Below are 115,343 nucleotides of genomic sequence, written 5' to 3'. Positions count from 1 at the left end.
ACGGTTTTTGTTTTTATACATCCCGACATCCGCATAAACATGGAATATCTTCCAGACACTTGAATCTACATTAAAAGACGTGATCCACTGATTGACAGATCCGGGAAGAAAAGATTTAAATCCTCCGTCAGCCAAGATAAACTGTTGAGCGAGTAATCCGCTGTTGGCACTTTCACCCAAAAGATTGTAGGAGAAAGAATAGTTTGAAACCCTTGAGATTCCATAGTTGAACATATTATTTCGGGTCTCATTCCTTACAAAATAACCGGCAAATAATCTGAGGCTCAACTTTTGTTTAGGTGCAAATTCCCATCTGTAAAATCCTTCGGCAGTTATTTTATTGAAATCTTCCATGCCCTGAGTACTTAAACTCAAGCTTTTTTCATGGATCATCTGGCTGTCACTGTAGCCATATCCGGCGGTCCACAGGTTGTACTTGCCGTAATCTCTGTTGGCCACCATTTTTGGACTCAGATCTCTTTCCAGATAATTGTAGGAAAATCCAATACTTCTGCTGACTGTACTTCTTGGATTTTTCCTAAAGCTGAAACTCGAGAATACCGAACCTTTTCTGTAAGCCAATCCGTAATCATAGTGGAAATAAGATCCTGACACTCCAAAAGTAATACTCCTGAAAATACTTTCAGCCGGAAGAAAAGAGTAGGAGACCGCTCCTGATCCTGTCAGTTTTCCGGTTCCGGTACTGTAGGTTGGAGTAAATGAATACAGGAATTTCTGATCAAACAAAGACTGGTTTTTTAAGTTCACACCTAAAAGGAATTTATCATAGGTATTATTAAAACGTACCCTTGGGCTGATGTATATTTCGTTGTATTCAGGATTGGGAATATCCTTAATCAGCTTGAATTTTATTTTTTTAGCATTCGAAAACAGACCTTTTGCATACAGGAAGTTGTCTCTGTATTTAGATTCAGGGAAGATATACCCACTGTTAAGCGTTACTTTGTGAATATCTTCTGAAGCAGGAAGAGCGAAATTCGTAATTCTTTCGTCTTGTTCCGTTTCTATCCAGTAAGATTTTTTCTCACCTTCACTGGTCTTGGTTTCCAGCTTTACAGGAATCGGAGAGTCTGTATTTTTTGCGATTTTAATATTTAAAGAATCCTCTTCTTTTCTGACATTTTTCAGTCTGAAGTTAACCCGGTTTTTTTGTTTCAGGAAATCTGACAGATACGCTGATGTTTTATCTTTTTCTGCCAGCTCCTTCAGAAATTCTTCCGGATCGATTTTTCTGTCCGTATTTTTGACGATATAATCTTTCAAAATAGCGTTGAAATGATCATACCCCATTTTTTCAGCGGTATAATTGAAAAGACTTCCCGTTTCAAAACTGCTGACCGCCATATGATTAAAATTGCTCAAAACCGTGAATTTTTCACTGATCTTCTGATCAAGATTCTGAGACATGATGTATTGATACGATAATCCGTAACGGTCTATAAGTTTCACCTGAGAAGCATGGAACAGTTTCAGAGGTTTTACTCCGAAAATTTTTGTTTCCGGAAGATTACCCAATAATTTGGCGTCTTTGTAAAACTTTTGAAGATACTGGATTTCCAGATATGATTTTAAACCGTTTTTAAACCAGTGATGGTCCAGCTTATCTGCGATAATACTTTCGTCAAGAACCTTTTTGGTGATGATTCCGAAATAGTCAAGATCTGTTTTCTCAGAATCGTTGAACAGCTGAAATCTGAATTTCCAGAAAGCAATGTCATTATTTCCAAAAAAGTCTTCCGATGACCTGAACTTATCAGATATAAAAAGATTTTTTGGAAGGAAGCCGATCTTCTCTTTAATGAACTTTAAATGTAAAGGAAGGTAAAATTCAAGATTCTGCTTTTCTTCCGGCTTCAGATTGTATCCGAATTTAATTTCCATATCTGATCCATCCACATTAATTTTTATGGAAGGAAGCCCGTTCTGTGCAATCACGAATTCAGGATCAGAGTCGAGATACCCTTTGAATGAATTCATCTGAACCTGCGGGAGATTCCCTTCGATAAAACTGTTGGGAGGAAGATCAAAATTAACGGTCCAGAACGTGTTGAAACTTACGGACTCTTCAATATCATGATAATTTCTTTTGGAAATATTGTCCGGATCAAAATGATCCGGAACAATAAAGAAATATTTTAAGGCTGTCATTGTATCAGCTGTACCATAACCTGTAAATTTCTTATCAGGAAGGGACATACTGTAATGAAGCTGTAAGGTAATACTTTCACCAGGCTTTAAAGCTTCTGCCAGAGGAAGAAAAAGATTTTCATCCGTCTTGGAACTTATTGGAACTGGCTGCTGCTCTGAATTTTTGATCTCTAAATCCAGAAGCTTACCCAGTTGTTCTGGTTTTGCAAAATGAAGATCACTGCTGCGGTCTTCCAGCTTTCTATAAACCAGAGAGGTCCCTTTTTTGTTATAAGCAGAAACCCAATTGAGAAGTTTCACCGAGTGCAGGTCCTTATCGGAATGATTGTGGTACACAATTTCCTGATTGACCTCCAGCGTTTTTCTGTCGGCAGATAATTTCGCTTCAATGTATATGCTGTCTTTTTGCCCAGAAACCTGTACAATTCCCCAAAACAAAACAAGGCATGTGGTGATCTTTTTCAATATCCTGTGATAAAGCCCAAATATAAACTTATTTTGAATATATTCAACAGCGTTTTAGCCCTGGATGGTATTTTTTTGCAAAGAATTAACATAAGCATTCCAGCCTTCGTTTTTATACGTGATAGCAGCCGTTTCAGGATCGTCAGATTTATAAATTCCTCTGCCTACAATGATAAAATCGGAGTGAAGCATTTTGAAGACATGGTCAGGCGTATTGTACTGTTGTCCTTTTCCGTCTCCTGAATCTGCAAGATTAACACCCGGAGTGAAAAGCAGAAGCTCTTCAGGAATCTGATTCTGAGATACCCCACCGATTACGTTTGGATGTGATAATGCCACTTTTAAAGCTTCTTCACGGTAACTTGCTGTAGTCAGTGCTCCTTTGGAAGACATTCCTACAATGGCTACAACCCCTACATTTTTAAAGCAGTCCAGAGATTCAAATCCTCCGATCACCTGTGAGGTCACGAAATCTGCCCAGTCTGTAATTTTAAATACACCGCTGGTAAACTGAAGTTCCTGCGTGTTCCCGATATCTGCAAATTTTCTGTCCTCCATCAATAAGAACTGGTGTTTTTCAGCCAATGCTTTTAACGGAAGAATTGTTTTTTCATAGTCAAAATCTGAAATGATGTCAATATGCGTTTTCAATGCAATCACGTGAGGTCCTACTTTTTCAGCAAGAGCAAGTAATTCCTGTGTGGTAGTGACATCAGCCGATGCAATAAGGTTTGATTTTTTAGCCAAAGCAGTTTCAAGTAACTTTTTAGAAACAGAATGCTGTGCATGCGCGAGTTTCTGCTCGTAAGAACTTCTTGTCTTTTCTTCAAACTGAATATGGTTTCCCTGAAGGAAATCCTGAATTCTTTTTACCTCTTCATCAGAAAGTTCTCCGGTTTCCTGAAGAATCGTACAAACTTCTGAAATATTGAAAAGCGTATGAACTCTGTATCCTTTGCTTTCCAGTAACTGTTTTCCGCCCTGCTCTCTGTCGAGAACCACAACGATGTCAGCTACTTTAAGATCTTCCTGTTCTACCTCAGCGATGGTTTCTACAAGAGATTTTCCGGAAGTGATCACATCCTCTACCAAAAGACAGTTCTGTCCTTTCTGATAAATTCCTTCGATCAGCTTTTTCGTTCCGTAGTTTTTGGCCTCTTTTCTTTTAATAATTAATGGAATGTAGCTTTCCAAAGACATAGCAGTAGCCATCGGAAGCGCTGCATAAGGCACCCCGCAGATTAAATCGAAATTATCCAACGGAAGCATTTCCAACAGATAATTAGCCAGATTTTTTAAAATTTTCGGGTCTGAAGCCAAAGGTCTCAGGTCTACATAGAACGGACTTTCGATACCGCTTTTCAAGGTAAACCTTCCAAATTTGATGATGCCCAGCTTGTAGCACTCTAAGAAAAATTCTTTTTTACTTTCCATTATTTTTTATTAGATACTGCAAATTTAATGATTTGAAATAAGGCTTAAAAATTTATCCGTCATTTGTCAATAAAAAACCATCCCGAAATGTTTCAGGATGGTTAAAGAATATTTCTGTAAATTATTATTTTACAATTTCTGCGTCGATAACTTTTGTTCCGTTCAGCCTCTGCTCAGCTTCCCACAGTAAGAATTTATCCACTTCTTTGATCAGCTTTGGAATCGTAAGCGATAATACCGCCAGGTCATCCATGACACCTAATACAGGCACCGCAAACTCAGGAAGAAGGTCAATAGGGGAGATTACATATAAAAGTCCCAGAAGCGGAAGGATAATGTCAATGGATCTCATCGGATATTCTCCTTTTCTCCATAGTTTTACCATTCTGAATATATCAGGGATTTTCTTTACGAAACCTTTGTGGCTGATGGCCTCTTTTGCAAGATTCAATTTTGAATATTTCATTTTGTGTTTAGTTTTAATAAATTTTTCAACACAGTAAATTTCGCAAATTTTATACCAATAAACTATAAAATTTAGTTAAATAAATTACTTGATGATATTATCAATGAACTGATGCACAGTCTCTGTGTTCCAATCTCTGTAGGCATCCTCCTTGATGATGATCCTTCCATGCTGATCAATAAGAAACGTGGTAGGAAATACTTTGGGAAGTATTTTTTCTGAGATAGGACTTTGAGCAATGTAGACAGGAACGTTATAATTATTTTCCTTTAAAAACTTTACGACCGCCTCTTCCTTGTCATTCATCGCAATAAGGACAAAATCTACATTTCCTTTTCTTGTATCATATAACTTCTGAATCGTAGGCCATTCTTTTCTGCACGGTGGACACCATGTTCCCCAGAAATTCAGGAAAACAGGTTTGTTCTTGAAAGCTTTAAGATTCGTACTCGGTACATTGATTCCTTTCAGCTCAACATCATAATCCTCTTCACTTACATGCACGGCATTTTCAATCGTAGCGATCGGGAAAAACTGATCTCTCAGATATTCCTTTAGTCCCGGGACAAAAGCTACCACACCAATGATGATGATAAGGACAATATAAATGATATTCTTTTTCATGCGTTGATCTTTACTGTTATTTTAAGCTGTATGGAATTCAATCTTGTATTATAATAATTCTAAAATCTCCTGAACTGCATCTTTACCTCTGTTTTTGGCATAATACAATTGAAGATCGTTGTAAAAATTATCTTTCGGGTAAGCTTCAGGATCGGCTTTATGCTTCATTAATAGCTCGTATCCGTATTTTGGACGCGGTCCCCATGAATTTTTCACATTAAAATCCTTATCCAGAATGATCACCTTTGGGATCGATTCCGTTCCGTTGGTCATAAACTGGCCAATCAGGCTTTTATCACTGTCTCTAAGAAAAATTTTCACCTCATTGTGTCCCTTAAAAAAAGTAACAAGAGCAGGAACCGTAGCACTGGCATCGCCACACCACGCTTCTGAAATGATGAGAATCTTTCCGTCAAAATTTTTGGCAGCTAATTCTTTTAACTGTTCTTCATCCGGAACATACTTTTTAAGTGTTCTGTCCATTCTCTGAAGTCCCAGTTCGTAATATTGTTTGTATTCAATTTCTTGTTGAGTGGAAGGGTTTTCCAGTCTTTCTCTTCCGATGCGGATATATTCTTCAAAAGAAATACCCTGATCCCAGTAATTTTTCATTACTAAAGTTATGTATTAAAAATTATTAATATTTCTTGTTTTGTTGATCAAAAACAGGTCAGCCAGTACAAATGCAGCTAAGCTTTCCACTACAGGAACCGCTCTGGGCACTACACATGGATCATGACGTCCTTTACCTTCTACGATCACAGGATTTCCGTATCTGTCCACACTGTCCTGAGGTCTTAAAATAGTAGCCACAGGCTTGAATGCAGCACGGAAATAAATATCCATTCCGTTGGAAATCCCTCCCTGGATTCCTCCTGAAAGATTGGATTTCGTTGTAAAATCTGTATTGAAGGCGTCATTATGCTCCTTTCCGGTCATTTTTGCTCCGCAGAAACCACTTCCGTATTCAAAACCTTTGCAGGCGTTGATATTCAGCATTGCTTTGCCCAATTCAGCCTGAAGTTTAGAGAAAATAGGTTCTCCAATGCCAACAGGGACGTTTTTGATCACGCACGTCACCGTACCACCGATCGTATTCCCTTCTTTTTTGATTTCTTTGATCCTTTCGATCATTCTTTCTGCAGTTTCAGCATCAGGACAACGCACATCATTGCTTTCCGTTTTGGAAAAATCCAGTGCCTGATAAGGTTTTTCACAGAAAATATCACCTACGGAAGAAACGTATGCATTGATCTCGATGCCTGACAAAAGCTGTTTAGCCAAAGCGCCGGCAACGACCCAGTTGATGGTTTCTCTTGCTGAAGATTTTCCTCCTCCGCGATAATCTCTTATTCCAAATTTCTGGTCATACGTGAAATCTGCATGACTCGGACGATATGAATCTGCAATATGATCATAGTCCTTAGACTTCTGATTTTCATTTTCTATTATAAAACCTATTGGGGTACCCGTAGTTTTTCCCTCAAAGATTCCGGAAAGGAACTTTACCGTGTCGCTTTCTTTCCTTTGAGTGACTATTGCAGACTGGCCCGGTTTTCTACGATCCAATTCATATTGAATTTTATCGAAATCTACCGTTAATCCTGCCGGAAAATTATTGATGATACCGCCGTAAGCCACGCCGTGACTTTCTCCAAATGTTGTAAGACTGAGAAGATTACCTAATGTGTTGAACATGATACAAAATTACCTATTTTTCTTCAGATATTAAAGTTTCTGCATTTGTTCTATTTATCAGTGTTTTTGATATTATTGATAACGTTCTCCAATTCCTTTTTTTCCTCCGGGGTGAGTTTTTTCCAGATCAATCCTTTTTTAATGTTTTTTCCGTCGATGTATTGAGGGAAAATTCCAGACTGTACATCATCAAGAACATATCCGGATGAAATCGCAGGAAGGGGTGTGTCAAAATTAAAAGGGTAATCTTTTGATATATTGAACTTTAAATTTCCTGTCTGAAACGTTTCAAATTTATTGTAACGATAAGTTGAAGGCTTGTAAAGTTGCTCTTTTTTGAATCCTGCCATGAAATTTCCCGGTTTAAAACTTGGAATGTAGTGGCGGATAAAGTTGGGAAAACTTAAAACTCCGATCACCAGAAAACTTAATGCAGAGAAAAGGACAAGTGAATTTCTTTTGCTTAACTGAATGAACAGGATAAAAAACATGACAAAAAACACATCGATGAAAAATCGGTATTGTGCAGAAAAAGCCAATACGAGTATACTTTTTATCAACAGAGAAATACAGATCAGTGTGATGATCTTTTTCTTTTTAAGGATAGCGAAAACAGAAAATACTACTAAACTGAAGATGAAAATAATATTGATCTTTGATTTAATTCCTTCCAGCGAAAACCAGTTTCTGACCGCATCGTAGGAAGAAAACTTTTGAATTTCCTCATAGGTATACTGCATATCATAGGTTTTCTGAATGGCATATTGAGAGGAGATTTTTAAAACTTCAGGATTCGGTTTCCAGCTGAATCCCAGGTCGCCCACAGCAACAGGGAATACCGGATATCCGAATGTCCATATATTTTTAATAAAGAACAGCAGAAGGATGAGAATCCCGAAGACGGAATGTTTATAATTAGGTTTGAAGATAAACACAGAACAAAGAAAAGTGAATACAGGAAGCCAGATCATCGTGGGCTTTATAGAAAAAATAAAAACAGAGCAGGCGAATAAAAGACTAATATTTTTATTTCCTTGTATGATTTCATTTAAAATAATTAATGATAAAATGATCACGGGAAGATCAGGGCTGGGAGACTGTGAAAAAAGTAATAAGACCGGAATAAAACAAAGCTGTATCCAACTTTTTCTTTCAAAAATGTAAAGGGTATAAATGATCAGCAGAATAGCATTCATCCTTAAAAAAGGATCTGAAAAGTTGGAAAATCCTGCCTGGAAAATATGCCAAATGGACATCTGTCCTAACGTGAAATCCAAATTGGTAATACCTTTAATAAGACCAAATTCGGTAAGCCATTTGATTGTGGGAACATAATACCCGAAATGATCCAATATATAAGGATAAAAAGAGCCTGCATATAGAATGGTCAATGAAATACCACCAATCAGAAAAGTATCTTTCTTTGAAAACTTATAGAATTCCAGATAGAGTTTCTTGATGAAGAAAAATAAAATCCCTGCCAATACAAAAGGAATTTCTGCATATATATTGATAGGAATGAAAAATGCGAGAACGGTCCAGATCAGACTGAGTCCTACTATTCCTGTTACAATATTTCCTGAAATCCCATTCAATAAAGAACCTGTGAATCTTTCCATGATTTTTCCCCATCCTGTCAGGACCGGGATAATGAGAACCGTGGAAAGTAAAAGTAACATCATAAAAAAAGATTGCCTAAAAATAAGCAATCTTTAAATGTTATCGTGAAAATATTAATTACGCGGTTGTACTCGTCCGTCTTTTCTGTCTCCGGCTCTACCGATTGTATAACCGGTTGCACCACCAACTACACCACCGATCACGGCTCCAAGACCTCTGTTTTTCTTAGCAACAATGGCTCCTAAAGCGGCACCACCCACGGCACCGATTGCGGTTCCTTTAGCGGCTTTACTCCATCCTTTTTTCTTTTGGGCAGTTCCTTGTGAAGAACTGTTTCCGTTATCTGCATAAGTACCGCCTCCTGAATTGGAGTTGGATCCTCTGTCTCTATATACTGTTTTCGTTTCTCTTATGATCTGAGGTTTTGAATTGGCTGCAGCAGCTGCCTGAGTTTTTTTACTTTCAGAGATGCTGTCTACCTTTTTCTGTGCCTCGTATACTAGTTTTTCTTTCTCAATGGCCAGCTTTTGTTTTTCTATATCAAGCTGTCTTGCCTGAAATTCAAGTTTCTGCTCTTCAAGAGATTTTTCAGCTGTCCTGTCGTCTTTTTTACAGGCTGTCAGTAAAAAAACTGATAAAATACCTGTTAATACTATCTTTCTCATAATTCAAATTTTAATAAGTAGTCTGAGCCAAAACGGCAACAACTTCCTTTGTATTTTCAATTATGAAGCCAAAATTTAGTTAATGAATGTTAAAATAATAATTTTTTACATAAAACCTGCTTTTCCGGTTCTATCGGTTTGTATAGCTTCCCTCTGCGGATCGGGGTTGGAATGTAATTTTAAGTTAATTAAAGGTTTTTATTCAGTTCACATGAATTGGTTACTTTTGAAATACCAAATTACTTTAATATGAAAATAGCAATTTTTAAAACGATGGCTTTTGTAGCCTTGTCGGTGGCAGCTGTATCGTGCTCTTCCAATGATGATATGGTGACTGATGTTAAACCTCAGGCGAAATCTGAAGTCTCTAAAGAAGCTTCAAAAACGAATACCTATAAAGTGAGATTCGGTCTTATTTCTTTGGATGGAGTGAAAACACTTTCAGGAAATCACGATGTTGGTAGTTTTCTGGCTGAAAATACAGCTACAGGAGAAGTGTTTGATACTTATTACAGCGGAGGTTTTCAGACACTTCCGGGATATTATGAAGGAATCCCGGCAGGAACTTATAAATTTTCTGCTATGCAGGGACAAGGAGGCTGGACAGGGTACGGGTCTGTAACAGGAACTGTATCTGATGCGCAGGTAGATGCAGATGGCTATATTACCGTTTATATTCCGGTAACCTGGGCAGAATAGCATAGTGGTAAAAATATTTACATCCGTTTATTAATCCTCACACGAGGATTTTTTTAATGAATTCATAGATATAAATAGTTTTTATTCACACTGTGTGGAAATTTATATTAAATTTAACATTATAAAAACTGAAAACTATTCATTATGGATATCCATGACTATTCATTTATTTTAAAACTGATTATTTTGTTTGTCTTATCAATGCTCGTTATTTTAGGATGTTATATGATTCTAAAAAAAATCAATCATAAATCTGACTTTTGGTGCTACAGCTATGACTTCGCTTACTGGAAAAAGTACAGTAAGAAAAAATATTAAGACAATCATTGTCAACAAATTCTATTTGGATTTTTCTAAATAGATTTTTTTCATCATTTGTGTTTTTAGGCCTCCTTGATTGGGGGCCGTTTTGATTTCCAACCAATCTGAAAGAGAAAAGCCGTTGATTGAAAATAAAAAAAGCTTCCCATTTCTGAGAAGCCATAATCAAATTATATGTTGAAAGTTACTTTTACTTTATTAATCAACCGGTGTAGTTTCTGGGTCTGATAGTTCAGGAGCTCGTAGATTTCCTGTGCATCGGTATATACATCCGGAACTATCTTGTTGTTGATCCTGCTGATGCCCCGTCTTTTCATGGCATCGTGGATTACTTTGGCAAAAGACTCCTTAGCTCCTTGTTTAAAATTATGCTGGGAAATACCATTAGAGTGTAATCTGTACAGATAGAGGGGTTCTTTGATGTATTTTACGTTACCATGTTCCAGGATCTTTAGGTAGAGGTCCTGGTCTACGGCACTTTTTAAATGGGGATTGATGCCGGAAGTCTTCAGGTAAGTTTCTTTTTTAAAAGTAAAGAAGTGTGCAAATTGAGTAGGGCAGTTGAAAAAATATCTGCTGTTGTAGATCTGTTTGGTGCTGGCGTATACTTTATTCTGATTTAAATTTTCATCACAAAGCATCATTTGCGAATATGCAGCTGTAATATCATTTTTAGCAAACTCTTCAGCTGTTTTTTCTAAAGCATCGGAATAAAGGGCGTCATCCGGATCCAGATACGCACATATTTCTCCTTGCGCATATTTCATGCATTCTCTCTTGGTATAGCCGCAGCCCTGATTAGTGGCATTTTTGTAGATCCTGAAACGGGAGTCATTTTGTATAATGCCCTTGATTTGTTCTACAGAATCATCAGTAGATGCATCATCGACAATTATAACTTCCCAGCTTCCGTATGTCTGGCTGATCAACGAGTTATAACAGTCTCTAAAATACTTACCATTGTTGTAATTGGCAATAAGTATAGAGAATTTTATCACGTTATATTGAATTAAAATAGATATGTAAAACTAGGAAATAAAATAGTGGAAAAACATAACCTCGATCATGTTATATTTAATTTATTTTTCGTATTTTCTAAGATTATGGTTTATAATATTTGTTAATAATCATTTATTTGTGTTGATATTATAAAAAAACATTTTATGTTTTAAATGTGAACTATTTGATATTGTTGGATATAGAGTCTTATGTGGGCTTTTCATTTATTGCATTTAAGTTTTAAAGCATAATTTTAGAAAAGGATGAACTAAAAAAACAACTTTATGAGTTCAGTCATAAAGTGGAAAGACTAAAATGAATTAATTTTGGCTGTAAGATTAAACGATAGATAATTATTTAAAGATTATAAAAATTTTTTCATCATTTGTGTTTTTTGAGGCCTCCATTATGGGGGCTTTTTATTTTGCCACAAATTTTACCCTTAAAACTTCCCATTGTAAGGACGGACGTACGAGATCGAAATAAAAATATGCAATAAATGCTTTCCTGTTTTTTTAGGATAAAAAAAATATTGATAATAACTGAATTGGTTTCACGTTAATATAAAAGAAAAATATGGCTGATTTATGATTTTGATCATGAACTTAATGTTTGCGTTATTTATTTTTCAATATGAATCTGTGAGTTATATTTTTTTATAGATTATTGTAGTCGCTTGAAAGCGTGATTATTTAGGCGGTTTACTCATTTTTATTCTTGATGAAAAATGTAAACCTGAACATTTTCAGAAATAATAAGTTTGAAAAAATATAGAAAAGTGTTTTTAGTAAAAGCTACTTTGGCACGATTTTTCAATATATGAAGCAACTCATGTTTAATTTGAGTTTTCATGGTTATTAGTTTTTATCCCCAGAGCAATCTGGGGATTTTTTTTGCCTTACTATTTTGTTGTATTGAAGACACAATTGGAGCATACAGTCGCCTTCAAAAAAAACATTCATGTTAAATTATTAAAAGGCTGTAATAGATTTGGTTTTCAGTTGTTTTATATGTAAAAATAAACCATGAAAATTTATCTGTTTATTGTATCATTACTCATCTCCTTATCCTCTTTTGCTCAAAACATAAGTTCCAATGTAGATGAAGTCATTCAAAGGGAAATGAAAATAAGACGAATCCCGGGAGTGCAGGTTGCTGTTGTTCGGAATGGGAAAATTGTTTTAAACAAATCATACGGGCTCGCCAATGTACAAGATCGGATTGAGGTGAAGACTAATACGATTTTCCCCATTAATTCAAATACTAAAATTTTCACTGGGGTAGCCGTTATGCAATTGGTTGAACAGGGGAAAATAAAACTGGAGGCACCTGTCAGTACTTATCTGGATGGCTTGCCTTTGGAATGGCAAAAAATAACAATAGATCAACTGTTAACACATATTTCAGGACTGCCTGATATGCTGAGACTTTTAGATCCTGTAACCGGAAATGTTGGGGTACTAGGAAGTGAAGAACCGATTTTCGAAAAACTTAAAACCACTCCTATGCAATTTAAAACAGGAGAGCAGTTCAGTTATAATCAAACCAATTATTATTTGCTGGGGAAAATTATAGAGAAGCTTACCCATAAACCATTTGCTGAATTCTTCGAAGAAAAACAATTTAAGATTGTCCATTTGAAAAATACGGTTTTCGGAGATTCAAGAGATATTATTCCGCATTATGCACCGAGCTACAGCTACAGAAGTTTTTTCGATGGAAAAAGGATGAGTGGGGATAAATTGGTCAATAATTATTATGAATTTCCTGATTTTACCAGAACAGGCGCCGGTCTTAACAGTACTTCCGAAGATCTTGCCAATTGGGTTATTGCCCTGCAAAACAGAAAATTACTGCAAAAACAATCAACAATTGATACCATGTGGTCTCCTGCTAAATTTAATAATGGAACACCTACGGATTGGGGACGCGGTTGGGGAATTGCGAAGCTCAGAAAAAATCATAAAGCGATTGGAATGTCGGGCGGAAACAGATCTGCTCTGCTCATTTATCCTGATGATCATTTGGCGGTGATTGTACTGACCAATTTAGGAGGAAGTGCTCCGGAAGATTTTATTGAAGAAATTGCAGGATGCTATATTCCGGATATTATTAAAGCGGATCCGCTGACTTATCTCAGGAAAAATCTACAAAAGGTCGGATATGAAAATGCAATAGATTTCGTGAAGAATGAGAAAAAACAAAATCCGGATTTTAAGCCACAGGAATCTGAACTGAACAATTGGGGGTACCGGTTGCTGACCACCAATCAAAAGAACGAAGCACTGGGTATTTTTAAGCTTAACGTGTATTTGTATCCTGATAGCTGGAATGCTTATGACAGTTACGGCGAAGTACTATTAAAAACAGGAGATAAAACTAAAGGTATTGAAATGTATAAAAAGTCTCTCGACTTAAATCCTGATAACGAAAACGGGAAGAAAGTTTTAAAAGAAATTCAAACCCAAAATTGAAAACTATAATACAAAAAGATTCTTTATGATCTGGGTCATAGGATGGAGGTTTGCGATGGATTAATTTAGCATTGTTTATTATCATTCATTCCCAATCATTTAGTACTTACAATTCTTCCCATAATGGGAAGTTTTTTTTTGTTTGCAATTCCCGATTAATACCATCAGAAGATGCATAAAGGTTTTATCAACGTGATAATTGTTTGTTGAAGAAATACGTCGTTGACTGATAATTAATGAGGTCTGCTTTTTTAAATAGTAAATTTGAGGGCTCAAAGGATTATTTATTCTTCATAACTCAAGAATTGATTAATTATTATATGATTAATTTTGTTAAAAAATAATTCAAATATTGGAGATTATTTCTTTAAAATAATCTATTTTTATTCATGATAATAAAAACACACAATGAACTGCTTGATGACAAGTGAATCAGAATACCTTTAAAGGTCTGAAGTCAATGTTTATCGTATAAAGACACAAATTAAAAGCAATAAAAAACCTTCACTAAAAAAATCAATCTATGAAGAAAATTTTTTCGATTTTTTACATCTGTACCGCTGTGCTAAGTTTTGCGCAGGTTGGTATTAACACTTCTAATCCACAAACTGTATTTCATGTGGACGGAGGAAAGGACAATCCTACAACAGGAGCGCCCACAGCAGCACAACAGGTTAATGATGTTGTCGTTACTGCTGCCGGGAATGTTGGAATAGGTTTGATAGCTCCGCAGAAAAAGCTGGATATCGATGCCGGCAGCGCAAGTCTCAGGATTAGAAATCTACCCCAGCAAATTCCTGATGATCATGATTTTCTTACGATCAATACAGCCAACGGAGACGTAGTAGCCACACGGTATGTTTATACAACAAGCATTACTGTAGCAGCGGCAGCAAACGGCACCGTTACTATTCCGGCCAGTATAAGTATTCCAAACGGAATGCTGGTGGTTAAAACAAGTAACACATGCGGTGCAAACATGATTACGAATTTTATTTATTCGGATATTTCTCTTGGATATGCAACATCTATTGCAGGTGATAAAGTGGGCACCTCAACCATTGCTCCGATACCAGGTGGAGGTGGAGGTTCCGGCGTATGGTCCGTTAAGTTTCCCGGAACTGTAACTTGTACTACAGGAAATACTACTCAGTTTGATTTTACGGTTTCAAAACCTACAGCCAGCAGCTATTTGATTGTAAACAACGGGAATGTAGCACGAACCTATGTGGTGACTATTTTCCGTTTGTAATCTTTTCTGATTTTTACAAAAAAATAAAATTATGAAGAAATTATATATCATACTTTATATACTCACGTCTTTTCTGAGTTATGCGCAATTTGGGATTAATACAAGCAATACTCAGGGATTATTCCATATAGACGCTGCGAAGGATAATGCTGTTTCGGGAGTTCCTACAGCAGGTCAGGAGGCCAATGATTTTATCATTACATCATCCGGAAATACAGGAATTGGAAACGTATCTCCGCAAAGAAAATTAGATGTTGATGCCAGTAATCAGAGTCTGCGTATTCAGAATCTGCTTCGTCAGGTTCCTGCAGATCATGACCTCCTGATAAGGGGAGGAGCTACCGGAGATGTAACCACAGCAAAATACAGTTATTCTATAAACAGCACGAGCATATTGCCGGGAGCAAGTGGCACCGTTACAATACCTGCTGCAGTCAATATTCCGGCAGGAATGCTGATCGTGAGATCTGGAAATGCTTGTGGAAGAACAATGATTTCCACTTATATGTACTCTGATATAGCACTAGGATATTTAAGTGCTGTTGCAAGGGACAAAGTAGGAACTGTATCAAGCTCTGCGGGCGGAGCCGGAACATCAGCAACCTGGGGACTTCAATTTGCGAATGTAACCGGTTGTGCTGACGGTGGAGGAGGTACCCAATTTGATTATACCCTGGTTAAAACGGCTGCGAATACGTATACCATTACCAATAACGGAAACATAGCCAGAACATATACTTTTACAGTTTTCCGGCTATAAAAGTAAAAAATAACTTTTTGAATGATAACAGTAAATCCCGCTTCAGGCGGGATTTTTTTATGGAATGTATTTAAAAGTAAAAGCAAAATACTAAACTAGAAAAGCGCGCCATTGAAAAACCCCTCTTAAAAAAGAAGGGTCTAAATTATTAAGGCTTAACTTTTGGAACGCAACCACATACACAATCCCACATATCTTGTTCAGGAATGCATGCACCCACTGCCTGGCACATATAAATGTATCCAACTCTGCAATATGGAACTGCTCCTCCACCTGCTACATTTTTTAAATCTTCTCTAGTTAGCTTTTTGAAATTTTTCATAGTTGAGTATTTAATTCGTTAGATTTCAAATATAATACTATTCCATTAATGGGGAATTAATTTTTTAGAGAATTTTATTATGTTAATTAAGCATTTTGTAAGATAAATTTCAGTCTAAATGAAAGATCATTTAATTGTTTTTATGAATGTCTACAGATTATCAATGTTGAAGTAATGGTGAGATTCATAGAGCAAAAAAGAAAAGATACCACAAAAGTCACGATTTTTGGATTTAAGATGTTGAACGGCACAAACCTTGAACTAAAAACAACACATCACTAATAGTATATCTTTCTTACAAAATTTAAAAATTTTGCCTCTCGTGCCCCGGGAGGCTTTTTTTGTGTTCTGAATTTTATCAGATCCTCCGATTTTAAACTGTATAGATTAAATATTTTTGTTGATTACATTTTGAAAATGACCATTACCGCGTAAGTACCATCACACGCCCATTTAATGTCAATAATTTCATAAGTGGTAGTCGCTAAAAAGTCGTTAACTTCTTTTTCTGTCTTATTCGCCGACATTGAACTGAAAATTTTGATTCTCATATTTCTAATTTTTTTATTTGCCTGAATATACAAATAATTTAAAATCACTAATTATTGGTTGAGATTATAATAATAGTTGAATAGCCTAAAGTATTTTTTCTCACGATTATTTGAAAATTTATATATATTTAAAGCCTAAAAACAAAACATTTATGAAAAAAAAAATAATTATTCAAATGCTGCTTTTGATGCTGGTCAGCATTTTCTACATTCCTGCATCCATGATGAAATATCTTCTGATTCGGATGCTTCTAATCCCTCCTCTAACGATTATACCAACAAAAGCCTCTGGAAAGAAGATGAAAAGTATATTGGAAATGTAAAGGAAATTTTCGATCAATATGCTGACAAAAATTATTTTTCCGGTAAATATGGAAATGTTTTATGGGACTTTGCTCTGACAATGGGTACATTTGATGAAAGCTTTCTGGAAGTTCCTATTTCAAGAAATGGGAAAATAAATTATATCCTTACCGCTGAACGCATAGGAGATAGAGTATTTTTTAAAATAAAAAATGAAAAAAACTCTAATGATTTTTTTAATTTATTAGTTTTTAAAGAGCGAAACCAACTTAAAGGAAAAATTATCAGTGGAAACGAAAATGAAGCTTTTTCCAAATCGAATTGTTACACTGTACAGGTTACCTGGACATGGACTAGTGAAACCACAGGACAGGTATTACAGGTTGATACATTCAATGAAACCAGGTGTAAGCCTTCCGGACCTGTTTTAACGGAACCTACAACACCAGGTGACTGTTTAGAAGAAAACTGTACAGGCGGAGGCACGGGAGGTGGAGGGTATCCTTATACGCCGGAACAAAAAGACCCCTGCGAAACAACAAAAGAACTGTTGCAGAACAATGATGTGAAGAATGTAGTAACAAATTTAAAAGAACATATGGCTAGTGGTCAAGGCGGAGAAAAAGGATGGAGGCTAAATAAAACAGGAGCACCATCTCAAACTACTCAAAACAGTGCTCACCGTGTAAGTTTTGGAGATCCGTCTACTATGAATGGTGGATATCATAACCATACTGGGACAGGGGTCAATATTTTTTCTGCAACAGATATTTCTACCTTGATTGAAATTGTAAGGTATCAGAGTATAGGAAGTACTGGTAATGGTTATATGGGAGTAGTAGCTCCTAATGGCATACATTATGTAATTTATTTCAATGGTAGTCATGCAGATCTTCCAATTTCAGGAAGTTATTCTGATGCTCAATTAAAATACTTTGATAATATGCAATGGAAAGATTATTTAGAAATAGTTCATGATAATAATCTTTCCACAAGTCAGAAATTAGAAAGTATTTTTTTTTCTACTTTGGACAGAATGGGATTGAAAGATAAACTTATACTACAAAGAATAGAAGACAATAAAGTTTTAACAATAGCTCAGAACTCTCAGGGGCACCTAGGCTCTTCACCTTGTCATAATTAAAAAAGAATTTTATGAAAAATATTATATTTATACTTACATTATTATTTATTTTTTCCTGTAAAGCCCAACAGCAGATTTTTCCTTTAAGTACATCTGCATATGGATCTCCTGAAAATTCATATTTTAAAGATTTAAACAATGAATTAAATGCTTATACAGGAACATGGGCAGCGACATTCCAGGATAAAACAATTATTTTGCAAATAACAAAACAAATAAAGGAACCCATCGAAAGATTTGGAAAAAATTATTATAGAGATCAATTATTTGTAAGATATGAGGTTAAGAAAGGTGGTGTAATATTAGAAAGTACATTAAATAAGAATTTTACTACCGATACTAAACTTTCTGTAGAAAGTGCTTATACACAAGAAAACGGAAATAAGGTTACTTTTCTTTTTACCGGTGGAAACTGTAGTGTAGGAATTGGTACTATTGTATTTAAGAAAATAAACGACACCCAATTTTATTGGGGGTATTATCCCGGAACAACAACATCAAATGATATTACTTGTCCACCAGACAGGGACTATAATATATACCTTCCAGAAACAGAAAATTTAGTTTTTACGAAGCAATAGAATTACAGTCTCGGATCAATGATCTGGAGTTGTTTTTGTATAGTTTTAGGACTATAGACAAAAAGAGTCCTAGTTTTTTTAATAAATGAGAAGAGATTTGTGAAAAATGAAAAATGTTATATTTATTTTATTCTTTTTTTCCTGTAAAGCTCAGGAGCAAACTTTCCCTTTAAAGACTTATGCTGAAAACATTCCTATAAATTCATATTTTAAAGATTTAAATGATGATCTCAATTTCTATACAGGAACATGGACAGCATCATTTCATGATAAAACTATAATCCTTAAGATTGTAAAACAAATAAAGCAACCAATAGAATTTTTTAATAAAAATTATTATAGAGATCAGTTATTTGTAAGATATGAGGTTAAGAAAAGTGGAATGATATTGGAAAGTACATTAGATAAAAATTTTACCAATGACTCTAAGCTTTCTGTAAAAAGTGCTTATCCTGATGAAAACGGAAATAAGGTTACTCTTCTTTTTTCCGGTGGAAACTGTAGTGTAGGAATTGGTACTATTGTATTTAAGAAAATAAACGACACCCAATTTTATTGGGGATATTATCCCGGAACAACAACATCAAATGATATTACTTGTCCACCAGACAGGGACTATAATATATACCTTCCAGAAACAGAAAATTTAGTTTTTACAAAGCAATAAGAATTAAATTATGGTAACTATATACAATTGTACACAAATATAGCAAATAGAAAAGAGAACCGTTTTGGCTCTCTTTTTTGTTTATAATTCTTTATTCCAATCTTTAATTCTTCTTTCTAATTCTAAAACTTTAGATTGAGTATAGTCTGTTTTATTGTGGTGAAGTATACCTAAGTATTCAATTATTAGATCAAGATCTTCTTTTGAAAGAACTGGATCTTGCTTTCCCAATTCATGCGTGATTTTATATACTATTGTTAGGTTCTCTTTCTCGTATTCATCCTTAGACAGTGTTTCTTTTTCAAATTCGAATGCTGATAAAATCAATTCTTTATCTTCTTGTGAAAAATCTATCATAATTATTATCGTTTATTCGAATTTACAAAAAATCTAGAAATATTAAATTATTGAAAGTCTAGCAAACCTTCAAAAAAAGATATCTGCCGTAACTTTACTTAAAAATAAAGCTATGGCAGATTTAAGTTTTGATGAATTTTCAAACGCATTTAAGAAAATGCTTATCAATAGATATTTTTGGAGTGTAAATGATGCTTATCATTTTGATTCCGAAAAATTGAAAGCTCCTTACAATGAAGGATTAGATAGGCATAATGCTTATTTCAAAATATTTAATATTGAGCAAGATTTAATCAGGTAAGTTTAACAGTAACCAATCTTTGCATTCTCCATCGAATCCTTTCCAAGCACTAGTACCTGTCAATTCAATTACTAATAATTTATCATTTTCATCAATGAATTGCTCCAAAAAGTTTCTAACTTCTTCTGCAGTAGAATTACACCTAACAATCCAGACAGATTCTAAACAATGCCAAATCATCTGTGGTGGTGCTATTTTAATTATGTTTTCTATTAAATTTGGATAATCTTGTCCATGTTTGATAAGATCATAAGTGATTAAGAGTTTATTCATAAGTATATGGCTTTTAGTTTTCACTAATATAAAAAACTTTTCCCATTATAGGGAAAAGTTTTTTATATTATATATCCACACATTGGCTCTTTTATTTAATGTATGGTGAATTTACTGTAGTAGCTTCATCACAGAATAAGTGAGTGAAATATGACTTGTCATCTGTCTTAGAATCTACAAATATTTCTGATTTAAGACGTATTTTAAATTCCCATATATCCCATTTACGAATTCCTTGTTGATATGGATTGAATGTACAGTGTAGCTCGAAATTCTGTTTACTTTCATCACCATGAAATTCTACGATAACACTCTTATCGTCTGGATGAATTTCTTCCCTTATTGTAGCTTTAAGTTTCATAATATATTTTTCCAAAGCTATAGCGGTAATGCGACAGAATGTGTCGTGAAATAATATATCCTTGATATATTTAGTTTTTAGATTTAAAAAAATCTTTCATTACTATATCAAAATCTGTTAGCTTGTGAATGTTATCAGAAGTAATATATGAAGTCTTTTCAACAATAATTATTTTATCAATATCCACTTTCAAATCAGGATGATTGTCTCTGATGTCCCTAACATCAAAATATTCGATACCATTAATTATTACGCTTTTAACGTTTTTATTTTTAAGTTCTTGTATTAACATTTTAAGCAGCTAAATCTTTATATTTAGTTCTCACATCACTATTTAGTAATAAGTGTTTGAACTTTTCATTGTCCGGATATTTTCTTAGATTAAATCTATAAACGAATTCATCAACATATTTCTGCAGGTGTTTTCGGGATACATGATTATACATTCCACTTACTGAACTTTTCAATATTTTCCAACTGCCTTCAATAGTATTTGTATGTACAGATTCGTCTTGCAAACTTACATATTCTTTTTTAGAATGATCGATTACCTTATGATCGTAATACTTATTCAATCCCGTATATCCAAACCATTCGTCACTTATAAGTCTTGTCGTTTCAGGATTCACAAATCTACATATTAGCGGCTGAATACTATTTCGCTTAGTGTCTGGGACTACAAACGCATTCATCTTCCCATCCCTTTGCAGCATTCCCATTACTGGAGTCTTGTCTTTAAAACTTCTACCCTGGGAATTCTTCACTTTTTTATCTTTATGTCTGTTCTTATTTTTTCCACCGATAAACGTTTCATCACACTCTACAACTCCTTCTAATTCGTTACTATTTTCTACCCCAAAACACGCTCTTATTCTTTGAAGTAGGAACCATGCTGTTTTCTGAGTAACATTAATGTCTTTTGATAACTGTATAGAACTAATTCCTTTCTTATGAGAAGTAATAAGCCAGATAGCTAAAAACCACTTACGAAGACTAATCTTAGTATTTTCAAACATTGATCCAGTCTTAACATTAAAATATTTTCCGGTATTCCTACATTTATAATTATTGCCTTTACATTTATAAACTTGTGAAGTAGAATCAAAAGGACTTTCAACAATACCGCCCCATCTAATCTGCTCTAAATATTCAATACATATTTCTTCTGTTGAAAAAGTATTCAATAGCTCCAATACCGATTTAATATTTGTGTTTATCATGATGTGTTTTTAGCATAACTAATTTACGAAAAAAAACATTTCATATAGTTTTTTAAGAATTTAAACTCCTACTTTTGTAGTTCAAATTTTAACGAAACAAAGCGTTAGCAGTTTATATACCTTGCGGAATCTGGTAAATTCAAAATTAGGTGTAAATAAATATGCGAATGCTCATGCCATATGGCGTGGGCTTTCCTGTTTATTACCTAATGGCTTACCAGAGCCTCGCAAGAATAAATACGGTTAAGTTCCACGCTTTCTGTATTTATAAACCTTTCATTTTGGAACTGAGTGAAACAAAACTTATAACAAATGAAAAATTACTTATTAATTACTATTGCAATTCTTTCTGCATTAGTTGCAGGATTTTTATTAGGTAGATATACTTCCGATTCTGGCCGATACTATTTTAAATATTCGGGAAACAACTCCTCATTGTTTGATACAAAAACCGGAGACTTATATCAAATTGATGAGAAAGGTGTGTATAAAACCAACTATAAATATAGTTTTGACAACCCCCAAAAAAAATAGTATGAAATCTTTATTTTTAATCATTTCGGCATTTATGATTCTTTCTTGTGATTATGCAAAACAACAAAAAGAGCTTACTCAATTGAAATCTGATAATATGGAACTTAAAAGCAAAATAAAGAAGATGGAAATAGAATCAATCATAAAAAAAGAAGAAGCCACAAAAGATCCATATAAAATAAGAGCTATAAGAATAATTGATAGCTTAAAATTTAATGATCATAAAACTTTTCAAGAAATAGAAAAGGAAATAGAGACTAATATACTTAAATAACAATTCACTAATTACTAGTTATTCTTTTTGTTAGCCAAAATTTATGAGTCTTATCAAGAAAAACAACATAAAATGTATCAGAGACAATATGCCCAACAACTACTGCTGCTCCAGTGACATGTATTCTCGCCCAATTTGCATCAGGTGGAACATGTGTAGGGAAATCAAACATAGTCTTATCTTTTACTGGGAAATTTCCATAAACAGTAAACTTAGTTCCATCAACTTGTTCCAATAATGGCTTACAACAGTATCCAGAAAAAGTATCCAATAACTTTGATAAAAGGCCTACTTTTTGCCAATCTTTATATGTTGATCCAAATTTTTGAGATGTATCTAAAAATTGAAAAGAAACTTTAAAATTACTTGATGTATCGCGAACTGATTTTTTTGTTTCTAAGGTTTCTTTTATAATAGATGTGGGCTTTTTTTTATAAAAAGGTTTAGCCATTCATTTCAGCTTTATAAAACTGTTTCATGGTTTCCTTATTTATAAAAACATCACATTTTTCAGCTGGTGAGAAACCAAACCTTGCTTCAATCCATGGAAATTCTTTATGTGTAGCATTTTCTAAATCTAAACCAGTCCATGTTGATAACTCATCTAGAACATTTTTTAAAACTTCTAATTGATCGGTTGTCAAACTTTCTTTTAGTATAGATTTAGGATCATAAATACTTTCGTCAAAAGTTTTATAAATATCAGAATATAAAACAGATTTATCTTTTAGTTCATTGTAAATTTCCCTACAGACAGGTCCATGTACCCATGCTTCAAAGTTTTCAGGAACTAGTTCTTCATCAAAATAAGCTAAATGATATGCGTCACAATAGTAAACCAACTTTTGCAATTTAAGATGTGACATATATCCATAAACTTGAAGAATAAAATCAGCAAGTAAAGAAGCTTTTATTTTCCCTAATGTCTTAATATTATCCACGATGAAAATTTTTTATTTTTTAGAGTTTTAAAGTACAAATATATATATTATTGTGTCTCAATGTCAAAAAGTTTGCAAAAATATGAAAGCGCTTTTAACTATCATAATTTTAACTCAACTATTTATCAACAAAAATCGCACCTAACAGCGACAGAACTTGACGTATTATTTTGTATTTTAGTCAAAACGATAAACATGAAAATTACATTTTTAGCAGATGAACTAATAGAATTAGGAATAAGTATTGATCCAGTTCAACTTGAAGAATCACCTTCTATTGGAGATTATATATCCATAGTTGATTTCATTGCAGATGAAGAAAAGGAAACTTTTTTAAAGTATATTGAATCATTAAATAAAGTTAGCCTAGGAACAGTTGATGGAAGAGTTTGGAATAAACAATATGGTGAAAATAACCTACAGCTAAGTTTATATTTTGAGGAATTAGCTAAATAACAAAAAAGAGAACTAAATAAGTTCTCTTTTTATTTTCTATCTTGTGTACAATTGTATATAGTTACCTAAATTATTAACGAAAATTAAAATAAAAAATTTAATGATTTTAATAATAGTGTGTTATCAATTGCCATAGTAATTAAACTCTCTCGTTATAACTCTTTGTTTGGTGAATAATTGCTATATTTAGCTCCTAATTAATATTAAAGCTATGAAAAATTTCAAAAAAATTTCCAGAGAGAGTTTAAAAGCAATTAAAGGTGGCGGAGGAAGAGATGGTATTTGCAAACCAGGATATATGTATGTTTGCGAAGCTACAGGTATTTGTGGGCCAGAACCGGACGCAGCTTGTAATTGCTATTGCATTCCTATATTATAAGATACAATCCCTCAATTTGAGGGATTTTTTATTATCATTATTTTTTCCGGTTTCAGTATTTAATTTTCTGGAGTTTAGGTTGTAAAAACAGAGAAGTATATAAAATAATTGGGAAAACGAAAAACAAAAAACCTCTAATTATTTTAATTAGAGGTTTTATTGAGGTACCTAGCGGATTCGAACCGCTGTAGATGGTGTTGCAGACCACTGCCTAGCCGCTCGGCCAAAGTACCATTTTTACCATTTTTGAGGTGTGCAAATATAGCAAAAATTCTTAATGAACAAAAATTTTTAAATAATTTATTTCGCTCCAATGCTGTTGATATCGCTTTTTAGCTGTCTTTCAGCATCATAATTTTTGATGTTGATGACCCGGGTATGGCTCCAGCTGTCATGAAGACCATTTTCTCCAAAAAATGAAAGCTGATCGATTAAGATAATTCCTCTTATGATATTTCTTAAAAAATAATCTCCCACAGATGGTTTTTCTCCGTCAGTCATAATCACTTTTGTGCCGGTAATCAGCTTCCCAAGGCTTCTCCCGCCGGTTACAGCTTCAATGAAGAAAGAGAATAATGCGTAGGAAACAACCCCTATCAATCTTTGCAGCAGATCATGTGTATTGGCAAACCAATGCCCGTAAGCAGGGTTGATAAGGGTAATGACCAGCATAATAACAAAGAACACAATATAAAATGCAATAAGATCAATCATATAATTGGCAAATCTTGCACCCTTGGAAGCCCGGTTTCTGTCGATAATCTGTAAATATTTTCTCATGATTGATTATTAGTTTTTATAAATTTAAATTCCGTTGATGATGAGTTTTAAAGTAGCGTTGGTTTCAATGACTGCGGTGATTCCTGATTCATTTAAGAGAATGCTGCCGGGTTTTAGATTGTACACTCTTCCATTCATTTTTAAACCTTTGTAATATTCTTTATTGAAGGCTTCTTCAATACTTTTCTTCGAAGCCAGTTCCAGATCCTGGGTTGGAATTCCATATTCATCTTCGATCATTTTCACGATCTTTCCTTTAAAGAGCAGCGTAGCGGTTTTTTGCAGGATATTGGCGGTTCTCAGGTTGAATTTCGTATTGGAAAGTACAATCTTCTTTTTTGTTTCGTCATAAACAGGAATTCCGGAGATTAGTGCTTTACCATTCACATAGCCTTCCGTTTCAGCCTCAATGATTACTCTTCCATCCAAACCATAAACCCTGATGTCTTTGATTTTTACTTTTGAACCCCTCACGTCATATTCTTTATTCATGAACATATTTCTCGCAATATTCGTTGCTTCTGAAAAAGGAACATTGGCTGTAGTTTGCAGGAGAAATTTATCCGCTAAAACAGGAACAAGAGTAAAGTTACCAGCTGATCTTACGTTGGGTGAAGCAGCCGGCTTACTTCCGGTAAAAGTTTCCGAATAAATATCCATTCCGATATTTGTGGTGATCTCATTTCCATAGAACTTCAATGGCGTGATGTTAACCCCCACCGGACTTATTTTCAGCCAAGTATTATATTCCTCCGAAATATTAAAAGGCTGTGAGAAAACATTCCAGGCCATCACCGCGTATTGTTGGAAATTAAGCTGGGCATTCATCTGCTGATCAATCGTTTTAGCAAATTTTCCCTGCTGTTCTTTCAGGCTTTTTTCAACCAGCGAAGTGATCGGGATCTGTATTTTTCCGTAATCCAGGACAGGTTTTGTGACCCATCTGAAACCGTTAGGCTGCGTATTGGTGGAGATCGTCCAGTTATTATTAAAATTGATGGTGGTGTTAAAAGACATCACCGTTTCAAAAGTTGTGTTCTGGTAAGAATACACGCCCAAAGTACCGATTCCTTTTTCCGCCCAGATTTTCAGGGGAACTTCAATCAGTATATTTTGGCTGGTTCCGCCTACCAGACGGATAGGACGAGTTTTCCAGACCTTTACTTTGAATTGATCGTTATTGTTATCCGTAAACGAATCATCCTGGAATACCAGTTCTTTTACCGAAGCATTGATCATATTACTGATCTCAGAAAGCGGAATGGTGACCGGCATGGTGATGCTGGATCTGATCTTAGGAAAATTATACGTTGGCGTATCACCTGCAGTCTGGCCGAAAACTATGGCAAAACTTAATAAGAATAATAATGTGATGGATTTCAATTCTTTATGTTTTTTTTAGTGAAATAAAAATTATTGATCACCGGGTTTGAAACTTCTTTCCAGTTCGATGCTTGCGCCTTTCATTTCGCCCTGCATGGGTGGGGAAGTTTTTGTGATTTTCAATTTGATGTAAGAAATCTGAGGAAAACTTTCATGGATCTTCATCGTAATTCTTCCCGCCACATGCTCCAGTAACTTGGATTTGATAGCCATTTCCTGATGAATGATTCCGTTGATATCAGCATAGCTTATCGTATCATTCAGGTCATCCGTTTCAGCGGCCTTCCAAAGATCCGTGTGCAGTTCCGCATTTAAAATATAATAGGTGCCGATGATGTTTTCTTCGGGAAGAACCCCGTGGTACGCATATATTTTTACATCTTCAAGAAAGATCTTGCTCATTGTTCGTGATTTTTATTCAGCAAAAATCGCTTTAATTCTTCAAAATCTGCATGTATTTCTACAGTTTTTTTCTCCTTTTTCATCAGATCGTTCAGAGCTTCAGGAATGTCAATTCTGATATGCGCTGCTTTTTCCGCTGCCTCAGGGAATTTCACAGGATGAGCGGTTCCCAGAATAAACCCTTTTTTACCCGGATTTTCATTCAGATACTGTTCGAGAGATGTAAAGGCAACAGCGCTGTGAGGATCAAGGATATATCCGTACTTTTCATAAACCTCTGTTATGGTTTTCAAGGTAGATTCATCATCTACAGAATAGCCTGAGATCATGTTTTTCAGATCTTCAAACTGATGTCCGAACAGTTCAAGGATTCTGGTGAAATTGCTTGGATCTCCCACATCCATGGCATTAGACAAAGTGGCTACTGCTTTTTTAGGATGATATTCGTTGGATTTCAGATAATCCGGAACCACATCATTTTCATTACAGGCTGCAATAAAGTGTCCGGCAGGAAGTCCCCGGAAATAGGCGAGAAGTCCAGCGCAAATATTTCCAAAATTTCCGCTAGGAACACCAATCACAGGATTTGTATTTTCCTGCTGTTGCCATTGTTTTAGGGCTAATAGATAATAAATCTGCTGAGGAAGCCACCTTGCAATATTAATGGAATTGGCGGATGTCAAAAACAGTTCAGAATTAATGCTTTTATCTGAGAAAGCCTGCTTCACAAGGTTCTGGCAATCATCAAAATTTCCGTCAACTTCCAGGGCAGAGATATTTCCACCCAGTGCGGTAAGCTGTTTTTCCTGAACCGGACTTACCCTGTTTTTAGGATAAAGAATAACCACATTGATTCCTGCAACATGATGAAATCCATGAGCAACAGCTCCTCCTGTATCACCGGAAGTGGCGACCAGTACCGTTACTTTTTTATCCTGATCTTTCAGAAAATAGGAAAGGCAACGGCTCATAAATCTTGCACCGACATCTTTAAAGGCCAAAGTAGGGCCATGGAAAAGCTCCAGAACAGATATCTGCTCATTAATTTTTTTTAATGGAATATCAAAGCTGACCGTTTCAGCGGCAATTTTTTTTAATTCTTCTGAGGGAATTTCATCCCCGATAAGATCTTTCATGCATCGAAACGCAATTTCCTCATCGGAGTAGAGTTGCAGATTGGTGATGAATTCCTGATCAAACTGAGGAATCGTTTCCGGAAAAAATAATCCTTTCTGACTGCCCTGGCTTTTTATAGTGGCCGTTTTAAAATCAACGGTTTCTTGGTTGTCTTTTAAATTATAATACTTCATTGTCTTTGCTTTATTGGTTTTCATCATTAATTTCTTCAACGATCTCTATTCCCGCAGGATTTATTTTTGACACGTATACAAAACTCTCAATCTCAATTTTGTCATAGACTGATTTCATGAGCTGAGCAATTTTTTCTGCCGTTTCTTTGGTTTCTGCCAGCATAAAAATGGACGGTCCGGAACCTGAAATTCCACCACCAAGAGCTCCCGCTTCTAAACTTTTCATTTTAATTTCATCAAATTTTGGGATCAATATGCTGCGGACTGGCTCTATCAATACATCATTCAAACTGCGTCCGATCAATGGAATATCATTTTTTAGAATTCCCGCTACGAGTCCTGCGATATTTCCCCACTGTTCTACCGCGTCTTTCAGGAGAATATTTTTCTTTAGGATTTGTCGTGCATCAGAGGTTTTCACTTCAACCTGAGGATGTACAGCTGCCACAAACAAATTGGGAGTGCTCAACGGAATAATATCAATAGGAGAGGAGGATTTTACCAATGTAATACCACCATAAATACACGGTGCAATATTATCGGCATGACGAACTCCGGAAGCCAGCTCTTCCCCAAACATGGCGAAGTGAACCAGTTCCTCATCAGACAGAATATTTCCTAACAAAAGGTTGGCCCCAAAAGCGGCTCCTGCGGCACTTGCCGCACTGGAGCCGAGCCCGCTGCCCGGTTTAATATGTTTGCGAATCGTTACTTCAAAACCTTTCGTCAACTGAAAATGTTGCTGGATATTCTGCAGAACAACGCCTGCTACATTTTGAGAAGGTTCTTCCGGAAGCCCGAAATGATCCTCATGCCTGATAATGATCTCCGGGCTGTCCAGTAATTTCAGTTCCATTTCGTCGTAAGGCTCGTGGATGGCCATTCCCAGGATATCAAATCCGCAAACCAGATTAGCAACGGTGGCCGGAACTTTTATTTTTATTTTTTTCATATGATTTATTTTAAACGGATCTTATAATATCTGCAAAAACACCACTGGCCGTAACTTCAGCACCTGCACCGGCACCTTTTACCACAAGAGGCTGCTCGGAATATCTTAAAGTTTTAAAGATGACGATATTGTCCTTACCGTAAAGATGATACAAATCGCTGTCCGGAGCGGCGTGCTGCAGACCAACTTTGGCTTTTCCGTCTTTAAAATCAGCGGTGTATTTTAAAATTTTGCCGTCTTTTTGGGCATCATTCAGTAAACTTTTGAAATGATCTTCATACTCGGTAAGCTTCAGATAAAAGTTTTCCACACTTCCCTGAAGACATTCCTCGGGAAGAAAGCTTTCGTTTTCAATTTCATCAAACTGAAGCGCATATCCGGCTTCTCGGGCCAGAATTAAAATCTTGCGGGCTACATCTGTTCCTGTAAGATCCAGACGCGGATCCGGTTCTGTATAACCTTCTTTTTGCGCTTGTGCCACCACCTCAGAGAAGGTCCTGCTTCCATCATAATTATTGAAAACAAAATTTAAGGTTCCACTAAGTACCGCTTGAATAGATGTGATTTTGTCACCGCTTTTCATTAAATCATTAATGGTTCCAATCACGGGAAGTCCGGCGCCTACATTGGTTTCAAAGTAAAAATTACAGTTATGATTTCTGGCTGTTCTTTTTAATGTTTTATACTGTTCAAAATCTGAAGAGGCTGCTATTTTGTTGCAGGCTACAATGTTCACACTTCTTTTTAATAAATCTTCATACACTTCCGGGACTGATGAACTGGCGGTCACATCGATAAATACTGAGTTTCTGAGATTCCGTGAAATAATTTCGTCTGCAAATCCATGGATAGAAGCTTCCATCGCTTTATCATTCCAGCTGCTGAATTCGTTTTCAGAAATTCCGTGATCGGAAAAGTACATCTTCCGGCTGTTTGAAATTCCGGCAATTCTTAAATTGATCAAATGATTTTCCTGCAGATAACCGTTCTGTTCATAAATTTGCTGTACGAGTTTTGAACCCACATTTCCGGTTCCACAGATATAAAGGTGAACCTGTTTAATTTCCGATTCAAAGAACTCTTCGTGTAAAATATTGACGGCCTTTTTGGTGTCTTTTTCAGAAATAACAATGCTGATATTCCTTTCAGAAGATCCCTGGGCAATAGCTCTGATATTGATTCCATTATTTCCGAGACATCCGAACATTTTAGCACTAAGACCGCTTCTGTTCTTCATGTTTTCTCCAACCAGAGCAACAATTGAAAGTCCGGTTTCTATTTTTACAGGAGCCATTCTCTGCAGCTGTATATCATCTTCAAAAGCTGCATTCACCACATTTTCGGCGTGAAATACTTCTTTCTCATTTACAGCTATGGTAATAGAATGTTCCGAAGATCCCTGGGTAATGAGAATCACATTTATTTTTTCAAAACTCAGACATTGGAATAGCTTTGCAGAAATGCCCGGAATTCCTACCATTCCACTTCCTTCCAAAGTAAGAAGAGCGATATGACTCATATTCGAAACACCTGCTGCAGGCTGCTTTTCGTCTGCAGACTTATTGAGATTGTGGGAAACCAAAGTTCCATAAGCGTCCGGATCAAATGTATTTTTGATTTTAAGATCGATGTTTTTTACCATGACAGGCTGTATGGACGGTGGATAAAGAACCTTAGCCCCAAAATGTGACAATTCCATCGCTTCATGATAGGAAATCTCAGGAATAGGTTTGGCATTGGATGCCAGTCTCGGGTCTGCAGTCATCATACCGCTTACGTCAGTCCAGATCTGGAGTTCCTCAGCAGAAACAGCCGCTGCAACGATGGCTGCAGTATAATCGGAGCCACCGCGTCCTAATGTGGTAGCGTTGCCGTTTTGATCTTTAGCTATAAAACCGGGTGCAACGATGATCTGGTTTTGATGTCCGGCAATATAGTTTTTCAGATTTTCGTCTGTGGAGTCAAAATCTACCTTAGCATGAGTGAAGTTGTTGTCTGTTCTGATCAGTTCAGATGAATTCATCCAAAGACTGTCCAGTCCGCCGTAATGAAGCCTGGCTGCCATAATATTTGAAGACAGAAATTCACCATATGAAGTAATTCTGTCCCTGATTTTATCTGTGAATTCGCCCAATACAAAGATTCCGTTGTAGATATCTTCCATATCGTTACAGTGTTTTTTAACGAAGCTGAGCCAAGAACTCTGTTCTAAAACCGGGATCAGTTCTTTGACCAGTTCAAGATGTTTTTCTTCAAGATCTTTGATGATCGGGATGTAATTTTCGTCTTTAACAGCAGCATATTCCGCAGCTTTTATAAGACTATCGGTAACTCCATGAAGGGCTGAAACTACAACGATAATCCTGTTCTGTGAAGATTCTTTTTTGATAATATGTTCTGCCAGAAGAATATTTCGGGCATTGGCGACGGATGTACCGCCGAATTTTAAGACTTTCATCTACTATGTATTTGAGGTTGGGTAAAGCGAATGTTGGCTCTTTTAAAAAAAAGAGGACGGGTGCAGGAAATGATATGTGAAAATGTACCCCGCTACGGGGTAGTTGTTGTAGATGTAGTCGTTGATGTAGAAACAGAAGACAGCCCCGAAATAAGTAATTCCGGTGTAGAAATAGCTGATATGTTTCTTAGAAAGTTCATTCTTTACGGAACAAATGTACAAATTATTTTGAGATGACAATATTAATTAAGGGTATAGATTGGTGTTATTTAATTCATGACAAAGAGAAATATTTTAGATTTTAAGCTTTGTTTCTCCAGTAAAACTGCTATATTTAGGCGTTAAAATAAAACAAAATAAACATGAAAAATTTAAAGAAAATGACCCGAAAAGATTTGGGAATGATTAATGGAGCTGCTGCCAACTGTAAAAGCTGCCCTAGAGGCGGATTTGGTCCTGGTGGTTCTGCAGCAGGCTATACCTACTCATGTGAGGATTACTATGAACTTGTTACGGCAAGCTGCAGTACCTGTGTTCTTGTTAGCTCGGCGTGTTTTCAATAATCGGAATATAAAAGGAATTCAAGAGACTGTCTGAAAAGGCAGTCTTTTTTTATGCAGAATAACGGTAATCACCCAAAACGGATCACTTACTCAATATTTAGCTACACCTGTTAATTCTGGTTTTGTTTTGAAATCTGTACGTTTCATATTTGTTTAACATATCAATAAGATGTGAAAAATTAATACATACAGTAATTAAAACTCAGAATATTATGAAAAAATTTAAAAAATTGACCAGAGAAGAATTAAAAACAGTGGCGGGTGCTGGGATTGATTGTGGCCCGTTTCCATGTGTCTGCATTTACACTCATTATTGGTGTGAATATTCAAAAAAATGTATTCCCAAAGGAATTTATTGTGGAAAAATTCCGGTAGAAATCGGGGCTTAATTGACGTGAAATATAATTCAACAGATCATTATGAAAAATATAAAGAAACTTTCAAGAGAAGAGCTGAAAACCGTGAAGGGAGCAGCTGGAATTGATGGTCCTACTTACATCTATTGCGGAAAAGGCCGTAAATGGTGTGAAAAAGGAAAGACGTGCATTTCTGCCGCAGCGAACTGCAATGATTTTGTAGTTCCCGGAGAAGGAGGAGGATGGTAAGATCTTAAGAAAACACATTAAAATACATTCAATATGAAAAACCTGAAAAAACTTTCGAGAGAAGAAAAAAGTAAGATCAGCGGTGGCTTTACTGAGTTTCAAATCGAAACCTGTGGCGGTGCTGCTTATGTATGTTTCCGTGGAGGTGGTGCGTGGGGATGCTGGAGAACACCCGGCGGAACCTGTTATCCTCCGATGGTGTAGCTGGCCTTAACCTGGCCTAAGAAAATGACGATTAAAGAAGTTCGAGGATGGAAGATGGAGGCTGGAAGTTACTATCAGATGTTCATTTTTAACAGATAATGGTTTGAAAATTAATAAAGTTGCGTTGTGGTGCTGCTTTTAACTTCCTTCTTACAACTTCAGGCTTCTGGACATCATTATATCAATCTCAAAAAAAATATTATGAAAAAATTATCAAAAGAACAATTGAAAAACATCAACGGTGCTGCTTGCCCCGGAGGATGTCCTTACCCTGCAGGAACTACTTTTGGACCTCCGGGATCCGGTGCTACCCGCAGCTGTCAACAGTATAATGCTATGAGCGACTGCTGTAAAGGGCAGTATATCGTACATATGGGTTGTGTAGGGCTTATTGTTAACTAATCCGGACTTAAAGAGCAGAGATGAAAGACGTTTCTTCGATGATTAATTATGGGGATTTAAAAATAGAAGTAACGAAACTGAGGTCAATACTTTCCTCCGGCTTTTACATCTCTCATCTCCGCTCTTTTATTTTCCTTTCCTAACTTATTGATTTTTAAAAGTTAATATTTCATTGTATAGGGATAAAATACTATATTTAGTAGATCAAAATAAATAAAATGAAAAATCTGAAAAAATTAAACAGGGGAAATTTGAAATCCATTAACGGAGGAAATGGCTGTTTCGAAAACTGTCCTCCGGGACCTTATGGACCGGGACCGGATTATCCAAGAACATGCGATGATTTTCACGCTTTACCGGAATGCTGTAAATTAAGGGTAAAGGTGGATTATTTATGCTCCGGACCGTTATAAAAAAAGCACTGTTTAAGAATGGTGTTTTTTTTCTTTTAAAAGGACTGTTCAGATGTCTGTATTTTAAGAATTTTAAATTTTTTAAAACTTGTATATCACCTATATGAGACAAAATTATTATATTTAAAATTCTAAAAAATTAAAATTATTATGAAAAATTTAAAGAAATTAACAAGAAAGGAATTGGGGAAAGTAAACGGAGCAGCTGGGCCTTCAAGATGTTCAGGATGTCCTCAAGATGCTACTTTTGGAGATGGCCCTGGATATAAATACCCATGTTCAGCGTATCAGGGACTTCCGGATCACTGTAAAATGTGTGTCCTTGTAAGTATGGAGTGTGTCAATCCTGAACCATAAAAAAAAGAGGTACTGTTTGCTATATTTAGGAAACAGTACCTTTTATTATTTAATTCTGATTATTTAATACTTTTAGAAAGATCCAGCATCGCTTCGATAGGTTTAAGAGCTTTTAAACGAAGCTCTTCGTCGATAAGAATTTCCGGAAGTTCGTATTTCATACACAAATACAGTTTCTCCATGGTATTACGCTTCATGTAGAAACATTCCGAACAGTTACAACTTTCATCAAAAACCAGAGCCGGAATCAGTTCTTTGTGCGGTGCACGTTTTCTCATTTCGTGAAGAATTCCTTCCTCAGTAGCAATGATGAATTTCTGACAGTCGTCTTTTTCAACAAAATTTAACAGGGCAGAAGTTGAGCCGATGAAGTGAGCCAGTTTCAGAACTGCTTCTTCACTTTCAGGGTGTGCGATCATTTTCGCATCCGGATTTTCAGCCAGCTGCTGGGCAATTCGCTCCATAGAAAATGCTTCGTGTACGATACAGCTTCCATCCCAAAGGATCATATCACGACCGGTTTTTTTAGAAAGATATCTTCCTAAGTTTTTATCCGGTGCAAAAATAATAGGTCTGTCCTTTGGTAAAGCTTCAATCACTGTTTCCGCATTTGAGCTGGTCACGATGATATCACTTTCTGCTTTGGTTTCAGCATTACAATTGATGTACGTGGCGATCAGGGCATTCGGGTGCTGCTCACGCATTTTCCTAAGGCCTTCTCCTGAACATCCGTCTGCCAGAGAGCATCCTGCCATCGTATCCGGAAGAACTACTTTTTTAGTCGGGTTCAGAATTTTAGCGGCTTCAGCCATGAAATGTACTCCGCAGAATACGATCATGTCTGCATTGGTATCTTTGGCCTGTCTGGCCAGCTGTAAAGAATCTCCAAGGAAATCCGCAATATCCTGAATTTCTCCCGGCTGGTAATAATGGGCAAGGATCACCGCATTTTTTTCTTCTTTAAGCTTAAGAATAGCTTTCACTAATTCTTCTCCTTGAGGAATCGCTATATCTTTTATATCCAGAAATCCTCTTACGGGAATCGCAGATTTAGCTTTTTCTAATGTTTCGGTACTCATATCAACCTCAATTTTTTGATTATAGAAGTTAGAATTTAGAAATTAGAAGTTAGAGTTTCGATGTGACTTAAATGGGTATAACGGCACAACTAACTTCTAATTTCTAGCTTCTAGTTTCTTTCTATAAAATTTTTTATTAAACTTTCTATTTCTTTTTTTGCTTCATCAAGATCGGTATTGATTACGATCCTGTCAAACTCTTTCGCATAGGTCATTTCTTCTCCGGCCTTTGCTACTCGGGTTTTGATGGTTTCTGCATCATCTGTGTTTCTGGAGATCAATCTTCGTTCCAATTCTTCTATGGAAGGCGGTTCAATGAAAATAGACAAGGCTTTTTCTCCAAAATATTTTTTTAAAGAAATTCCTCCTTTTACGTCCACATCAAAGATCACCACTTTTCCCTGATTCCAGATCTTTTCCACTTCAGATTTTAAAGTACCGTAATATTTGTCAGTATACACTTCTTCATATTCTACAAAAGCATCTTCTGCTATTTTCTGTCTGAATTCATCAGGACTTAAAAAATGATAGTCCACGGCATGAGCTTCACTTCCTCTCGGCTGTCTTGTCGTGCATGAGATAGAAAATGCGAGTTCAGGAAATGTTTCCAGAGAATGTCTTACTAATGTAGTTTTTCCGCTTCCAGACGGTGCTGAAAATATGATTACTTTATCCATTTTTTTAGTTATGAATGATGAGTTATGAATGATGAGTTATTGGAATTACGCAAAAAAGTAACTCATAACTCATCACTGACAACTTATAACTTTTACAAAACGTTTAACGTCTGTTCTTTAATTTTTTCCAAATCATCTTTCATCATGACCACCAGTTTCTGGATTTCTGCATGATTGGCTTTTGACCCTAAAGTATTGATCTCTCTTCCGATTTCCTGAGAAATAAAACCAAGTTTTTTTCCGTTGAAATCTTCATTGTCCATTACTTCTTTGTAGTATTTCAAATGCTGGGTAAGTCTTACTTTTTCCTCAGCAATGTCAAGTTTTTCTGTGAAATAGGCCATTTCCTGATAGAAACGGGTCTCATCTACATTTTCAAACTCTTTTAAAGATTTCTGATAACGTTCTTTTACCGCAATGATTCTTTCTTCCTCAAAAGGAATAACTTCTGAAAGGTATTTGTCAATATTCTGAATATTTCTTTCCAGCTCTTCGTGTAAGATACCTCCTTCCGTTTTTCTGAATTCCATGAAACGGTCTACCGATGCGTGAACGATTTTTGCCAGAGCTTCCCATTCACCCTCCGTAAGTTCGTCAGGTCTTGAAGAAATCGCATCAGGAAGTCTTACTGCCATTTTCAGGTACTCAAAGTCTGGTCCGTCTGAAGCGATGTTACGAAGCTCATTCATATAAGAGTCAATTAAACTCCTGTTGATTTTCACATCGTTTGTCTCTTCCAGGTTCTCCAGATTGATGTAGCAGTCTACCTTTCCACGGATAATTCTGTCGTTAAGAATTTTTCTGATCTCGAATTCCTTTTCTTTATAACGTAAAGGAACTTTAATATTTAAATCAAAGCTTTTGCTGTTCAAGGATTTAATATCTATTGAGATCTTTTTCCCTTCAAAAACACCCTCGGCTCTGCCGAATCCGGTCATTGATAAAATCATAGTTTTTTATTGTTGTACAAAGATAAACATTTAAATTAGCACTGTGAAATCGCAGTGATCCGTAATATACAATCACCCATGAAGATTAAGATTCCATATGACCATTAAAAAGAATAAATAACCTGCATATGAAAAAATTGATTTCTGTTGTAGGCCCTACCGGAATAGGTAAAACGAGACTGGCCATTGATCTGGCCAACCATTTCAATACGGAAGTTGTTTCCTGCGATTCCCGTCAGTTTTTTAAAGAAATGAAAATCGGTACTGCATCACCTTCAGACGAAGAATTGGCGCAGGCACCTCATCATTTTATTGGTAATCTTTCGGTTCAGGAGTATTATTCTATCGGGCAGTATGAGGAAGATGCTTTAAAAAAACTCAATGAACTTTTTGTAAATCATGACACCGTCATTTTGGTGGGTGGAAGCATGATGTATGAAAAGGCAGTGATTGAGGGATTAAATGATCTTCCAGAAGCAGATGAAAACAATCAGAAAAAATTACAGGAAATCCTTGATACGGAAGGAATCGAAAAACTTCAGCAGATCCTTAAAGAACTCGATCCTGAGTATTTTGAAATAGTAGATTTTCACAATCACCGAAGACTTTTACGCGCTATTGATGTGATCTGGCAGACGGATAAAAAATATTCCGAACAGATTGCTGTTTCCCAGAACTCCAGAGATTTCACTGTGATCCGTATCGGAATTGAAGCTCCGAGAGAAGAATTGTATGACAGGATCAACAGAAGGGTAGATATCATGATGGAGAACGGTCTTCTGGCTGAGGCAGAAAGTTTAGAGGAATTTAAAGATCTTACCGCATTGAAAACAGTGGGATATTCCGAACTGTTCAAATATTTTGATGGGGAATGGGAACTTGATTTTGCTGTTTCCGAGATCAAAAAAAACAGCCGCAGATATGCAAAACGCCAACTGACATGGTACAGAAAGGCGGATGATATTCACTATCTGTCATTGGGATATTCACAGGAAGATTTTGATCATTTAATTGAATTTATTTCCATCTCAAATCAATAGAAAATTCATTCTATTTTTTAAATAATATCAATTTATAAAAAGTTTTATCGTTTTTTTTTATTTAAATTGGGCTTGAAAATAGCACAATTTCCAAACGCAGTTTAAATCAATTGGATTATGAAAAAACTAATTATATCGGGTTTGATACCTCTGATGATCTTCACAAGCTGTGAAAGAGCTTCCAGCCAGGAAATCCAAAACGAGAATATTAAAAATAATGCTCAGAATACTGAAAACCCATTAGGCATTCCTCTCCCTTCAGAAATCAGCAGTACAGAAACAGTATGCATTCTGCTGCGTCATGCAGAGAAAGAAAATGTAGGAACTGATCCTGATCTTTCCAGTACCGGTAAGCTGAGAGCAGAAGAATTGAAACGTTTGCTGGGAAATGTTCATGTAGATAATATTTATACTACCGCCTACAATCGGACACGTCAAACAGCCATTCCACTGGCAGAGAGTAAAGGAATTGTTATTAAAGAATATGCGCCGGCTGCTACTTTTGCTGCCACTCAATTATTTATCAACAATATTCTTGCACAAAATCAGGGAAAAGTTGTTGTCATTGTCGGCCATTCCAATACAGTTCCTGAAATGGTAAAAGTGTTGAGTAATAATACGTTGAATGTGACCATCAGTGAGACCCAGTTTGATAATATATTTATTACGAAAAACTCTGCATCAGCGGGATCGGTGTTTGCTGTTCAAAAAAAGTTTGGACAAAGTACACCATAAAACCTGAACTCTACTAAAAAAATGCGGTCCCTGAAAAGAGACCGCACTAAAAACAATATAATTAAATTTACTACTTCCAACCGCCGCCAAGCGCTCTGTAAAGATCTACAATGCTGCTCAGTCTCTGTCTTTTTACAGACGCAAGATTCAGTTCAGCCTGCAGAGAATTTCCCTGAGCTGTAATCACTTCTAAGTAATTGGCCATACCGCCTTTGTAAAGCATTTCTGCACTTTTTATCCCGTTTTTCAATGTGGTTACCTGATCTGTAGCTTTCTGTTCCTGAACTTTTAAACTTTCATTCGAAACCAAAGCATCAGAAACTTCACCCACTGCATTTAAAACAGACTGGCGGAAAGCCAGCACGTTTTTCTCTCTCTGGATTTTAGCTACATTCAGATCCGTTTTCAATTGTCTCTTCTGGAAAATAGGCTGAGTAATCCCGCCCAGTACAGATCCAAACAATGAAGCCGGAATCTGGAACCAGTTATCAATTTTAAATGAATTCACACCACCATTAGCTGTAATTTTCAAAGCAGGATACATATTCGCCTGAGCAATTCCTACCATTGAATTGGATTCCAACAGAACCAGTTCCTGCTGACGGACATCCGGACGACGGCTTACCATCGCTGCAGGAAGACCCGTTGAAATAGTCTGTGGAAGGGAAGTATCAGACATCTCAATCGTTCTGTTCACTTTGTTTGGATTTTCACCCACAAGAATACTTAAAGCATTTTCCTGGATCGCAATATTTTGCTCCAACTGAGTGATCAGAAGTTCTGTAGACTGCTTCTGAGCTGTTGCCTGCTGAACCCCTAAAGAAGTCGTATCTCCGCTTTGCCACATTTTTTCAGTAATGGAAAGGGTATTGGTGCTTAATTCCAAATTGGATTTTGCGATCTGAATCTGTTTGTCAAGCATCAATAAATTGTAATATCCCTGTGCAATCGCTGCTACAACCTGTGTCTGAACAGCTTTTGTCGCTTCATAAGTCTGCAGATACTGCATTCTTGAAACTTCCTGCTGGTTTTTAATTTTCCCCCAGATGTCAGCTTCCCATGAAAGGTTGAAGGCTGCATTATAATCCTCAACATGGCTCTGGCCTAAAAATGAATTTAAGCTTTTCCCGTTCATGCTGTTTTCAGAAGGCTTTGAAATTTGCGCTGAAACCGCAAAACCTACATCTGGATACTGAAGAAATTTGGCTTGTTTCAGTTTCTCCTGTGAAGAAGCTACCTGTTTTAAAGCAATCTGAAGATCATAGTTATTTTTAATTCCTTTTTCAATCAAATCCTGTAAAATAGGATCGCTGAAAAACTGTTTCCATTCCAGGTTGGCAATACTGGCTGTATCAGCAGTAGCCGTGTACTGGAACTTTTCCGGAAGCTGAAGGTCAGGTTCGGTATATGCCAGTTTGGACACACACGACACCGCGCCTAAAGCTAATATAAGGGTTAAGATAAAATTCTTAATTCTTTTCATAGTTTTAAATAGACTTTTAGTTGAATACAAAACTTTGAGCGGTTTTGTAAAGCAAAGAGGTCTTTAGTAGGAGAGTACTCTGCTTTTTTTGTGATATTAGTTTGAATAGTTGCTTCTCTATGGGGCTCAAAGTTTTGTATTTCAATATATATTAATGAGCTGTGGTTAGAAGTTCTTCTTCCAATTTCTGTCTTTGAAGTCTTTTATTTTTTCTGCTCGGCATTTTTTCATGCAGATACTGGAAAATCACATACATCACCGGGATGATGAAAATCCCGAATATCACTCCTGTAAGCATTCCTCCTACGGTACTGTACCCGATAGAGTGGTTACCTTTGGCTGAAGCACCCTGCGTCCATACCAATGGAAGCATTCCCACGATAAAGGCGAAAGAGGTCATCAGGATCGGTCTCAAACGTAGTCTTGAAGCCTGCAGTGCAGATTCGATCAGGCTTTTACCTGCTTTTCTTCTCTGAACGGCAAATTCTACAATCAGGATGGCATTTTTAGCCAATAGCCCTACGAGCATGATTAATCCCACCTGAACGTAAATATTATTATCAATTCCGGCTAATCCTGTGAATGCAAATACTCCGAATATTCCTGTAGGAATGGTAAGAATAATGGCAAACGGAAGGATGTAGCTTTCATACTGAGCTGCTAACAAAAAGTACACAAACAGGATACTTAAAAGGAAGACAAATACTGTCTGACCGCCTGTTTTGATCTCTTCACGGGTGATTCCCGTCCATTCGTAACCATAACCTCTAGGAAGTGACTGTTTCGCAACTTCTTCTACCGCTTTGATGGCGTCTCCGGTACTATATCCAGGTTTTGGAGTTCCGTTGATCGTTACTGCGTTGAACAGGTTGTTTCTTGTTACCGTTTCAGGTCCGAAAGTTCTTTTTAAGGTGACCAGTGTTTTCGCCGGAACCATTTCACCTGATTTATTTTTCACATAAATCCCTTCCAGAGAATTGATATCCGTACGATAAGGAATATCAGCCTGAGCCATTACTCTGTAGTATTTCCCAAATCTGTTGAAATCTGAAACGAAACTACTTCCGTAATAGATCTGCATCGTCTGCATCAGTTCCGTGATAGAAACACCCAGTTGATTGGCTTTGTCAGCATCTACATCAATTGTATACTGAGGATTTCCTGCGGCATACGTTGTGAAAGCAAATGCAATCTCCGGACGTTTCATCAGCTCCCCGATGAAGGCCTGAGTTGTTGTTCCCAATTGCTCAAAAGAACTGTTTGTTTTATCCTGAAGCATAAACTCAAAACCGGAAACGTTACCAAATCCCTGTACGGTTGGGAAGTTGAAGAAGAACGCGTTCGCATCTTTTACCTGGCTTACTTTTCCTGTCAGAGCAGCTGCGATCTGGTCCGGATCTTTCATCTCGCCACGTTTATCATAATCTTTAAGTTTAATGAAACCTGCAGAATAAGGAGAAGCGTTGGCATTACTGATAAAGTTCATTCCATCTGCTACCCAAAGGTGGTTGGTGGCTTTTTCACCGTTGATGATCTTATCGATCTGTGCGGTAGCTCTGTGGGTTCTTTCCAGTGAACTTCCCGGAGGCGTGTTAACTGCATAAAGAACGAATCCCTGGTCTTCAGTAGGAATAAATCCTGACGGTGCTTTTTTAATTAAGAAAACACTTGCAGCAGTAATAACTACTAATCCTCCTATCGCAACCCATTTATTTTTAATCAAAAATTTAAGGCTGTAGATATATTTTCGGGTCATATTATTAAAGGCCACATTGAATGCGTTGAAGAATCTTGCTCCAAAACCTTTTTTATGACCATGTTCCCCATGTTCTCCCTGAGGATCATTTAAGAACATCGCACATAAAGCCGGGCTTAATGTTAAGGCGTTCACCGCAGAAATCAGGATGGCAATCACAAGAGTAAAGGCAAACTGTCTGTAGAAAACTCCCGCAGGACCCTGCATGAAACCTACCGGAATAAATACGGCACACATCACCAAAGTAATGGAGATAATCGCCCCGGAAATTTCACTCATAGAGTTTGTCGTTGCCTGGTCTACCGGCATTCCTGTCTGTTCCATTTTTGAATGGACGGCTTCCACCACAACGATGGCATCATCCACCACAATCCCGATGGCGAGCACCAATGCAAACAAGGTAAGCATGTTGATACTGAATCCAAACAGCTGAAGGAAGAAGAAGGTTCCGATAATCGCAACCGGTACCGCAATAGCCGGGATCAATGTTGATCTGAAATCCTGAAGGAAAATATACACTACAATAAATACCAGGATAAATGCAATCACCAAAGTTTCAACAACCTGATGGATAGACGCATCCAGGAAATCCTTGGAATTGTACATGATGATCGGCTCAACTCCTTTTGGAAGGGTAGTTTTCATCTGATCAACCTGTTTTTCAATTTCAGTTAAGATTTCATTCGCGTTGGAACCTGCAGTCTGAAGAATCGCAAATCCTGCAACCGGTTTTCCATCTACTCTGTTGGTCGCTGTATAGGTATAAGAACCGAATTCTACTCTCGCTACGTCTTTTAATCGTAAGAATGATCCGTCATTGTTCGCTTTGATGGCGATATTTTCGTAATCTTCATCCTTGCTCAGTTTTCCTTTGTATTTAAGGATATACTCGTAGGTTTCTTTACTTCCCTGGCCCAAACGTCCCGGAGCAGCTTCAAGGTTGTGATCTTTAACTGCTGCAAGTACTTCCTGTGGAGAAAGATTGTTGGCTGCCAGTCTGTCCGGCTTCAGCCAGAGTCTCATGGAATAATCTCTCGTTCCGAAAACCTGTGCTTGTGCAACTCCCGGAATACGCTGTATTTGTGGAATTACGTTGATCTTAAGGTAATTCTGTAAGAAAAGTTCATCATATTGTTTCGGATCATCACTGCTCAGTCCCATGAACATAATCATACTGTTCTGAACTTTCTGTGTGGAAATCCCCGCCTGTACCACTTCCTGAGGAAGCTGGCTCATCGCTTTCGATACCCTGTTCTGTACGTTTACTGCAGCATTATCGGCATCAGCTCCCTGTTTGAAATAAACACTCAGGGTCATAGTACCGTCATTACTGGAGTTGGAGGTCATATAGGTCATATTCTCCACTCCGTTCACTGCTTCTTCAATAGGGGTGGCTACCGAACGGGCAACTACCTCAGCATTAGCTCCAGGATAGAAAGCCGTTACCTGAACGCTCGGTGGAGCAATATCGGGAAAGAGGGCAATCGGTAAATTAAAGAGGGACAGCGCCCCCAATAATAGGAGTATTATGGAGATGACCGTTGAAAGTACCGGTCTTTCTATAAATTGTTTTAACATAAGAAGTTTATTTTTTTAAGTCTTCTGTATTCGGAATAGATTACAAAGGTCTGGCTCTCAATAAGCTGTCGGAAGAGATTGCTTTTGGCTTTACAGAAGCACCATCCTTCAACGCTCCGATTCCGGTGTACACGATTTTTTCTCCCGGAGCAACTCCTTCAGAAATAAAGTAGTAGTTTTCTGTTTTTCCTGAGACTTTAATCGGCTTGCTGGTTACTTTGTTGTCTTTTCCTAAGATGTACACATAGGTTTTGTCCTGAATTTCAAAAGTAGATTCCTGTGGAATGATCAGGGCATTGGAAAGCATCTGAGGCATACGCACTCTTCCTGTATTTCCGGTTCTTAAAGCTCCCTGCGCATTAGGGAAAACCGCGCGAACGCTGATGGCTCCTGTAGTTTTGTCAAACTGACCGTCTACAATGCTCATTTTTCCTTTTTGAGGGTAAATGCTGTTATCTGCGATCACCAGATCTACCATTGGCATATTCTTCAGCTTTTCATCTAAAGTAGCTCCCGGATATTTCTTCTGAAATGCGATGAAATCCAGTTCGCTTAAAGAGAAGTAAGCATAAATTTCGCTGATATCCGACAGTAAAGTCAATGGATTAACATCAGTTCTTGAGATCAGACTTCCTTTTTTATAAGGAATTCTTCCGATATATCCGCTTACCGGTGCTGTGATCGTTGTAAATCCTACATTGATCCTTGCGTTTCCTACTGAAGCTCTGGCCTGTGATGAAGCGGCAACGGCAGCAGCATAATTGGCTTTTGCGGTTTTAAGCTGTACGTCAGAAACTACTTTTGCTGCTACTAACGGCTGAAGTCTGTCAACTTCCACTTTAGCCTTTTCAATATTGGCATTGGCAGCCTGAAGATTGGCCTGCGCCATATTCACCTGCTCGCCATACGCTCTTGAATCTATTTTAAATAATGGCTGTCCGGCTCTTACGTAAGAACCTTCTTCCACATAGATTCTGTCCAAGTATCCGTCTACCTGAGATCTGATCTCTACATTGTTTTTACCTTCCAGTGCGGTAGGAAATTCCTGATATGTTGTCGCTGGAGATGTGATCACGGTGTAAACCGGAAGTTCCGGAGCAGGCGGTGCTGCATTGGAACCTTCTGCTGCTTGGGTACAGTTCTGCAAAAGGATAATACTTGATATAAGTACGATAAACCTTATTTTTCCAGGTATTTTCATTGTGGGTTTAATTTTTTTAATGAAGTGTTAGATTTAAGTAATAGTGTTTTTTAAATTAATTCTGATATATTTCCTAACGGTGTTAATATTAAGTTCAAAAAAAATTTCAGAATTTTTAATAAAGGAGTCAGATCGTCATTTTCATAAGTGCTGTCTGTTTTTTAATGTTGAATGTATGGATAAGTGAGGTGTATTAATAGTGTGTTAATTTATCTAACAGTGTTAAGTGATTGATAAAAGCTGTCCTGAATTTTTGAATTATAGTTTCCATGTTACTTTTTTTTAGTTTTTAACTGAATATTTTACCGGTATTCGATGTTATTTTTCCTAACGGTGTTAATTTTTGGTTCAAAAAAATTTACAAAGACTTAACGAAAGCTGAAACCGTTTCGTCTAAAGTCGTTTTATTCATCGTAGAAGGAATATCTGTATTTCGCATCATCATAATAGAGATCAAACCGTGCACCGCTGAAAATAAAGCGTGAGACATATGACAGGCATTGTCCGGATTGGATCCGTTCTTCTTAATGATGTTGAAGGTACACTCATAGATCAGGTCCTGAAATGATGAAAATTCTGCTTTCATCTGGCCCTTGCCGCTACACTGCATTCCCAAACCGAACATCAGCTGATAGTATTCTTTATTTTTAAAAGCAAAATCCCAGTAAGCATCTACGATGGCCGTAAGCTGCTCTTCCGGGGTATCAAATTTCTGCTGAGCTTTTAACAGCTCTATATGAAGACAATGAAAACCATTGATAGAAATTTCATACAAAATGGCTTCTTTGTTTTCAAAATAATCATACACTACAGGAGCACTGTACTCAATGGCATCTGCAATTTTACGCATCGAAAGTGATGCCCAGCCCTCTGTTTTAGCCAAACCAAAAGCCGCCTGCAAAATATTTGCACGTATGGATTCTTTCTCTCTTTGGCGACGTTCATGTAGGCCCATGATTTTTTATTTACTAACAGTGTTAGCAAAACTACAAACTTTTAAGTATAACTTCCAAATAATATTTAATAATTAACATTTAACGCAAGTTTATAAATTACTGAATTGGCTTGTATTAAAAGAAACTTTATCTTTGCTGATAAAGAAAATAAAGGATATGAATACTCCCTCCAATATGCTGGCTTTAGGAACCAAGGCTCCGTTTTTCGAGCTTCCGAACCCTTCAAAAACTAATGAGATCCAATCTCTGGAAGATCTGAAAGGTGAGAAAGGAACACTGGTGATCTTTATGTGTAACCACTGTCCGTTTGTTCTTCACGTGATCGACAAGATCAACGAACTGTATGAAGACTATAATGAAAAAGGGATTGAATTCATTGCAATCAATGCCAACAATGTAGAAAAATATCCGGCCGATTCTCCGGAAAAAATGATCGAATTCCAGATCGAAAGAAATTTTGATTTCCCATATCTGTATGACGAAAGTCAGGCCGTAGCAAAAGCTTACGATGCAGCATGCACACCGGATTTCTATTTCTTCGATGATAAATTAGACCTTATCTACAGAGGACAGATGGATGATTCAAGACCCGGAAACAACAAAGATGTAACCGGAGAAGACCTGATCATCGCTTTCGAAAACCTTTTGTTGGGTGAACCGCAGGAAGAGATTCAGAAGCCAAGTATGGGATGCAATATCAAATGGAAATAATAATATGAATGGTTGAAATTTTTAACCGTCGTATATATAAGTATAAGCTGTTCTTTTTAGAGCGGCTTTTTTTATGCGTAAAATTCTGTGTAATCGGAAATGTCTGCGGGAAATAAGTATCCATTACCCTTTTTATAAAAGATGTTTGGAGTTTACTCTGTATTCAAAGTTTATAATGTGGCTATTTATAATGCTTACAGCGTCTTCGTAAAATCCACATTAAAATATTTACGTTCCCCATTTTGGGAATTAAAAATAATTTTTATATTCACACCCTAAAACATTCAAATATGAAAAAAAACTATTTAAGTGCATTTCTTATATGCACAGGTTTGGGCATATCGCATGCCCAAGTAACCGAAGTCTACTTTAAATACCCTATTCTGCTGCTAAACTGGCTTCTATGCAATCTAAAACTATTGTGATCCTACTGGAGAATTCTGGGCATGGTTTATTGCATCTCTCGTAGGAAGCTATTTCTCAAGGGTTCAGGCCAATCATGGAAATTTTAATCCTGTAAAATGGGACTGGAAAAACACATGGACAGCTGTGGTGGGAGGAGCATTCGCCGGAGCTGCTATTGGCCAGGGGATAAGCAATATTAATGTATATGGAACGAAATTTATTGCAAATTCCGTAATTGGATCTGTGGGAAGTATATTTAATGGAATAGCGACCGGGCAAAATATTTTTAAAAGTGCACTTATAGGATTCTCAGGTATTAATTATTCATTTAATTTGTCGGATAATGATATAACCTTTTCTGAAGGCTTATATTATAACAAAGTGACTTCAAGAAATATTTCTAATGATATTGAATTTTACAAATCTAGTGAGCTTAATGCGGTTTACGATCATTTATATTATGATTTATTATTCAGAACAGATGGTTCTTCTATACTAAAAGAACAACTTAGAATAAATTATAAATTAGATGCGACCCCAGATTTATCAAATAAAGGATTAATAGAAATGGTAACTAATACACCTGAACTTAATAGGTTATTTGAATTAGGAGAGAAAAGTGCTATATTTCATGTTGTTAAAGGAATTCCAAGTAGTAGACCTGGTGGAGTAACATTAGGAGAAACTTTTGGTACATCGGTAATGCTATCTAAGATGGGTATTTTAACTAATCTAGATTTAGGATTAACTATTGGACATGAATTTGTACATGTTTATCATAATGTCCGATTTAGAAATGACTGGATGAGAATGTATAATGATACTTCAGGAAGAAAATATAAAATCATTTCAGAAATAGAAGCTCACACATGGAGTGAGAGAATGGGGGATCCATCTGCATATGAAAATCTGAAGTTTTATAATAATGAATTAAAATTATATAAAATATATAATTATAAACCTAAAAATACCTTCTAATGAAAAAGTATATTTTCATCCTGATATTATTTACTAATATGGCACTTGCTCAGGATTTAGAAATTGATATTCCGATTAGTAGAATAGAATTAACACCTGGAAATAATAATCTATGCTATAACATTAAAAATAATTCAAGGCAATATTATAAAATTCTAATAGATTCAACTGGATTCAGTACCGGCGAAAATGAAATAGTTGATGAACCTTACTTAGGATTATTGAATTTTAGAATATATGATGGAGAAAGACTATTAAATCCTGTATCTGGTTCCTATGCATACGAAAAGAATCTTAAAAATGCTAATCCATCCAATAAAGAACTATTGACATTTAGAGAATTATATATGTTAGATTCAACAAATATTTCTGAATTATATATTTTTTATAAAATATATAAAAGAATCATAAATATTCCTCCTAAAAAAAGTATAGCTTTATGTACTAAAATTAGTTTTCCTATTTATAATTCTAGTGCAGATAATGGATCTTTATTTTATGATATAAAAAATGAAAAAGAATATTATTTTCAATTGCATTTGAATATCCCTAAAAAAATGTTGAAAAAATTTTCTAAAATTTTGGATCAAAAATCAGAAAAGTATATAATATTTTCAGGAATTATTACTTCAAATAAAGTGAATATTATTTTAAAAAATATGAATTAATTGTTCTTAACGATAGGGCATTAAATTTTCCTTTATATATTAAACAATGATAGTCTTTTTGATAAAAAGGATGATGGTTGGCTGAATAAAAAAGATAGTGTACATGAGTATTTTACGGGACAATGGGAACAGGAATATGTACGATTCAGAGGATGGCAAAAATTGAATTTAAGCATGGAGTCACTATTCAACTATGTAACTTCTGAAGAAAGATTAAAGCCACTAATACAAAAAATAAAACCTATTTATAATAATTATTTAAAAAGCACTTTAAAATGAGAAGCAGAATAATTTTACTGGTTTTTTCTTTCTTTTTTGTTTTTTCCTGTAAAAAGAAGAAAACAGATACTTTCAATCTATCCTATAAACAGGATAACAAGAATATTGTACTTAATTTTGAAAATAATACCAGTACTGATATTGTATTTTTAGCACCTAATATGATAGGGTTTGAGAGTGTAAAAAATAAAGATTCTCAAAATGTATATGCTATAATAAAGACTAACAAGCAAAATAAATATTATCAAAAAATATTAGATAGTCTTTATATAAAAACATTGATAAATGAAAATATGCAGGTTCTTATTGATTTAAAGCGGCCTTCTGATGGCCATTCAGTCTTTTATTTGAAAAAAGACAGCTCTTTAAAGATATTTTACGATTTAAATATACTAAGAACTGCTATCCCTTCTAAGTATAAACAGATTTATTATCCTTACAAAAGAGGAATAGAGGAGAATTATTTAGAAAGAGATTATATATCGAAATTTTCTAAGCTTAATTTTGGTAGGGCAAGATTTATATTGCAGCCAGTAATAAAGGATAGTTTGTTTATAACTATTTCTGAAAAAGATACAAATTATTAAAATATTAATCCGCCTGACAAATGAGGCGGATTTTTATACAATTAGGGGTCAGCTTTAAACTCTCATTAAATAATATGAAAAGAATTATAATATCGTGTCTTAGCTGTACTTTTTGTTCGCCACAGTAAAATTCAAAGCACTTTAAAATGAAAAATATTACATTCGCTTTATTAACAATATTTTGTTTATTCTCTTGTAAACAAAAAAAGAATGATGCCTTCAGCTTAGAGTATGTTAAAAATAGTAATGAACTGTTTCTTATATTTGAAAATAATACTTCTCAAAATATTGTTTTTCCAGTACCGAACACACTTGAATTTGGAGATAAGAAATTCAAAGATTTTTCTACCCAAGGTGGGAAAGAAGGAGATTTTCCTATAAATGTATATGCAATAATAGAGGATAATCAATTTTCAAAATTTTATCAAAAAAAACTAGATAGTATTCACAATGCTTATCTAACCGAAATTGGAAACGCTGATTTTATAGGGGACGAAAGAAATGGCGATGGAAACTCTGTTTTTTATTTAAAAGAAAGGGAAAAATTGAGTGTAAAATACAAGCTAACTATCAACCAATCTCCTCCTTTAGAAAAATATTCTTCAAAATTTAAACAAAACTATTATCCTTATGACAAAGTATTAAAAGGGGATTATCCTGAAGCAGAAGATTTAAGAAGATTTTCAAAACTAAATTTTGGTAAAGCAAAGTTTATGGCACAACCTGTAATACAAGATAGTTTGTTTCTGAATATCTCACAGAATGATGTGAGTAAATAGTGATTATTTACAATTATAGATATTAAATAAATCCTTTTACTTTATATTCAGCTCCTACAATAAAATGTAGGAGCTTTTTCACACACAAATATCCGTGTCAATCTTTAAAATCTGAGAGAGACTTTTTCAATATCATAAATAAACGAGCTCATCATTTTATTTCACGCAGATCTCACGGATCCCGCAGATGTTTATGAATAATTATCTGTGAAATTTGCATGATCTGTGGGAAATAAAAATACCATGACTTCTTACAATCTTTATATGCAAGATGCTTCGACTCCGCTCAGCATGACAAGGGTACGTTAAAAGAATATTTTTAAAAAGTAGCTTTTAATGTAACCTCCTTTTCAACCTTCAGATCCACATTTACCTTATTGTGCGAGAAATTCTTTATAAACTCAGAAGGCGTTTTCTCCGTATACTTTTTAAACATCCGGTTAAAATAAGTCACATTGTTAAAACCACAGCTGTAACTGCATTCTGAAATACTCTTATCCTGAGCCATCAGCAGGCAGGCTTTATTGATACGGTATCGGTTCACAAATTCCGTAAAAGTGATCTGCGTCGCTTTTTTGAAAAAATTACAGAAAGCCGGGAGTGTAAGATTGGCTAGTTTGGCCACATCTTCGATATTGATTTCCTTATCATAATTATGTTCTACGTAGGTAAAGATATTTTCCAGTCTCGTTTTATTTTTTGAGATAATGGTGTACGGCATGATTTCCTTGTTCAAAAGATCATAATCCTTACATTTTGAAAGTTCAAATAAAATCTCAAGCAGCAGCAGATATCTTTTGTAGCCTTCAGATTCCAGCATGAGTTTCAGTTTCGGAAGCATTACCTTTTTAATCTTATGATGAAAATGAATTCCATATTTGGAAAGCTCCAGCAGATTTTTAATCGACCGGGCTTCCACTTCCTGCTGAGGAAACTGAAGAATCTCTTCCCTGAACTGAAGGACAATTTCTTCATGTGGATCCGTAGAATTTAATCCAAACCCCGAATGAGGAATATTGGAACCGATTAACACCAGATCTCCATTTGTATAATTGCTTTTGTGATAGCCAACGTGGCGGGTTCCGTTTCCGGAAATGACACATACCAGTTCGATTTCGGGATGGTAGTGGTATTCCCACTTAAACTCGCAGATGGGCGAATTGTTGTGCAGGGTGCGGAAGGAACTCTTTTCACTCGCAATGATTCTTTCAAAACTGACTTTCATCTGATTAATCGTATTTATTCAATAAAAATACTAATTATATTAATATAGTTCAAATATTGATTTATTGTGTTAAATTAATGTTAAGCGAAATGCTTCTATCTTAGCCGACAAGAAATGATCTCCATGAAAAATTTCAATATTAAAGCTGTACTGTTTTTGAACTATTTTGTTTTCGCGATTCTTTTGAATTCCGTGGGAACAGTTATTCTGCAGGTACAGCAAAACTTCGGAATCTCAAAATCTTCAGCCAGTGTTCTGGAAGGATTTAAAGATCTCCCGATTGCCATATGTTCATTTATTCTGGCGTCATTTCTGCCGAAAATAGGGATCAAAAATTCCATGCTTATCGCCCTTTTTCTGGTAAGCTGCATGTGTTTTGTGATGCCGTTTTCCAATGACTTCTGGTTTTTCAAACTGTTATTTGCCATTGTGGGAATTTCATTTGCATTAATAAAAATCTCAGTTTTTACTTCTATTGGCCTTGTAACCAACACCGATAAGGAACATTCAAGCTTTATGGGTTTTCTGGAAGGTTTTTTTATGATTGGTGTATTGGCCGGAAATGTACTTTTCAGCCTGTTCATTGATGATCACAATCCGAAATCGACTCAATGGCTGAATGTATATTGGGTGCTGGGCGCTGTTTCTACTTTATCATTTTTGTTTTTATTCTTTTCAAAACTGAACGAAAGCGAGGCCAGAAGTGAGAAAACCGATTTGCTGGGAGATCTGAAAAACAGTATCAGTTTATTCAGCTATAAAAAAGTATTGTTTTTTCTCCTGTGTGCTTTCTTATTTGTACTGGTAGAACAGAGTTTCCAGACATGGACACCTACTTTTTATAAAGAAATTCTAAAACTTCCAACGTCGATGAGTATTCAGGCTGGAGCCGTTTTAGCCGGAGCTTTTGCATTGGGGAGATTTTTATCGGGCTTTTTCTCCAAGAAATTCAGCTGGATCTATGTGGTTTCCTTTTGCGTGATTGGTTTTGCGGTAAGTATTATTCTGGTTCTGCCATTAACGCACAATATTCAGATTGATAAAGGAACAGGTTGGTTCAATGCTCCGCTTGTCGTGTATTTATTTCCTTTGATGGGAGGTTTGCTGGCACCGATTTATCCAAGTATCAATTCTGTGATCCTGGCATCTATTCCAAAATATTTACACAGTGCGATGGCCGGACTGATTGTGGTTTTTTCTGCGATCGGAGGAACGATAGGTTCTATGATTACCGGTTTTGTATTTCAGGAATTCAGTGGGCAGCAGGCGTTTTATCTATCACTGATCCCGCTTTCACTGCTAATCATCTCGGCGATTTTCATGAATAAATTAAAAATAAATCCTAAGAAATAATAATGAATAAACAGCTTTACATAAACGAAATCCAGACTCTTTTTGATGATGTACAGAGAGCAGAGATCTTTGAAGACCAGAAGATGATGACTGATGCCGTTCCGATGTTTCCTGTTTCGGAGATCAATGCGGAATACGAAAAGAAAAAAGGTAGTCAGGGATTTGATCTGAAAGATTTTGTGATGGCGAATTTTGATTTCCTGGGAGCCAAAATTTCTATCCACAGAGAAAATCAGTTGCCGATTGAGCAGCATATTGAAAAACTTTGGGATGAACTGACGCGCACCGCTTATGAAGAAAAAGGAACCTTACTGAAACTTCCGAAGCCTTATATCGTACCGGGAGGGCGTTTCAATGAATTCTTTTACTGGGACAGCTATTTCATTATGCTTGGGCTGCAGGTTTCGGGGAGAACGGAAATGATGAAGAACATTGTAGAAAACTGTTCTTATTTAATTCAGAATGTAGGATTTGTGCCGAATGCGAGCAGAACCCATTTCCTGAGCCGTTCACAACCACCGTATTTTTCGCTGATGCTGGATCTTTTGTTTGAAACTAATGGTGATGAAAAAATATACACCCAATATCACGATACTTTAGAGAAGGAATATGCTTTCTGGATGAATGGGGAAGAATGGCTGGAGAATAATTCGAGTGTGAAAAGAGTGGTGAAAACGAAGAAAGGAGATCTTCTGAACCGTTATTATGACGCAGAAAATGCACCCCGCCCTGAAAGCTATCTGATCGATATTGAAGACAGCGACAATGCAGGCGAAGAATTTTACAGAAATATAAGAAGTGCCTGTGAATCCGGCTGGGATTTTTCCAGCAGATGGTTTGCAGACGGAGAACATATACAGACGATAGAAACACTGAATATTGCAGAAGTGGATCTGAACAGCCTTCTATGGCATTTGGAGAAAACACTGGCCAAATCTTCAGCGCTTCTGAATCTGACAGAAAAAGAAAATTATTTTACTCAAAGAGCAGCAGGACGCAGACAGATGATCAACACTTACTTTTGGGATGAAAACACTGAATGTTATAAAGATTATCACTTAAAAAAACACAAAAACACACCGTCTGAACATATTGCTGCTCTTTACCCATTATTTTTGGGACTGGCAGACGAGGCACAGGCTGAATCTGTTGCTCAGCATATTAATGATAAATTCCTTTATCAGGGAGGTCTTGTAACGACTACAAAGAAAACCGGCCAGCAGTGGGATCTTCCCAATGCATGGGCACCCTATCAGTGGTTAGGTTACAAAGCAATGAAGAATTATGGTTTCGATGAACTGGCTGAGGAAATTAAAAATAACTGGTGTAAGAATGTGGAAAGGGTCTACAGCAACACCGGAAAATTAATGGAAAAATACAACGCGCTAGACACTGAAACCATTGCGGGAGGAGGAGAGTACCCGAATCAGGACGGATTCGGATGGACAAACGGGGTCTATCTCAAATTAAAACAAAACTAACTCTATAAAAATCATTTGCTATGAAAAAAAGATCGATATTTTTAATGGCTGCCACCGCTACGCTGTACTTTAACAATGCGTATGCCCAGGAAACCCCTCAGGATTCCATCAAGACGTCATCCATAGACCAGATCGTTATTACCGGAAACTCCGGCCCGAAAAAGAAAATAGAATCAAGTACCGCTATCTCTACGTTTACGGCCAAAGAGATTCAGAAGCAGAATCCTATCAGTGCAGCCGCTCTTTTACAGAGGGTTCCGGGATTTGCTGTGGAAACTTCCGGTGGTGAAGTGGGGAACAACCTTTTTGCAAGAGGGATTCCTTCTGCAGGAGCTTATGAATTCGTGCAGGTTCAGGAAGACGGACTTCCTGTGTTTGAAGACGGAGCACTTCAGTTTGCGAATGCGGATAATTTTTTCCGTGTAGATAATACGGTGAGCCGTCTGGAAGCGCTGAGAGGAGGTTCAGGTTCCATTTATGCGAACAATTCTCCCGGAGGATTGATCAACTTTATATCCAAAGAAGGAAGTAATGATTTTAAAGGAACGGCTAAGCTTGAGACCAGTACTTACGGGCTGATGCGTACAGATATGAATGTAGGCGGTGCTTTGGTAAAGGATAAATTGTTCTTTAACGTCGGCGGATTCTACAGAACAGATAACGGAATCAGAAAGACCGGTTTCAGAGCCAATAATGGCGGACAGATCAGAATGAATCTTAAATATGTCTTTGATAAAGGATATGCTAAAGTCTACTACAAAAAACTGGACGACAGAAATACATTCTACCTTCCGATTCCTTTATTACAGGACGGAGACAAACTTAAGGAATTCCCTGGTTTTGATGCCAACTACGGAACCTACAGTTACAGAGGAATAAGTCAGCTTAATATTCCACAGGCTGGCGGCGGATTTTTTAAGAGAGATCTTGAAAACGGAATTCACCCAAAAGTAGATGTAGTAGGTGCAGAATTTAAATATGATCTTGGAAATAATTTCAGCGTTCTGAACAAGACAAGATATACCAATATCAATATGGAGTACACGGGAATGTTCCCTGCAGGAGCTCCTAAGCTGGCTTCCGATTATGCCACTAAACCAGCCAGTGAAGGTGGTTTGGGAATGAGCAATTATCAGTATTCTCTGGTGAGCAATGGGGCTATTGTGAATCCTCAGTATATCCAGAAATTGGGATTCTGGGCTATTGATAAGCAGATGAATAATTTTGTGAATGATTTACAGTTCAATTATAAATTTGACAAAGGAAGTGTAACGGCAGGTTTCTATAAATCAAACTGGAAATCTCATCAGTACTGGAATTGGAGCAATGTTTTAGCAACTGCTTCAGACAAACCTGAGCTTTTAAACCTCGTAAATCCGTCTATGAGTCCCTCAGATACAGGGTATTCCCAGACTTACAATGGGGTGAAAGATATGTCTTTCCTGATCAGAGATTCCCAGATCCAGGGAAGTCTTAATGATGCGTATCTGAATTTTGATTATAATGTTACAGAGGACTTAAGCCTAAATGCAGGAATGCGTTACAGCCGTGATTACTATAAAGGATATGGAGTCAATACAACAACTGCGAATCTGAATAATTCCGGTTTAACGACTGACGGAACCCACAGTTTTGCAACGACAACGGCAGATGATAATATGGCGGTATTGGGTAATAAATATACCTACTGGAACTATGATATCAATAAAGTATCTTATACATTGGCTGCGAATTATAAGCTTAACAAAGGAAATGCAGTATACGCCCGTTTCTCCCACGGTTTCAGATCTCCAAATGAAGAGGCTTACTACAATAATATGTCAGATCTGAGCGCGATCAAAGCGGTTGATACCAATCAGCTGGAAGTGGGATACAAATATTATTCACGTACTTTCGATATCGGAATTATTCCTTTCTATTCTACACTTAAAAACCTTTCATTTACGGATGTATTCTCAGATGGAACGTCAGAAAATAAATTCGCCAACACAACGAACTTCGGGGTAGAAATCGAAGGATACACCAGACTGTTCAACAATATTCTTGAAGTGACTTTCAACGGAACCATCCAGAATCCGAAATACAAAGATTTCGTAGGAAAAAATGCAGACGGAACTACCTTTGACTACGATGGAAACACCGTAAGAAGAATGCCTAAGTTCTACTTCAATATCTCTCCTGCTGTGAATATCACAAAAGAATGGAGAGCCTACGTAAGCATGAACTACTACGGAAAACGTTTCCAGAACGAAGGAAATACGGATGATAATGTTCTGCCTTCATTCACTGAAGTGGGTGCCGGAATGTCTTATCAGTTAGGAAAAATACGTTTTGCAGTAGACGGAACGAATATCTTTAACACGATTGGAATCACAGAAGGAGATCCAAGATCCCAGACTGCAGCCGGAACGAATATCAGAATGGCAAGACCAATCATGGGCGCTGCTGCAAGAGCATCCATCACACTGGATTTTTAAACTTATATTTATTTTCTTCATAAAAAAAACCGTCAGGATATTTTCTGGCGGTTTTGATTTTTTTTATGGGAAAGATCTAAGAGGCAAGAGCCAGGAATCAAGATTTTTAATGCCAGACATAAGACTGAGATTGGAAAATGTCAATGGTGAATTTTGCTTCGCAAGTGAAAGGTCAATTCTTAGCTGCATGTTTAGAAATTCACGATCCAAAATTCAAAATTCACGATTATCATGTATGATGTCAATGGTGAATTTTGCGTCGCAAGTGAAAAGTGAATTTTAGCCACTCATAAATTTCCGGGATGCGGGTTTCGCGGCTCGAACCAGCAACTGGTAACTGTCAACCAGCAACCAAACTCTCCAACTTGAAAAACTCGTATCTCAAATCTACTTAAAAAACGGATTATACTGCTTCTCAAACCCGATCGTCGTAGGATTTCCGTGGCCTGAGAACACCTGAGTTTCATCATCCAGAATAAATAGTTTGTTAGTAATACCGTCGATTAATTGTTCATAGTTTCCTTTGTAAAGATCAGTTCTTCCGATGCTGCCTTCGAAAAGGACATCGCCGGAGATCATGAACTTTTGGTTGTCGTTATGATAGACTACGCTTCCCGGAGAATGTCCCGGAACGTGGTAGATTTTGAATTGTTCTCCATCCAGTTCAAGAACGTCGCCTTCATTGATGTAAGTGATGTCTGCTTTTACCGGATCAACAGTGAATCCGAATCTCATTCCGCTGGCCTGAAGCATGTCCAGTACATCCTGATCTTCCTGATGCATATGGACAGGAACTTTGAAGGTGTCAAAAGCCCATTGAAGCCCTAAAACATGGTCAATATGAGCATGCGTCAGAAGAATCTTCTCGATCTTCAGTCCGTTTTCAGAAATAAAGCTTTCTATCGCTTTGGTTTCCTGCTCATTCATATTTCCCGGATCTATTAACCAGGCGTTTTTATTCTCGTTGTAAACGATATATGTATTTTCACTGGCAAAATTGACAACGAAGCCCTGAATCTGAAGCATAACTGATTTTTTTTATTTCAAAAATACGATATTATTAAGAAAATCCCGATTTTTCGTTATCTTCGTCATAATGAAAACTTTGCGCATACTTTTACTCTCTTTGGGCGGACTGGTTTTTGGTCAGAATATCCAAAGCATCCAGCTTTTTAATCCGCAGACGAACGATGAAACACCTGTGATCAAGTTCGGTGAACAACTGGTTTTAAGCTTTGACGACCTATCCAATGCCAGCGAGATCTACAGATACACGATCAAACATTATGACAGAAACTGGAATGATGACAATCTGTTTTTTACAGAAATTGCCAACGGAAGTCTGAACGGGCTTCTGGATCAGTTCCAATATTCTTTCAACACGCTGCAGCCTTATACCCATTATAAGCTTACATTCCCGAATGATAAAATACAGCCGAAGATCTCAGGAAATTTTGAGCTGATTGTTTATAAAGATTCGGCAGACAAACCTCTTTTCAAAAGACGTTTTTATCTGGTGGAAGATGCGGCAACTATCGCTTTGAATATCTCAAGAATCGCAGATGCCAAAAATCCCAATGTGAACCAAAGGGTAGAAGTAAAAGCAACTTCGAAAGCAGGAGATCTTTCCTCTAATGTCAATTCAATGACGTTGAATGTGATGCAGAACAACAATCCGAATGTGGTCGTTAATGGTTTGAAACCAAGTGCAACCTTAGGAAACCAGCTGCTTTTTCAGCAAATGAATTTAACATTCCCCGGTAATAACGAATTCTATTATTTCGATAACAAGAATATGAATATGGCCGCAGATATGGTGAGAGCTACGGAATTGAAAGACGGGATCAATCAGACGTATCTGCATCCGGTATGGGCTTTTCCTCTGAATTATCAGTATCAGCCTGACGTAAACGGAGCATGGTATTACAGAAGAAATGATTTGGGATTGGAAAGAAATGCAGAAAGAGAAGGAGATTATTCCTGGGTGTATTTTTCTCTTGATTCCGATCCTGTGGATAAAGAGATCTATGTACTGGGAGGTTTTAATAATTTTAAGCCAAGCAAAGAAAACCAGATGCAGTACGATGCCGCCAATAAAAAATATGTAGCCAGAATATTTCTGAAACAAGGTTTCTACAACTATATCCTCGCCACAAAAGAAAGCAACGGATCACTGAACTTCGGGGAGGTGAATGGTAATTTCTGGCAAACAGAAAACCTGTATCAGGCGTTTTTATATTATGCTCCTTTTGGACGTAATTACGACGGGCTGATGGGGTATGGAGAGTTTAGAACTCCGATCGGAAAATAATTTTTAATTTAAATTTTTAAAATAGTAGGAGACATTCATTATGGATGTCTCTTTTTTATTGTACGAATGATTGTGGATATTATTTGTTTTCTTTTCTAACCACAGATTTCACAGATATACACAGATGATTGTGTTTATTTGTGCAAATCATTTGTGGAATTCGTGTTTAATACTTTCCATTGCATCAAAAATTCTTTGAATTTTTTTAAACTTATGTGTACTTCTTATGCATTATCTTTTCAACTTAAAAAACTGAAGTGTTAAAAAACTTTTGTGCCTTTTGTGGTTATATAATATTTTTTTGAATCACAGAAGATTGTGTTTATTTGTGCAGATCATTTGTGATATTTGTGTTTAATTAAAAAAAAGGAACTGTATAAAACAGCTCCTTATATTTTAAACCAGATAAAAATCATTCAGTTTTTCTTCGCAGAGGATTTTTACTACGTCGATCCAGCGGTCTTCATCATTCAGACAAGGAATGTAATGGAAGTTTTCTCCGCCTCCATGCTGAAACTGTTCTTTACCTTCTACTGAAATTTCTTCCAGAGTTTCCAGGCAGTCTGATACGAAAGCAGGACACACAACGGCCAGATTTTTTATTCCTTTTTTAGGAATCGTTTCTAATGTTTCATCCGTATAAGGTTCTATCCATTTATCTTTTCCCAATCTTGACTGGAAAGAAACAATGGTTTTTTCTTTCGGAAGACCCATCTTGGCTATTACGGCTTCTGTCGTTTTATAGCACTGATGTCTGTAGCAATACGCATTGTGAGTATCCACCTGACTGTTGATACAGTTGGCATCATCAATTTTACAGGTCTTTGACGGATCTGTTTTATAAAGATGTCTTTCCGGAACTCCGTGATAGGAGAATTGTAGAGCATCAAAGTTTTCAGGAAGTTTTTCCTTAATACTTTCTGCCAGACAGTTGATATAAATGTCCCTGTTATAGAAAGGCTGTATATAATTGATTTTTACTTTCGGAAATTTCTTTTTACGGACTTCCTCTGCTTTTTCAATCACTGTTTCTGTAGTACTCATCGCATATTGCGGATACAGAGGAAACAAAACAATCTCTGAAACGCCCTGATCTACCAGTTTCTGGATTCCTGCTTCGATACTGGGTTGAGCATATCTCATCCCGATTTCTACAGGAACATCCACTATTTTTTGCAGTTTCTTCTGGATCTTTTCAGTGATGACAACTAAAGGTGAGCCTTCATCTGTCCATACTGTTTTATAGGCTTCGGCAGATTTTGCAGGTCTTGTTTTAAGAATAACTCCCTGAACCAGCATTGCCCGGAAAATCCAACGGTAATCAATGACCTTTTCATCCATTAAAAATTCGTCAAGATATTCCTTTACATCATTTACCGCCGTGGATCTTGGCGATCCCAGATTTACTAATAAAATTCCTTTCTTTGAATTTAGGGATTCTTTCTGCAAAACTTTCTTTTTTTAATTATAATTTCAATTGATGGGGTTCAAGATTTGAGAATCAAGAGCCAAGAATCAAGATTTGAGACATAAGATCAGAGGTATGAAATTTTCACAACAATTTTAGAAACCAGCAACTGTCAACCAGCAACTAAACTGTGAACTCATATACTCTAAAACTCTCCGACCCTCATACGCTCCAACTCAAAACCATTACCCATTCACCGCTTCCACTCTTTCCACCAAATCCGGAACGAATTGTTTTAAAATATTTTCAATCCCGTTTTTCAAAGTAGCAGTAGAGCTTGGACATCCTGAACATGCACCCTGTAGAAGCATTTTTGCGGTTTTACTTTCCTGATCGTATTCCATCAGGGAAATTTTTCCGCCATCGTTTTCTACGGCAGGAGCTACATATTCATTAAGGATATCTGAAATTTTTTGTTCGTCGTCCGTATAGTCTCTGTTGATGATTTTTTCAACAGGATTTTCATGGGTCTGAGGTTCAAGATTGGATATTTCACCTCCGTTCTGAAGATATTCAGCAATAAGGCCTCTTACAGCCATCATTACCTGATGCCATTCCACAGAATCATCTCTGGTTACAGCCACAAAATTGTCAGAAATAAAAATTTCTTTAGCGAAATCAAATTCCTTGAAGATTGCTTGTGCTAAAGGAACTCCTTCTGCCGCCTCTCTTGATTTCACTTCCACAAAGCCGTCAATAAGCATTTTACTGGAAACAAATTTCATAGCATTCGGGTTAGGAGTCATTTCCGCATAAATCTGATACATTTCCTTCTTCTTCTGAAGATAAATTCTCGGATTGGCTAATAATTCATCCTCGATGACATTTTTCAGGCTTTCAGCGACGTGTTCCCATTCAATGGTATCCTGTTTTGCTACCGCTACAAAATTAGCAGTGATGAAAACTCTTTCCACAAAAGGATAGTTGAAGAGTTCCTGAGCTAAAGGAATTTCTGAAATATCTGAACTTCTGTCCAACTCTAAAGAGCCCGGGATCAGGTTATAATCCGCGACAAATTTCATCACTTTCGGGTTTTCAGTTGGTTCTATAAGTATCGTACGCATTTTTTCGTTAAATTTGAGATACAAAAATACGCAATTAGAAATTAGAAGTTGGAGATTAGAAATTAGATTTTTGCTATCGCACTCATTTGAAATTAGAAGTTAGAGATTAGAAGTTAGAAATTAGTATAAGTAGACGTGTGATTTTCAAATCAATTCATTTTCCGACAAAAAATTAAAAGTTATTTCATGTAATCAGAATTTACATTTTCAAATTAACTTATTTTTCAAATTTTCAAATCAAAATTATGGCAATTGTAAAAGAACTTTTAGGAAAAAAGCCTCAGATAGGAGAGGGCACATTTTTGGCAGAAACGGCAACCATTATCGGTGACGTTACCATGGGAGAGAACTGCAGTATCTGGTATAATGCAGTGATAAGAGGCGATGTACATTACATCAAGATGGGCAATAAAGTAAATGTTCAGGACAATGCCATGCTGCACTGTACCTATCAGAAATACCCTTTGAATATTGGAAATAATGTTTCGATCGGACACAATGCCATCGTTCACGGATGTACCATCCACGACAATGTACTGATTGGTATGGGAGCCATCGTAATGGATGACTGCCTGGTAGAGGAAAATTCTATCGTAGGAGCCGGTTCTGTAGTGACCCAGGGAACGCATATCAAATCAGGAGAAGTATGGGGTGGAGTTCCAGCCAAAAAAATCAAAGACATTTCTGCCCAATTACTGGAAGGAGAAGTGAACAGAATTGCAGATAATTATGTGAAATATTCTTCGTGGTATAAGGAGAATCTGGAGAACTAGTTTTGAGTTGGAGAGCTCTAGAGTCGGAGAGTATTAGGGTTGGAGAGTTTGAGAGTACGCGAGTTTAGTTGCTGGTTGACAGTTGCTAGTTTCTAAGATCGTTGTGAAAAATTTCATATCTCTGATCTCATGTCTGAAATCTTACATCTGATGTCTCAGATTCACCATTCACTTGCGAAGCAAAATTCACTATTGACAGTTCCTATAGTATTAAACTATCGGCCTTAATAGTCTGGAATCTGATGTCTGTTATCTGAAATCTATTATCAATTACAAATAAACAAAAGCTCCATCATTCCGATAGAGCTTTTTTTTAATCCTTAGTATAAACTCCTGAGTGAGTTTTGTTGATAATTCAACGGATATATAACCTTTGCTTTGATTTTTTTCTTTTTTTATTGCTCCGGCGTTATAAGCAGGGCTTTTCCGGCGATACACTTGACAGATGTTGGTGGTGTAATCATCATACAGTCAGACGTGATATTATATTTTTCATTGAAAGCTTTTACTTTCTGGGTATATTCTTCAATTCTTGGATGGATGATCGTTTCTATTTTTTTAGGATAAGCGATATATTGCTGAGGTCCTCCGCACGCTTTGGCTCCCATTGGAGCAAAGGTCCAGTCTGATGCATTGTCACATTTTTCTTTGGCAGTTTCAGATTGAATGGATGCTTTTAACTTATCCAGCTGAGCCTGTTCATATTTTTGACTGTCTTCATCGGCTGGTCTTTCTGAGATATCCTTAGGAAGATTGGTGTCGGCATTTTTTGTTGTATTACATGAAACCAGAGTAAGTGTAGCACATAATGCCAGTAATGGAATATTGATGAAAAATTTTTTCATTATAAATTTCTTTTCAGTTAAAGAATTTTCAAAAGTTATGCCAAGGTAACAAATTCAAATTCATTTTGCGTAATTTTGGAGCGATGAACAATCATTTTTTTGACTTAATAGAGCATACGAACAGAAGTGTCTTTCTTACGGGAAAAGCCGGAACCGGAAAAACAACCTTCCTTAATGATTTTGTAAAGAAGACGAGGAAAAAATATATTGTGGTAGCGCCTACGGGAATTGCCGCGATTAATGCGGGAGGGGTAACCATCCATTCCATGTTTGGGCTGCCTTTAAGAACATTTTTACCCACTACGGATCGTATCGACGGAAGCTTGGCGAATAATATTGCTGACCTGATGCCTCATTTCAAATACAGAAAAGACAAACTGAAACTTTTAAGAGAAGTAGAAGTGCTTATTATTGATGAGGTTTCCATGTTGAGAGCTGACGTTCTTGATATGATGGATTTTTCGCTGAGATTTATCAGAAGAAATAGCCAACGCTTCGGTGGAGTTCAGATGTTGTTCATTGGTGACCTTTACCAGCTTCCACCGGTGGTAAGAGACGAACATATTTTAAAGATCTGTTATCAGTCACCGTTCTTTTTCGACAGCCATGCCGTGAAAGATATTCCTTTGCTGACTATTGAACTGACCAAGGTGTACAGACAGTCGGATGAAAAATTCCTGGATATTCTGAACGCCATCCGTGACGGAGATGTGGCTAATATCAATTTTGATGTTCTTAATGAAAGATATGACCCTGATTTTAAGGCAGGAACTGATTCTTACGTTTATTTGTGCTCACACAATAAAATGGCGGACGAAATCAACCAGCAAAAACTGGAAGAGATTGATCTGACCGTGAAAACCTATGAAGCCAAACTTTTTGGAGATTTCAAGGAAAACCAGTTTCCGAACGAGCAGTTTCTGGAATTAAAAGTTGGAGCGCAGGTAATGTTCATCCGAAACGATATTTCCGGAGAGAAGAAATATTTCAACGGAAAATTGGGTGAAATTATGTCACTGGATGATAACGAAATTAAAGTGGTTCTCGATGGAAGCGAAAGAGAAATTGTCGTAAAAAGAGAAGTCTGGGAACAGAAAAAATACTTCCTTGACACCGAAAAAAATATCAAAGAAGAAGTTCTGGGAAGCTTCGAACAGTTCCCGATCAAGCTGGCGTGGGCGGTTACTATTCACAAGAGCCAGGGACTGACGTTTGATAATGTCATCATTGATGCCGGGAAAAGTTTTACAGCCGGTCAGGTGTATGTTGCCCTGTCGAGATGCCGTACTTTGGAAGGTATTGTTTTAAAATCCAAAATCACTCCTGAAGTTATTTTTAAGGACAACAGAATTCTGCAGTTCCAGGGAAATACTTTTGCTAATGATAATGTAGAAGCCATCCTGAACCGTGAAAAATATGACTACAGCATCAAAAAAGTACTCCGTACCGTCAACTGCCTGTGGTTCCTGAATGAAGTAGAAGAATGGAATAAACTGTCCATCACCACGAAAAGTATTGATCATGTAAAGACCAACCAGCTGTATCTTCAGCTGAAACATGAAATTGTCAACCTCGGAAAAATCTTCGAAAAGCTGGAAAGAGTCATTTCCCAGAAGGTTAATAATTTTATCGAAAATAAAGAAGAATGGTCAGAAATTGAAGGCAAAACGAAAGGAGCCGTTAATTTTTTCTTTACAGAAATCAGGTATAAAGTATTCAATCCGTTGAAAGAATTTTATGCTGAAATCAAAGGAACAAAAGGTTTAAAACAGTACAACGAGGAATTCAGAGACTGGCTGGAAGATACAGAAGAATATCTGAACAGTCTGAAAGAAGTTCATCTGCTGGAAACTAAGCTTTTAGATGAGAAAAATGATAAAGAAATCAATTTAAAAATAGCAAAAGTTCCTTCCCAGGTTCTGACCTTCCAATTATTTGAGCAGGGGAAAACCATTGGTGAAATTGCTATGGAAAGAGGCTTGGTAAAAGAAACGGTAATCGGACATTTGGCAAAATTTGCAGAACAGGGACTACTGGATATTTCAAGAGTCATTACTTCAGATAAGATCAAAGCGTTTGAAAATGAATTCTATAAAAATCCTCATGAAACCCTTACGGAATGGAAGAATGCATTGCCTAATGATTTTGAATTCAATGAGATCAGAATTTTAATCAATCATTATACTTTTAAAAAGGAAAAGAATGATTCAATGTAACAAAAAAGACTGTCCCAAAAGTGAGACAGTCTTTTTTTAGTTGTTTAAGATCATAATGAACCCTATGGATACATCGTATTGATCGTATTGATATCTCCTGTGGTAAAGCCGGTTCTATTGTAGGTGAAGTTGGTATTGTTTGCTCTCTTAATAGTCGGCTGTCCGTTTTTAGAATAGGAATTTGGCCAATACATCATCACTGAATTAATATTGAAAGGACCTATGTCCGTTCCTGAGTTATACATATTGAAATTATAAGCCTGCCCATCCTGAATGTTGTTCCACTGGATGCTTACATATTGATCTCTGTCTTTGCGGGCATGTTCGTGATAAAGTCCAACTGTATGTCCCATTTCGTGAATCACTGATCCTACAGAAATATACTGGTCCAAAGAAATAGTCTGTTTTCCACCCTGATACCCTATATGTGCCCATCCATCTGATCCGGATGAACTTCCGAAAATAAATTCCACATAGTTCGTCTGATTGGTACGGGGAATCCATTGGGTATTGGTTTTGGTATTGTACTCATTAACAGCGGAAGTGATTTTATTGGCATTGATGGAGCCCATATTACCGGCCACAGTATAATAAATCTTAGCTCCCGGCCATCTCGAAAAACTGGCACCTCCTTTATTAACGGGATTATCTTCTGCCAGCTGTTTGTCAGTAAGAACAATATCTCCCTGGAAAAAATTCAAACCATCCTTTTTTTCATAAGTAATAGTCTGGCCTCCCAGTTTTCCCTGTTTGATGTTCTTACTTTGAAGACCATCAGCCTGGGCTTCCGCCATGATCTCATCATTGTTTTTACTACAGGAAGCAAGGGCTACCATGATAACAAAACCTGCAACTACAGACTTTTTGACCTGTAGTTTCCGATACAATACATCTTTGATTTTTTTGTTCATAATAATTATTTTTAAATGTGGTGTTCAATTCGGTGATGGTAATACGAATATATTATTTTATTTCTATTATTTGTGAATTATTAATGTTGAATGAATAATTTATCTGATGATTATTGGTGATCCGTTATAAATGTTTTTCGTTTATGATACCTTTCTTTAAATAAATTCCATAAGTAAAAGTTGGTTACAGAAATTTTATTTTCAATAGTTTTTGCCTGAACTAGGCAATCAGACTTATCAATTACAAAAAGTAACTAATGCGATTTTATTGGTTTAAATTTGTTTGTTTTTAAACCTAAAATTTAAAATTATGAAATCACCGAGGGTGATTCCATATCGCTTTCAAAAAAAATAAATATCTGATATGAAAAATTTTGAAATATCGGTGCTTGATCTTGCTCCCGTAAAGCAGGGAAAAAGCATTCACGATACGTTTCAGGACAGTTTATCTTTAGCAAACCATACTGAACAATTACATTATAAAAGATTCTGGCTTGCCGAGCATCACAATATGGAAAGTATTGCCAGCTCTGCCACCACCGTTCTGATCGGTTTTATCGCCAACGGAACAAAAACAATAAGAGTCGGATCCGGAGGAATCATGCTTCCGAACCACAGTTCCCTGATCATCGCTGAACAGTTTGGAACCCTGGAATCTCTTTTCCCGGGAAGAATAGATCTTGGTCTGGGAAGAGCGCCCGGAACAGACGGACTTACCGCTCAGGCGCTGGGAAGAAATCCTGCGATCATCAACAAACAGTTTCCGAGACAGATCTTAGAACTACAGACGTATTTTTCGAAAGACAATGCGGATGCTTTAGTGCGTGCAATTCCCGGTGAAGGGCTGGATATTCCGCTTTACATTCTGGGATCCAGTACAGACAGTGCGTGGCTTGCTGCGGAACTTGGGCTTCCGTATGCTTTTGCAGGACATTTCGCTCCGGAACAAATGGAAATGGCTTTTAAAATTTACAGAGAACATTTTCAGCCTTCCGAACAGCTGGCTCAACCTTATCTGATGGCCTGTATCAATGGAGTAGCGGCAGAAACTTCTGAAGAGGCGCACAGAATGTCCACAACACTGTTCCAGGCATTTATCAACATCATCAGAAATGACCGTAAACCTTTTGCTCCGCCAGTCGATGATATGGATGATCTCTGGTCGCCGATGGAAAAATCCATGGTGTTGCAGAAACTGAAATATACGTTGATCGGAAATCAGGCAGAAATAGAAGAACAACTGAAAGATTTTCAGGAAAAATTCAATGTGGATGAATTAATTATCAACTCACATATCTACGATCATCAGAAAAGACTGAGATCTTATGAGATTTTCAGAGAGGCAGCAAACTCTTTATCCAAAGCCTAACAAACCCTCCATATTAATTGGCAGATGCTCATTTTTATAAGTATCTTTGCACAAATAAAAAGTAAACATGTCTGATATTAAATTAAATACTATTCCAGAGGCTATTGAAGACCTTAAAAATGGTAAAATAATCATAGTAGTAGATGATGAAGACAGAGAAAACGAAGGAGATTTTCTTTGCGCTGCAGAATTGACAACGCCAGAAATTATCAATTTTATGGCACTTCACGGAAGAGGACTTATATGCATGCCGCTTCCTGAAAAAAGATGTGATGAGCTTGGTCTTGAAGTGATGGTAAGCAGAAGCAGTGATCCTAAGGAAACCGCTTTTACCGTATCTGTTGACCTTCTTGGAAACGGAACTTCTACAGGTATTTCTGCCGGAGACAGAGCCAAAACCATTTTAGCTTTGATGGATGAAAAATCCAAGCCGACGGATTTCATGAGACCTGGACACATTTTCCCGCTTCGTGCTAGAAAAGGAGGGGTTTTAAAAAGAGCAGGACATACTGAAGCAGCCATTGACCTGACTCAGTTGGCAGGTTTAAAAGAAGGTGGTGTGATCTGTGAGATCATGAATGACGATGGTACGATGTCCCGTTTGCCGGAACTTCACGCTTTTGCTCAGAAACATGATATGAAGATTGTTTCCATTGAAGACCTGATTCATTATCAGCTTAAAAAAGGAAACCTTATCGAAAGACTGGAAGAAAGAAAAGTACAAACTGCTTATGGTGAGTTTGATTTTTTTGCTTTCAGAGAAACATCGAATGACCAGATCCATTTTGCCCTGACGAAAGGAGCATGGACGGTTGATGAGCCTGTTTTGGTAAGAGTTCAGTCTTCAGATTCTTATTTTGATGTATTGACAAGACTGAACAACGGTGAAAAACCTTTATTGGAAAAAGTAACCAATATGGTGAATGAAGCAGGAAAAGGAGCGGTTATTTTCATCAATAACGTTTCAAATTCTGAAAATACCCTGAGAAAACTTCAGCAGTTCCTGAATTATCAGGACGGGCAGGAGCAGCATCCTACATTGGCTTACAACTACAGAGATTACGGTATCGGAACACAGATCCTGAAAAATCTGGGAATCAATAAATTTAAAGTGATCACTCAGAACCCTAATATCAAACCGCAGGTTGGTGGATATGATGTAGAGGTGACAGAGTTGGTTCAGCTATAAAAATATATTGTGAATGGGCTGTAGTGAATGAATACTATAGGTCATTTGTAGAAATAAAATGAATAAAAAGGTTTAGGATTTTTCTAAACCTTTTTTTATTTTTAAACCATGACAGAGTCTTTAAAGAAACATATCAGGGAGTATATTGAAATTTCAGACGAGAAGCTTGAAAAATACTGCAGCGCCTTCACCATTCAGAAAATTAAGAAGAAAGATTTCCTATTAAAAGAAGGTGATATTTGTGAAGCCGAAGGATTTGTGTTGAGTGGCTGTTTTAAAGTTTTCCGTACAGATAGCAATGCAGATGATCAGATCCTGTATTTTGCAGTGGAAGACTGGTGGATTTCTGATATTGACAGTTTTATTAATCAGATTCCTTCGCAGCTGAATATCCAGGCGATTGAAGATAGCGAAATTCTTCTCATTTCCAAAGAAGACAAAGAAAGACTCTATCTTGAAATTCCTGAAATTGAGAAACTGATGAGGCTTAAATTTCAAATGTCTATCATTGCCTTACAGCGTAGAATTATAGATAATTTAAGCAAACCTTCCGATGAACGTTACCAGGACTTTTTGAATAAATATCCCAAAACAGCCCACCGTCTTACCAATATTCAGATCGCTGCTTATTTAGGAGTAACGCCTGAATTTATCAGCAGAATCCGGAGAAAAATTGTAAGTAGAAACTAAGACTTTTAAGATGAATGGTCAATTGTGAATTTTGCTTCGCAAATGAAATGATGGATATGAAAAGTTTTGGGATGCGAGATAGGCAGTTCGAGCCAGGAACTGTCAACGAGCAACTAACCTGTATACTCTAAAACACTCCGACTCTCAAACCCTAATACTCTCCAACTCCAAAATTCCTATAAACTGATCTCCTCAAAATTTCTAAATCCATTGAGGAAATCCTTCACTGTCATTCTTTTTTTACCTTCTAACTGAAGTTCTTGAGGGAAATAAGCACCATCTTCCGTATAGATTTTGAATTCGTTTTTAGAAATATCCAAAGTTCCGGAAGGCTTTCCGTGATTCATGATTTCGAATTTTCCTGCAAATATTTTTAATCCTTTTTCCTCTTCTCCAATTTTGATCGTGGTGAAGGCAGCCGGATAAGGTGACATTCCAAGGATGAACTGGTGAACAGTTTTTGATGGAGCTTTCCAGTTGATTCTGGTATCTTCCTTAAATATTTTATAAGCGTTTTTAGGATGCTCAACATGAGGCTGAGGTCTTTCGGTAATAGAATTTTCAGCTAAACCGTCAAGTGTTTTTACAACCAGTGATGAACCCATCTCCATTAATCTGTCGTGAAGACTTCCTGCGTTTTCATCCGGTACAATTTCCAGTTCCTGCTGAAGAAGAATATTTCCTTCGTCTATTTTTTCATTGATGAAAAATGTAGTGGCACCGGTTTTTTCTTCACCGTTAATCACTGCATAATTAATGGGAGCTGCTCCTCTGTAATCAGGAAGCAATGAAGCATGAAGATTGAACGTTCCCATTTTAGGCATTTCGAAAAGAACCTTTGGCATCATTCTGAAAGCAACCACGATGAAAACATCGGCATCCAGTTTTCTCAGTTCTTCCAAAAATTCAGGGTTTCTCAATTTTTCAGGCTGGAAAACAGGAATATTATTTTCGGCGGCATATACTTTTACCGGAGACTGATTGATCTTCTGTCCGCGGCCACTGGCTTTGTCGGCGACAGTTACAACACCTACCACTTCATGACTGGACTGATGGATAGCCTCCAAAGAAGTCTTTGCAAACTCCGGAGTTCCTAAAAAAACGACTTTCAATGATTTCATGGTGCAAAGATAAGGGTTTTTGGGAGAGTTTTGGAGTTGGAGGGTATTAGAGTTGGAGTGTTTTAGAGTGCGAGAGGTTGAGAGTATATGAGCAGGACGTTTTGTTGCTGGTTGCTAGTTGCTGGTTCAAACCGTGAAGCCCTGAACGCGCATCCCGAAACTTTTTTAACTATTAAAATGAATCTAAATTCCTAGTTTTCCAAGTCTTGTCTGAAATCTGATGTTTGATATCTGCTGTCTAAATTTCACCATTCACTGGCGAAGCAAAATTCACCATTCACATTATTTATTCCTCATGATTTAGCGCATAGGTTCTGAAGTTCAGCATCTTTACTTTTCCTGAATCTAAGAGGAAAATCAGGTTTTCCAGGATGTTGTTTTTAGAATGATAATTGAGCTGAACGGATAAGTCTTCGATCGTTGAAGGTTTTTTGGCCAACAGATTAATGATCTGCTGGGAAATGTTTTTTCCGAAAATGGATTGCTTGTTCTTTTCACAGACTGAACACTGGCCACAGTTTTTCGTATTTTTTTCACCAAAATAGGCGAGAATAAGTTTCATTTTACAATAATCATTGTTTTCTATGAAGAACTTGATTTCTTCCCATTTCTGGATTTTATTCTTTTGGATGTGTTCAAAAAGCTTCCAGTACGCTGCATTGATGGCTCTTTCATCACGGGGTTTTAGAAACTTGATGCTCGATAAAGCGCCATCTACATATTCCAGATAATTTTTCTGCTGAAGTTCTTTCAAACGTTCTTTGATCAAAGGCAGACTTACCCCGATCTTATTGCTGACCTGCTGTTCGCTGAACATTACCTTATGAGTGGTGATTCCTGACACGGTACGGAGCAGAAGCTCTATGAAATAAGCATCTTTCTGTGGCAGCTGGTCTATTTCTTCAGCATTGAACAGAAGCTCCAGTGAAGAGAGGCTCTTGTTGTCGTTATGATAGATAATTTCCTGATTGTGAAGGAAATTAAGGACATTGCTGATCTTAGCTCTTGACAGTCTTGTGAAATTTTGAATTCCCTGGATATTCAGCTGGAAAACTTTTTCCGGCAATTCATATTCTGCGACCTGGAAAATAGAGTAGAGGTAGGTGATGATTTTTAGAAATTCAGCTTTGTTGGGAATCTGGTTTTTTAAAATTTCATCAAAATTAAGAAGTTCCTGTTTGTTCCAAAGAAGAAATGCGAAACTGTCTTTCCCATCTCTTCCCGCTCTTCCGATTTCCTGGTAGAAATTCTCTAATGAAGGGGCAGGCGAATAGTGGATCACAAACCGGACATTATCCTTGTCTATTCCCATACCAAAGGCATTGGTGGAAATCAGAACATGATTGTCGCTGGTATTCCAGAGATTTTGTTTGGCATTTTTTTCTTTCGTCGTTAAACCGGCGTGAAAATAATCTACATTTTTAACCTGGTTTTTTTTGAGGAATTCGGCCAGCATTTCCGCATCTTTTCTCGTTCTTACATAGACAATTCCTGAGTCATTATTGTGTTTTAAAATATCAAAAACACGTTGAAATTTATCGGAAACTTCATCCATGAAAATCCGGATATTTTCTCTCCTGAAACTTTTCTGAAAAACAAACGGCTTTTTTAGTTCCAGTTTATTTTTGATTTCTTCCAGAACTTTAGGAGTGGCCGTAGCTGTTAAAGCCAGACATGGAATCTTTGGATTATTTTTTCTGAATTCTTTAATGTTCTGATAACTCGGTCTGAAATCCTGCCCCCATTCTGAGATACAGTGGGCTTCATCTACAGCAATAAATGACAGCTGAATTTCTTCAATATTCTGCAGAAACTGGCTATTTGTCAGTCTTTCCGGGGAAACATAAAGAAGTTTGGTAAGGCCATCCTTACAACGGTCATAGACTGCTTCTGCATCGTATTCATCCAGCTCGGAAGATAGATAGTCTGCTTCGATACCACGGTGTTTCAGCTGGCTTACCTGATCTTTCATCAAAGCCAGAAGAGGAGAAATCACTAAACACGTTCCTTCTTTGAGTAATGCTGGAAGCTGGTAGCAGAGTGATTTTCCGGCACCTGTGGGTAATAAGACAAGACTGTCTTTTTCGTTAATGACTGCATCGATGATTTCTTCCTGGGAATCTCTGAAACTGTCATAGCCCCAAAAATATTTTAGGGTATCAAATTTTAATTTTTGGAAGTCCTGCTGAGAAATCATAGGGTAAAAGTAATAAAAGTATTACAACAAAAAAAGCCGTGCGAGGCACGGCTTTAATATATTAGCTGATAAGTTTATTATTTAGCTTCGAAGTATACTCTTCTGTTTGCTCTGTTTTTCCATTCAGGACATTTAGTAGCTGGTTCGCACTCAGGATATTTAAGGTCTTTTTCACCTTTTCCTACTGCGTTGATTTTTCCATTCTGAACTCCGTTTTTAATCAAATAATTCTTAACGTTATTGGCTCTTCTTTCAGAAAGTTTCTGGTTGTAAGCGTCAGTACCTCTGGTATCAGTAGCACCGATTACACTGTAAGAACCTGTTGAAGAGTTAATATAGTTTACTGCATTATTTAAGATTGGAGTGTTTGAAGGTAAAATTCTGTCAGAATTTAAATCAAACTCAATTCCTTCAAGTTTAGTTTCTGTTTCTACTACAGGTCCTGTAGGTGTTGTAGGACATCCGTTGTTTTCTACAGGTCCAGGAACAGTTACACACTTATCGTAAAGGTCAATTACACCATCAAGGTCAGTATCAAGAGCTACACCGGCACCATCCACTCTTGCCCCTGCTGGAGTATCAAGTTGTCTGTCCCAATCGTCGCAAACACCGTCATTATCAGCATCTCCTTTTTTACATACTTCAATATCCTGGTTTTTGTTAGCCAAAACATCAAGCTTGTAATAGATTTCCTGAAGCGGGTCGTGCCACATTAAGTGAGACTCGTGTTTTCCTAACTTTAATGAAATACCTAAAGTGGCATTAAAGAAGTTATCAGATACCTGCTCTTCACGTCTGTTGATTGCGCTGTATTTGTCACCACCTCCGTCGAATTCATCATCACCGGTAACTACATACATCAATCTTCCTTCAAGATCAAGTCTTCTGTTGATTTTATATTTTAAACCGGCACCAGCCTGCATAAACATAGAACCAAATTTGAAAGGCTTCACTTCAGTAGCCAATACCTGTCCTTTGATGTCTTTCTGGTATGCTCTGTAAGCGATTGTACCTACACCAGCATAACCGTGAAGTGCCCATCTGTAAGGAGAATGGTTATCAACTCTTCTTAATAAGTTAGAGAAGTTAATGTCTCCCAATAAAGAGATTGCATCATACTGAGTTCTTGCTCCTACAGCTTTCGCATCAGGGGCAGCATCTTTAGTATTGAACCATCCCTGTCTTGTTTCACCTCTGTCGTATTGTAATTTTAAACCGAAAGCATGAGTAATTGCTTTATCGATACTTACATAAGCAGAGTATCCGAAAAGGTTTTTACCATTACCATTCTTGATAGAAGTAAGGTCCGCTGACTGAATTAGCGGTACACCTGCACCGGCAGAAATAGACCAGTCATTAAATCTTTTTGATTGATTGGTAAATGGGGAAACATTGGCAGAACCGGAAGAAAAAGTATTCGGATATTCTCCATTTGAAACTGCCGTTGAGTCTTGCGCAAAGCTTACGGCAGGAATTGCCATGGCTAATGCAACAATTGCTAAACTTAATTTCATAGTGTTATTTTTTTAAGTTAATTTAAATGATTTTATTTCTTAATTAATTTATTCTTATCATCTCTTCTTAATAGTTCTGATATGTATAATTCACTACATACCGAAATGTATCAAAAATAATATAAAGGTAGGTAAAAAATTTCGTAGTAAAAAAAAAACCGAAAAGAATTGTTCTTTCCGGTTCATTTGAAAGGTTTATTTTTTCTTCTTTTTAGCTGATTTTTTTACTGGAGCATCGTCATAATCTTTCTTTTTAATAGAATCCCAATCTGTGCTCTCTATAAATCGAACCGTAACTTTTCTGTCTGCCAATCTTTCTGCATCAGATGCGGTTGCAGGTACTACAGCTTCAGCCGAACCTACTCCCTTAGATTTCAATACATTTTGGCTTACTCCTCTGTTTTCCAAGGCAGATACCACTGCTGCAGCTCTTTCTCTGGATAATTTAAGGTTGTATGCGGCGTTACCTTTTATATCTGTATGTCCGGTTAAGAGATAATTTCCTCCTTTATCATTAATGATTTTTGCAGCCAGATCCAATTTGTCATTAGATTCCGGTCTGATAGTCGCCTTATTGAAATTGAAGTAGATATCCTTAAGGTTTTGCTCTATTTCTATGGCAGTCTGGTTATTATCTACTTTTTTAACAACTGGGCATCCGTTATTTTCTACAGGTCCCGGAACGGTTACACACTTGTCGTTAAGGTCTATTACACCGTCAAGGTCGGTATCAAGAGCTACACCGGCACCATCTACTCTTGCCCCTGCAGGAGTGTCAAGCTGTCTGTCCCAATCATCACAAACTCCGTCGTTATCGCCATCTCCTTTTTTACATACTTCAATATCCTGCTTTTTATTAGCCAAAACATCAAGTTTGTAATAGATTTCCTGAAGTGGGTCATGCCACATTAAGTGAGATTCGTTTTTTCCTAACTTCAATGAAATACCTAAAGTTGCATTGAAGAAGTTGTCAGATACCTGCTCTTCACGTCTGTTGATTGCACTGTATTTGTCACCACCTCCGTCGAATTCATCGTCACCGGTAACTACGTACATCAATCTTCCTTCAAGATCAAGTCTTTTGTTGATTTTGTATTTCAAACCGGCACCAGCCTGCATAAACATAGAACCAAATTTGAAAGGCTTCACTTCAGTCGCCAATACCTGTCCTTTGATGTTTTTCTGGTATGCTCTGTAAGCGATTGTACCTACACCAGCATAACCGTGAAGTGCCCATCTGTAAGGAGAATGATTGTCAACTCTTCTTAGTAAGTTAGAGAAGTTAATGTCTCCCAATAAAGAAATTGCATCATACTGAGTTCTTGCTCCTACAGCTTTCGCATCAGGGGCAGCATCTTTAGTATTGAACCATCCCTGTCTTGTTTCACCTCTGTCATATTGTAATTTTAAACCGAAAGCATGGGTAATTGCTTTATCGATACTTACATAAGCAGAGTATCCGAAAAGGTTTTTACCATTACCATTCTTGATAGAGGTAAGGTCTGATGACTGCAATAATGGTACACCTGCACCGGCAGAAATAGACCAGTCATTAAATCTTTTTGATTGATTGGTAAATGGGGAAACATTAGCAGAACCGGAAGAGAATGTATTTGGATATTCTCCATTTGAAACTGCTGTTGAGTCCTGTGCATAGCTAACGAAGGGAATCGCCAGTGCTAATGCAGCAACAGCTAAATTTAATTTCATCATGTATTTATGTATTAAAATTTTTTTTCTTATACTGAAGAAAGCAGTCTTTCAACTGCTTTTTCATTATATTATTTGGTAGGGCATCCGTTGTTTTCAACTGGTCCGGGAACGGTTACACACTTGTCGTATAGATCTATAACACCGTCAAGATCCATATCCAAAGCAACACCAGCACCATCAACTCTTGCACCTGCAGGAGTATCAAGCTGTCTGTCCCAGTCATCGCATACACCATCATTATCTGCATCACCTTTTTCACATACTACCAGGTCCTGAGATGCATTTTCCAGAACGCTCGTTCTATAATATGCTTCCTGAAGCGGGTCATGCCATGCAAGATGAGATGCTTGTTTTCCAAGTTTAAACGTTAGTCCTAAGTTTACAGTCCAAGCATTATCAGATCTTGATTTGCTGATCATGTTGTATTTTGAACCAAGAGTAGCAGGGTCGTAATCGTTAGCTTCGGCCCAACCGCCTCCGTCAAATTCATCATCACCGCTTATGATATACATTGTTCTTGCTTCGATATCGATAAGTTTGGAAACATTATACTTTAATCCTATACCGAATTGATAGAAGAGGGAGTTAATATCAAAATCTTGTTTGATGAACAGGGGAACTCTTTTTGGAGAATCGCTCCATCTGAATTCATTGCTATCGTGAAGAGATGTGTCATAACCCTGGAATCCAATACCTGCATAACCATGGAAAGCCCATCTGTAAGGAGAATGATTGTCAACTCTTCTTAATAAGTTAGAAAAGTTTACATCTCCCATTAAGGCAAGCTGGTTATATTTGGTAGTTGCTGTTCCAACACCTGCTGCTGCTCCTGCAGCGCCTCCAAGCATTGCTTTCTGTTTCGTTTCCCCTCTCTGATAGATAAGGCTCAATCCGAAAACATGTGTAATCTGCTTGTCAATACTTACGTACGTATTATACCCCCAGTTAACCTTTTTGTCATAAAAAGATCTAAGATCAGAATGTACCATAAATGCAGCACCTCCACCAACGGAAATAGACCAGTCGTTGAAACGTCTGGCTTTGTTGTCAAAGCGTTGTACATTTGCGGAACCTGAAGAGAAGGTATTAGGATACTCACCGGAAGAGTTTACTGCAGTACTATCCTGAGCATAAGCAGCGATAGGCAGTATGGCTAATAATAATAAACCTAATTTCATATATGTTTTATGTTTTATTTAGATAAAATCTTTCAATAATATTCTGGAAAAATCTCTTTCAAACAAATGTTTTTGATGAGGGATTTCCAATCTTTCTGATCTGAAATTCAGACCGTTATATTTAATGATGTCAATATCTATTATTCTATCGCTATAGCTTCCAGATGATTTTGAATCATTAATTCTTCCCATCTCAACTTCAATACTTTTAATAAAATCAAGCAGTTGAATAGGTGAAAGATGCGTGAATATTATTGATGCAATATTACAAAAAATATTAGAACTGACAAATTCTACCGGTTCTGTTGTTAAAAATTCGCTGGTTTGTGATATTTCATTTCCGCCTTCCCTGATCTTTTCTAAGGCAAGCTCTAAATTTTTTTTTTGGTCTCCAAGGTTACTTCCTAGTAACAAAACCACCCTATGCTGCGACATATTGGAAAATTGATTGATTTATGAGAAGTTTCTTTAAAAATGTATTGGCAAATATAGTGGCAATTGTCCTATTATGTGCCGTATTTTTCGTCTTTTTCATCATGATGCTTGTGTTCAGTTCCATGGGGAATGACAAAGCCGTGTCTGTGAAAAACAATTCTGTTCTGACGATTAATTTAAAGACTAATATAATAGACAGCCCTACAGAAGAAGAAGTGGGACTGTTCAATATCAGCGATAAAAGCAAAAGCGTTCTTTTGTATGATGTTCTGGAAGCTATCAAAAAGGCTAAAACCGATGATAAGATTAAAGGGATAAGTATTGAAGCTGATGACCTGCATGCAGGAATGACCCAGATCGATGATATCAGAAATGCTATTGAAGATTTTAAAAAGAGCGGGAAATTTGTGTACGCTTATGGAAATGCTGTTTCGCAGTCTGCCTATTATTTAGGATCTGTGGCAGATCAGTACTACCTTAATCCATCAGGAATGATAGAATTAAAAGGATTGGCTACTGAAGTTGCATTTTTTAAAGATTTTGCAGATAAATACGGAATCGGTATTGAAGTGATCAGACATGGAAAATTCAAGTCTGCAGTAGAACCTTTCTTAAGGAATGATATTTCTCCGGAAAATAAAGAGCAGTTAAGTACTCTTTTAAATGATATCTGGAGCAGTACTTCAACTAAAATGGCTGTTTCACGAAAAATGGATACCGCTCAGTTCAAAACTGTTGTTGACAGTTTATACGGAATGATTCCTGAATTGGGATTAAAATACAAACTGGCTGACAAGCTGATCCAGAAAACGGAATATGATCAGATGATCAAATCAAAGCTTAGTCTTAAAGAAAAGGAGAAGCTGAATAAGGTGTCATTAGCCGGCTACATCAGTTCTTATGCAGACGAGGATAAGTCAGGAGAGAAAGTAGCTGTTTTGTATGCTTCAGGAGGAATTAACAATGGTGATGGCTACAATGAGATCTTTTCAGAAAGATATGTGAAATATATTAAAGAACTTCAGGATGATGAAAAAGTGAAAGCGGTTGTTTTCAGAATCAATTCTCCGGGAGGAAGTGCTAATGCTTCAGATGAAATTTTATTTGAACTTCAGCAGTTGAAAAAGAAAAAGCCTTTAGTGGTATCTTTCGGTGATTATGCAGCATCCGGAGGGTATTATATTGCAATGGCTGCGGATAAAATTTATTCAGAGCCTAATACGCTGACAGGATCCATCGGAGTTTTCGGAGTGATTCCTTATTATAAGGATCTTGCGAACAAAAACGGTATCCGCTCAGATATTGTGGCTACCAATGCCAATTCTCAATACTATTCTGCATTGAACGGAGTTACACCATACGGCGTGAATCTGATCACAAGAAGTGTGGAAGGGACTTATAAGAGATTTGTGCATTTTGTGACTCAAAACAGAAAACAGACTTTCGAGCAGATCGACAATGTAGGTGGAGGTAGAGTATGGAGTGGGGTTCGTGCCAAGCAGATCGGTCTTGTGGATGAATTGGGAACATTGAATGATGCTGTGAAATTTGCCGCCCAGAAAGCAGGATTAAAATCTTACCACGTTTCTTCTTATCCGAAAAGAATGACTCCTTTTGAGCAGATCTTCAAAGACCTGAACGAAGAAGATATCTCGGCAAGAATTATCAAAAATAAAATTGGTAAAGCCAACTATGAAATTCTTCAGCAGATCACAGATGAGAAACTGAAGTCTGAAGTGAAAATGGAAATGCCTTACCAGATCAAGATCAACTAAACTAAATTATATTGTACAAAAAATCCCGGAACTGAATTTCAGTTCCGGGATTTTATTTTTTATCTGCTGTATCAGCTTTTCTTGGTAGCCATTCCGTAGATCCAGAGAACGATTAAAGCGCCTCCGATAGCCAGTATCCAGCTTCTGGGATTCCAGAATGAAGTAACGTCTCCCCAGTGCAGAACATAAACTCCTATTGCACCGCCCACGAAAGCTCCGATGATCCCTAGTATAATGGTGATCAGCCAGCCGCCTCCCTGGTTACCCGGCATAATCATTTTTGCGATGGCTCCAGCCAGTAGCCCGAATATAATCCATGTTAAAATTCCCATAGTTGCAAATTTTTTAAATGTTAATATGTATTGATGTGTTTGCTAAGTTAAGGGAAAACATGACGTAAATCATCTTTTCTTGAAAAATGAGTCAACAAATTCCGTACCATTGAAAAGTTGGAGGTCAGTCATCTTTTCACCCACCCCAATATATTTTACCGGAATCTGGAACTGATCTGATATACCAATGACAACACCACCTTTAGCAGTTCCGTCTAGTTTTGTTACGGCTAATGCATTCACTTCTGTAGCTGCTGTAAACTGTTTGGCCTGCTCAAATGCATTCTGACCTGTAGAACCGTCAAGAACAAGCAGGATCTCATGAGGAGCATCAGGAATTACCTTCTGCATGACTCTTTTGATCTTGGAAAGTTCGTTCATCAGGTTGATCTTGTTATGAAGTCTTCCTGCAGTATCTATAATCACTACGTCTGCATCCTGCGCTACGGCACTTTGTACGGTATCAAAAGCTACGGAGGCAGGATCTGAGCCCATATCCTGTTTAACGATAGGAACACCGACTCTTTCGCTCCAGATGACCAACTGGTCCACAGCTGCCGCTCTGAAGGTGTCTGCTGCTCCCAAGACCACCTTTCTGCCTTCGGATTTGAATTGGTGAGCCAGCTTCCCGATTGTTGTTGTTTTTCCTACACCATTTACCCCAACTACCATGATAACGTAAGGCTTTTTCGAACTGTCTATATTTCCTGTTCCTGCATGAGGATTTTCAAGAAGTAAGCCTGAGATCTCTTCGCGAAGAATGTCATCAAGTTCACTTACACCGACATATTTATCACGGGCAACACGCTCTTCAATTCTTTCTATGATCTTGATGGTTGTAGATGCGCCTACGTCAGATGCAATCAGTATTTCTTCCAGGTTATCCAGTACTTCATCATCTACTTTGCTTTTACCGACTACGGCCTTCGTCATTTTTTCAAAGAAACCCTGGCTGGATTTTTCCAGACCCTTATCTAAAGTTTCTTTTTCTTCTTTTTTGAAAATATTTTTAAACCAACTCATAGTTCATTCTTATTTGTTTTTTATAACTGCCGTGGCTTCCACTTCTATAAGTACATCGTCTCTGAAAAGACGGCTTACTTCCACAAGGCTGCTCACGGGAGGATTTTGAAGGTTGATATATAAGTCACGGATTTTTCTAAAGTCTGGTGTTCTGGAAATATCGGTGATAAATATTCCCAGTTTTACAATATCCTTTCCTGTTGCTCCATATTCTTTCAGGATGCTTTCAATGTTTTTAAAAACCTGTTGGGTCTGCTTTTCGACGTCGTTTCCTACGAGATTTCCTGCAGCATCCAATGGAACTTGTCCGGACAGCAAAATCATTTTGGAATTTCCACAGTCAATGCTTGTTGATTGTGACAATCCTTTAATGGTAAAAACTTCCGCCGAGTTTTTGTATTCTACACTGTTCATCTTTTTCTGACCGAATGAAAATAGAAAAATTTCTGTGAAAACCAGAATAAGAACCTTTTTCATATGGGTGTATATTGAATTGATTAATAATCTGGTGAACAAAGATAACAAAAAAACTACCCAAAATATGAGTAGTTTTTTATATTGTAAATAAAGTGGAGATTATTTCTTCAAATAACCGTCTACTTCGTCTGCATTCATTACTTTTTCTTCGAAAACGTAAGCACCTGACTTAGATGACTTAACCATTTTCACAACTTTAGTCATTTTTTTTGACTGTCCGCTTTGTAGGGTTGCTACTACTTTCTTTGCCATGGTAAATTATATTTATAAATTACTTGATTTCTTTGTGAAGGGTAGATCTTTTAAGAACAGGATTGTACTTCTTAAGCTCTAATCTCTCTGTAGTGTTCTTTTTATTCTTAGTAGAAATGTATCTTGACATTCCTGGCATACCGCTCTCTTTGTGCTCTGTACATTCAAGGATTACTTGAACTCTATTTCCTTTTTTTGCCATGATTTATTAATTCTTTTTAATCAATCCGTTTCTAGTAGCTCTTTCAATAGCTTCTTCGATTCCAATCTTGTTAATCACTCTCAATCCATGAGCTGATACTTTCAGTGTTACGTGCTTATCTTGCTCCGGAAGGTAAAATTTCTTCTCTAATAAGTTAATTTCAAAACGACGCTTCGTTTTGTTATTAGCGTGAGAAACGTTGTTACCAACCATTGCACGCTTTCCTGTTATTTGGCAAATTCTTGACATATCTCGATGTTCTTATTTGTATAATATTTGAGAGTGCAAAATAACGAAGAATTTTTTATATAGACAAATGTTTTGGAAAATATTTACAAATAACTGACTGATTAATAATCATGAATTTTAAAATAAAATAAATCCCGAGACACGCTGAGCCAAGTGACTGATATATTTCATGTAAGCTTTCTATAAAAAGCAAATCCGAATGTTTTACCTTTGTTTTTAATTAATCTAAATAAAAATAATATGAAGAGGATCTGTATTCTTTTATCTATGCTTCCTGTTGGGCTGATGGCTCAGAACTACACTGAAATTCAGACTGGTATGAGGAATTTCTACTATGGATCAGCTGATGTGGCTGATATGGATAATGACGGAAAGCAGGATGTGGTGATCAACGGAGCTATTGACAGTGATGGTGATGGAAATGTAGATACATCTTTTAACGAAGTATACAAAAACAACGGGACTTCACTGGTACCTTATGCCAATCTGGGGGCTAATGCAACCCATCTGGGAGATATCAAGTTCATGGACTTTGATAATGATGGTCTGATGGATATTATTTCTACAGGACTCAGCTATAATGACATTGTAAACTATAAACATTATCGGTTTAAAAATACAGGAACCGGTTTTGTAAAAGCGGCTGATCTTGCCGGAAAAATCTACGGATCTCTGGAAGCTTTTGATTTTGATAATGATGGAAAAGTGGATTATGCCATCAACGGAACTCAATATGTAGAAGGAACCGGTTTTGTGAATAATCTTGATTTTTACAGAAATACAGCAACCGATTTTGAACTGACTAAAGGCTGGCATCCCGGAACACAGAATGGAAGCTTCAAATTTGTAGATCTTAATAATGACAACTTTCTTGACCTTGTTATTCTGGGAGTGGCGGATGGAGATAATCCTATATTTAAAGTCTTTATGAATCAGTCAGGAACACTGACGCTTTCACAGGATTTTACAGCGCTTACGAGCGGAAAAATGGAGTATGCAGATTTCAATGCAGACGGTTTCCAGGACATTGTTATTACAGGCCAGGATACCAGCTATGAAGGGTTTCTTGCCGTTCTTATGAATGACGGAACCGGACACTTAAACTTACAGAAGATAAGCGTTCCCGAGATTGCAGATTCTTCTGTCACTACGGGTGATGTAAACAATGACGGCTACTATGATTTTATCGTTTCAGGAAATGATAGTAATAACGATGCCGTCGTAAAAACTTTTTTATATAATCCTTCGAATCAAAATTTTACTGAAAATATACCTACAGGGCTGCATATGTTAGGAGGGCCAGGTTTTGTGAATCTACTTGACTTTGACAATGACCACCATCTGGATGTTTTATTGGCCGGATTTGATTGGGCAGATCCGGGCATGCCTTCACTTACCAAATTCTTCAAAAATACTTCTACTGAAGTTAATCTGAAACCTGTACCTCCCGCAGTCCTTAATGTAGTAAAAACAGGAAACCGTTTTAAATTCTCCTGGAGCGGTGCTTCTGATGATAAGACCCCTACAAATGCTCTTCGATACGAGATTAAAGTAGGATCTACACCCGGAGCAGCCAATCTTGCGAAGTATGTAGTGACAACACCGTCATGGTTTCTGGATCTTGACCCGTATGTTCAGAATGTATACTGGAGTGTAAGATCTATCGATGCCTCAAAAATATTTTCTGATGCCTCTACACAAAGTACGTTGGGAACGCGTGATGTAGCGGTAAGCAGTCAGATTTCCATTTATCCGAATCCGACGTCTGAGAAAGTATTTATCAAAGGAGAAAAAGTTTCGGAGGTTGAAATGTACTCTATGGATGGAAGAAAACAGAATGTTGTTTTAAATAACGACCAGTCTATCAATGTTTCACATCTTACAAAAGGAGTTTACTTATTAAAACTGAAAATTAAAAACGAGGTAACCACTCAAAAACTGATCATTCAATAAAACTGAAAAGTTCTATTAGTAAGAAAAGCCAGACGTCCAGCTGGCTTTTCTATTTTATTTATTAGTTATCCTAAAAAAAAAAGCACTTTATCCGGCTGGATAAAGTGCTTTTAATTTGAATATTTATTATGAATTTACTCTGAACGCTCTCAGTAATAAATAAAAATCTTTGATTTTTCAAAAACTTATGTGTACTTATTATCCACAAAATATTTAACTTCAAATAACTTAAGTGTTCAAAAACTTTTGCGTCTTTTGTGGTTAAAACTTTAAAGATCAGGATTTCTTCATCTTACTCCTGAACTTCTCAATCAAAAAGTAAAATAATAAAAAGCCCAGTGCAAAAATGGAAAACCTTGATAGAAGATCTCCGGCTCTTGTATAAAACGTCATGGTTTCATACAGATTCACTTTAGCGAATAGGGTAGTTTTATCACCGTAGAAGGTATCGGCTACTATTTCTCCTTTAGCATTGATATGAGCTGATATTCCGCTGTTGGCGGCGCGGGCAATTTCTCTTCTGGTTTCAATGGCTCTCAGTTTTGCGTAAGAAAGTAGCTGTTTGTGGCCTTCTGTAACGCCCCACCATGAGTCGTTCGTCATAATACCCATAAAATTGGCTCCTTTTTTAACATAATCCGTTGTGAATTCGCCATAGATACTTTCGTAACAGATGACAGGTGCCATTCTGCCTTTATTGTAAGGATTGACGAATGACTTTCTCTCTTCGTCTATTCCTAAAGAAGCAACAGTTCCACCCAGATTAAGCATCGCATCGCCCAGAAGAGGTTTTAAAACACTTATGTAAGGGAATATTTCAACACCGGGAACCAATTTCCCTTTGTGATACACCTGAACCTTTTCTTGCGGAGCAATCTGAATAGCCGTATTGTAACTTTCTACCCAAAGATCAGGATTGATCTGGTAGGCTTCTTTTGGCATCTTCTCCTGATTTTTGTAAAAACGGTGTGATGAAATTCCGGTTGCAAAAACGGCTCCGGGATGTTTCGTTAAAAATCCTTTGATGTTATTTAAAAGTAAACTCTTATCAAAAGCAGTTTCAGAAATAGAACCTCTTCCCGGAAGAGCTGTTTCAGGGGCGATATAATAATCTATTTTTCCTTTTGAATTGCTTTCTGCCAGGCTTAAAAGATCATTTTCAATCGTGAGGCTGTCCTTTGAATACTTTTCTGCATAAGGATCAAGGTCGGGCTGCAGCATCAGAACATTGACCTGTCCGGAAGGTTTCTCGTTGAAGTTATTATATTTTACCAGTGAAATCACCATCGGAAGGATGATTAATGCACTTACAATAGACACATTTCTGATCAGGTCTTTTCTTTTTCTTCCGGCTTCCCAGGTTCTTATGGTGTAGAAAATTAAAACATTGATGAGCAGAATCCAGAAGCTTCCTCCGGTGGCTCCCAGGGTGTCATACCATTGTATTAATTTAGGATAATCTGAAAACACATTTCCTAAGTTCAGCCATGGCCATGTAAGCTCCCAGTTCAGATGGAATTTTTCAAAACTCATCCATATGGCAATCAAAAATCCTAATCCCCAGTACGTTCCCTGTGCGTTTTTGTACCAGTGGTAGCATTGAAAAACAAGGGAATACAGAAATGAATTGACCAGTACCGGGAATACAACTGCCATCATAGAATGGCTTCCGTCCGGGTTTTTGGCGCCGTACAGCCATCCCGTAGTTACGATATTCCAGACTACAAAACAAAGATAGGAGAGCCCGAAGACCATCCAGCTTTTTCTTTTGTAAGCTGAAAATTTTGATATGCCGTGTTCCATCATCAGAAGAGGAACAAGGGCAATAAATATAAAAAACGGAACACCGTAAGTAGGCCACGAAACAGACAGCAGCATCGCTGAAATGAGCGTAAGTAAAACGTATTTCATTAAATTGATTTAACATACAAATTTAATGTTTTTGAAATGAATAAATTTGCACCTGATGTTAAAGAAATTTTACAAAATCATTATTGTACCGTATATGCTGTTTTTACTCTACCTCATGTTTTTGGGCATGGGCAGATTTCAGTATGATGATAATCTGATTACGGTAGAACCTGTTTTCTCTACCATAGAATTTATTCACAACACCATTAGCTGGAAAGATATTGTGATCATTGTTTTGGGGAATATTGTTATGTTTATTCCTTTCGGGTTTCTGGGCTGGATTTTTCCCCGGCTTAGAGATTTGAAAATACTCATGTATACTTTTATGGCATCCATTGTCATCGTTGAAGCACTTCAGTATTTTACCAGAATGGGCATATTTGAGGTAGACGATATTCTTCTGAATACCTTCGGTGTTTTTCTCGGTTGGCTGTTTTGTGGATTTATCGAAAAGAAATTTAGCCGTTTAGTTCTTTAGCTCTTTTTTCAGCATTTAAAATTCCGTTTTTTAAAATCTCTTTAAAGCTGTTGTCTTCAAAAGTTTTCAAAGCCGCTTCCGTAGTTCCGCCCTTGGAAGCTACGTCTTTGATTAGTTCTTCAAGACTTTTCTCAGAATTGTTGATCAGGTGATACGCCCCAAGCATCGTTTGTTGTACAAAGAGTTTGGACAGATTTTCATCGATTCCCATTTCTACGCCGGCTTTGATCATAGCATCTACGATGTAGTAAAAGTAAGCAGGTCCGCTTCCTGAAAGTGCTGTAACGCCATCTAAAAGATCTTCGTTTTCGAGATAGACGGATCTTCCTGTGCTGTTCAGTAATCGTTCAATATTGATCAGCTGGCTGAAAGAAATGCCTCCTGCAGCGGTATATCCTGTGATTCCCATTCCCAGAAGGGTAGGAGAGTTTGGCATGGCTCGTACGACAAGAGGGTGGTTTAATAATTTCTGAATTTTTTCAATTTTAATTCCCGCCATAATAGACAGAACCATCTGATTTTCTTTTAATGTAAATTGAAAATTCTGAGCCACATGCTGAAAATCCTGAGGTTTTACGGCGATGATAATAAGATCGGCATCCAGTTCCTTCGTTTCTTCAAAAGTAGAAATCTGGGATTTTGGAAACTCTTCTGCTATTTTAGAGATTTTGGATTCGCTTCTTGTAATCAGATGAAGATCCTGCGGCTTGATCAGTTCATATTTTAAAAATGATTTTGAAAAGGAAAGGCCCATATTGCCGGCTCCGAGAATAGCTATTTTCATGTTTGTGTTCTTTATTTATAAGTGGTATTTATTTCAGATACTTTCTGAAAACTTTAGAATAGTTGTCGTTGAAATTAATAAGATCAATATTTTTAAAAGAAATTTTATCAGGTTTTTTATTGATTCTACCTGTTGCATCATAGTTATTGATTACAACTGATTTCTCGTTTACTTCTAAAATTTCACCAATTGAAAACAAATCCTTTTTATTTTTTTTACTTTCAACAATACAGTGGTAGTCTTGTTTTTTTATTGATTTAAAAAGAGATTCTGCATTTTCCAGATTCGTTTTATTAATAATTTTGTGATCAAACTGTATCAGGTTTTCACCCATATAGATAGCTTTGGAAACTTTATCATATACGTTATAGCGGATACTTACAATTCTGTCATAGGGAATAATTTTAATGCCCATTAACGCAAAATCACTGGATTCTTCAATCATGACAAAATCATCAGAAAATTTGACTAAAAAGCCAAATATGGCAGAATCATTATCAAGATAAACCTTCACGAAATCCGTATTCGAAATATGCTTTTTGATTATTTTTTTAAATTCCTTTTCTGAATACTTTTTACCCATAATCCCAATATTTTTAGCTAAAATAAAACTATTTAACCAAAAATAAGGTCTGAATCAGGTTAAATCTATTCCGTTGGAAATTCCGGGCGTCTCATTTTAAATTTTGTTCCTGAAAGAGATTCCAGGAAAGAAACGAGCGCTTTGGTTTCTTCTTTCGTTAAGTTCAGAGGCTTTAATAAAGGGTCGGTAGCAGGGTGCATCGGGTCCAACTTCTTTTTTTCAGGACTGGGGTCCAGCTGGTGCATTCCGCTGTTGTAAATATTCACAACCCCTTCAAGATCATTAAAGAGTCCGTTGTGCATCCATGGTTGGGTAAGCATCAGATCTCTTAATTGCGGAGTCCTGAATTTACCCACATCTTCAGGTTTTTTGGTGACGTCATACAGTCCCAGATCCTGGTATTTCTTTTTGTAATAGGTAAGCCCGATATTGTGGAAAGATTCATCTGTAAGGTATTGCCCGTTATGACAATTCATGCAGCGGGCTTTGGTACGGAAAATATGCATGCCGTAGATTTCCTCATCGGATAAAGCACTGTATTTTCCTTCAAGAAATTTATCGAAACGGCTGGGTTGGCTTTTGATGGTTTTCTGAAAATCGGCAATGGCTTTTACTATTCTGTCATACGTTACTTTGTCTGTGCCGTATGCTTTTTTGAAAAGTTCCTGATATCCTTTCACAGCCTGTATTTTGGCAGGCAGATTTTTTACATCCATTGCCATTTCGTGATGGGCACCCAGAGGACCCGCAGCCTGCTCTTCAAGAGTTTTTGCTCTTCCGTCCCAGAAAAATGACTGACGTTCTGCAATATTATAAAGGGAGATAGAATTTCTGTTTCCTAAAAGATGGTCGCTTCCCAAAGCAACACGTCTGCGGTCGGACCAGCCCATTTCCGGATCATGGCATGAGCTGCACGAAACCTGGCTTGATTTGGATAATTTAGGATCGAAGAAGAGCATTTTACCTAAAATAACATTAGGCTTATCCTGCTCACTGAAAAAAGCAGTATCATTTTTAATAGGAGCAAATTCTTTCCATTGGATACCGTAATCGATATCGGGCTTCGGCCAGTCTGTGATGGCTTTCTTGTAGCTTTTTACAATATCTTCAATACCCGGATCCTGCATATTCGAAAGATCCTGATGTACTTTGGAGGTAAAACTCCACAATACCAATAAAGCCAATCCTAAAACCCAATATATACCTCTTTTCATTATTTAGAATGTTATTCCGATGCTTCCTCCGGCAAAATTATTATTTTTTTTCTGAATTTTTTGGGATTGATATTGTACACTTACAAAGAATGCAGGTAATTTTTCAAGCTTAAAATCATATCGTACAGATGCTCCGAATGTAGTGATGTCACTTGCCTGGAAATTGAAATCGTGAAGCATCCATTCGTTTACTCCGGCGTTTGGTGTAGTAGCCAGCGCATTAATCGATTTACTCACCTTTCTAGCAGAAAAATAAGGCTGAAATGTAACCATTTGACGGTCATTGATCTGCTGTTTTAGGTCTGCATTGATCCCGAAATAAGAGTAAATGAATTTTTGTCCGGCATCAGGAAATAATCTTCTTTCTTTAATTTCTTCACGGCCAAAAAAAGGAATTGCGGTCACCGAAAAATTGTCTTTAGTGTACTGATAGAAACCTTTTATGGTCGTTTCATAATTTTCCCTGCGGTAAGATTCTCTTTTAAAAATTTGGGTTAAAGCTACAGTATTCAGAGAATAGCCATATTCTGATCCGGTATTTCTTGCCGCTCTGTAGTTGACTAACAAGCCTAATCTGTGTTTTTCATAAACAGTGAAGAACTTGGCTCCTTCTATTTCAAGGCTTTCATTTTTCAGATCAGAAATATCAAAGAATGTATTGGTACCGTCATTATAACTTTTCTTATTGTTACCCGTTCCAGCGGATGCCTGAAGGTAAAAATCCTGACCTCCGTTTCCGGAAATCTGGAGTCCTCCCTTGTAGGTAAATTCTTCAAACGTGTTTTTAGGAAAGGTTCCCCCATTAAAGAGATAGTTGGAAAAGCCAAAGCCTGACATCTGATACACATAAGGTCTTCCCAATAAGCTCTGGAAGTTGACAGAATTATTCTGGGTATATTTATTCAATTCACCGAAAATACCTATTTCATAGGCCTTGAAAACCTTGTAGTTCAGTCCGGCATTAATCTTCAGATCAGAAGTAGTGCTTCTCATTCTCGGATCTTTTGAGCGGTATCCAAGCTGTGCGGAATAGCTTACCTGTCCGGCGAAGGTCCAGCGGTTTAATTTTTGGAGATAACCACCGGCAAACTGATAGCGTTCGAGATTTAATTTACCTCCTACAGAATCTGAGGTAATGTAAGGGGCAACGCGGTCATAATCTAAAGTTTCATTCCAGTTTACAGAATTGATTTTTAAATTCTGGTAGCCTGCATTTCCCCAGACGTAGCGGTTAGGCTTTAATTTTTGAAAAGATTTTGCTTCTACAGTTAAGCCTTTGCTACCACTTCCCAATTGCTGGCGGTAACTTTTTTCATTATTGCTGTGATATCCTGCATTGAATTCTGAGAAGGAAGCAGAACTATAATCCGACATTGATGCCGGATTATAGTAAAAATTATTTTTAAAATGTCTTTCTGTGCTGTACTGGTTGTTAAGAGTTTTGAAAAGACTCAGACTGTCCTGAGCTTTTGCGGTTAATGAAAACCCAATCAACAGTAAGAAGAAAAATCCTTTGGTATGTAGCATAATAAGGTAATCTGACTTTTAGTGTACAATACCGTCTTTAAGACTTGGTTCAGAATCTTTGGTAAAGTCTTTAGACGAATTGTTTGTATCCATATAAAGATCTTTCCCATTGTCCATCTGTCCTGTTACTTTACGTCTAACAGATTTTCCATAACGGGTAGGGTCTTTATCAATTGTTCCTACCGATGTCCATCCTCCGTCGATGCTGGCTGAAGTTAATACATGTACAAATTTGGTTGAAATACTGTTGTTTACCCCATCTATAATCCAGGAGTTTGGAATTGAATACGTGCTTTTTGAAGTAACTCCTCCTGCACTGTTTTGGTAAGTATAGTTGTATTTGAAATTCGTAAGGAATGTACTTTCGTTTTCTCCTGCAGGGAAACGGGCAATCACATAGCTTTCAAATCCACGGTCGTGAAGGAAGAACATATTAAAGTTCATCTGTGTGTAAATGATTCTCGCATTCGGAACAGAAGGGTTGTCTACCTGTCCCAGTGCCGGGTTTACAGATGGAAATTCAAAGTTGGCGTTGTGAAGGTCAAATGCTGTACTTGTGTTTTCCTTATGATTGATAGCATTGTCTGCAATAACGATGAAGTCACCTGGCTGTACTGGATATTCATTTCCTGTTCCGGGTAAAACCATCACTGCTTTTACAGGAAATGAAAGGTCTTTGTTATAGGGAGTAGGGTTTTTATCATCCGTTGTCAGGAATTCCGACTGGCCCAGAATAAGCTTGTCGGCATACAATACTTTTTTGGTACTGTTGGTTAATTTGAAGTAACGGCTTGAATTATAGTTTTTACCATCAACGGTTTTCACGCCTGTAAAGAATACTTCTTCAATGATAAAATCCTGGTGGAATTTTTTCAGAATCAGCGGGATCTCAAGAGTAGTGATTAATTTTGAGATGTCAGTCTGTGCAGAAGCACCCACTCCAATCTCATCACTGTTTGAAATGATGACACCGTTTACTGTAATCTTATAAGAACCGTAAGGAACCTCGAAAGTATGGATGTTTTTGTTTTCTATTGTTTGTTTAATGATTGCTCCCGTGTTTACTTCTTTCAGCTCTACGTCAAGGGTTTTGTAAGAAGAAATATCATCTCCCGAAAAAGATAAAGTTAAAGCTCCTTTCTGGGCAGTTGTTACTCCGAAATCATCATCGCTGGAGCAAGAAGTTACCGTAAATGTAGCGGTCATCATTGCTGCTAAACTTAATAGTATAACTCTTTTTTTCATGTTATTTTCTTTTGATATATATTAAAAATTATAATTTAATTCCATTCCGAAATATGGAGTATTCAGTCCTTTTCTGTACACTTTTACGTTGTTGAACGTATAAGGAGCGCTGTAATTGAAGAGTCTGTTGACAAACAGTGAAGTCTTTAAGGCTTTGTAAATGCTCTTCGTTATTTTAATATTTCCGGTAAGCGTAAAAGTGGTTATTTTGTCCAGGTTATCAGTTACAGATACATTTCTTACCAGCCACTGTTTATAGATGTCTGTTCTGTCCGCATCCGTGAAAGGGTGGATGATGCCGTCTGCTCCATAATAGGAAATAGGTTCAGCGATTCTTCTGTCATTAATACTGTGATCATACAAACTTCCTTGTAAAGAAGCTGAAACAATCAGATCCAGACTTGGAAGGTAAGTATCGATCAGTACGTTGTAATTGATGTTGGAATTATTATAACCATTATCATTTTTATAAATTCCGTAATAAGGGAATGGTCCTAAACCAATGGATACACTGGGCTTGAAAGCATAAGGAACGGAGTTTCTGTACTGCGTTTTAAACCAGGCACCGGTAAACGTAAATCTCGTATTAATAGCTTTTATCCTTGGAGAAGTATAACCGAATTCGATCCCCTGTTTTAAGGTTTCACTTCCGTTTTCTGTGATCAGAGATTCCCCAAGGTTTGTTTTTAATTCGTAAGGAACATTCGTAAGATCCGGTCCGTTAGGGGTCCATTGGGACAGGTCTACCTGTGTCGCATCATATTGTTTGTAAGAATGAGTTGCCGTATGAACCATATTACGGAAACCATTGTTCATATCTTCTTTGAAATAAGTCACGAAAAGCTCATGGTTTCTGTAGCTCAGGTCGAGACGGATTTCCTTTTTAATACTTTTAGCTGCTTCAATCGCTTTATTTTCTCTCGATTGTACGTAGGTCATGAAATTGACATAGCGATACTGCTCATCATTATGGTAATAATTCAGCTGAGTATAATCCCAGTAATCTTTATTCGGGTAAAGCATCAGAAGCGTAGGCTGCTTATAGAAAAGACCATATCCTAAAGTGATGTCCGTCTTCAAAGGATAATTGTTGATCATCAGATGCGGAAGGTTGTATTGAAAATTCAGCCTGGGCTCTGTAAAAACTTTTTTGCTGATGGCAAATGATCGATCAATCCCTAAATTTTTAGACATTCTTAAACCTGCATACAAAGTAAATTTATGCTGATCAAGCGCATAGCTCATCTGGTCACCGAAAAAAGCAGATAACAGATTAGAGGCCGGAATTTCATCATATGCTCTCGGTCTTTCTATATTGACAGAGGCAGATGGAGGCGTTCTCATATCGTATTGCAGGCCTTTTCCGTTGTTTTTTGAATACCTCCAGTCGAGTCCGGCTTCATAATTATGGGTAATTCCTCCCGTTTTTCTTACTCCATTGGCTTTGAATAAAGCAGTAATATCCAAAGGTTTTCCTTCCGTTGAAAAATTGGCAACATAACGAAGGTTCGGATAAAATCCTACATTTTCACCCTGCTCAGTAGCCAGAGAAAATGAACGTGGTCCTGAAAGCTGAATCAGTTTTACCTGCTCAATTTTTTCAAAACCCTGGCGGATAGCCGTGTTTAAAGTCAGTTTATTGAAGAAAGAAGCCTTGTCCAGCTGATAAATGAAATTGTTGGTCAGGCTGATTCTTGTATTGGTGGATTCATACTTATCCGTTGAAGGATATCCGTTGTCCGGATCGTATTTCATTTTGTCAATGTTGGTAGAAAAGTCAATGTTGGATCTCCATTCCAAAGGTCTGCCCCATAAATTTGACATTTTTTTGGAACGGATAGAAGCTGTGATGCGCTGGTAATTTTCAAATTCATTCGTAGGATCAGATTTGGAATCAAGATAATCCGCACTTGCACTCAGCTGCCATTGATCCGTTATTTTAAAACCCTTGCTTACATAATATTGTTTGCTGTATCCATCTGCTTTGAAACGGGCCTGTAGAGGAGATTGTCCTATTTTACGTTCTATTTTGATCAGTCCCGAAGTCAGGTCACCATAAGAGGCAGAAGGAATTCCTCTGATAATTTCTACTTTTTCAATATCATTCGTAGAAATAGTCCTCATATCTACCCCTGAAAAAGCTGTTTCCCTTCCTTTAGGACCGTTTGAAAACTGCTTTGGGTCTATTGAAATCTGTAAATCTGCATTGGAATTAATGATATTGTCATCCACCATAAACTGAACACCAAGCGATGAGGTGCTGTACTTGTCACCCGAAATGTCGCCTGTATTTTCTCGCAGAGTAGCTTTATTTACTCCTTTAAAAGAAGGGTATTTTGCCAGTCCACCGGGCAGTAGTTCCATCAGATCGGTGAAACTTGATGGCTGTAAATGCTGCATCGCCTGTCTGTCTATGACTGATTTGGTGGTTAATCCCTTACTTTCTTTAGAGAATATAACAACCTCTTCCAGTTTATTAACAGGTTTAAGATTGATCGTAATATATTGCGTGGCAGTAACGTTAATCGTGAGTTCCTTATCCTCGTACTCCGGGTATGAAATTTTAAGGATATGTTTTCCTTTTGAGAGTGGAATACTTGTATTTCCTTCTTGATCTGTAGAGGCAGAGATCTGGCCAATAACAACAGAAACTCCGCTTAGTTCTTTATGGTCTTCATTCAAGACTTTAATGCTTACCGGAGATTTCTCTTCCTGGGCATAAAACAACTGTGTAGAAAAAAAGAAAAGAACAACGAAATATAAAAATCTGATCATTTGTATTTATTCTAAATAAAATTGACCGCAAAAGTATTTAATTTTGTGATGTTATTTAGTATTTATTTAGAATAAATTAAAATAATTGATAAAAGTCAGAAATATAATTGAAAAAAAATTACATAATATGCTGTCTGATTTATATAATATTCACCTCTCTTTCAAGCTCTATTCCGAACTTTTCTATAACTGAATTGATAATCTCAGTAGAAAAATCAAAAATTTCTTTTCCCGTAGCATTTCCTGTAGCATTCACGATAACCAGAGCCTGAAGTTTGTGCGAAGCCGTATTTCCGATTTGTTTTCCTTTCCATCCGCATTGCTCGATGAGCCATCCGGCGGGTACTTTTACCACATCTCCATTGGGATAACCCGGAATATTTTCAAATTTCTGTTTCAGATCTTCAAATTGGGCTAAAGGAATGGTAGGGTTTTTAAAAAAGCTTCCCGCATTTCCCGTTTCTTTAGGATCCGGTAGTTTGCTCTGTCTGATATTGATCACGGCTTTGGAAACATCCTGGATGGTAGGATCAGTAATTCCTAAATTTTCCAGTTCCGTTTTTATGGCTCCGTATTCCGTTTTAATGTGGTGATCTTTTTTGGTTAAGTGGAAAGTAACTTCCAAAATCACGTATCTTCCTTTTCCTTCCTGCTTGAAAATAGAATCCCTGTAGCCAAAACGGCATTCCTCAAGGTTGAATGTTTTAAGCGCAAGATTTTCAAGGTCTAAAACGGTACAGCTGACAAATATGTCTTTGATTTCCGTTCCGTAAGCTCCGATATTCTGCATTGGTGAAGTACCTACATTTCCTGGTATCAACGAAAGATTTTCCAGTCCGCCATAGTTTTTTTCAAGGCTGTACATCACGAATTCATGCCAGTTTTCACCTGCTTTTGCCGTTACCAGAATTTCGTTGTCATTCAGATCTTTTTCATCAATTCCTTTTAAACTGAGTTTAATGGCAAGACCGTCAAAATCTTTAGTCAACAGAATATTACTTCCTCCACCCAAAAATAAAACAGGTAGATCGTGGTTTTTAGAATAATTGATGGCGTCCCTTAATTCTTCAAGGGTTTGTACTTCAATAAAGTATTTTGCATTGACATCAACGCCGAATGTATTGTAAGGCTTTAAGGAAAAATTTTCTTGCATAGGGTTATTGATATTCTGTGGGAAGAAGGAGGTTGAGTTGTTCTTTAAACAGTTTCAGCTGCTTGTAATGAATCGTGTCTGCATAAGAATTGACATAAATATGAGACTTTTTTGGAGTTCTGATCTGAAAAGTTTCGTCGATGCCGTCTATAGACTGTTTGCTGGGTGAGCTTTCTATGTTATCAAGATCTTTAACCTTGATGGAGGCAATCATATTTTTCCAGTTCTGTGGAGTGATGGCCGAGTTCCATTCTTTGTGGGTCTGGAGGTCTGCAACTCCCTGTTCTGCATGGATGGAATTTTTTGTGACTTTGATGATTTTGTAATCTCCCTGCTCGCCTCCGATATGGGATAAACTGATGAAAGTGATCTCATTCGGATTCTGATGAGAGGCAGAACCCTGTACGTTCTTCTTGTCACAGGAAAAAAATGCCGGCAGCAAAAATAGTGAAAACAGGAGTTTCAGATGATTATTTTTTATTGCCGGCATCATAGATTGTATTTTTATAAGCTGAATTCTTCTCTGTAAGTCTTCAGAGCCTGTTTCAGGATTTCAGCACTTTTCTTAAGATCTTCCTCTTTCAGTACGTAAGCAATTCTTACCTGTTTTTTTCCCAGTTCAGGATCACTGTAGAAACCTCCTGCCGGAGCTACCATGATCGTTTCTTTATTAAGGGAATATTTTTCTAAAAGCCATTGTGCAAATTTCTCGGTATCATCCACCGGAAGTTCAGCCACACAGTAAAATGCGCCTCTTGGTTTAGGGCAGATAACCCCTGGAATAGCATTCAGAAGGTCTACCAAAATATTTCTTCTGTGGGTATATTCTTCTCTTACCGCTCTGATGTAAGCTCCGTCATTCTGGTGTGCTGCTGTAGCTGCAATCTGTCCCAAAAGAACCGGGCTCAGTCTCGCCTGTGCAAAAAGCATAGCCGCATCGTGGATCTTTTTTGAACGGGTTAGCATACATCCGATTCTTACGCCACACATAGAATAACGCTTGGATTCTGAATCGATGATGATGCAGTTTTCGCTAAGTTCAGGGAAATCCAGCATAGAGATCTGTTGCTTTCCATCATACACATATTCTCTGTATACTTCGTCTGAGATCACAACGATATCATATTTCAAAGCAATTTCTGCCAACTTCTGAAGTTCTTCACGGGTGTAAAGATATCCGGTAGGGTTACCCGGGTTGCAGATAACGATTGCTCTTGTTTTTTCTGTGATTTTTTTCTCAAATTCTTCGATCGGAGGAAGTGCAAAACCCGTGTCAATCGTAGACGGAACTGCTACTACATGCACATTGAATGTGCTGGTAAAACCGTTATAGTTGGCATAGTAAGGTTCAGGAATAATCACTTCGTCGCCGTCATCACATAAAGTAGAAATGGCAAAGTTCAATGCTTCAGAACCCCCATTGGTAACGATGAAATTATCAGGGGTAAGGTCTGAAAAACCTAAAGTATGATAATACTCCGTAAGGGCTTTTCTGTATTCTATATTACCTTCAGAAAGTGCATATTCTAATACTTTAAGATCAATATTCTTTAAAGCATTTAAAGCCGTTTCCGGTGTTTCAATATCAGGTTGTCCGATATTAAGGTGATATACTTTTATTCCCTGTTGTTTCGCTTTTAAAGCGTAAGGAACCAGTTTTCTTACCGGCGATGGCGGCATATGCTGTGCTCTGTTTGAAATATTCGGCATTGTTCAAAAAATTTGTATGGCAAAAATAAGATTTAATTTCTCAATAATAAAATAACCTGTTATCCATTTTGGGTGCTTTTTAATTGTTTTGAAAATCAGCAAATTAAATATTGGTGCTTGCCTATTCTTTTGATGTCAAACGTAATGCTTTTTATTTATGCTTGATATTGGTTATCAATTTGTTGAAAATATTAAATGTTGGAGATTGATTATAAGCCAAAATGATTGAAATTGTTAAAATAACACATTAAAATGTGAATAAAATATTTGGTCAGAAAATAATTTTTCCATATAAATAAATATATCAATATCTTAATATTATTTATAAATGTTTGATTATTTCATAATAATATCAATTTTGTATTGTATTTTTTATTAAATTTCAGCGCTAATAAAAAATAATTATGAAAATACATTTACCATTGAGAGTCCTTTCGATTGTGACTCTTTTTGCGGCATCAGCTATGAATGCCCAAAATTATCAGACCATGCCAGTCCAGTCCGGATACACGGCAGATGTTATTGCCAATGATGTAGGTTCTGCTTTATCAAGCACCACAGAAGACGTTGATGGTGTGTCTTTTGCCTTTGTGGCAAGGGATTTTAAACTTACCCCTACAAGTAGCGCACTCACCTACGGACTTCCTGTAAACGGGATCGTAAATTCTGTAGTGGCTTCTACACCCGGATTGAGCTACAAACTGGGAGATCTTTATGGGAATAATTCTCTTAAAATTTCCACCAGCGGGACAAGCGGAACATTGTCATTTATCACACCTATTCCTGCTTTTAAAGTATATATGCTTGCTACCGGAGGAAGCGGACAATGTACCGTGAATGTAACGGTCAACTTTACGGATAACACCACTCAGACGTTTTCAGGAGTATCAATCTCCGACTGGTATGACGGAACAAACTATGCCATCCGTGGGATTGGCAGAATCAACAGAGCGAACAATGTTTTAGAATCGAGTTCGATAAACCCGAGATTGTATCAGGCTTTATTGACGCTTGATGCAGCCAATCAGACTAAACCTATTCAAAGTATCACGGTGACTAAAGTCAGCGGTACAGGAATTGCGAATGTTTTTGCTTTTTCTGCAGATGCTTATACAGACTGTGTAGCTCCTACACTTCAGCCTGTAGGTGCGCTTACTTCTAGCTCTGCTCAGGTTTCATGGACGGTACCGGCCACCGTTCAGGCAGTAAGCTATGATGTATATTACAGTACGACCAATACGGCACCTACCGCTGCAACAGCGCCGAATCATCCTGGAGTTACAGGAACTTCCTTTACCATTCCGTCCTTATCATCCAGTACGGTTTACTATTACTGGGTAAGAACGAATTGTAGTACAGCCACGGCTCAGAGCGTATGGTCGCAGTCAGGAACATTTACTACTTTATGCGGTACTGTGGTTCCATCCTATACGAATGACTTCAGCACCTTCCCGGGAACATGCTGGACCAGTAATCTTTCCGGTGGTACTCCTGCTACGGGGCCTACAGGAACAAGCAGTCTTTGGGCATCAGGTGGATTCTTAGGAACTGGATCAGGCGGATCAGCAACCATCAATTTGTATTCTACCAACAGGGTAGGCTGGCTGAAAACACTGCCATTTAATCTTTCTGCAGGTTCCTATAAAGTTAAATTTGATTATGGTGTAGCAGCGTATCTAAGTACTGCTTCTTCACCAATGGGATCTGATGATGTGGTTCAGTTTGTGGTATCGAATGACGGCGGATCTACCTGGACAGTCTTGCAGACATGGAATGAAGCTAATGCACCTACCAATACATCAACGCCATATTCTTATACCTTAACTGGATACAACAGTGCGAATACTGTATTTGCTTTTTATGCAACAGCTGGAACTGTAAATGATAATCCGGATTACAATTTTTATGTGGATAACTTTACCGTTGAAAATGCTCAACTGAGTACTTCAGAAGTAAAAGACGGGGTAAAGAAAGCATCGGTTCACCCGAATCCATTCAAAGATATTCTGTACATTTCAGATACCAGAGAAGTGAAGTCTGTAACAGTAGGAGACGCTTCCGGCAGAGCTGTGAAAAACTTTAGAGGCGCTGTGAAAGAGCTTGATCTGAGTACGCTGAATACAGGGTTGTATTTTGTAACGATTTACTTCAAGGACGGTTCACAGTCTACTGTGAAAGCGATCAAAAAATAATTTTTTTAATGTCAATAAAGTTAAGCGGCAGTGCATTCATGTACTGCCGTTTTTTTTGCTTCAATTTCAATCAGGATATTGATAATTTTTATTAATTTGGAACATTATAAAACTTAACCGAAGATGCAAATTCCAGCCGACTCCGTAGCCGATTATATCTCAAAAATTCCTGAAGAAAGACAGGAAGTATTCAAAAAATTGTTTGATACCGTGAATGACAATCTTCCAAAAGGCTTTCAGGAAGGTGTCAGTTATGGCATGATAGGATGGAATGTTCCTCTGGAAACCTATCCTGCAGGTTATCATTGTACGCCAGGTTCAGCACTGCCTTTTATGGGGTTAGCTTCACAAAAGAATTTCATCGCCTTCTATCATATGGGAATGTACGCTCATCCTGAACTACTGGACTGGTTTGTTGCAGAATATCCCAAACACTCCAAACGAAAGCTGGATATGGGGAAATCATGTGTCCGTTTCAAAAAACCGGAAGATATTCCTTTTGAGCTTATCGCTGAGGTCAGCAAAAAAATGACAGTGGAAGACTGGATCAGTATTTACGAAAGCCAGCTTAAAAAATAAAAGAGCCCGTTTCAAAAAGAAACACACTCTTCACTTGTTTCAGGACAACTATCATTTTTGAAGACAAATATTTCTGGGGGCTGAAGCTCTCGAAGCCCCATCCCACTTGAATTTTTTCAACATAAATACCCACAATCATCTGTGTAAATCTGCGTAATCTGTGGTGAAAAAAGAACATTAATTAACCACAAAAGGCACAAAAGTTTTTGAACTTAAGTTATTTGAAGTTTATATACTTTTCTATTAGGAAGATCACATAAGTTTTTGAAAAAATCAAAGATTTTTAATCTGATGATCAATTGACAATCACAAGCTGGCTTTCGAAGCCCCATTTCTGTTAAATTTTTTTCAACACAAATATCCATAATCATCTGTGTAAATCTGCGAAATCTGTGGTTAAAAAAGAATATTAATTAACCACAAAAGGCACAAAAGTTTTTAAATACTTAAGTTATTTGAAGATTAAATACTTTTCTATTAGGAAGATCACATAAGTTTTTGAAAAAATCAAAGATTTTTAATCTGATGATCAATTGACAATCACAAGCTGGCTTTCGAAGCCCCATTTCTGTTAAATTTTTTCAACACAAATATCCACAATCATCTGTGTAAATCTGCGTAATCTGTGGTTAAAAAAATTGTAAACCTCAAAAATCAATATCCCAAATCCCAGTTTTCCGTTCCAGTTCTACAAGTGCCACCGCATTCTCAGCTAACGTTTCAATATAACGCTGCCTGATATCATTATAGGTTCTCTGCGCATTCAGAACTTCCAGAATAGAATTTTCACCCCTCTGATAGCTGTAGCTGATACCATCAAGAATGTTTTTCGCCTCTGAAAGCATCCCGTTATCAAACTGTTTCAGCTGCTTCTGTGTTGCGTGATACTGCTGATAAGCCTGCATAACCTCTGTTCGGACACTGTTTTCAATCTGTTTGTATTCTGTTTCCGCCTGCATGTGTCCCATTTCCGCTATTTTCAGATCCGCATTTCTACGGTTCGAAAACTTCAAAGGAATACTCGCTCCCAGTTTTACAGCATTCACGGCAGGTGAGGGAGCAATTTCATTCGTTGCCCACGTGTTATGCTCTGCACCTAAGCTTAATCCTAAATCAATGACACGGTTCGCTTTTTCAAGCTTAACCAAACTCGCCGCCGTATTGATGTTCTGTTTGGAAGCCAGAAGATCAGTTCTGTTATTAACCGCCTCGAGAATCAGATCTTCAGGATTGAAATCTCTGCTAAAAGCTTTGAAATCTCCGTTGATACTTTTTTCTTCCAAATCTTTCCCTAAGAATATGGAAAGTGCGGAGAAAGCTTGTCTGCTGCTGCTTTCCGCCATATATAAATCATTCAGTAAAGAAGAAGCTTCCAATCTGCTTTGCTTGGATGTGACTTGAGAAATAGCTCCCAGTTTGTACCGGATACTGTCGGATTGCGCAAGCTTCTGCATACTAAGATAAGAATCTTTCTGAACGTCCACCAGAGCTTTTGTTTTTAAAGCTTCAATATATCCGAGAGAAGCATCGGCTACAAGATTTCTCAAAAAGTCCTGAAGTAGGAGCTTGGTGTATTCAGCCTGATTTTTTGCCGTTTCTATCCTGGCTTTTCTTTTTCTGCCAAGTTCGAGCGTCCAACTTAATGAAGTTCCGATGGTATAGCCCATCCTTTTTGAAACCCCATTATCCGAGGTCTCCATTTCAAGCTGAGGATCGGGGAAAATGCTTGCTGTCAGGATAGAAGCTTCCGCCATGCTCACATTGTATTTCTGAGCAGCATAGTTTAAATTTTTTTCCCTGACCTCATTCAGATAAGTGGAGAAATTTAAAGTTTCCTTTTTCTGGGCTTTCAGTGCAATTGGAAATAACAGGCCTATTGATATAATTAAAGTGATTTTAGCTTTCATCTGATGTTAATTTAGGTTGGTCAAAACGATATTCTGCGAGATAATAGATCGCTGGCAGGATAAATAAAGTAAGGAGTGTTGAAAACATAAGACCGTACACGATCACTGTGGCTAAAGGTCTCTGCACATCGGAGCCAATTCCTGTAGCCAGTGAAGCCGGGAATAATCCTATGACAGCCACCGAAGCAGTCATCAGTACAGGTCTGAAACGGTCTTCCGCTCCTTTGATCACGGATGTTTTTAAAGTCGAACCCTGTTTTCTGAGCGTGTTGATATGCGAGACCATGATTACTCCATTCTGTACAGCCACACCAAACAGCGCAATAAAACCAACCGCCGAAGAAACATTTAAAGTCATCCCGCGTACATTCAATGCCAGCATACCTCCGAATAATGCCAGTGGAATAATACTCATCAGAACAAGTGCCTGTCTGAAACTTCCGAATGCTCCGTAAAGCAGTAAGAACATCACAGCCAAAGCCAGCGGAACGATGAAGGTCAGTCGGGAATAGGCTCTGTTTTTATTTTCAAACTGTCCGCCCCATTTGATCTGGTACTTCTGATGATCATAACGGATATCTTTTTCAATGGTATCCTGTGCTTCCTTCAAAAAAGAAGATAAATCACGGTCCCTTAAATTCAGTTTAACGGTAAGATGTCTTTTATTCATTTCTCTGGTGATTGTGCTTTCTCCGGTGCTTAATTTAATCTCAGCCACTTGTGAAAGCGGTATTTTGGCTCCTGAAGCTGAAGTCAGCATGAGGTTTCCGACCTTATCCGGAGTATTCCGGCTGTCTTCTGCATACCGGCACGAAATATCATAGACTTTATTGCCAATAAATATTTGTGAAATCGCTTTTCCTCCCAGAGCGGTTTCGATGAGGTCGGCTACATCGGAAACATTCAGTCCGTACTGTGCAATTTTATCCCGGTCCGCAATGATTTGCAACTGAGGAAGGGGTGGTTCCTGATCGATAGCGAGATCAACAGAACCTGGAATCTTTTTTAAAGTGACAAGGATCTGTTCGGCAATTTTTCTGGTTCCGCCAAAATCATCACCATATACTTTTACCACCAGTTCACTGTGTGCACCGGAAATTTTATCCATCACTCCATCGATCATAGGTTGGGAAAATCCTACGGAAAATCCCGGCATATTTTTATAATCATCAGCCAGTTCTTTGATAAGATCTGCTTTAGTTTTTCCTGATGCCCATTCTTTGTAAGGCTTTATTCCTACAGAAACTTCAAAATGGGAAGCGGTCCACGGGTCAGTTCCGTCGTCATTTCTTCCAGCCTGTATCATCACATAAGTCACTTCGGAATGTTTCATGGTCTGAGTACGTAAAGAATCACTCATTTCTTTCGCTTTGTCTAATGAAATTCCGGGTGGAAGCTGTACCTGAAGCCAGATAGATCCTTCATCAAGCTCCGGCAGGAAATCTTTACCCACCATAAAAGAAAGGAAACCTGCGGAAAATAATATGACACCTGCGGGAATCAGCATTTTTTTAGGAGCTTTGATGATTCTTTCGATTCTTTGACCATACAGACTGCTTATTTTTTCAAGCCATCTGTTATGGAAAATTTTCTGTGGCTTTTTATAAATGACGTAAGCCAGTCCGGGAATTAAAATCAGTGCCGCCGCCAATGCTCCCAGCAATGCGTACCCAATGGTAAATGCCATGGGAGTGAAGAGTTTCTTTTCCACCCGTTCAAAAGCAAACAACGGAAGATAAGCGGTGATGATAATGACAGTCGAAAAGAAAATAGGTTTTGCAATTTCTGTTGCTCTCTGGATGATGGTTTTTTCTTCCAGTTCCTGTTCGGGATGGTCTTCTCTCTTTTTTAAAATCACTTCCAGCATCACGATGGATCCGTCTACAATAATTCCAAAATCTATCGCACCTAATGACAAAAGATTAGCCGGAATATTCGTAAAATACATCAGAATAAATGCAATAAGCAGTGATAACGGAATAGTGATCGCTACAAGCAGTGCTCCTCTCCAGCTTCCCAGAAATACAATCAGGATAATAATGACCAGAACAATTCCCTCCGTTAAAGTATGGGTAACTGTAGTCAGCGTTGTATTCACGAGATCGGTACGGTCCAGATAAGCATGAATTTTAATGCCTGCCGGAAGAGTATGGGTATTCAGTTCTTCAATAGCTTGATGAACATCCTTTAAAACTACGGAAGGATTCTGTCCTTTTAACAGCAATACAATTCCTCCTGTACTTTCGTTATAATTACGGTTTCTGTCTGTATACCCCAAAATTCCTTTTCTTTCAAGATTCCCGTATTTCAGAGTTCCGACATCATTCAGAAATACGGGAACTCCTTTTTCTGTTTTAATGACAATTTTCCCAAGATCATCTAAATCTTTGATGAGCCCGATGCCACGTACGACATAAGCAAGGTCACCTCTCGGGAGCATACTTCCACCGGCATTGCTGTTGTTTTTGGTGATGGTTTCTGTAACTTCAGATAGAGATAATCCATACTGATCCAGTTTTTGAGGATTCAATTCGATCTGAAACTGTGTGGTGATTCCGCCAAAATTCGTCACATCCGCAATCCCCGTCACCTGTTTGATTCTTGGGATAATGACAAAATTCTGCAGATCGGTAAGCTCTCTCAGGCTTTGTCCATTACCTTCAATGATGTAGCGGTAAATTTCGCCCACAGGAGAAGTCAGTGGATCTAAACCGGGCTGTGCGTTATAGGGAAGTTCCGCTTCGGATAATCTTTCCTGAATACGCTGTCTTGCCCAGTAATCATCTACACCATCATCAAAAACCATCGTGATGATAGACAGTCCAAAGGTGCTTTTGCTTCTCATAATGTGCATTCCCGGAAGACCATTCAGAGATCTTTCCAGAGGAATGGTGATTTGTTGTTCAATTTCTTCAGCAGCGAGTCCCGGAACCTGGGTCACCACCTGTGATGTCGTGTCCGCAATATCCGGATAGGCTTCCACGGAGAGTTTAGTCCATGAATAATATCCGAAAATTCCTAATAGTAAGAAAAGGGCAAGCATCAGCCATCTCTTCTGTATGGAGAGTGTGAGTAATTTTTTCATATGAGTAATTGAATGTCTGGAAATCTTCTTGTTTGGCAGGCGAAAGTTTCCGGACTTTTATAGGTTATTATTTAGTATCCGGCATGTAGATTCCGCCCTGAGTCATGATGATATCTCCCGGTTTAAGCCCGGAATTAATCCTTACTGTTTTCTCAGAAGTGTTTCCGGGAACTACGATACGTTTTGTAAATTCCTGCTTGCCGGATTGTATCCAGACATACTGACGGTCTCCCTGCTGCATCAGAGCACCGGAAGGAATCACCACTGCTTTTTCTGTTCCTGCAGAGTAGGTAACGGCTGCGTACATTCCGGGTTTTAATTTTTTTTGCGGATTATCACATTGAATCAGTACCTTAATACTGCGGGTATCTTCATCTACCAGTTCACTGATATGATACACTTTTCCGGTGATCTCCATATCCGGATAAGTATTGACTTTCACTGATACAGGATCTCCCGGACTGATAAAACGGATGTCTTTCTCTTTCACAGCACCACTAATCCATACTTTTGAAAGTTCAGCGATAATCACCACCGGTTCCGAGTCTTCCTTTAAATACTGTCCGGTGACGATTTTGTTGGAAATAATTTCTCCGCTGATCGGGGCCTTTATGATATAGGTTCCTCCCGAACTCTTGCTGTTATAGGCATTCAATGTTGATGAAGCATTGGATAGGGATGTCTTTTTATTTTTATATTCGGTTTCTGCCTCTTCCAGCTCTTTTTGAATGCCCACGCCATGTTTCACGAGATCCTGCTGACGTTTGTAATTTTTTTCTGCCAGTCTCACATCATTCAAGGCATCGGAATAATCTTTCTGAACAGAAGAATATCCGGGAGCAAGGATTTCAAAAACCGGACTTCCTGCATTGACGTGCTGTCCGATACTGACAAAGGATCTGATGACCCTTCCCGAAAACGGACTCGCTATTTCCGCATAATTATTAGGAATGGTTTCTATGGTTCCGGCTGAGGTAATGCTGTTGCCGGACTCTTGCTCAGTCACCGTTTCTGTAGTAATTTTTTTTAAGACAGGATCGTTGTTCATGATGGTAACCCGGTTTCCCTGGATGTGGAACGCTTCTTTTTGTTGAGGTTCTTCTTTTTTACCACTACAGGAAATGATAAAAGCAAGAACAGGAGAGAAGATCAGTATTTTCATAGAGGATATGTTTAGTGGTCGTTGTTCATTGTTTAAATGGATCATTTTACATTGATTTTTTAGGTTTATAAATCGCTTTCGGTTCCGATGATTTCCCAGCTTACCCTTGTGATTTTATCTTCTAAGGTGAGTCTGCTCACTGCCTTTTCTATAATGTTATCCTGTGGCGAAGCGGAATACACTTCGGCGGAAATAATAATGTTTTCAGGCGTATCTGTATCGTCGCTGGTAAGGGATTTAAGCAAGATCTGATCGGTGGAATTGAATGACTGCATCAGTAAAACTCTTGCATGGTTTTCAATTTCCGTTCTGCATTTAATCGTGATAAGGTATTCGGAAGTGCTGGTGCGGATGGTTTTGGAACCTAATGTTTTTCCCAGCGGACGTAATATAGTATGGGTTAAAATAATAAGTCCGGCAGTCATTCCTGCTTCGGTAACAAATCCCAAAGCAGCCAGTGAGCCTACAGAGGCAGAACACCAGATGGTAGCAGCGGTATTCAGTCCGCGTACGGTAAGTCCGTCCTTCATGATGACGCCACCACCGAGAAAGCCAATGCCACTCACAATATAGGAAGCTATTCTTCCCGTAGCATCACCTCCGATTCTGAGCGATAGTAAAACAAATGCCGCCGATCCCAGACATACCAGAGTATTCGTTCTGAGGCCCGCACTTTTCTGATGCCACTGTCTTTCAAAACCGATGGAGGCACCCAAAATAAGAGCGGTCAGTAAGCGTGTACCAAATTCTAATGTATTCATAACTTTTTCTTTTTTGCAGGCCTTTTTTCAGGCACACGGAAAAAGTATGCTCAGAAAAGCCTTAAGGTTGATAATAACTGGCAGGATCTGTGTCCATAGTTTGAATTATTTTGCTGCAAAAGTAGAAATAACGGCTGTGGCAGGCCGTTAGAGATGTTTTAGAATGTTATTAGAATTCTATTAGAGAGGTTAGAGGTTAGATGTTAGAAATTAGAAATTAGAAATTAGAAGTTAGAGAGTATTAGGGTCGGAGAGTGGATGAAATTGGAATTTAGTTGCTAGTTGACAAGTTGCTGGTTCAAACTTCGGAACCCGAAACGTGTATCTTGAAATTTTATTAATGATTAAAATAAATCTAAATTTCTAACTTACAGCGATTCTGTCTGAAATCTGGTATCTGGCATCTGAAATCTGATGTCTGGTATCTGATGTCTCAAAAAACAATCTGGAAACCAGTCGTATTTTTCTCAGAAGAAACCTGAATCCGGGCATGATGAAGATCGATGATCTTTTGGGTAAGGTAGAGACCGATTCCGTATCCTTTTTTGTCGAAGGAATTTTCGGCTCTGTAGAACGGTTTGAAGATGTTCTTCTGATCTTTTTCAGAAATGGAGATTCCGTTATTGATGAATTGGATGGAGAGATGATCAGCGACTAATGCGACATCAATGCGACAGGTGTCATCTGAAGCGTATTTACAGGCGTTATCAATAAGATTGTTGAATGCTACCAGCAGAAGATAAGGATTTCCTCTGTGAATCAGTTTCTGCTCGTCTATCTCGGGATCAATAGTCAGGTGGATGGTATACTGTGGATTTTCTTTTCTGATCTTCGCATAAGAATCCATCAGGATTTCATCAATTCTGATCTCTGAAAAACTTATTTCTGCGGGATCATAGCTGGCTTTGGCAAGATCCATTAAGCTTCCGGAAAGTTTGCTCATGTTTTTTACATCTGTTAAGGCATTCAGAATGATTTTCTGATATTCTTCCTGGGTATAGTTTTTCTGTAAAGCCAGTTCCAGCTCGGCGGTCATAGCAGCAAGCGGAGTATTCAGTTCGTGGGAAATATTGGAAACAAAATGTTTTTGGGTACTGAAGGAATGATCCAGCCTTTCCAACATTTGATTGAAACTTTTTTCAAGCTCGTGAAACTCTCCCTTCTCTTCAGATTCATCCAGTCTCAGCTGCAGTTTTCCGGCATTGATCCTTTTGATCTGTTCCACCATTTTCACCGCCGGGCTGAGTGCTTTTTTCGAGAGAAAAAGACCCGCCAGATAAATAAGCACGAGAATAATAATGAATGAAATAATACTGATCGTCAGCAAATGATTAATCGAATTATAACCATACTGATCATAAGCCGCCGCAGTGATGGCATATTGTTTTCCCTTGTGAGAATAAACAATTCCCGCTACCTGAAAATCATCCAGAAAAAAGAAAAGCTGCTTACTTTTGAATATTTTGGAAAGCATTTCAGCATTTTCTTTCACATAATCCACTTTCGAATCATCATGATACACAAGATTGAAACCGGAATCATAAATAGCTACCTGCACTTCGCTTAAAGTCTGTGTATTATTTTTGTACAGCTGATGCATTTCCTTTTCACTCAAATCACCCTGGAAAAAAAGATTGGCTTTGGCTACAGCTTCACTTTTGAGTTCTGTATAAAACGAAGTTTCCCTGGCTTCCTTTGACGAATAGTAAATGGCAACCCCATAAAAGCTGATGAGCATTGCAGTCACTAATGTAAACAGTAAAGTAAGCCTGGTTCTAACTTTCATTCCGTAATTTTTAAGTACTGGAACTGTCTTCGTAGCCCTTTTTTAAAATAAATCCCATGCCCGCCCTGGTATGGATAAGCTTGGTTTCAAAGCTGCGGTCTATTTTTTTTCTGATATAATTAATGTAAACATCAATGAAATTCGTGCCTGTATCAAAATGAGTATCCCAAACATTTTCTGCAATCTCATGGCGGGAAAGCACCCTCTCAGGATTCTCAAGCAGAAATTTCATCAGATTGAATTCTTTGGGAGTCAGTTTGATCAGGTTTCCGGAACGGGTAACGGTTTTCAGCTTCAGATCCATCACAATATCTTCATATTGCAGTAAGGTTGAGGTTTCCGGACGATAAGTGGAATATCTTTTAAGCAAAACCTTAACTCTGGCCAAAAGCTCCCGCATTTCAAAAGGCTTCGTCAGATAATCATCTGCCCCTGAATCAAAACCTTCCAGTTTGTCATCCGTAGTTCCCAGCGCGGTTAGCATAATGACTGGGATTTCAGGTTTCAGAGCCTTGATTTCTTTGCAAAATTCCAGACCGTTTTTCACAGGAAGAATAATATCTGTAATGATGAGATCAAAGTTCAGCAACTCAGTAAGCTTTATGGCCGTTTCACCGTCAGCAGCGGTATTGACTTCCATATCATGTTCCATAAGTCCTCTCGCAATCAGCTGCGAAAGTCTTTTATCATCTTCAACGAGTAGGATATGGGGCATAGAAATCTGGTTTTATTGCTGTCCTGCAAAGGTAATTAAGTATTTTCACATACCTGTTATGAATACAATTTGTAAATTTGACCGCTCAATGATAATGTACTATGATTAAAGTTAATAAAGATCCGTTGAAGAAAGCGGTACAAATATTTACCTATGTTCTTTTCTTTGCTGTAACGCTTCTGCTTCAGTATTGTACACCACATCCCAAAGCCGGGCCTTTGAAAAATGGGGACCTGCTTTTTGTGACGGCGAAAGAAACCGGACTTTCAGGGGCGATCAATAATGTCACTCAAAAACAAAAAGAAGCATCCTTTGATCATATCGGAATTGCAGAAAAAGAAAATAATCATTGGTATGTGCTTCATGCCGCCCCAAAAGGAGGTTCCCAAAAACAGGATCTAGCTTCTTTTCTTAAAGATCAGTCCGATGATGGGCAAAGAGTCGTAATCTATCGTCTGAAATCTGAATATCAGAAATCTGTTCCAGCAGCGCTTAAAAACGCAGAAACCATGCTTGGGAAACCCTATAATTTCAATTATATTTTAGATGAAAATTCTTACTACTGCTCAGATTATATTGAGAGGGCGTTTCGTGAAAATAAGATCTTCAAGCTGGAGCCTATGACATTCATCGATCCAAAAACAGGAAAAATCAATGAATTCTGGACTGAATTTTACAAGAAGAAAAATTTAGATGTTCCGGAAGGAAAACCGGGATGTAATCCCAATGGATTGGCTGCCTCCGATAAACTGGAAAGAGTAGGAGAGTTGTAAATAAAATCTCATCAATACTATTGCCCTTAAAGATTTGAATGATCTTTGAGGGTATTTTTTTTATTCTCACAAAAAATTCTGTGTCATCAGTGCCCTCCGTGGGAAATATTTCAAACGCAAAGTTCTATTATAAGCATAAAGATTTTAAGGTGGCAAAGAGAGAATCAACTCTGTTGATTCGATGAAGCGGACTTGTTGATGTATGATGATTAAAAGAAAGTCGGTGTCATCAGTGTCCTCCGAGGGAAATATTTCAAACGCAAAGTTCTATTATAAGCATAAAGATTTTAAGGTGGCAAAGAGAGAATCAACTCTGTTGATTCGATGAAGCGGACTTCCTAATATATGATGATTAAAGGAAAATCTGCACAATCTGTTCAATCTGCGTGAGACCATTTTAGACACAAAGATTGATCAATATAAACTCTCCTAATTTCCCGGATTGAAAAATAATTATGTTAAAATTTAAAATTATTAGTCTACTAATTTGGTGGACTAATAATTTTTTATATTTTTGTCAAAGATTTAACGCAAGAAAGCAACCATGATCTAGAAAATGTTTAACCAAAAAATTGTTTAGTGATGATTACACCTAATCCTACGCTGCAGATAATCCCCAATACTACCATTGGACTGCCTAAAAAAGAACTGATACTGGAAATAGAATTGAATGGCAAAATGAAATTTGAGCATTTGATGAATACCATTTATAATCAGTTTGGGATATGCCACAGGGTGTTGTCTGCGAATGTAGAATATGTGAATGGAAACAGTTTTGGTTCGGTACAGTTATATATTAATGTTAATTCAGAGGATTACCAGAAGCTGGAGTTTTATCTGAATAAAAATAAACTTTTAAATACCATGGTAGAATATCACTGCCGTAAGTATTTTTAGGGGAGATTCATATAGTTTTAATTACAGAAAGTATCCGGTTTTCCGGGTACTTTTTTGTGGGAGATGATGGCTCTTGAATGTTTGGTTCAGATTGTTTCATAGAATCAGGTATAAATAAAAATCTGCACCATCTCTATGATCTGCGTGAATTTTTTTAATCATTATATCCTAGTATCCATGAAGTTGATTTCATCTTTGCTTCCTTTATAAATAGTATAATAATTTTTCTTTGCATCAAAATATATCATTTTTTTACGCAAAGTTTTATTGTAGAGCGTGTTTAGTTTTGAGGAAGGCAAAGAAGGTGACTACGTCACTGACGAAGCTATACGGATAAGGCAGTCGCTTAATCGAATCAATGAAGTTGATTCCATCTTTGCTTCCCTTTTTAAATAATAGAATAAATTTTCTTTGCGTTAGAAAAATAAACTTTATCAGTTCAATAAGCTTTGTACATGATCCATTTGATGATGTTAAAGCAAATAATGTTCTAAAAAAAATAATGAAATTCTCTTTATCCTTTTAACATCTTTAATGGTTTAAAATAAATTTCATTAAAATAAACCTGTTGTATTCTTAAACTTCCATTTCCGATTCAAAAAAACTGTACTTTTAAAGCATACAAAATAAAAAATTATGACCATAGTTATTATTATTGCTTTAATTGTTGTGTTTGCGCTTTACGCAGTATCCATCTACAACCGACTTGTCAAACTGAGAAATCTCGTTCAGGAAGCGTGGAGCAGCATAGATGTAATGCTTAAAAAGCGTCATGACCTTATTCCCAATCTTGTGGAAACGGTGAAAGGCTACGCGACTCATGAGCGTGAGACCCTTGACAGTGTCATCAGAGCAAGAACTCAGGCTGTAGGTGCAGATTCCGTTCAGTCTAAAGAAGCTGCAGAGAAAAACCTGAACCAGGCGATGATGAATTTATTTGCGGTAGCTGAACAATATCCTGATCTGAAAGCTAACACGAACTTTCAACAATTGCAGGGCGAACTTACTTCCATAGAAAATGATGTGGAGAAATCAAGAAGATATTACAACGGAACAGTCCGTGAAAACAATACGCTGGTAGAATCTTTCCCGAGCAATATCATCGCGAATATGTATAAATTTGAAAAATCACCATTCTTCGAGCTGGACAATATTGCAGAAAGAGAAGTTCCAACTGTAAAATTCTAAGAAATGAAAAAGTGGTTACTGCTTTTCTTTCTTCAGTTCTTTCTCATCGCCTTTGCACAAAATGAATTGGTGAGGGTAGATCAGCTGTCTGTTATCGGGCCGGAAAAAATTATTTCTTTCCACTCGGATATTGAAGTAGATAAAAATTCGGGAATTACCGTTACGGAAAACATTAAAGTATACAGTCTCGGAAATAGTATCAAAAGAGGGATTTTTCGGGCTCTTCCTTTATCCAGAAATCTGAACAATAAAACACAGAGGGTACAATACGACATTCTTTCCGTGAAAAAAAACGGCATTGATGAAAATTACCATGAAGAAACAGGAGACGGCTATTTGAAAATATATGCCGGAAACAAAGATATCATCCTGGATCCCGGAACTTACGACTACGAAATAAAATATAAAGCACAGAATCAGATTGGATTTTTCCCGAAGTATGATGAATTTTACTGGAATGTCAATGGAACGTATTGGGACTTTGATGTAGACTCTATTTCTGCAAAAGTGACGCTTCCGGAAGGCGCCGGGATCATCCAGAATTCTTGTTACACCGGAGAATATGGTAGCAACAGCCAGAACTGTACAGTCAAAGTATTATCTGATCAATCTATAGAGTGGAACGCGTCAGGGCTTAAAGCGAATGAAGGTCTTACTGTAGCGGTAGGTTTTAAAAAAGGAATTATGGTACCGCCGCCGCCACCGACTTTCTATGAAAAGTATGGAATTCTGATTGGGGCATGTATCATATTCTTTGGATTGATGCTCTATCTTTATTCAACATGGAGAAAATATGGGATAGATCCTGAGTCCCCGACGGTTTATCCACAGTTCAACGTTCCTGAAAATCTTTCGCCGGCTTCTTTGGGCTATATCAATTCTGAAAGTTTTAAAAATAAATATCTGACCGCTGCGGTTGTCAATCTTGCTGTAAAAAGGTACTTACAGATCATTGAAGGTGAAGATTCCGGTGTACTTGGATTTTTTAATACCAAAACATTTACGCTTAAAAGACTGAAACAGGCCGATGAATCGCTGTCTAAAGAAGAAATCAATCTGATGAACAGTCTCTTTTCACCTGATGAAGATTCCATTAAGTTTGATGGAAAATATGATTCGAAAATTGAAAAGGCTGTTAATAATTTCAAAGGAACTCTGAGTTTCCAGCATGACAACTTTTTAAATGAAGGAAATAATACAAAGAAACTGGTGCTTCCGTGGCTTGTTATCACTGTAATATATGCACTCGGATTATTCATAAGTTATAACCTGCTTCCTGAATTCGAAAGAGTTTTTGCCGGAATACTTTTATATATTATTCTTTTTGTTGCATTTGTTCTGATCACATCTTTATTAAAGAATGTTTCATGGAAAATTCTGATCCTGCTTCCCATATGTATTCTTCTGGGAGTCGCAGGAATTATTTCTTCAGTAGGTGGCGGAGAGGATTATATCAACTTCAATGTGTGCTATATTTTCTATGTCCTGGCATTTTTTATCATGGTGATGTATCAGTATCTGATCAAGCAGCCTTCAAAAGAAAAGCTCAGAAAGAAATCGCTGATAGACGGTTTCAAAATGTATATGGGAGCAGCAGAAAACGAACAGCTCAAATTCCACAATCCTCCTCAGATGACTCCACAGGTTTTCGAAACTTTGCTTCCTTTTGCCATGGTGATGGGAGTGGACCAGATCTGGGGACAGAAATTTGATGACTTATTGAAAAGAACTTCAACCGAATATAACAATTCCTGGTATTACGGAGGGGTAATGAATCATTATGCTTTCGGAAATACATTAAACTCAAGCCTTACGCAGTCCATACAGTCTGCATCTACCAAACCATCCAGTTCCAGCAGTGGATCCGGTGGCGGTGGATTCTCAGGTGGCGGCGGAGGCGGTGGTGGAGGCGGTGGCTGGTAGCCATTAATTCTGAAAAAACAAAAGCGTTCAAAAATTACTTTGAACGCTTTTTTTATGGGAATAAATGTATTCTTAAATTCTTTCAATATCAGCACCAATGGCTTTCAGTCTTCCGTCAATATTTTCGTAACCTCTGTCGATTTGCTCAATATTGTGAATGATGGATTTTCCTTCTGCAGAAAGGGCTGCGATAAGAAGTGCGTTTCCGGCTCTGATATCCGGAGAAACCATAGTTGTTCCTCTCAAAGGAGCTTCCTGGTTCAGTCCAATTACGGTAGCTCTGTGCGGATCACATAAAATGATTTGGGCACCCATGTCAATCAATTTATCCACAAAGAATAATCTGGATTCAAACATTTTCTGGTGAACCAAAAGACTTCCTTTTGCCTGAGTAGCTACCACTAAAATGATAGACAACAGATCCGGTGTGAATCCCGGCCATGGAGCATCTGAAATAGTAAGGATAGATCCGTCGATAAACTTTTGGATTTTATAATTTTCCTGAGCAGGAATGAAGATGTCATCATTACTCTGTTCAAGCTGAATTCCTAATTTTCTGAATGTATTCGGGATAACGCCAAGCTGGCTCCAGTTTACATTTTTGATGGTAATTTCAGATTTTGTCATGGCAGCAAGACCTATCCATGATCCGATTTCCACCATATCCGGAAGCATCGTGTGCTCCGTACCGCGAAGATGTTCTACCCCTTCAATGGTAACCAGATTGGAACCGATTCCTGAAATATTCGCGCCCATTCTGTTCAGCATTTTGCATAATTGCTGAAGGTAAGGTTCGCAGGCAGCATTGTAAATTCTTGTCTTTCCTTTGGCAAGGGCAGCAGCCATGACGATATTCGCTGTTCCCGTTACAGAAGCCTCTTCCAGAAGGATGAATTTCCCTCTCAGTTCTTTAGCTTTTAATGAATAGAAATATTCCTCTTCATCATAATTAAATTCAGCACCCAGTTCAACAAGTCCCTGGAAGTGCGTATCCAGTCTTCTTCTTCCGATCTTATCACCACCCGGAGTTGGCATATAAGCCTCACCATAACGGGCAAGCATCGGACCCATCAGCATAATGGAACCTCTCAATTTAGCACCGTCTTTTTTAAATTCGTCTGATTTTATATAATCGAAATTAACCTTATCAGCTTTGAATGTGAAATCGCCCTGACCATTCTTGGTTACTTTTACACCAAAG

At 37.3% G+C, this 115,343-nt stretch carries 111 protein-coding genes and 1 tRNA gene (2 of these 112 running past the window's edge); 45 read left to right on the top strand and 67 right to left on the bottom strand.

Annotated elements, in window-relative coordinates; all coding sequences use genetic code 11:
- The 8 genes from BM143_RS07090 to BM143_RS07055 all read right to left on the bottom strand — a co-directional run.
- A protein-coding gene (locus tag BM143_RS07090) for an aminopeptidase (protein ID WP_228430706.1) crosses the window boundary here: on the bottom strand, nucleotides 1-2,634 show its 5' portion. The gene continues 189 nt to the left of window position 1, outside the view; 2,634 of the gene's 2,823 nt are visible here — the first part of the coding sequence; the start codon lies at nucleotides 2,632-2,634; the stop codon falls past the left edge of the window.
- Nucleotides 2,635-2,688: 54 nt separating this feature from the next.
- Nucleotides 2,689-4,068: an orotidine-5'-phosphate decarboxylase gene (gene pyrF, locus BM143_RS07085; RefSeq protein ID WP_090023833.1), complete on the bottom strand. Its 1,380-nt coding sequence runs from the start codon at nucleotides 4,066-4,068 to the stop codon at nucleotides 2,689-2,691.
- Between the two features lie 124 nt (nucleotides 4,069-4,192).
- Nucleotides 4,193-4,534: a YkvA family protein gene (locus BM143_RS07080; RefSeq protein WP_034723657.1), complete on the bottom strand. Its 342-nt coding sequence runs from the start codon at nucleotides 4,532-4,534 to the stop codon at nucleotides 4,193-4,195.
- Between the two features lie 84 nt (nucleotides 4,535-4,618).
- Nucleotides 4,619-5,158: a TlpA family protein disulfide reductase gene (locus tag BM143_RS07075; protein ID WP_047452305.1), complete on the bottom strand. Its 540-nt coding sequence runs from the start codon at nucleotides 5,156-5,158 to the stop codon at nucleotides 4,619-4,621.
- A gap of 48 nt (nucleotides 5,159-5,206) precedes the next feature.
- On the bottom strand, nucleotides 5,207-5,770 hold the full coding sequence (locus tag BM143_RS07070) for a thioredoxin family protein (protein WP_072921625.1): 564 nt from the start codon (nucleotides 5,768-5,770) through the stop codon (nucleotides 5,207-5,209).
- A gap of 15 nt (nucleotides 5,771-5,785) precedes the next feature.
- On the bottom strand, nucleotides 5,786-6,856 hold the full coding sequence (gene aroC / locus BM143_RS07065) for a chorismate synthase (protein ID WP_090023832.1): 1,071 nt from the start codon (nucleotides 6,854-6,856) through the stop codon (nucleotides 5,786-5,788).
- A gap of 50 nt (nucleotides 6,857-6,906) precedes the next feature.
- Entirely contained in the window at nucleotides 6,907-8,538 is a 1,632-nt protein-coding gene (locus BM143_RS07060; RefSeq protein ID WP_090023831.1) for an LIC_10190 family membrane protein, read from the bottom strand.
- 51 nt (nucleotides 8,539-8,589) lie between these two features.
- The gene (locus tag BM143_RS07055) at nucleotides 8,590-9,141 is read right to left on the bottom strand and encodes a glycine zipper domain-containing protein (protein ID WP_090023830.1); all 552 of its coding nucleotides are present in this window, start codon (nucleotides 9,139-9,141) and stop codon (nucleotides 8,590-8,592) included.
- A gap of 249 nt (nucleotides 9,142-9,390) precedes the next feature.
- Here BM143_RS07055 and BM143_RS07050 point away from each other — a divergent pair, with 249 nt between their 5' ends.
- The gene (locus BM143_RS07050) at nucleotides 9,391-9,840 is read left to right on the top strand and encodes a hypothetical protein (protein ID WP_090023829.1); all 450 of its coding nucleotides are present in this window, start codon (nucleotides 9,391-9,393) and stop codon (nucleotides 9,838-9,840) included.
- A 491-nt stretch (nucleotides 9,841-10,331) separates the two neighbouring features.
- On the opposite strand, the gene BM143_RS07040 is transcribed toward BM143_RS07050, so the two are convergent.
- Nucleotides 10,332-11,159: a glycosyltransferase family 2 protein gene (locus BM143_RS07040; RefSeq protein WP_090023827.1), complete on the bottom strand. Its 828-nt coding sequence runs from the start codon at nucleotides 11,157-11,159 to the stop codon at nucleotides 10,332-10,334.
- A 1,026-nt stretch (nucleotides 11,160-12,185) separates the two neighbouring features.
- Between BM143_RS07040 and BM143_RS07035 the strand changes: the two genes are divergently transcribed.
- From BM143_RS07035 to BM143_RS07025, 3 genes are all read left to right on the top strand, one after another.
- Nucleotides 12,186-13,634 carry a serine hydrolase domain-containing protein gene (locus BM143_RS07035; RefSeq protein WP_090023826.1) on the top strand — a complete coding sequence of 483 codons (1,449 nt, stop codon included), beginning with the start codon at nucleotides 12,186-12,188 and terminating at the stop codon, nucleotides 13,632-13,634.
- A gap of 523 nt (nucleotides 13,635-14,157) precedes the next feature.
- The gene (locus BM143_RS07030) at nucleotides 14,158-14,886 is read left to right on the top strand and encodes a hypothetical protein (RefSeq protein WP_090023825.1); all 729 of its coding nucleotides are present in this window, start codon (nucleotides 14,158-14,160) and stop codon (nucleotides 14,884-14,886) included.
- 31 nt (nucleotides 14,887-14,917) lie between these two features.
- Entirely contained in the window at nucleotides 14,918-15,646 is a 729-nt protein-coding gene (locus BM143_RS07025) for a hypothetical protein (RefSeq protein WP_090023824.1), read from the top strand.
- A 148-nt stretch (nucleotides 15,647-15,794) separates the two neighbouring features.
- Here BM143_RS07025 and BM143_RS24125 read toward each other — a convergent pair whose 3' ends face one another.
- Together BM143_RS24125 and BM143_RS23945 are read right to left on the bottom strand one after the other, a co-directional pair.
- Nucleotides 15,795-15,968: a bacteriocin-like protein gene (locus tag BM143_RS24125; protein WP_185116531.1), complete on the bottom strand. Its 174-nt coding sequence runs from the start codon at nucleotides 15,966-15,968 to the stop codon at nucleotides 15,795-15,797.
- 404 nt (nucleotides 15,969-16,372) lie between these two features.
- Nucleotides 16,373-16,519: a hypothetical protein gene (locus BM143_RS23945; RefSeq protein ID WP_167375251.1), complete on the bottom strand. Its 147-nt coding sequence runs from the start codon at nucleotides 16,517-16,519 to the stop codon at nucleotides 16,373-16,375.
- Nucleotides 16,520-16,922: 403 nt separating this feature from the next.
- Here BM143_RS23945 and BM143_RS07020 point away from each other — a divergent pair, with 403 nt between their 5' ends.
- The 3 genes from BM143_RS07020 (at nucleotide 16,923) to BM143_RS07010 (ending at nucleotide 19,214) form a co-directional block, all read left to right on the top strand.
- Nucleotides 16,923-17,966 carry a hypothetical protein gene (locus BM143_RS07020; RefSeq protein ID WP_090023823.1) on the top strand — a complete coding sequence of 348 codons (1,044 nt, stop codon included), beginning with the start codon at nucleotides 16,923-16,925 and terminating at the stop codon, nucleotides 17,964-17,966.
- An 11-nt stretch (nucleotides 17,967-17,977) separates the two neighbouring features.
- Entirely contained in the window at nucleotides 17,978-18,547 is a 570-nt protein-coding gene (locus BM143_RS07015) for a DUF6705 family protein (RefSeq protein WP_090023822.1), read from the top strand.
- Between the two features lie 106 nt (nucleotides 18,548-18,653).
- A complete protein-coding gene (locus BM143_RS07010; RefSeq protein ID WP_090023821.1) occupies nucleotides 18,654-19,214 on the top strand; it encodes a DUF6705 family protein in 561 nt (186 codons plus the stop codon).
- Between the two features lie 81 nt (nucleotides 19,215-19,295).
- Here BM143_RS07010 and BM143_RS07005 read toward each other — a convergent pair whose 3' ends face one another.
- Nucleotides 19,296-19,571, bottom strand: coding sequence for a hypothetical protein (locus tag BM143_RS07005; RefSeq protein ID WP_090023820.1), 276 nt, complete (start codon nucleotides 19,569-19,571; stop codon nucleotides 19,296-19,298).
- Nucleotides 19,572-19,683: 112 nt separating this feature from the next.
- On the opposite strand from BM143_RS07005, the gene BM143_RS07000 reads away from it, so the two are divergent.
- Complete coding sequence (locus BM143_RS07000) at nucleotides 19,684-19,872, top strand: hypothetical protein (protein WP_090023819.1); 189 nt, start codon at nucleotides 19,684-19,686, stop codon at nucleotides 19,870-19,872.
- Here the strand turns inward: BM143_RS07000 and BM143_RS06995 are convergent.
- The 4 genes from BM143_RS06995 to BM143_RS06980 all read right to left on the bottom strand — a co-directional run bounded on the left by BM143_RS06995 (nucleotide 19,861) and on the right by BM143_RS06980 (nucleotide 21,726).
- Entirely contained in the window at nucleotides 19,861-20,145 is a 285-nt protein-coding gene (locus BM143_RS06995; RefSeq protein ID WP_090023818.1) for a hypothetical protein, read from the bottom strand. The genes BM143_RS07000 and BM143_RS06995 overlap by 12 nt on opposite strands.
- A gap of 91 nt (nucleotides 20,146-20,236) precedes the next feature.
- A complete protein-coding gene (locus BM143_RS06990) occupies nucleotides 20,237-20,506 on the bottom strand; it encodes a hypothetical protein (protein WP_090023817.1) in 270 nt (89 codons plus the stop codon).
- 70 nt (nucleotides 20,507-20,576) lie between these two features.
- A complete protein-coding gene (locus BM143_RS06985; RefSeq protein WP_090023816.1) occupies nucleotides 20,577-20,798 on the bottom strand; it encodes a hypothetical protein in 222 nt (73 codons plus the stop codon).
- Nucleotide 20,799: 1 nt separating this feature from the next.
- Entirely contained in the window at nucleotides 20,800-21,726 is a 927-nt protein-coding gene (locus BM143_RS06980) for an IS1595 family transposase (RefSeq protein WP_090023815.1), read from the bottom strand.
- Between the two features lie 312 nt (nucleotides 21,727-22,038).
- Between BM143_RS06980 and BM143_RS06975 the strand changes: the two genes are divergently transcribed.
- Entirely contained in the window at nucleotides 22,039-22,260 is a 222-nt protein-coding gene (locus BM143_RS06975) for a hypothetical protein (protein WP_090023814.1), read from the top strand.
- A gap of 1 nt (nucleotide 22,261) precedes the next feature.
- Complete coding sequence (locus tag BM143_RS06970) at nucleotides 22,262-22,534, top strand: hypothetical protein (protein WP_090023813.1); 273 nt, start codon at nucleotides 22,262-22,264, stop codon at nucleotides 22,532-22,534.
- 7 nt (nucleotides 22,535-22,541) lie between these two features.
- On the opposite strand, the gene BM143_RS06965 is transcribed toward BM143_RS06970, so the two are convergent.
- Nucleotides 22,542-22,985: a hypothetical protein gene (locus BM143_RS06965; RefSeq protein WP_090023812.1), complete on the bottom strand. Its 444-nt coding sequence runs from the start codon at nucleotides 22,983-22,985 to the stop codon at nucleotides 22,542-22,544.
- Complete coding sequence (locus BM143_RS06960; protein WP_090023811.1) at nucleotides 22,978-23,475, bottom strand: Panacea domain-containing protein; 498 nt, start codon at nucleotides 23,473-23,475, stop codon at nucleotides 22,978-22,980. The genes BM143_RS06965 and BM143_RS06960 overlap by 8 nt, the downstream gene beginning before the upstream one ends.
- A 195-nt stretch (nucleotides 23,476-23,670) precedes the next feature.
- Between BM143_RS06960 and BM143_RS06955 the strand changes: the two genes are divergently transcribed.
- Both BM143_RS06955 and BM143_RS23940 read left to right on the top strand, forming a co-directional pair.
- Nucleotides 23,671-23,931: a hypothetical protein gene (locus tag BM143_RS06955; RefSeq protein WP_139222006.1), complete on the top strand. Its 261-nt coding sequence runs from the start codon at nucleotides 23,671-23,673 to the stop codon at nucleotides 23,929-23,931.
- Nucleotides 23,932-24,142: 211 nt separating this feature from the next.
- On the top strand, nucleotides 24,143-24,310 hold the full coding sequence (locus BM143_RS23940; RefSeq protein WP_167375250.1) for a bacteriocin-like protein: 168 nt from the start codon (nucleotides 24,143-24,145) through the stop codon (nucleotides 24,308-24,310).
- 162 nt (nucleotides 24,311-24,472) lie between these two features.
- Here BM143_RS23940 and BM143_RS06950 read toward each other — a convergent pair.
- From BM143_RS06950 to thrA, 7 genes are all read right to left on the bottom strand, one after another.
- Nucleotides 24,473-24,543: transfer RNA gene (locus BM143_RS06950), tRNA-Cys, on the bottom strand.
- Between the two features lie 67 nt (nucleotides 24,544-24,610).
- Nucleotides 24,611-25,090: an RDD family protein gene (locus BM143_RS06945; RefSeq protein ID WP_090023809.1), complete on the bottom strand. Its 480-nt coding sequence runs from the start codon at nucleotides 25,088-25,090 to the stop codon at nucleotides 24,611-24,613.
- A 24-nt stretch (nucleotides 25,091-25,114) separates the two neighbouring features.
- Entirely contained in the window at nucleotides 25,115-26,473 is a 1,359-nt protein-coding gene (locus tag BM143_RS06940) for a DUF4403 family protein (protein ID WP_090023808.1), read from the bottom strand.
- A 30-nt stretch (nucleotides 26,474-26,503) separates the two neighbouring features.
- Nucleotides 26,504-26,875 carry a dihydroneopterin aldolase gene (gene folB, locus BM143_RS06935; protein WP_034723678.1) on the bottom strand — a complete coding sequence of 124 codons (372 nt, stop codon included), beginning with the start codon at nucleotides 26,873-26,875 and terminating at the stop codon, nucleotides 26,504-26,506.
- A complete protein-coding gene (gene thrC, locus BM143_RS06930) occupies nucleotides 26,872-28,185 on the bottom strand; it encodes a threonine synthase (RefSeq protein ID WP_090023902.1) in 1,314 nt (437 codons plus the stop codon). The genes folB and thrC overlap by 4 nt, the downstream gene beginning before the upstream one ends.
- Nucleotides 28,186-28,195: 10 nt before the next feature.
- Nucleotides 28,196-29,137, bottom strand: coding sequence for a homoserine kinase (locus BM143_RS06925; RefSeq protein ID WP_090023807.1), 942 nt, complete (start codon nucleotides 29,135-29,137; stop codon nucleotides 28,196-28,198).
- A gap of 10 nt (nucleotides 29,138-29,147) precedes the next feature.
- On the bottom strand, nucleotides 29,148-31,595 hold the full coding sequence (thrA, locus tag BM143_RS06920) for a bifunctional aspartate kinase/homoserine dehydrogenase I (protein WP_090023806.1): 2,448 nt from the start codon (nucleotides 31,593-31,595) through the stop codon (nucleotides 29,148-29,150).
- A 60-nt stretch (nucleotides 31,596-31,655) separates the two neighbouring features.
- On the opposite strand from thrA, the gene BM143_RS23935 reads away from it, so the two are divergent.
- From BM143_RS23935 to BM143_RS06890, 8 genes are all read left to right on the top strand, one after another.
- Nucleotides 31,656-31,832, top strand: a complete 177-nt coding sequence (locus BM143_RS23935; RefSeq protein ID WP_167375249.1) for a hypothetical protein — start codon at nucleotides 31,656-31,658, stop codon at nucleotides 31,830-31,832.
- A 125-nt stretch (nucleotides 31,833-31,957) separates the two neighbouring features.
- A complete protein-coding gene (locus tag BM143_RS06910; RefSeq protein ID WP_139222005.1) occupies nucleotides 31,958-32,158 on the top strand; it encodes a hypothetical protein in 201 nt (66 codons plus the stop codon).
- Nucleotides 32,159-32,370: 212 nt separating this feature from the next.
- Nucleotides 32,371-32,547: a bacteriocin-like protein gene (locus tag BM143_RS23930; protein WP_167375248.1), complete on the top strand. Its 177-nt coding sequence runs from the start codon at nucleotides 32,371-32,373 to the stop codon at nucleotides 32,545-32,547.
- A 30-nt stretch (nucleotides 32,548-32,577) separates the two neighbouring features.
- On the top strand, nucleotides 32,578-32,763 hold the full coding sequence (locus BM143_RS06905) for a bacteriocin-like protein (protein WP_090023803.1): 186 nt from the start codon (nucleotides 32,578-32,580) through the stop codon (nucleotides 32,761-32,763).
- A 33-nt stretch (nucleotides 32,764-32,796) separates the two neighbouring features.
- Nucleotides 32,797-32,967, top strand: coding sequence for a bacteriocin-like protein (locus tag BM143_RS23925; RefSeq protein WP_156122751.1), 171 nt, complete (start codon nucleotides 32,797-32,799; stop codon nucleotides 32,965-32,967).
- A 201-nt stretch (nucleotides 32,968-33,168) separates the two neighbouring features.
- Nucleotides 33,169-33,369: a bacteriocin-like protein gene (locus BM143_RS06900; protein WP_139222004.1), complete on the top strand. Its 201-nt coding sequence runs from the start codon at nucleotides 33,169-33,171 to the stop codon at nucleotides 33,367-33,369.
- Between the two features lie 218 nt (nucleotides 33,370-33,587).
- Nucleotides 33,588-33,782, top strand: coding sequence for a bacteriocin-like protein (locus tag BM143_RS06895; protein ID WP_090023801.1), 195 nt, complete (start codon nucleotides 33,588-33,590; stop codon nucleotides 33,780-33,782).
- 150 nt (nucleotides 33,783-33,932) lie between these two features.
- On the top strand, nucleotides 33,933-34,139 hold the full coding sequence (locus BM143_RS06890; RefSeq protein WP_090023800.1) for a bacteriocin-like protein: 207 nt from the start codon (nucleotides 33,933-33,935) through the stop codon (nucleotides 34,137-34,139).
- 59 nt (nucleotides 34,140-34,198) lie between these two features.
- On the opposite strand, the gene nadA is transcribed toward BM143_RS06890, so the two are convergent.
- The 3 genes from nadA to BM143_RS06875 form a co-directional block, all read right to left on the bottom strand.
- Nucleotides 34,199-35,218, bottom strand: a complete 1,020-nt coding sequence (nadA, locus tag BM143_RS06885) for a quinolinate synthase NadA (protein ID WP_090023799.1) — start codon at nucleotides 35,216-35,218, stop codon at nucleotides 34,199-34,201.
- A gap of 110 nt (nucleotides 35,219-35,328) precedes the next feature.
- Nucleotides 35,329-35,895 carry a guanylate kinase gene (gene gmk, locus BM143_RS06880; protein WP_090023798.1) on the bottom strand — a complete coding sequence of 189 codons (567 nt, stop codon included), beginning with the start codon at nucleotides 35,893-35,895 and terminating at the stop codon, nucleotides 35,329-35,331.
- A gap of 92 nt (nucleotides 35,896-35,987) precedes the next feature.
- Nucleotides 35,988-36,845: a YicC family protein gene (locus tag BM143_RS06875; protein WP_047452121.1), complete on the bottom strand. Its 858-nt coding sequence runs from the start codon at nucleotides 36,843-36,845 to the stop codon at nucleotides 35,988-35,990.
- 128 nt (nucleotides 36,846-36,973) lie between these two features.
- Here BM143_RS06875 and miaA point away from each other — a divergent pair, with 128 nt between their 5' ends.
- The gene (gene miaA, locus BM143_RS06870; RefSeq protein ID WP_090023797.1) at nucleotides 36,974-37,885 is read left to right on the top strand and encodes a tRNA (adenosine(37)-N6)-dimethylallyltransferase MiaA; all 912 of its coding nucleotides are present in this window, start codon (nucleotides 36,974-36,976) and stop codon (nucleotides 37,883-37,885) included.
- Nucleotides 37,886-38,002: 117 nt separating this feature from the next.
- The gene (locus tag BM143_RS06865; RefSeq protein ID WP_090023796.1) at nucleotides 38,003-38,620 is read left to right on the top strand and encodes a SixA phosphatase family protein; all 618 of its coding nucleotides are present in this window, start codon (nucleotides 38,003-38,005) and stop codon (nucleotides 38,618-38,620) included.
- A 70-nt stretch (nucleotides 38,621-38,690) separates the two neighbouring features.
- On the opposite strand, the gene BM143_RS06860 is transcribed toward BM143_RS06865, so the two are convergent.
- The 4 genes from BM143_RS06860 to BM143_RS06845 form a co-directional block, all read right to left on the bottom strand.
- Entirely contained in the window at nucleotides 38,691-40,103 is a 1,413-nt protein-coding gene (locus BM143_RS06860) for an efflux transporter outer membrane subunit (RefSeq protein WP_034723702.1), read from the bottom strand.
- A gap of 151 nt (nucleotides 40,104-40,254) precedes the next feature.
- A complete protein-coding gene (locus BM143_RS06855; RefSeq protein WP_090023795.1) occupies nucleotides 40,255-43,437 on the bottom strand; it encodes an efflux RND transporter permease subunit in 3,183 nt (1,060 codons plus the stop codon).
- Nucleotides 43,438-43,477: 40 nt separating this feature from the next.
- Entirely contained in the window at nucleotides 43,478-44,638 is a 1,161-nt protein-coding gene (locus BM143_RS06850; protein ID WP_090023794.1) for an efflux RND transporter periplasmic adaptor subunit, read from the bottom strand.
- Between the two features lie 358 nt (nucleotides 44,639-44,996).
- The gene (locus tag BM143_RS06845; RefSeq protein ID WP_090023793.1) at nucleotides 44,997-45,593 is read right to left on the bottom strand and encodes a TetR/AcrR family transcriptional regulator; all 597 of its coding nucleotides are present in this window, start codon (nucleotides 45,591-45,593) and stop codon (nucleotides 44,997-44,999) included.
- A 157-nt stretch (nucleotides 45,594-45,750) separates the two neighbouring features.
- Here BM143_RS06845 and BM143_RS06840 point away from each other — a divergent pair, with 157 nt between their 5' ends.
- The 5 genes from BM143_RS06840 (at nucleotide 45,751) to BM143_RS06820 (ending at nucleotide 50,001) form a co-directional block, all read left to right on the top strand.
- On the top strand, nucleotides 45,751-46,305 hold the full coding sequence (locus tag BM143_RS06840; RefSeq protein WP_047452112.1) for a thioredoxin family protein: 555 nt from the start codon (nucleotides 45,751-45,753) through the stop codon (nucleotides 46,303-46,305).
- Nucleotides 46,306-46,854: 549 nt separating this feature from the next.
- A complete protein-coding gene (locus BM143_RS06835) occupies nucleotides 46,855-47,688 on the top strand; it encodes a hypothetical protein (RefSeq protein WP_090023792.1) in 834 nt (277 codons plus the stop codon).
- Nucleotides 47,688-48,356: a hypothetical protein gene (locus tag BM143_RS06830; protein WP_090023791.1), complete on the top strand. Its 669-nt coding sequence runs from the start codon at nucleotides 47,688-47,690 to the stop codon at nucleotides 48,354-48,356. Before BM143_RS06835 ends, BM143_RS06830 begins: the two co-directional genes overlap by 1 nt.
- Before the next feature lie 275 nt (nucleotides 48,357-48,631).
- On the top strand, nucleotides 48,632-49,222 hold the full coding sequence (locus BM143_RS06825; RefSeq protein WP_090023790.1) for a hypothetical protein: 591 nt from the start codon (nucleotides 48,632-48,634) through the stop codon (nucleotides 49,220-49,222).
- A 146-nt stretch (nucleotides 49,223-49,368) separates the two neighbouring features.
- On the top strand, nucleotides 49,369-50,001 hold the full coding sequence (locus BM143_RS06820) for a hypothetical protein (protein ID WP_090023789.1): 633 nt from the start codon (nucleotides 49,369-49,371) through the stop codon (nucleotides 49,999-50,001).
- 319 nt (nucleotides 50,002-50,320) lie between these two features.
- On the opposite strand, the gene BM143_RS06815 is transcribed toward BM143_RS06820, so the two are convergent.
- Nucleotides 50,321-51,226, bottom strand: a complete 906-nt coding sequence (locus BM143_RS06815; RefSeq protein ID WP_090023788.1) for an AraC family transcriptional regulator — start codon at nucleotides 51,224-51,226, stop codon at nucleotides 50,321-50,323.
- Between the two features lie 123 nt (nucleotides 51,227-51,349).
- Between BM143_RS06815 and BM143_RS06810 the strand changes: the two genes are divergently transcribed.
- The 3 genes from BM143_RS06810 to BM143_RS06800 are packed head-to-tail and all read left to right on the top strand — an operon-like array spanning nucleotide 51,350 to nucleotide 56,537.
- Nucleotides 51,350-52,579, top strand: coding sequence for an MFS transporter (locus BM143_RS06810; protein ID WP_090023901.1), 1,230 nt, complete (start codon nucleotides 51,350-51,352; stop codon nucleotides 52,577-52,579).
- A gap of 2 nt (nucleotides 52,580-52,581) precedes the next feature.
- The gene (locus tag BM143_RS06805) at nucleotides 52,582-54,060 is read left to right on the top strand and encodes a trehalase family glycosidase (protein WP_090023787.1); all 1,479 of its coding nucleotides are present in this window, start codon (nucleotides 52,582-52,584) and stop codon (nucleotides 54,058-54,060) included.
- A gap of 20 nt (nucleotides 54,061-54,080) precedes the next feature.
- Nucleotides 54,081-56,537, top strand: a complete 2,457-nt coding sequence (locus BM143_RS06800; RefSeq protein ID WP_090023786.1) for a TonB-dependent receptor — start codon at nucleotides 54,081-54,083, stop codon at nucleotides 56,535-56,537.
- Between the two features lie 387 nt (nucleotides 56,538-56,924).
- Here the strand turns inward: BM143_RS06800 and BM143_RS06795 are convergent, their stop codons facing one another.
- Nucleotides 56,925-57,563, bottom strand: coding sequence for an MBL fold metallo-hydrolase (locus BM143_RS06795; RefSeq protein WP_047452102.1), 639 nt, complete (start codon nucleotides 57,561-57,563; stop codon nucleotides 56,925-56,927).
- Between the two features lie 70 nt (nucleotides 57,564-57,633).
- On the opposite strand from BM143_RS06795, the gene BM143_RS06790 reads away from it, so the two are divergent.
- A complete protein-coding gene (locus BM143_RS06790; protein ID WP_090023785.1) occupies nucleotides 57,634-58,848 on the top strand; it encodes a type IX secretion system plug protein in 1,215 nt (404 codons plus the stop codon).
- 396 nt (nucleotides 58,849-59,244) lie between these two features.
- Here BM143_RS06790 and hemH read toward each other — a convergent pair whose 3' ends face one another.
- Both hemH and BM143_RS06780 read right to left on the bottom strand, forming a co-directional pair.
- Nucleotides 59,245-60,297 carry a ferrochelatase gene (gene hemH, locus BM143_RS06785; protein WP_090023784.1) on the bottom strand — a complete coding sequence of 351 codons (1,053 nt, stop codon included), beginning with the start codon at nucleotides 60,295-60,297 and terminating at the stop codon, nucleotides 59,245-59,247.
- Between the two features lie 204 nt (nucleotides 60,298-60,501).
- Nucleotides 60,502-61,380, bottom strand: a complete 879-nt coding sequence (locus BM143_RS06780) for a NifU family protein (protein WP_090023783.1) — start codon at nucleotides 61,378-61,380, stop codon at nucleotides 60,502-60,504.
- Nucleotides 61,381-61,625: 245 nt separating this feature from the next.
- On the opposite strand from BM143_RS06780, the gene BM143_RS06775 reads away from it, so the two are divergent.
- Nucleotides 61,626-62,153 carry a gamma carbonic anhydrase family protein gene (locus BM143_RS06775; RefSeq protein ID WP_047452095.1) on the top strand — a complete coding sequence of 176 codons (528 nt, stop codon included), beginning with the start codon at nucleotides 61,626-61,628 and terminating at the stop codon, nucleotides 62,151-62,153.
- 395 nt (nucleotides 62,154-62,548) lie between these two features.
- On the opposite strand, the gene BM143_RS06770 is transcribed toward BM143_RS06775, so the two are convergent.
- The gene (locus tag BM143_RS06770; RefSeq protein WP_090023782.1) at nucleotides 62,549-62,998 is read right to left on the bottom strand and encodes a hypothetical protein; all 450 of its coding nucleotides are present in this window, start codon (nucleotides 62,996-62,998) and stop codon (nucleotides 62,549-62,551) included.
- An 83-nt stretch (nucleotides 62,999-63,081) separates the two neighbouring features.
- Here BM143_RS06770 and BM143_RS06765 point away from each other — a divergent pair, with 83 nt between their 5' ends.
- The gene (locus BM143_RS06765; protein WP_090023781.1) at nucleotides 63,082-65,214 is read left to right on the top strand and encodes a helix-turn-helix domain-containing protein; all 2,133 of its coding nucleotides are present in this window, start codon (nucleotides 63,082-63,084) and stop codon (nucleotides 65,212-65,214) included.
- Between the two features lie 62 nt (nucleotides 65,215-65,276).
- Here BM143_RS06765 and BM143_RS06760 read toward each other — a convergent pair whose 3' ends face one another.
- Nucleotides 65,277-66,125 carry a M12 family metallopeptidase gene (locus tag BM143_RS06760; RefSeq protein ID WP_090023780.1) on the bottom strand — a complete coding sequence of 283 codons (849 nt, stop codon included), beginning with the start codon at nucleotides 66,123-66,125 and terminating at the stop codon, nucleotides 65,277-65,279.
- A 364-nt stretch (nucleotides 66,126-66,489) separates the two neighbouring features.
- On the opposite strand from BM143_RS06760, the gene BM143_RS06755 reads away from it, so the two are divergent.
- The 3 genes from BM143_RS06755 to BM143_RS06745 all read left to right on the top strand — a co-directional run bounded on the left by BM143_RS06755 (nucleotide 66,490) and on the right by BM143_RS06745 (nucleotide 69,373).
- The gene (locus BM143_RS06755; RefSeq protein WP_090023779.1) at nucleotides 66,490-67,494 is read left to right on the top strand and encodes an LLM class flavin-dependent oxidoreductase; all 1,005 of its coding nucleotides are present in this window, start codon (nucleotides 66,490-66,492) and stop codon (nucleotides 67,492-67,494) included.
- 67 nt (nucleotides 67,495-67,561) lie between these two features.
- Nucleotides 67,562-68,683 carry a 3,4-dihydroxy-2-butanone-4-phosphate synthase gene (gene ribB, locus BM143_RS06750; protein WP_047452078.1) on the top strand — a complete coding sequence of 374 codons (1,122 nt, stop codon included), beginning with the start codon at nucleotides 67,562-67,564 and terminating at the stop codon, nucleotides 68,681-68,683.
- A gap of 108 nt (nucleotides 68,684-68,791) precedes the next feature.
- A complete protein-coding gene (locus BM143_RS06745) occupies nucleotides 68,792-69,373 on the top strand; it encodes a Crp/Fnr family transcriptional regulator (RefSeq protein WP_072921666.1) in 582 nt (193 codons plus the stop codon).
- A 176-nt stretch (nucleotides 69,374-69,549) separates the two neighbouring features.
- Here BM143_RS06745 and fmt read toward each other — a convergent pair whose 3' ends face one another.
- The 6 genes from fmt to folK all read right to left on the bottom strand — a co-directional run bounded on the left by fmt (nucleotide 69,550) and on the right by folK (nucleotide 77,531).
- Nucleotides 69,550-70,494, bottom strand: coding sequence for a methionyl-tRNA formyltransferase (fmt, locus tag BM143_RS06740; RefSeq protein ID WP_090023778.1), 945 nt, complete (start codon nucleotides 70,492-70,494; stop codon nucleotides 69,550-69,552).
- A gap of 286 nt (nucleotides 70,495-70,780) precedes the next feature.
- Entirely contained in the window at nucleotides 70,781-72,691 is a 1,911-nt protein-coding gene (locus BM143_RS06735) for a RecQ family ATP-dependent DNA helicase (protein ID WP_090023777.1), read from the bottom strand.
- 77 nt (nucleotides 72,692-72,768) lie between these two features.
- Complete coding sequence (locus tag BM143_RS06730; protein ID WP_090023776.1) at nucleotides 72,769-74,205, bottom strand: OmpA family protein; 1,437 nt, start codon at nucleotides 74,203-74,205, stop codon at nucleotides 72,769-72,771.
- A 195-nt stretch (nucleotides 74,206-74,400) separates the two neighbouring features.
- Nucleotides 74,401-75,915: an OmpA family protein gene (locus BM143_RS06725; protein WP_090023900.1), complete on the bottom strand. Its 1,515-nt coding sequence runs from the start codon at nucleotides 75,913-75,915 to the stop codon at nucleotides 74,401-74,403.
- A 71-nt stretch (nucleotides 75,916-75,986) separates the two neighbouring features.
- Nucleotides 75,987-77,096: a flagellar motor protein MotB gene (locus BM143_RS06720; RefSeq protein WP_090023775.1), complete on the bottom strand. Its 1,110-nt coding sequence runs from the start codon at nucleotides 77,094-77,096 to the stop codon at nucleotides 75,987-75,989.
- Nucleotides 77,097-77,114: 18 nt separating this feature from the next.
- Complete coding sequence (folK, locus tag BM143_RS06715) at nucleotides 77,115-77,531, bottom strand: 2-amino-4-hydroxy-6-hydroxymethyldihydropteridine diphosphokinase (RefSeq protein WP_090023774.1); 417 nt, start codon at nucleotides 77,529-77,531, stop codon at nucleotides 77,115-77,117.
- 20 nt (nucleotides 77,532-77,551) lie between these two features.
- Between folK and sppA the strand changes: the two genes are divergently transcribed.
- Nucleotides 77,552-79,306 (top strand): signal peptide peptidase SppA, encoded by a 1,755-nt coding sequence (gene sppA, locus BM143_RS06710; RefSeq protein WP_090023773.1) that lies wholly within the window; start codon nucleotides 77,552-77,554, stop codon nucleotides 79,304-79,306.
- Between the two features lie 71 nt (nucleotides 79,307-79,377).
- Here the strand turns inward: sppA and BM143_RS06705 are convergent, their stop codons facing one another.
- The 6 genes from BM143_RS06705 to rpmB form a co-directional block, all read right to left on the bottom strand.
- Nucleotides 79,378-79,638 (bottom strand): GlsB/YeaQ/YmgE family stress response membrane protein, encoded by a 261-nt coding sequence (locus BM143_RS06705; protein WP_034723756.1) that lies wholly within the window; start codon nucleotides 79,636-79,638, stop codon nucleotides 79,378-79,380.
- A gap of 69 nt (nucleotides 79,639-79,707) precedes the next feature.
- Complete coding sequence (gene ftsY, locus BM143_RS06700; RefSeq protein ID WP_047452060.1) at nucleotides 79,708-80,661, bottom strand: signal recognition particle-docking protein FtsY; 954 nt, start codon at nucleotides 80,659-80,661, stop codon at nucleotides 79,708-79,710.
- Between the two features lie 9 nt (nucleotides 80,662-80,670).
- Entirely contained in the window at nucleotides 80,671-81,138 is a 468-nt protein-coding gene (locus tag BM143_RS06695) for a RidA family protein (protein ID WP_090023772.1), read from the bottom strand.
- Between the two features lie 99 nt (nucleotides 81,139-81,237).
- Entirely contained in the window at nucleotides 81,238-81,390 is a 153-nt protein-coding gene (locus BM143_RS06690) for a DUF4295 domain-containing protein (protein WP_002976755.1), read from the bottom strand.
- Nucleotides 81,391-81,409: 19 nt separating this feature from the next.
- Nucleotides 81,410-81,592 (bottom strand): 50S ribosomal protein L33, encoded by a 183-nt coding sequence (gene rpmG / locus BM143_RS06685; protein WP_027373683.1) that lies wholly within the window; start codon nucleotides 81,590-81,592, stop codon nucleotides 81,410-81,412.
- A gap of 6 nt (nucleotides 81,593-81,598) precedes the next feature.
- Complete coding sequence (gene rpmB, locus BM143_RS06680; RefSeq protein WP_002976757.1) at nucleotides 81,599-81,841, bottom strand: 50S ribosomal protein L28; 243 nt, start codon at nucleotides 81,839-81,841, stop codon at nucleotides 81,599-81,601.
- Nucleotides 81,842-82,081: 240 nt separating this feature from the next.
- Here rpmB and BM143_RS06675 point away from each other — a divergent pair, with 240 nt between their 5' ends.
- On the top strand, nucleotides 82,082-83,794 hold the full coding sequence (locus BM143_RS06675) for a T9SS type A sorting domain-containing protein (protein WP_228430704.1): 1,713 nt from the start codon (nucleotides 82,082-82,084) through the stop codon (nucleotides 83,792-83,794).
- 276 nt (nucleotides 83,795-84,070) lie between these two features.
- Here BM143_RS06675 and lnt read toward each other — a convergent pair whose 3' ends face one another.
- Nucleotides 84,071-85,705: an apolipoprotein N-acyltransferase gene (lnt, locus tag BM143_RS06670; protein ID WP_090023771.1), complete on the bottom strand. Its 1,635-nt coding sequence runs from the start codon at nucleotides 85,703-85,705 to the stop codon at nucleotides 84,071-84,073.
- A 55-nt stretch (nucleotides 85,706-85,760) separates the two neighbouring features.
- Between lnt and BM143_RS06665 the strand changes: the two genes are divergently transcribed.
- Nucleotides 85,761-86,183, top strand: coding sequence for a VanZ family protein (locus tag BM143_RS06665; protein WP_090023770.1), 423 nt, complete (start codon nucleotides 85,761-85,763; stop codon nucleotides 86,181-86,183).
- Here BM143_RS06665 and proC read toward each other — a convergent pair.
- The 9 genes from proC to BM143_RS06620 form a co-directional block, all read right to left on the bottom strand.
- Nucleotides 86,164-86,967, bottom strand: a complete 804-nt coding sequence (gene proC / locus BM143_RS06660) for a pyrroline-5-carboxylate reductase (RefSeq protein ID WP_090023769.1) — start codon at nucleotides 86,965-86,967, stop codon at nucleotides 86,164-86,166. The two genes, BM143_RS06665 and proC, sit on opposite strands and share 20 nt — an antisense overlap.
- Nucleotides 86,968-86,995: 28 nt before the next feature.
- Entirely contained in the window at nucleotides 86,996-87,550 is a 555-nt protein-coding gene (locus BM143_RS06655; RefSeq protein ID WP_090023768.1) for a hypothetical protein, read from the bottom strand.
- Between the two features lie 65 nt (nucleotides 87,551-87,615).
- Complete coding sequence (locus tag BM143_RS06650; protein ID WP_394332558.1) at nucleotides 87,616-88,677, bottom strand: cytochrome-c peroxidase; 1,062 nt, start codon at nucleotides 88,675-88,677, stop codon at nucleotides 87,616-87,618.
- A gap of 90 nt (nucleotides 88,678-88,767) precedes the next feature.
- Entirely contained in the window at nucleotides 88,768-90,291 is a 1,524-nt protein-coding gene (locus BM143_RS06645) for a DUF6850 family outer membrane beta-barrel protein (protein ID WP_090023766.1), read from the bottom strand.
- A gap of 18 nt (nucleotides 90,292-90,309) precedes the next feature.
- Entirely contained in the window at nucleotides 90,310-91,536 is a 1,227-nt protein-coding gene (locus BM143_RS06640) for a DUF4876 domain-containing protein (RefSeq protein ID WP_090023765.1), read from the bottom strand.
- A gap of 21 nt (nucleotides 91,537-91,557) precedes the next feature.
- Nucleotides 91,558-94,311 (bottom strand): TonB-dependent receptor, encoded by a 2,754-nt coding sequence (locus tag BM143_RS06635; protein WP_090023764.1) that lies wholly within the window; start codon nucleotides 94,309-94,311, stop codon nucleotides 91,558-91,560.
- A 139-nt stretch (nucleotides 94,312-94,450) separates the two neighbouring features.
- A complete protein-coding gene (gene murB, locus BM143_RS06630) occupies nucleotides 94,451-95,464 on the bottom strand; it encodes a UDP-N-acetylmuramate dehydrogenase (protein WP_090023763.1) in 1,014 nt (337 codons plus the stop codon).
- Between the two features lie 4 nt (nucleotides 95,465-95,468).
- The gene (locus tag BM143_RS06625; protein WP_228430702.1) at nucleotides 95,469-95,957 is read right to left on the bottom strand and encodes a hypothetical protein; all 489 of its coding nucleotides are present in this window, start codon (nucleotides 95,955-95,957) and stop codon (nucleotides 95,469-95,471) included.
- A gap of 11 nt (nucleotides 95,958-95,968) precedes the next feature.
- Nucleotides 95,969-97,174: a pyridoxal phosphate-dependent aminotransferase gene (locus tag BM143_RS06620; RefSeq protein WP_090023761.1), complete on the bottom strand. Its 1,206-nt coding sequence runs from the start codon at nucleotides 97,172-97,174 to the stop codon at nucleotides 95,969-95,971.
- Between the two features lie 404 nt (nucleotides 97,175-97,578).
- Here BM143_RS06620 and BM143_RS06615 point away from each other — a divergent pair, with 404 nt between their 5' ends.
- Both BM143_RS06615 and BM143_RS06610 read left to right on the top strand, forming a co-directional pair.
- Nucleotides 97,579-99,366, top strand: a complete 1,788-nt coding sequence (locus BM143_RS06615) for a T9SS type A sorting domain-containing protein (RefSeq protein WP_090023760.1) — start codon at nucleotides 97,579-97,581, stop codon at nucleotides 99,364-99,366.
- A gap of 123 nt (nucleotides 99,367-99,489) precedes the next feature.
- Entirely contained in the window at nucleotides 99,490-99,945 is a 456-nt protein-coding gene (locus BM143_RS06610) for a DUF1801 domain-containing protein (RefSeq protein ID WP_072921677.1), read from the top strand.
- A 647-nt stretch (nucleotides 99,946-100,592) separates the two neighbouring features.
- Here the strand turns inward: BM143_RS06610 and BM143_RS06600 are convergent.
- The 6 genes from BM143_RS06600 to BM143_RS06575 all read right to left on the bottom strand — a co-directional run bounded on the left by BM143_RS06600 (nucleotide 100,593) and on the right by BM143_RS06575 (nucleotide 109,361).
- Complete coding sequence (locus BM143_RS06600) at nucleotides 100,593-101,852, bottom strand: TolC family protein (RefSeq protein WP_090023758.1); 1,260 nt, start codon at nucleotides 101,850-101,852, stop codon at nucleotides 100,593-100,595.
- The gene (locus BM143_RS06595) at nucleotides 101,842-104,937 is read right to left on the bottom strand and encodes an efflux RND transporter permease subunit (protein WP_090023757.1); all 3,096 of its coding nucleotides are present in this window, start codon (nucleotides 104,935-104,937) and stop codon (nucleotides 101,842-101,844) included. The genes BM143_RS06600 and BM143_RS06595 overlap by 11 nt, the downstream gene beginning before the upstream one ends.
- Before the next feature lie 67 nt (nucleotides 104,938-105,004).
- Nucleotides 105,005-106,099 carry an efflux RND transporter periplasmic adaptor subunit gene (locus tag BM143_RS06590; protein ID WP_090023756.1) on the bottom strand — a complete coding sequence of 365 codons (1,095 nt, stop codon included), beginning with the start codon at nucleotides 106,097-106,099 and terminating at the stop codon, nucleotides 105,005-105,007.
- A gap of 65 nt (nucleotides 106,100-106,164) precedes the next feature.
- Complete coding sequence (locus BM143_RS06585) at nucleotides 106,165-106,860, bottom strand: MgtC/SapB family protein (RefSeq protein WP_034731350.1); 696 nt, start codon at nucleotides 106,858-106,860, stop codon at nucleotides 106,165-106,167.
- A gap of 433 nt (nucleotides 106,861-107,293) precedes the next feature.
- Nucleotides 107,294-108,646: a HAMP domain-containing sensor histidine kinase gene (locus tag BM143_RS06580; protein ID WP_090023755.1), complete on the bottom strand. Its 1,353-nt coding sequence runs from the start codon at nucleotides 108,644-108,646 to the stop codon at nucleotides 107,294-107,296.
- Between the two features lie 10 nt (nucleotides 108,647-108,656).
- Nucleotides 108,657-109,361, bottom strand: coding sequence for a response regulator transcription factor (locus BM143_RS06575; RefSeq protein ID WP_090023754.1), 705 nt, complete (start codon nucleotides 109,359-109,361; stop codon nucleotides 108,657-108,659).
- Nucleotides 109,362-109,462: 101 nt separating this feature from the next.
- Between BM143_RS06575 and BM143_RS06570 the strand changes: the two genes are divergently transcribed.
- The 4 genes from BM143_RS06570 to BM143_RS06555 all read left to right on the top strand — a co-directional run bounded on the left by BM143_RS06570 (nucleotide 109,463) and on the right by BM143_RS06555 (nucleotide 114,142).
- Nucleotides 109,463-110,134, top strand: coding sequence for a YiiX/YebB-like N1pC/P60 family cysteine hydrolase (locus BM143_RS06570; protein ID WP_090023753.1), 672 nt, complete (start codon nucleotides 109,463-109,465; stop codon nucleotides 110,132-110,134).
- A 582-nt stretch (nucleotides 110,135-110,716) separates the two neighbouring features.
- Nucleotides 110,717-111,031: an NIL domain-containing protein gene (locus BM143_RS06565; RefSeq protein WP_034731359.1), complete on the top strand. Its 315-nt coding sequence runs from the start codon at nucleotides 110,717-110,719 to the stop codon at nucleotides 111,029-111,031.
- Between the two features lie 636 nt (nucleotides 111,032-111,667).
- The gene (locus tag BM143_RS06560; RefSeq protein ID WP_167375247.1) at nucleotides 111,668-112,219 is read left to right on the top strand and encodes a LemA family protein; all 552 of its coding nucleotides are present in this window, start codon (nucleotides 111,668-111,670) and stop codon (nucleotides 112,217-112,219) included.
- A 3-nt stretch (nucleotides 112,220-112,222) separates the two neighbouring features.
- Entirely contained in the window at nucleotides 112,223-114,142 is a 1,920-nt protein-coding gene (locus BM143_RS06555) for a DUF2207 domain-containing protein (protein ID WP_090023751.1), read from the top strand.
- 72 nt (nucleotides 114,143-114,214) lie between these two features.
- On the opposite strand, the gene murA is transcribed toward BM143_RS06555, so the two are convergent.
- Nucleotides 114,215-115,343, bottom strand: partial view of a UDP-N-acetylglucosamine 1-carboxyvinyltransferase gene (gene murA, locus BM143_RS06550; protein WP_090023750.1) — the 3' portion only. 179 nt of this gene lie beyond the right edge of the window; only the last 1,129 of its 1,308 coding nucleotides appear in the window; its start codon lies beyond the right edge, outside the window — the gene reads right to left on this strand; it ends in the stop codon at nucleotides 114,215-114,217.

Source organism: Chryseobacterium oleae, from assembly GCF_900115055.1.
Classification (GTDB): Bacteria; Bacteroidota; Bacteroidia; order Flavobacteriales; family Weeksellaceae; genus Chryseobacterium; species Chryseobacterium oleae.
This window is presented reverse-complemented; position numbering and strand designations above follow the sequence as displayed.

Coding starts and splice junctions, on each gene's coding strand:
- thrC (WP_090023902.1), bottom strand. CDS start 28,185: ATGAAGTATTATAATTTAAAAGACAACCAAGAAACCGTTGATTTTAAA.
- rpmB (WP_002976757.1), bottom strand. CDS start 81,841: ATGTCAAGAATTTGCCAAATAACAGGAAAGCGTGCAATGGTTGGTAAC.
- BM143_RS06865 (WP_090023796.1), top strand. CDS start 38,003: ATGAAAAAACTAATTATATCGGGTTTGATACCTCTGATGATCTTCACA.
- BM143_RS06555 (WP_090023751.1), top strand. CDS start 112,223: ATGAAAAAGTGGTTACTGCTTTTCTTTCTTCAGTTCTTTCTCATCGCC.
- BM143_RS06805 (WP_090023787.1), top strand. CDS start 52,582: ATGAATAAACAGCTTTACATAAACGAAATCCAGACTCTTTTTGATGAT.
- BM143_RS06985 (WP_090023816.1), bottom strand. CDS start 20,798: ATGTTAATACAAGAACTTAAAAATAAAAACGTTAAAAGCGTAATAATT.
- murB (WP_090023763.1), bottom strand. CDS start 95,464: ATGCAAGAAAATTTTTCCTTAAAGCCTTACAATACATTCGGCGTTGAT.
- BM143_RS23925 (WP_156122751.1), top strand. CDS start 32,797: ATGAAAAACCTGAAAAAACTTTCGAGAGAAGAAAAAAGTAAGATCAGC.
- BM143_RS06615 (WP_090023760.1), top strand. CDS start 97,579: ATGAAAATACATTTACCATTGAGAGTCCTTTCGATTGTGACTCTTTTT.
- BM143_RS06875 (WP_047452121.1), bottom strand. CDS start 36,845: ATGATTTTATCAATGACCGGATTCGGCAGAGCCGAGGGTGTTTTTGAA.
- BM143_RS06595 (WP_090023757.1), bottom strand. CDS start 104,937: ATGAAAAAATTACTCACACTCTCCATACAGAAGAGATGGCTGATGCTT.
- BM143_RS07030 (WP_090023825.1), top strand. CDS start 14,158: ATGAAGAAAATTTTTTCGATTTTTTACATCTGTACCGCTGTGCTAAGT.
- BM143_RS06840 (WP_047452112.1), top strand. CDS start 45,751: ATGAATACTCCCTCCAATATGCTGGCTTTAGGAACCAAGGCTCCGTTT.
- thrA (WP_090023806.1), bottom strand. CDS start 31,595: ATGAAAGTCTTAAAATTCGGCGGTACATCCGTCGCCAATGCCCGAAAT.
- BM143_RS06855 (WP_090023795.1), bottom strand. CDS start 43,437: ATGTTAAAACAATTTATAGAAAGACCGGTACTTTCAACGGTCATCTCC.
- rpmG (WP_027373683.1), bottom strand. CDS start 81,592: ATGGCAAAAAAAGGAAATAGAGTTCAAGTAATCCTTGAATGTACAGAG.
- BM143_RS06610 (WP_072921677.1), top strand. CDS start 99,490: ATGCAAATTCCAGCCGACTCCGTAGCCGATTATATCTCAAAAATTCCT.
- BM143_RS06900 (WP_139222004.1), top strand. CDS start 33,169: ATGAAAAAATTATCAAAAGAACAATTGAAAAACATCAACGGTGCTGCT.
- BM143_RS23930 (WP_167375248.1), top strand. CDS start 32,371: ATGAAAAAATTTAAAAAATTGACCAGAGAAGAATTAAAAACAGTGGCG.
- BM143_RS06655 (WP_090023768.1), bottom strand. CDS start 87,550: ATGGGTAAAAAGTATTCAGAAAAGGAATTTAAAAAAATAATCAAAAAG.
- BM143_RS06560 (WP_167375247.1), top strand. CDS start 111,668: ATGACCATAGTTATTATTATTGCTTTAATTGTTGTGTTTGCGCTTTAC.
- BM143_RS06725 (WP_090023900.1), bottom strand. CDS start 75,915: ATGAAATTAAATTTAGCTGTTGCTGCATTAGCACTGGCGATTCCCTTC.
- BM143_RS06800 (WP_090023786.1), top strand. CDS start 54,081: ATGAAAAAAAGATCGATATTTTTAATGGCTGCCACCGCTACGCTGTAC.
- BM143_RS23940 (WP_167375250.1), top strand. CDS start 24,143: ATGAAAAATTTCAAAAAAATTTCCAGAGAGAGTTTAAAAGCAATTAAA.
- BM143_RS06850 (WP_090023794.1), bottom strand. CDS start 44,638: ATGAAAATACCTGGAAAAATAAGGTTTATCGTACTTATATCAAGTATT.
- BM143_RS06635 (WP_090023764.1), bottom strand. CDS start 94,311: ATGATCAGATTTTTATATTTCGTTGTTCTTTTCTTTTTTTCTACACAG.
- BM143_RS06980 (WP_090023815.1), bottom strand. CDS start 21,726: ATGATAAACACAAATATTAAATCGGTATTGGAGCTATTGAATACTTTT.
- BM143_RS06650 (WP_394332558.1), bottom strand. CDS start 88,677: ATGCAGGATCCGGGTATTGAAGATATTGTAAAAAGCTACAAGAAAGCC.
- BM143_RS06745 (WP_072921666.1), top strand. CDS start 68,792: ATGACAGAGTCTTTAAAGAAACATATCAGGGAGTATATTGAAATTTCA.
- BM143_RS06995 (WP_090023818.1), bottom strand. CDS start 20,145: ATGAATAAACTCTTAATCACTTATGATCTTATCAAACATGGACAAGAT.
- sppA (WP_090023773.1), top strand. CDS start 77,552: ATGAGAAGTTTCTTTAAAAATGTATTGGCAAATATAGTGGCAATTGTC.
- BM143_RS06775 (WP_047452095.1), top strand. CDS start 61,626: ATGGCAATTGTAAAAGAACTTTTAGGAAAAAAGCCTCAGATAGGAGAG.
- BM143_RS07035 (WP_090023826.1), top strand. CDS start 12,186: ATGAAAATTTATCTGTTTATTGTATCATTACTCATCTCCTTATCCTCT.
- BM143_RS06860 (WP_034723702.1), bottom strand. CDS start 40,103: ATGAAAAGAATTAAGAATTTTATCTTAACCCTTATATTAGCTTTAGGC.
- BM143_RS06580 (WP_090023755.1), bottom strand. CDS start 108,646: ATGAAAGTTAGAACCAGGCTTACTTTACTGTTTACATTAGTGACTGCA.
- BM143_RS06790 (WP_090023785.1), top strand. CDS start 57,634: ATGAAAACTTTGCGCATACTTTTACTCTCTTTGGGCGGACTGGTTTTT.
- BM143_RS06905 (WP_090023803.1), top strand. CDS start 32,578: ATGAAAAATATAAAGAAACTTTCAAGAGAAGAGCTGAAAACCGTGAAG.
- BM143_RS07075 (WP_047452305.1), bottom strand. CDS start 5,158: ATGAAAAAGAATATCATTTATATTGTCCTTATCATCATCATTGGTGTG.
- nadA (WP_090023799.1), bottom strand. CDS start 35,218: ATGAGTACCGAAACATTAGAAAAAGCTAAATCTGCGATTCCCGTAAGA.
- BM143_RS06690 (WP_002976755.1), bottom strand. CDS start 81,390: ATGGCAAAGAAAGTAGTAGCAACCCTACAAAGCGGACAGTCAAAAAAA.
- BM143_RS06830 (WP_090023791.1), top strand. CDS start 47,688: ATGAAAAAGTATATTTTCATCCTGATATTATTTACTAATATGGCACTT.
- BM143_RS06770 (WP_090023782.1), bottom strand. CDS start 62,998: ATGAAAAAATTTTTCATCAATATTCCATTACTGGCATTATGTGCTACA.
- BM143_RS06965 (WP_090023812.1), bottom strand. CDS start 22,985: ATGGCTAAACCTTTTTATAAAAAAAAGCCCACATCTATTATAAAAGAA.
- BM143_RS06625 (WP_228430702.1), bottom strand. CDS start 95,957: ATGATGCCGGCAATAAAAAATAATCATCTGAAACTCCTGTTTTCACTA.
- BM143_RS06780 (WP_090023783.1), bottom strand. CDS start 61,380: ATGCGTACGATACTTATAGAACCAACTGAAAACCCGAAAGTGATGAAA.
- BM143_RS23945 (WP_167375251.1), bottom strand. CDS start 16,519: ATGAGAATCAAAATTTTCAGTTCAATGTCGGCGAATAAGACAGAAAAA.
- fmt (WP_090023778.1), bottom strand. CDS start 70,494: ATGAAATCATTGAAAGTCGTTTTTTTAGGAACTCCGGAGTTTGCAAAG.
- BM143_RS06620 (WP_090023761.1), bottom strand. CDS start 97,174: ATGCCGAATATTTCAAACAGAGCACAGCATATGCCGCCATCGCCGGTA.
- BM143_RS06925 (WP_090023807.1), bottom strand. CDS start 29,137: ATGAAAAAAATAAAAATAAAAGTTCCGGCCACCGTTGCTAATCTGGTT.
- BM143_RS06565 (WP_034731359.1), top strand. CDS start 110,717: ATGATTACACCTAATCCTACGCTGCAGATAATCCCCAATACTACCATT.
- BM143_RS06975 (WP_090023814.1), top strand. CDS start 22,039: ATGAAAAATTACTTATTAATTACTATTGCAATTCTTTCTGCATTAGTT.
- BM143_RS07070 (WP_072921625.1), bottom strand. CDS start 5,770: ATGAAAAATTACTGGGATCAGGGTATTTCTTTTGAAGAATATATCCGC.
- BM143_RS06665 (WP_090023770.1), top strand. CDS start 85,761: ATGTTAAAGAAATTTTACAAAATCATTATTGTACCGTATATGCTGTTT.
- folB (WP_034723678.1), bottom strand. CDS start 26,875: ATGAGCAAGATCTTTCTTGAAGATGTAAAAATATATGCGTACCACGGG.
- ftsY (WP_047452060.1), bottom strand. CDS start 80,661: ATGAGTTGGTTTAAAAATATTTTCAAAAAAGAAGAAAAAGAAACTTTA.
- BM143_RS06675 (WP_228430704.1), top strand. CDS start 82,082: ATGAAGAGGATCTGTATTCTTTTATCTATGCTTCCTGTTGGGCTGATG.
- BM143_RS06705 (WP_034723756.1), bottom strand. CDS start 79,638: ATGGGAATTTTAACATGGATTATATTCGGGCTACTGGCTGGAGCCATC.
- BM143_RS06645 (WP_090023766.1), bottom strand. CDS start 90,291: ATGCTACATACCAAAGGATTTTTCTTCTTACTGTTGATTGGGTTTTCA.
- BM143_RS06795 (WP_047452102.1), bottom strand. CDS start 57,563: ATGCTTCAGATTCAGGGCTTCGTTGTCAATTTTGCCAGTGAAAATACA.
- BM143_RS06945 (WP_090023809.1), bottom strand. CDS start 25,090: ATGAGAAAATATTTACAGATTATCGACAGAAACCGGGCTTCCAAGGGT.
- lnt (WP_090023771.1), bottom strand. CDS start 85,705: ATGAAATACGTTTTACTTACGCTCATTTCAGCGATGCTGCTGTCTGTT.
- BM143_RS06955 (WP_139222006.1), top strand. CDS start 23,671: ATGAAAATTACATTTTTAGCAGATGAACTAATAGAATTAGGAATAAGT.
- BM143_RS06570 (WP_090023753.1), top strand. CDS start 109,463: ATGATTAAAGTTAATAAAGATCCGTTGAAGAAAGCGGTACAAATATTT.
- BM143_RS07000 (WP_090023819.1), top strand. CDS start 19,684: ATGGCAGATTTAAGTTTTGATGAATTTTCAAACGCATTTAAGAAAATG.
- BM143_RS06720 (WP_090023775.1), bottom strand. CDS start 77,096: ATGAAATTAGGTTTATTATTATTAGCCATACTGCCTATCGCTGCTTAT.
- BM143_RS07025 (WP_090023824.1), top strand. CDS start 14,918: ATGAAGAAATTATATATCATACTTTATATACTCACGTCTTTTCTGAGT.
- BM143_RS06575 (WP_090023754.1), bottom strand. CDS start 109,361: ATGCCCCATATCCTACTCGTTGAAGATGATAAAAGACTTTCGCAGCTG.
- BM143_RS07005 (WP_090023820.1), bottom strand. CDS start 19,571: ATGATAGATTTTTCACAAGAAGATAAAGAATTGATTTTATCAGCATTC.
- miaA (WP_090023797.1), top strand. CDS start 36,974: ATGAAAAAATTGATTTCTGTTGTAGGCCCTACCGGAATAGGTAAAACG.
- BM143_RS07020 (WP_090023823.1), top strand. CDS start 16,923: ATGGGTACATTTGATGAAAGCTTTCTGGAAGTTCCTATTTCAAGAAAT.
- proC (WP_090023769.1), bottom strand. CDS start 86,967: ATGAAAATAGCTATTCTCGGAGCCGGCAATATGGGCCTTTCCTTTTCA.
- BM143_RS06585 (WP_034731350.1), bottom strand. CDS start 106,860: ATGAATACATTAGAATTTGGTACACGCTTACTGACCGCTCTTATTTTG.
- BM143_RS07055 (WP_090023830.1), bottom strand. CDS start 9,141: ATGAGAAAGATAGTATTAACAGGTATTTTATCAGTTTTTTTACTGACA.
- BM143_RS07080 (WP_034723657.1), bottom strand. CDS start 4,534: ATGAAATATTCAAAATTGAATCTTGCAAAAGAGGCCATCAGCCACAAA.
- BM143_RS07015 (WP_090023822.1), top strand. CDS start 17,978: ATGAAAAATATTATATTTATACTTACATTATTATTTATTTTTTCCTGT.
- BM143_RS06810 (WP_090023901.1), top strand. CDS start 51,350: ATGAAAAATTTCAATATTAAAGCTGTACTGTTTTTGAACTATTTTGTT.
- BM143_RS06765 (WP_090023781.1), top strand. CDS start 63,082: ATGAACAATCATTTTTTTGACTTAATAGAGCATACGAACAGAAGTGTC.
- pyrF (WP_090023833.1), bottom strand. CDS start 4,068: ATGGAAAGTAAAAAAGAATTTTTCTTAGAGTGCTACAAGCTGGGCATC.
- BM143_RS06760 (WP_090023780.1), bottom strand. CDS start 66,125: ATGAACAAAAAAATCAAAGATGTATTGTATCGGAAACTACAGGTCAAA.
- BM143_RS06825 (WP_090023790.1), top strand. CDS start 48,632: ATGAGAAGCAGAATAATTTTACTGGTTTTTTCTTTCTTTTTTGTTTTT.
- BM143_RS06755 (WP_090023779.1), top strand. CDS start 66,490: ATGAAAAATTTTGAAATATCGGTGCTTGATCTTGCTCCCGTAAAGCAG.
- BM143_RS06730 (WP_090023776.1), bottom strand. CDS start 74,205: ATGAAATTAAGTTTAGCAATTGTTGCATTAGCCATGGCAATTCCTGCC.
- BM143_RS06735 (WP_090023777.1), bottom strand. CDS start 72,691: ATGATTTCTCAGCAGGACTTCCAAAAATTAAAATTTGATACCCTAAAA.
- BM143_RS06820 (WP_090023789.1), top strand. CDS start 49,369: ATGAAAAATATTACATTCGCTTTATTAACAATATTTTGTTTATTCTCT.
- BM143_RS06845 (WP_090023793.1), bottom strand. CDS start 45,593: ATGGGCCTACATGAACGTCGCCAAAGAGAGAAAGAATCCATACGTGCA.
- gmk (WP_090023798.1), bottom strand. CDS start 35,895: ATGGATAAAGTAATCATATTTTCAGCACCGTCTGGAAGCGGAAAAACT.
- ribB (WP_047452078.1), top strand. CDS start 67,562: ATGTCTGATATTAAATTAAATACTATTCCAGAGGCTATTGAAGACCTT.
- BM143_RS06895 (WP_090023801.1), top strand. CDS start 33,588: ATGAAAAATCTGAAAAAATTAAACAGGGGAAATTTGAAATCCATTAAC.
- BM143_RS24125 (WP_185116531.1), bottom strand. CDS start 15,968: ATGAAAAATTTCAAAAAGCTAACTAGAGAAGATTTAAAAAATGTAGCA.
- folK (WP_090023774.1), bottom strand. CDS start 77,531: ATGTCGCAGCATAGGGTGGTTTTGTTACTAGGAAGTAACCTTGGAGAC.
- BM143_RS06600 (WP_090023758.1), bottom strand. CDS start 101,852: ATGAAAGCTAAAATCACTTTAATTATATCAATAGGCCTGTTATTTCCA.
- BM143_RS06970 (WP_090023813.1), top strand. CDS start 22,262: ATGAAATCTTTATTTTTAATCATTTCGGCATTTATGATTCTTTCTTGT.
- aroC (WP_090023832.1), bottom strand. CDS start 6,856: ATGTTCAACACATTAGGTAATCTTCTCAGTCTTACAACATTTGGAGAA.
- BM143_RS06640 (WP_090023765.1), bottom strand. CDS start 91,536: ATGAAAAAAAGAGTTATACTATTAAGTTTAGCAGCAATGATGACCGCT.
- BM143_RS06890 (WP_090023800.1), top strand. CDS start 33,933: ATGAAAAATTTAAAGAAATTAACAAGAAAGGAATTGGGGAAAGTAAAC.
- BM143_RS06990 (WP_090023817.1), bottom strand. CDS start 20,506: ATGAAACTTAAAGCTACAATAAGGGAAGAAATTCATCCAGACGATAAG.
- BM143_RS07050 (WP_090023829.1), top strand. CDS start 9,391: ATGAAAATAGCAATTTTTAAAACGATGGCTTTTGTAGCCTTGTCGGTG.
- BM143_RS07010 (WP_090023821.1), top strand. CDS start 18,654: ATGAAAAATGTTATATTTATTTTATTCTTTTTTTCCTGTAAAGCTCAG.
- BM143_RS06695 (WP_090023772.1), bottom strand. CDS start 81,138: ATGAAAAAGGTTCTTATTCTGGTTTTCACAGAAATTTTTCTATTTTCA.
- BM143_RS06815 (WP_090023788.1), bottom strand. CDS start 51,226: ATGAAAGTCAGTTTTGAAAGAATCATTGCGAGTGAAAAGAGTTCCTTC.
- BM143_RS06590 (WP_090023756.1), bottom strand. CDS start 106,099: ATGAAAATACTGATCTTCTCTCCTGTTCTTGCTTTTATCATTTCCTGT.
- BM143_RS06910 (WP_139222005.1), top strand. CDS start 31,958: ATGAAAAATTTAAAGAAAATGACCCGAAAAGATTTGGGAATGATTAAT.
- BM143_RS07060 (WP_090023831.1), bottom strand. CDS start 8,538: ATGATGTTACTTTTACTTTCCACGGTTCTCATTATCCCGGTCCTGACA.